Origin of the sequence: Janthinobacterium sp. TND4EL3, assembly GCF_900156175.1 — a bacterium.
GTDB lineage: Bacteria > Pseudomonadota > Gammaproteobacteria > Burkholderiales > Burkholderiaceae_D > Janthinobacterium.
In genome coordinates, this window is record NZ_FTMV01000003.1 from 284,816 (window position 1) to 399,002 (window position 114,187).

General features: G+C 63.5%; 101 protein-coding genes and 5 tRNA genes (2 of these 106 cut by a window edge). 76 read left to right on the forward strand and 30 right to left on the reverse strand.

What is annotated here, in order from left to right:
• From BXA07_RS07190 to BXA07_RS07200, 3 genes are all read left to right on the forward strand, one after another.
• Positions 1-165, forward strand: partial view of a TetR/AcrR family transcriptional regulator gene (locus BXA07_RS07190; protein ID WP_076566882.1) — the end only. The gene continues 450 nt to the left of window position 1, outside the view; only the last 165 of its 615 coding nucleotides appear in the window; the start codon falls outside the window, past its left edge; the stop codon is at positions 163-165.
• Positions 166-267: 102 nt separating this feature from the next.
• Positions 268-344 (forward strand) — tRNA-Pro (locus BXA07_RS07195).
• Positions 345-568: 224 nt separating this feature from the next.
• Positions 569-2,581, forward strand: coding sequence for a S9 family peptidase (locus BXA07_RS07200; protein WP_076567140.1), 2,013 nt, complete (start codon positions 569-571; stop codon positions 2,579-2,581).
• A 272-nt stretch (positions 2,582-2,853) separates the two neighbouring features.
• Here the strand turns inward: BXA07_RS07200 and BXA07_RS07205 are convergent, their stop codons facing one another.
• From BXA07_RS07205 to BXA07_RS07235, 7 genes are all read right to left on the reverse strand, one after another.
• Positions 2,854-3,891: an acyl-CoA dehydrogenase family protein gene (locus BXA07_RS07205; RefSeq protein ID WP_076566883.1), complete on the reverse strand. Its 1,038-nt coding sequence runs from the start codon at positions 3,889-3,891 to the stop codon at positions 2,854-2,856.
• A gap of 135 nt (positions 3,892-4,026) precedes the next feature.
• Entirely contained in the window at positions 4,027-6,102 is a 2,076-nt protein-coding gene (locus BXA07_RS07210; protein WP_076566885.1) for a methyl-accepting chemotaxis protein, read from the reverse strand.
• Between the two features lie 57 nt (positions 6,103-6,159).
• Positions 6,160-6,945 carry a TorF family putative porin gene (locus BXA07_RS07215; protein ID WP_076566886.1) on the reverse strand — a complete coding sequence of 262 codons (786 nt, stop codon included), beginning with the start codon at positions 6,943-6,945 and terminating at the stop codon, positions 6,160-6,162.
• 239 nt (positions 6,946-7,184) lie between these two features.
• Positions 7,185-7,598 carry a hypothetical protein gene (locus tag BXA07_RS07220; RefSeq protein WP_076566888.1) on the reverse strand — a complete coding sequence of 138 codons (414 nt, stop codon included), beginning with the start codon at positions 7,596-7,598 and terminating at the stop codon, positions 7,185-7,187.
• A gap of 63 nt (positions 7,599-7,661) precedes the next feature.
• Positions 7,662-8,681, reverse strand: a complete 1,020-nt coding sequence (locus BXA07_RS07225; protein ID WP_083708078.1) for a helix-turn-helix transcriptional regulator — start codon at positions 8,679-8,681, stop codon at positions 7,662-7,664.
• 81 nt (positions 8,682-8,762) lie between these two features.
• Complete coding sequence (locus BXA07_RS07230; protein ID WP_076566889.1) at positions 8,763-9,863, reverse strand: GGDEF domain-containing protein; 1,101 nt, start codon at positions 9,861-9,863, stop codon at positions 8,763-8,765.
• Between the two features lie 111 nt (positions 9,864-9,974).
• Positions 9,975-10,685: a FadR/GntR family transcriptional regulator gene (locus BXA07_RS07235; RefSeq protein WP_076566891.1), complete on the reverse strand. Its 711-nt coding sequence runs from the start codon at positions 10,683-10,685 to the stop codon at positions 9,975-9,977.
• A 142-nt stretch (positions 10,686-10,827) separates the two neighbouring features.
• Between BXA07_RS07235 and BXA07_RS07240 the strand changes: the two genes are divergently transcribed.
• The 4 genes from BXA07_RS07240 to BXA07_RS07255 all read left to right on the forward strand — a co-directional run bounded on the left by BXA07_RS07240 (position 10,828) and on the right by BXA07_RS07255 (position 15,574).
• Entirely contained in the window at positions 10,828-11,619 is a 792-nt protein-coding gene (locus BXA07_RS07240) for a (Fe-S)-binding protein (protein WP_076566893.1), read from the forward strand.
• The gene (locus BXA07_RS07245) at positions 11,616-12,332 is read left to right on the forward strand and encodes a LutC/YkgG family protein (protein WP_076566894.1); all 717 of its coding nucleotides are present in this window, start codon (positions 11,616-11,618) and stop codon (positions 12,330-12,332) included. The genes BXA07_RS07240 and BXA07_RS07245 overlap by 4 nt, the downstream gene beginning before the upstream one ends.
• Positions 12,329-13,774, forward strand: coding sequence for a LutB/LldF family L-lactate oxidation iron-sulfur protein (locus tag BXA07_RS07250; protein ID WP_076566896.1), 1,446 nt, complete (start codon positions 12,329-12,331; stop codon positions 13,772-13,774). The genes BXA07_RS07245 and BXA07_RS07250 overlap by 4 nt, the downstream gene beginning before the upstream one ends.
• A gap of 93 nt (positions 13,775-13,867) precedes the next feature.
• Entirely contained in the window at positions 13,868-15,574 is a 1,707-nt protein-coding gene (locus tag BXA07_RS07255; RefSeq protein ID WP_076566897.1) for a lactate permease LctP family transporter, read from the forward strand.
• Positions 15,575-15,632: 58 nt separating this feature from the next.
• Here the strand turns inward: BXA07_RS07255 and BXA07_RS07260 are convergent, their stop codons facing one another.
• On the reverse strand, positions 15,633-16,160 hold the full coding sequence (locus BXA07_RS07260) for an NADPH-dependent FMN reductase (protein WP_170909619.1): 528 nt from the start codon (positions 16,158-16,160) through the stop codon (positions 15,633-15,635).
• Between the two features lie 110 nt (positions 16,161-16,270).
• Positions 16,271-16,417, reverse strand: a complete 147-nt coding sequence (locus BXA07_RS31280; RefSeq protein WP_226935964.1) for a DUF3563 family protein — start codon at positions 16,415-16,417, stop codon at positions 16,271-16,273.
• A 390-nt stretch (positions 16,418-16,807) separates the two neighbouring features.
• On the opposite strand from BXA07_RS31280, the gene fucP reads away from it, so the two are divergent.
• On the forward strand, positions 16,808-18,109 hold the full coding sequence (gene fucP / locus BXA07_RS07270; protein ID WP_076566899.1) for an L-fucose:H+ symporter permease: 1,302 nt from the start codon (positions 16,808-16,810) through the stop codon (positions 18,107-18,109).
• Between the two features lie 54 nt (positions 18,110-18,163).
• On the opposite strand, the gene BXA07_RS07275 is transcribed toward fucP, so the two are convergent.
• Complete coding sequence (locus BXA07_RS07275; RefSeq protein ID WP_076566900.1) at positions 18,164-19,057, reverse strand: LysR substrate-binding domain-containing protein; 894 nt, start codon at positions 19,055-19,057, stop codon at positions 18,164-18,166.
• Positions 19,058-19,217: 160 nt separating this feature from the next.
• Between BXA07_RS07275 and BXA07_RS07280 the strand changes: the two genes are divergently transcribed.
• A complete protein-coding gene (locus tag BXA07_RS07280; protein ID WP_076567148.1) occupies positions 19,218-20,714 on the forward strand; it encodes a succinyl-CoA:acetate CoA-transferase ScpC in 1,497 nt (498 codons plus the stop codon).
• A gap of 61 nt (positions 20,715-20,775) precedes the next feature.
• On the opposite strand, the gene BXA07_RS07285 is transcribed toward BXA07_RS07280, so the two are convergent.
• Both BXA07_RS07285 and BXA07_RS07290 read right to left on the reverse strand, forming a co-directional pair.
• Positions 20,776-21,147, reverse strand: a complete 372-nt coding sequence (locus tag BXA07_RS07285) for a hypothetical protein (protein WP_139335465.1) — start codon at positions 21,145-21,147, stop codon at positions 20,776-20,778.
• A 96-nt stretch (positions 21,148-21,243) separates the two neighbouring features.
• Positions 21,244-21,906, reverse strand: coding sequence for a TetR/AcrR family transcriptional regulator (locus BXA07_RS07290; RefSeq protein WP_076566903.1), 663 nt, complete (start codon positions 21,904-21,906; stop codon positions 21,244-21,246).
• Between the two features lie 302 nt (positions 21,907-22,208).
• Between BXA07_RS07290 and BXA07_RS07300 the strand changes: the two genes are divergently transcribed.
• Together BXA07_RS07300 and BXA07_RS07305 are read left to right on the forward strand one after the other, a co-directional pair.
• Positions 22,209-23,330 carry a M14 family metallopeptidase gene (locus tag BXA07_RS07300; RefSeq protein ID WP_076566906.1) on the forward strand — a complete coding sequence of 374 codons (1,122 nt, stop codon included), beginning with the start codon at positions 22,209-22,211 and terminating at the stop codon, positions 23,328-23,330.
• A 12-nt stretch (positions 23,331-23,342) separates the two neighbouring features.
• Complete coding sequence (locus BXA07_RS07305; protein WP_076567150.1) at positions 23,343-23,807, forward strand: CYTH domain-containing protein; 465 nt, start codon at positions 23,343-23,345, stop codon at positions 23,805-23,807.
• 70 nt (positions 23,808-23,877) lie between these two features.
• Here BXA07_RS07305 and BXA07_RS07310 read toward each other — a convergent pair whose 3' ends face one another.
• The 5 genes from BXA07_RS07310 to BXA07_RS07330 form a co-directional block, all read right to left on the reverse strand.
• Entirely contained in the window at positions 23,878-25,131 is a 1,254-nt protein-coding gene (locus BXA07_RS07310; RefSeq protein WP_076566908.1) for a DUF2863 family protein, read from the reverse strand.
• A 214-nt stretch (positions 25,132-25,345) separates the two neighbouring features.
• Complete coding sequence (acnA, locus tag BXA07_RS07315) at positions 25,346-28,066, reverse strand: aconitate hydratase AcnA (RefSeq protein ID WP_076566909.1); 2,721 nt, start codon at positions 28,064-28,066, stop codon at positions 25,346-25,348.
• An 88-nt stretch (positions 28,067-28,154) separates the two neighbouring features.
• Positions 28,155-28,709 (reverse strand): hypothetical protein, encoded by a 555-nt coding sequence (locus BXA07_RS07320; RefSeq protein WP_076566911.1) that lies wholly within the window; start codon positions 28,707-28,709, stop codon positions 28,155-28,157.
• Positions 28,710-28,722: 13 nt separating this feature from the next.
• Positions 28,723-29,721 (reverse strand): HpcH/HpaI aldolase/citrate lyase family protein, encoded by a 999-nt coding sequence (locus BXA07_RS07325; protein ID WP_076566913.1) that lies wholly within the window; start codon positions 29,719-29,721, stop codon positions 28,723-28,725.
• Between the two features lie 111 nt (positions 29,722-29,832).
• Entirely contained in the window at positions 29,833-30,822 is a 990-nt protein-coding gene (locus BXA07_RS07330; RefSeq protein WP_076566915.1) for a malate dehydrogenase, read from the reverse strand.
• A gap of 305 nt (positions 30,823-31,127) precedes the next feature.
• Here BXA07_RS07330 and BXA07_RS07340 point away from each other — a divergent pair, with 305 nt between their 5' ends.
• From BXA07_RS07340 to BXA07_RS07470, 27 genes are all read left to right on the forward strand, one after another.
• Positions 31,128-32,012, forward strand: coding sequence for a GntR family transcriptional regulator (locus BXA07_RS07340; RefSeq protein WP_076566918.1), 885 nt, complete (start codon positions 31,128-31,130; stop codon positions 32,010-32,012).
• 306 nt (positions 32,013-32,318) lie between these two features.
• Entirely contained in the window at positions 32,319-32,741 is a 423-nt protein-coding gene (sdhC, locus tag BXA07_RS07345; RefSeq protein ID WP_076566920.1) for a succinate dehydrogenase, cytochrome b556 subunit, read from the forward strand.
• A gap of 2 nt (positions 32,742-32,743) precedes the next feature.
• Positions 32,744-33,109 (forward strand): succinate dehydrogenase, hydrophobic membrane anchor protein, encoded by a 366-nt coding sequence (sdhD, locus tag BXA07_RS07350; protein WP_034752078.1) that lies wholly within the window; start codon positions 32,744-32,746, stop codon positions 33,107-33,109.
• Between the two features lie 2 nt (positions 33,110-33,111).
• A complete protein-coding gene (gene sdhA / locus BXA07_RS07355; RefSeq protein WP_076566922.1) occupies positions 33,112-34,893 on the forward strand; it encodes a succinate dehydrogenase flavoprotein subunit in 1,782 nt (593 codons plus the stop codon).
• A gap of 9 nt (positions 34,894-34,902) precedes the next feature.
• Positions 34,903-35,613 carry a succinate dehydrogenase iron-sulfur subunit gene (locus BXA07_RS07360; protein ID WP_034752075.1) on the forward strand — a complete coding sequence of 237 codons (711 nt, stop codon included), beginning with the start codon at positions 34,903-34,905 and terminating at the stop codon, positions 35,611-35,613.
• Positions 35,614-35,730: 117 nt separating this feature from the next.
• The gene (locus tag BXA07_RS07365; RefSeq protein ID WP_034752073.1) at positions 35,731-36,012 is read left to right on the forward strand and encodes an FAD assembly factor SdhE; all 282 of its coding nucleotides are present in this window, start codon (positions 35,731-35,733) and stop codon (positions 36,010-36,012) included.
• Between the two features lie 121 nt (positions 36,013-36,133).
• The gene (gene gltA / locus BXA07_RS07370; protein ID WP_034752071.1) at positions 36,134-37,435 is read left to right on the forward strand and encodes a citrate synthase; all 1,302 of its coding nucleotides are present in this window, start codon (positions 36,134-36,136) and stop codon (positions 37,433-37,435) included.
• A 477-nt stretch (positions 37,436-37,912) separates the two neighbouring features.
• Positions 37,913-38,887 carry a LysR family transcriptional regulator gene (locus BXA07_RS07375; protein WP_076566924.1) on the forward strand — a complete coding sequence of 325 codons (975 nt, stop codon included), beginning with the start codon at positions 37,913-37,915 and terminating at the stop codon, positions 38,885-38,887.
• A gap of 257 nt (positions 38,888-39,144) precedes the next feature.
• Positions 39,145-41,997: a 2-oxoglutarate dehydrogenase E1 component gene (locus tag BXA07_RS07380; protein WP_076566926.1), complete on the forward strand. Its 2,853-nt coding sequence runs from the start codon at positions 39,145-39,147 to the stop codon at positions 41,995-41,997.
• A 112-nt stretch (positions 41,998-42,109) separates the two neighbouring features.
• Positions 42,110-43,351, forward strand: coding sequence for a 2-oxoglutarate dehydrogenase complex dihydrolipoyllysine-residue succinyltransferase (gene odhB, locus BXA07_RS07385; RefSeq protein WP_076566928.1), 1,242 nt, complete (start codon positions 42,110-42,112; stop codon positions 43,349-43,351).
• Positions 43,352-43,445: 94 nt separating this feature from the next.
• Positions 43,446-43,829: a PspC domain-containing protein gene (locus BXA07_RS07390; protein WP_076566930.1), complete on the forward strand. Its 384-nt coding sequence runs from the start codon at positions 43,446-43,448 to the stop codon at positions 43,827-43,829.
• The gene (lpdA, locus tag BXA07_RS07395) at positions 43,819-45,249 is read left to right on the forward strand and encodes a dihydrolipoyl dehydrogenase (RefSeq protein WP_035820749.1); all 1,431 of its coding nucleotides are present in this window, start codon (positions 43,819-43,821) and stop codon (positions 45,247-45,249) included. The genes BXA07_RS07390 and lpdA overlap by 11 nt, the downstream gene beginning before the upstream one ends.
• A gap of 70 nt (positions 45,250-45,319) precedes the next feature.
• Positions 45,320-46,417, forward strand: coding sequence for a cell division protein ZapE (gene zapE / locus BXA07_RS07400; protein WP_076566932.1), 1,098 nt, complete (start codon positions 45,320-45,322; stop codon positions 46,415-46,417).
• Positions 46,418-46,436: 19 nt separating this feature from the next.
• Complete coding sequence (locus tag BXA07_RS07405; protein ID WP_083708081.1) at positions 46,437-47,141, forward strand: hypothetical protein; 705 nt, start codon at positions 46,437-46,439, stop codon at positions 47,139-47,141.
• Positions 47,142-47,286: 145 nt separating this feature from the next.
• Positions 47,287-47,487 carry a YdcH family protein gene (locus BXA07_RS07410; protein WP_076566935.1) on the forward strand — a complete coding sequence of 67 codons (201 nt, stop codon included), beginning with the start codon at positions 47,287-47,289 and terminating at the stop codon, positions 47,485-47,487.
• Positions 47,488-47,553: 66 nt separating this feature from the next.
• A complete protein-coding gene (locus BXA07_RS07415) occupies positions 47,554-49,578 on the forward strand; it encodes a DNA repair helicase YoaA (RefSeq protein WP_244556210.1) in 2,025 nt (674 codons plus the stop codon).
• Between the two features lie 200 nt (positions 49,579-49,778).
• Entirely contained in the window at positions 49,779-50,384 is a 606-nt protein-coding gene (locus BXA07_RS07420) for a toll/interleukin-1 receptor domain-containing protein (RefSeq protein WP_076566937.1), read from the forward strand.
• A gap of 21 nt (positions 50,385-50,405) precedes the next feature.
• Positions 50,406-52,871 carry a tetratricopeptide repeat protein gene (locus BXA07_RS07425; RefSeq protein WP_170909620.1) on the forward strand — a complete coding sequence of 822 codons (2,466 nt, stop codon included), beginning with the start codon at positions 50,406-50,408 and terminating at the stop codon, positions 52,869-52,871.
• 94 nt (positions 52,872-52,965) lie between these two features.
• A complete protein-coding gene (gene surE / locus BXA07_RS07430; RefSeq protein ID WP_076566938.1) occupies positions 52,966-53,703 on the forward strand; it encodes a 5'/3'-nucleotidase SurE in 738 nt (245 codons plus the stop codon).
• 22 nt (positions 53,704-53,725) lie between these two features.
• Positions 53,726-54,616 carry a protein-L-isoaspartate(D-aspartate) O-methyltransferase gene (locus BXA07_RS07435; RefSeq protein WP_076566940.1) on the forward strand — a complete coding sequence of 297 codons (891 nt, stop codon included), beginning with the start codon at positions 53,726-53,728 and terminating at the stop codon, positions 54,614-54,616.
• A gap of 42 nt (positions 54,617-54,658) precedes the next feature.
• Complete coding sequence (locus tag BXA07_RS07440; RefSeq protein ID WP_076566941.1) at positions 54,659-55,576, forward strand: peptidoglycan DD-metalloendopeptidase family protein; 918 nt, start codon at positions 54,659-54,661, stop codon at positions 55,574-55,576.
• Between the two features lie 8 nt (positions 55,577-55,584).
• Complete coding sequence (rpoS, locus tag BXA07_RS07445) at positions 55,585-56,616, forward strand: RNA polymerase sigma factor RpoS (RefSeq protein ID WP_076566943.1); 1,032 nt, start codon at positions 55,585-55,587, stop codon at positions 56,614-56,616.
• A gap of 131 nt (positions 56,617-56,747) precedes the next feature.
• Complete coding sequence (rlmD, locus tag BXA07_RS07450; RefSeq protein WP_076566945.1) at positions 56,748-58,088, forward strand: 23S rRNA (uracil(1939)-C(5))-methyltransferase RlmD; 1,341 nt, start codon at positions 56,748-56,750, stop codon at positions 58,086-58,088.
• Between the two features lie 429 nt (positions 58,089-58,517).
• Positions 58,518-60,476 (forward strand): glycosyl hydrolase family 18 protein, encoded by a 1,959-nt coding sequence (locus tag BXA07_RS07455; protein ID WP_280175046.1) that lies wholly within the window; start codon positions 58,518-58,520, stop codon positions 60,474-60,476.
• Positions 60,477-60,554: 78 nt separating this feature from the next.
• Positions 60,555-61,589, forward strand: coding sequence for a cupin-like domain-containing protein (locus BXA07_RS07460; protein WP_139335466.1), 1,035 nt, complete (start codon positions 60,555-60,557; stop codon positions 61,587-61,589).
• 269 nt (positions 61,590-61,858) lie between these two features.
• The gene (gene cfa, locus BXA07_RS07465; protein ID WP_244556211.1) at positions 61,859-63,046 is read left to right on the forward strand and encodes a cyclopropane fatty acyl phospholipid synthase; all 1,188 of its coding nucleotides are present in this window, start codon (positions 61,859-61,861) and stop codon (positions 63,044-63,046) included.
• 28 nt (positions 63,047-63,074) lie between these two features.
• Positions 63,075-63,920, forward strand: a complete 846-nt coding sequence (locus BXA07_RS07470; RefSeq protein ID WP_076566948.1) for a LysR family transcriptional regulator — start codon at positions 63,075-63,077, stop codon at positions 63,918-63,920.
• Positions 63,921-64,085: 165 nt separating this feature from the next.
• Here the strand turns inward: BXA07_RS07470 and BXA07_RS07475 are convergent, their stop codons facing one another.
• The gene (locus BXA07_RS07475) at positions 64,086-64,772 is read right to left on the reverse strand and encodes a Bax inhibitor-1/YccA family protein (RefSeq protein ID WP_034752039.1); all 687 of its coding nucleotides are present in this window, start codon (positions 64,770-64,772) and stop codon (positions 64,086-64,088) included.
• A gap of 222 nt (positions 64,773-64,994) precedes the next feature.
• On the opposite strand from BXA07_RS07475, the gene ndk reads away from it, so the two are divergent.
• The 19 genes from ndk (at position 64,995) to BXA07_RS07570 (ending at position 83,715) form a co-directional block, all read left to right on the forward strand.
• Positions 64,995-65,411: a nucleoside-diphosphate kinase gene (ndk, locus tag BXA07_RS07480; RefSeq protein ID WP_070223377.1), complete on the forward strand. Its 417-nt coding sequence runs from the start codon at positions 64,995-64,997 to the stop codon at positions 65,409-65,411.
• A gap of 124 nt (positions 65,412-65,535) precedes the next feature.
• Positions 65,536-66,711: a dual-specificity RNA methyltransferase RlmN gene (gene rlmN, locus BXA07_RS07485; protein ID WP_071326298.1), complete on the forward strand. Its 1,176-nt coding sequence runs from the start codon at positions 65,536-65,538 to the stop codon at positions 66,709-66,711.
• A gap of 11 nt (positions 66,712-66,722) precedes the next feature.
• Positions 66,723-67,511, forward strand: a complete 789-nt coding sequence (pilW, locus tag BXA07_RS07490) for a type IV pilus biogenesis/stability protein PilW (protein WP_076567158.1) — start codon at positions 66,723-66,725, stop codon at positions 67,509-67,511.
• A gap of 13 nt (positions 67,512-67,524) precedes the next feature.
• Positions 67,525-68,511, forward strand: coding sequence for a helix-turn-helix domain-containing protein (locus BXA07_RS07495; RefSeq protein ID WP_076566950.1), 987 nt, complete (start codon positions 67,525-67,527; stop codon positions 68,509-68,511).
• Positions 68,512-68,596: 85 nt separating this feature from the next.
• Complete coding sequence (gene ispG, locus BXA07_RS07500; protein ID WP_076567160.1) at positions 68,597-69,865, forward strand: flavodoxin-dependent (E)-4-hydroxy-3-methylbut-2-enyl-diphosphate synthase; 1,269 nt, start codon at positions 68,597-68,599, stop codon at positions 69,863-69,865.
• Between the two features lie 33 nt (positions 69,866-69,898).
• Positions 69,899-71,260 carry a histidine--tRNA ligase gene (gene hisS / locus BXA07_RS07505; RefSeq protein WP_076566952.1) on the forward strand — a complete coding sequence of 454 codons (1,362 nt, stop codon included), beginning with the start codon at positions 69,899-69,901 and terminating at the stop codon, positions 71,258-71,260.
• A gap of 54 nt (positions 71,261-71,314) precedes the next feature.
• On the forward strand, positions 71,315-71,983 hold the full coding sequence (locus tag BXA07_RS07510) for a YfgM family protein (RefSeq protein ID WP_076566954.1): 669 nt from the start codon (positions 71,315-71,317) through the stop codon (positions 71,981-71,983).
• Positions 71,984-72,067: 84 nt separating this feature from the next.
• A complete protein-coding gene (bamB, locus tag BXA07_RS07515; protein WP_076566955.1) occupies positions 72,068-73,213 on the forward strand; it encodes an outer membrane protein assembly factor BamB in 1,146 nt (381 codons plus the stop codon).
• Positions 73,214-73,217: 4 nt separating this feature from the next.
• Positions 73,218-74,564: a ribosome biogenesis GTPase Der gene (gene der, locus BXA07_RS07520; protein WP_070221915.1), complete on the forward strand. Its 1,347-nt coding sequence runs from the start codon at positions 73,218-73,220 to the stop codon at positions 74,562-74,564.
• A 228-nt stretch (positions 74,565-74,792) separates the two neighbouring features.
• A complete protein-coding gene (gene hfq / locus BXA07_RS07525) occupies positions 74,793-75,029 on the forward strand; it encodes an RNA chaperone Hfq (protein WP_008450615.1) in 237 nt (78 codons plus the stop codon).
• A 114-nt stretch (positions 75,030-75,143) separates the two neighbouring features.
• A complete protein-coding gene (gene hflX, locus BXA07_RS07530; protein WP_076566957.1) occupies positions 75,144-76,370 on the forward strand; it encodes a GTPase HflX in 1,227 nt (408 codons plus the stop codon).
• A gap of 2 nt (positions 76,371-76,372) precedes the next feature.
• Positions 76,373-77,668 (forward strand): FtsH protease activity modulator HflK, encoded by a 1,296-nt coding sequence (hflK, locus tag BXA07_RS07535; protein WP_076566958.1) that lies wholly within the window; start codon positions 76,373-76,375, stop codon positions 77,666-77,668.
• Complete coding sequence (hflC, locus tag BXA07_RS07540) at positions 77,668-78,555, forward strand: protease modulator HflC (RefSeq protein WP_076566960.1); 888 nt, start codon at positions 77,668-77,670, stop codon at positions 78,553-78,555. The genes hflK and hflC overlap by 1 nt, the downstream gene beginning before the upstream one ends.
• A gap of 270 nt (positions 78,556-78,825) precedes the next feature.
• On the forward strand, positions 78,826-79,986 hold the full coding sequence (locus tag BXA07_RS07545; protein WP_076566962.1) for an ATP phosphoribosyltransferase regulatory subunit: 1,161 nt from the start codon (positions 78,826-78,828) through the stop codon (positions 79,984-79,986).
• 3 nt (positions 79,987-79,989) lie between these two features.
• Entirely contained in the window at positions 79,990-81,303 is a 1,314-nt protein-coding gene (locus tag BXA07_RS07550; RefSeq protein ID WP_034752021.1) for an adenylosuccinate synthase, read from the forward strand.
• Between the two features lie 66 nt (positions 81,304-81,369).
• Positions 81,370-81,915 (forward strand): phosphoribosyltransferase, encoded by a 546-nt coding sequence (locus BXA07_RS07555; RefSeq protein ID WP_034752020.1) that lies wholly within the window; start codon positions 81,370-81,372, stop codon positions 81,913-81,915.
• 65 nt (positions 81,916-81,980) lie between these two features.
• A complete protein-coding gene (locus BXA07_RS07560) occupies positions 81,981-82,490 on the forward strand; it encodes a GNAT family N-acetyltransferase (protein WP_076566964.1) in 510 nt (169 codons plus the stop codon).
• Positions 82,487-83,413 (forward strand): WD40 repeat domain-containing protein, encoded by a 927-nt coding sequence (locus BXA07_RS07565; RefSeq protein ID WP_076566965.1) that lies wholly within the window; start codon positions 82,487-82,489, stop codon positions 83,411-83,413. Before BXA07_RS07560 ends, BXA07_RS07565 begins: the two co-directional genes overlap by 4 nt.
• Complete coding sequence (locus BXA07_RS07570; protein WP_034752016.1) at positions 83,410-83,715, forward strand: NIPSNAP family protein; 306 nt, start codon at positions 83,410-83,412, stop codon at positions 83,713-83,715. The genes BXA07_RS07565 and BXA07_RS07570 overlap by 4 nt, the downstream gene beginning before the upstream one ends.
• 6 nt (positions 83,716-83,721) lie before the next feature.
• Here the strand turns inward: BXA07_RS07570 and BXA07_RS07575 are convergent, their stop codons facing one another.
• Both BXA07_RS07575 and BXA07_RS07580 read right to left on the reverse strand, forming a co-directional pair.
• On the reverse strand, positions 83,722-84,381 hold the full coding sequence (locus BXA07_RS07575; protein WP_076566967.1) for a glutathione S-transferase family protein: 660 nt from the start codon (positions 84,379-84,381) through the stop codon (positions 83,722-83,724).
• Positions 84,382-84,511: 130 nt separating this feature from the next.
• Positions 84,512-85,573: an AI-2E family transporter gene (locus tag BXA07_RS07580; protein ID WP_076566968.1), complete on the reverse strand. Its 1,062-nt coding sequence runs from the start codon at positions 85,571-85,573 to the stop codon at positions 84,512-84,514.
• Positions 85,574-85,776: 203 nt separating this feature from the next.
• On the opposite strand from BXA07_RS07580, the gene BXA07_RS07585 reads away from it, so the two are divergent.
• Positions 85,777-86,403: a flavin reductase family protein gene (locus BXA07_RS07585; RefSeq protein WP_076566970.1), complete on the forward strand. Its 627-nt coding sequence runs from the start codon at positions 85,777-85,779 to the stop codon at positions 86,401-86,403.
• Between the two features lie 25 nt (positions 86,404-86,428).
• On the opposite strand, the gene BXA07_RS07590 is transcribed toward BXA07_RS07585, so the two are convergent.
• The 3 genes from BXA07_RS07590 to BXA07_RS30760 are packed head-to-tail and all read right to left on the reverse strand — an operon-like array spanning position 86,429 to position 88,805.
• Positions 86,429-87,757, reverse strand: coding sequence for an MFS transporter (locus BXA07_RS07590; protein ID WP_076566971.1), 1,329 nt, complete (start codon positions 87,755-87,757; stop codon positions 86,429-86,431).
• Positions 87,758-87,792: 35 nt separating this feature from the next.
• Positions 87,793-88,614, reverse strand: coding sequence for a substrate-binding domain-containing protein (locus BXA07_RS07595; protein ID WP_076566973.1), 822 nt, complete (start codon positions 88,612-88,614; stop codon positions 87,793-87,795).
• A 44-nt stretch (positions 88,615-88,658) separates the two neighbouring features.
• Positions 88,659-88,805: a hypothetical protein gene (locus BXA07_RS30760; RefSeq protein WP_170909621.1), complete on the reverse strand. Its 147-nt coding sequence runs from the start codon at positions 88,803-88,805 to the stop codon at positions 88,659-88,661.
• Positions 88,806-88,911: 106 nt separating this feature from the next.
• On the opposite strand from BXA07_RS30760, the gene BXA07_RS07600 reads away from it, so the two are divergent.
• Positions 88,912-89,826 (forward strand): LysR family transcriptional regulator, encoded by a 915-nt coding sequence (locus BXA07_RS07600; protein WP_076566974.1) that lies wholly within the window; start codon positions 88,912-88,914, stop codon positions 89,824-89,826.
• Between the two features lie 308 nt (positions 89,827-90,134).
• Here BXA07_RS07600 and uvrB read toward each other — a convergent pair whose 3' ends face one another.
• Positions 90,135-92,222: an excinuclease ABC subunit UvrB gene (gene uvrB / locus BXA07_RS07605; RefSeq protein ID WP_076566976.1), complete on the reverse strand. Its 2,088-nt coding sequence runs from the start codon at positions 92,220-92,222 to the stop codon at positions 90,135-90,137.
• A 112-nt stretch (positions 92,223-92,334) separates the two neighbouring features.
• Here uvrB and BXA07_RS07610 point away from each other — a divergent pair, with 112 nt between their 5' ends.
• From BXA07_RS07610 to BXA07_RS07630, 5 genes are all read left to right on the forward strand, one after another.
• Positions 92,335-93,549: an amino acid aminotransferase gene (locus tag BXA07_RS07610; RefSeq protein ID WP_170909622.1), complete on the forward strand. Its 1,215-nt coding sequence runs from the start codon at positions 92,335-92,337 to the stop codon at positions 93,547-93,549.
• Positions 93,550-93,680: 131 nt separating this feature from the next.
• Positions 93,681-93,756: transfer RNA gene (locus BXA07_RS07615), tRNA-Asn, on the forward strand.
• Positions 93,757-93,891: 135 nt separating this feature from the next.
• Positions 93,892-93,967 (forward strand) — tRNA-Asn (locus tag BXA07_RS07620).
• A 123-nt stretch (positions 93,968-94,090) separates the two neighbouring features.
• On the forward strand, positions 94,091-94,417 hold the full coding sequence (locus BXA07_RS07625) for a Dabb family protein (protein ID WP_083708083.1): 327 nt from the start codon (positions 94,091-94,093) through the stop codon (positions 94,415-94,417).
• A gap of 93 nt (positions 94,418-94,510) precedes the next feature.
• Positions 94,511-94,586: transfer RNA gene (locus BXA07_RS07630), tRNA-Asn, on the forward strand.
• Positions 94,587-94,648: 62 nt separating this feature from the next.
• Here the strand turns inward: BXA07_RS07630 and BXA07_RS07635 are convergent.
• The gene (locus tag BXA07_RS07635) at positions 94,649-95,752 is read right to left on the reverse strand and encodes an alpha/beta fold hydrolase (protein WP_244556212.1); all 1,104 of its coding nucleotides are present in this window, start codon (positions 95,750-95,752) and stop codon (positions 94,649-94,651) included.
• Between the two features lie 331 nt (positions 95,753-96,083).
• Between BXA07_RS07635 and BXA07_RS07640 the strand changes: the two genes are divergently transcribed.
• The 5 genes from BXA07_RS07640 to BXA07_RS07660 all read left to right on the forward strand — a co-directional run bounded on the left by BXA07_RS07640 (position 96,084) and on the right by BXA07_RS07660 (position 101,782).
• Positions 96,084-96,743 (forward strand): sugar dehydrogenase complex small subunit, encoded by a 660-nt coding sequence (locus BXA07_RS07640; RefSeq protein WP_076566980.1) that lies wholly within the window; start codon positions 96,084-96,086, stop codon positions 96,741-96,743.
• Positions 96,740-98,398, forward strand: coding sequence for a GMC family oxidoreductase (locus tag BXA07_RS07645; RefSeq protein ID WP_076566982.1), 1,659 nt, complete (start codon positions 96,740-96,742; stop codon positions 98,396-98,398). Before BXA07_RS07640 ends, BXA07_RS07645 begins: the two co-directional genes overlap by 4 nt.
• Complete coding sequence (locus tag BXA07_RS07650; protein ID WP_244556213.1) at positions 98,395-99,873, forward strand: c-type cytochrome; 1,479 nt, start codon at positions 98,395-98,397, stop codon at positions 99,871-99,873. The genes BXA07_RS07645 and BXA07_RS07650 overlap by 4 nt, the downstream gene beginning before the upstream one ends.
• Before the next feature lie 133 nt (positions 99,874-100,006).
• Complete coding sequence (locus BXA07_RS07655; RefSeq protein ID WP_076566983.1) at positions 100,007-100,408, forward strand: GtrA family protein; 402 nt, start codon at positions 100,007-100,009, stop codon at positions 100,406-100,408.
• A gap of 75 nt (positions 100,409-100,483) precedes the next feature.
• Complete coding sequence (locus tag BXA07_RS07660; protein ID WP_076566985.1) at positions 100,484-101,782, forward strand: NCS2 family permease; 1,299 nt, start codon at positions 100,484-100,486, stop codon at positions 101,780-101,782.
• Positions 101,783-101,844: 62 nt separating this feature from the next.
• Here the strand turns inward: BXA07_RS07660 and BXA07_RS07665 are convergent, their stop codons facing one another.
• The gene (locus BXA07_RS07665; protein ID WP_076566986.1) at positions 101,845-102,813 is read right to left on the reverse strand and encodes an IS1595 family transposase; all 969 of its coding nucleotides are present in this window, start codon (positions 102,811-102,813) and stop codon (positions 101,845-101,847) included.
• Between the two features lie 108 nt (positions 102,814-102,921).
• The gene (locus tag BXA07_RS07670; protein ID WP_076566988.1) at positions 102,922-103,629 is read right to left on the reverse strand and encodes a GntR family transcriptional regulator; all 708 of its coding nucleotides are present in this window, start codon (positions 103,627-103,629) and stop codon (positions 102,922-102,924) included.
• 368 nt (positions 103,630-103,997) lie between these two features.
• Here BXA07_RS07670 and BXA07_RS07675 point away from each other — a divergent pair.
• A tRNA-Asn gene (locus BXA07_RS07675) sits at positions 103,998-104,073 on the forward strand.
• A gap of 160 nt (positions 104,074-104,233) precedes the next feature.
• On the opposite strand, the gene BXA07_RS07680 is transcribed toward BXA07_RS07675, so the two are convergent.
• A complete protein-coding gene (locus BXA07_RS07680; protein ID WP_244556214.1) occupies positions 104,234-104,620 on the reverse strand; it encodes a hypothetical protein in 387 nt (128 codons plus the stop codon).
• A 336-nt stretch (positions 104,621-104,956) separates the two neighbouring features.
• Between BXA07_RS07680 and BXA07_RS07685 the strand changes: the two genes are divergently transcribed.
• The gene (locus BXA07_RS07685; protein WP_076566989.1) at positions 104,957-105,748 is read left to right on the forward strand and encodes an alpha/beta fold hydrolase; all 792 of its coding nucleotides are present in this window, start codon (positions 104,957-104,959) and stop codon (positions 105,746-105,748) included.
• Entirely contained in the window at positions 105,745-106,122 is a 378-nt protein-coding gene (locus BXA07_RS07690) for a VOC family protein (RefSeq protein ID WP_076566991.1), read from the forward strand. Before BXA07_RS07685 ends, BXA07_RS07690 begins: the two co-directional genes overlap by 4 nt.
• Before the next feature lie 16 nt (positions 106,123-106,138).
• On the opposite strand, the gene BXA07_RS31055 is transcribed toward BXA07_RS07690, so the two are convergent.
• Positions 106,139-106,852 carry a hypothetical protein gene (locus tag BXA07_RS31055; RefSeq protein WP_212592279.1) on the reverse strand — a complete coding sequence of 238 codons (714 nt, stop codon included), beginning with the start codon at positions 106,850-106,852 and terminating at the stop codon, positions 106,139-106,141.
• A 130-nt stretch (positions 106,853-106,982) separates the two neighbouring features.
• Here BXA07_RS31055 and BXA07_RS07700 point away from each other — a divergent pair, with 130 nt between their 5' ends.
• The 4 genes from BXA07_RS07700 (at position 106,983) to BXA07_RS07715 (ending at position 113,620) form a co-directional block, all read left to right on the forward strand.
• A complete protein-coding gene (locus BXA07_RS07700) occupies positions 106,983-107,822 on the forward strand; it encodes a M15 family metallopeptidase (RefSeq protein ID WP_076566992.1) in 840 nt (279 codons plus the stop codon).
• A 216-nt stretch (positions 107,823-108,038) separates the two neighbouring features.
• Complete coding sequence (gene tssM, locus BXA07_RS07705) at positions 108,039-111,848, forward strand: type VI secretion system membrane subunit TssM (RefSeq protein WP_170909623.1); 3,810 nt, start codon at positions 108,039-108,041, stop codon at positions 111,846-111,848.
• Complete coding sequence (gene tagF / locus BXA07_RS07710; protein ID WP_076566994.1) at positions 111,845-112,825, forward strand: type VI secretion system-associated protein TagF; 981 nt, start codon at positions 111,845-111,847, stop codon at positions 112,823-112,825. The genes tssM and tagF overlap by 4 nt, the downstream gene beginning before the upstream one ends.
• Positions 112,826-112,834: 9 nt before the next feature.
• On the forward strand, positions 112,835-113,620 hold the full coding sequence (locus BXA07_RS07715; protein ID WP_076566995.1) for an OmpA family protein: 786 nt from the start codon (positions 112,835-112,837) through the stop codon (positions 113,618-113,620).
• Between the two features lie 14 nt (positions 113,621-113,634).
• Here the strand turns inward: BXA07_RS07715 and icmH are convergent, their stop codons facing one another.
• On the reverse strand, positions 113,635-114,187 hold the 3' portion of the coding sequence (gene icmH / locus BXA07_RS07720) for a type IVB secretion system protein IcmH/DotU (protein ID WP_076566997.1). 230 nt of this gene lie beyond the right edge of the window; the window shows 553 of its 783 coding nt (coding positions 231-783); its start codon lies beyond the right edge, outside the window; it ends in the stop codon at positions 113,635-113,637.

The following is a 114,187-nucleotide window of genomic DNA, read 5'->3' on the forward strand; positions in this document are numbered from 1 at the left end:
CGCGGCTTGCCGGCCGACGAGGAAATGCTGCAGGGGCGCCTCGATGCCCTGGTCGCCCTGTACCAGGGCCTGCCCGTGCGCTTCATTCACAATCCGGACGTGAAGGTCGAGCCGCTGATCGCCGGTTTTCGCATCATCCTGACGGCGCTCTTGCTGCAAGAATAGGGCGCTTGCCAGGGGCAGATAAAAATCTTTGCGCAGTTCGATATGAATCAAGCGCAAAGCATGGCAAAAACCTAAAAGCGTCTGCTATAATTCTTACCTCGTCGGGGCGTAGCGCAGCCTGGTAGCGTACATGCATGGGGTGCATGGGGTCGGAAGTTCGAATCTTCTCGCCCCGACCATTAGATTCAAGGAAAAAGGCCACTCTTCGGAGTGGCCTTTTTCTTTTCTCCGTCCGGCTGTCGCCTGGCCGGCACCGCGCTCCAATCCCTGTTTCTCTCCGTCCATCCCCCGATTTTCGTCCTTCATCGCCGTAATCAACCTGGCAACATGGCTTTCGCCTATCATGTGCTGGCACGTGCACAATTATTATGTTTTCCCTTCATTTAACAACCATGAGGTGTCCATGATTCGCTATGCCCTGCCTGTCCTGTTGTTTGCCAGCGTACTGCCGGCCCATGCCCAAGCCCCAGTCAACGAGACGCCGCTGATCGAGCGGGCGAAGATCTTTGGCAATCCCAGCAAGTCCGGCGGGCGCATCAGTCCGGACGGCAAGTGGCTGTCGTGGATCGCGCCGCGCGACGGCGTGCTCAATGTGTGGGTGGCGCCGTCCAGCGACCTGGCGCAGGCGCGTTCGCTGACGGAAGAAAAGGTACGGCCCATCCGCAGCAGCTTCTGGTCGCCCGATTCGACGACCTTGCTGTACATCCAGGACAAGGGCGGCGATGAAAATTTCCTGCTGTACGGCGTGAATGTGGCCACCGGCAAGCAGATCAATTACACGCCGTTCGAGAAGACCCGCGTGCGCGTGATCCAGATCAGCAGCAAGGTCAAGGACCGCATCTTGATCGGCATCAATAACCGTGATGCGCGCTGGCATGACGTCTACAGCCTGGACCTGGCCAGCGGCAAGCTGACCCTGGTGCAGCAGAACGACGGCTATGGCGGCTACCTGGCCGATGAGCTGCTCAATCTGCGCATCGCCAGCAAGGCGCGGACCGATGGCGGCATGCAGTATTTCCGCATCACGGACGGCAAGGTCGACAGCGCGCCGCTGGCCGAGGTGGGCCTGGAAGATTCGCAGACGACGGCGCCGCTGGCCTTTACGGCCGATGGCAAGACCCTGTACTGGACCGATTCGCGCGGCCGCAATACCTCGGCGCTGCTGGCGCAGGACGTGGCCAGCGGCAAGACCACTGTGGTGGCGCAAGACCCGCGCGCCGACATTGCCGATGCGCTGTACGACACGCGCACGGGCCGCGTGCAGGCCTATTCAGTCGATTACCTGCAGCAGGAATACCTGCCGCTGACGGACGAGCTGAAGGCCGACCTGGCCTTCCTGAAGCAGCATACCAAGGGCCAGTTCAACGTGACGTCGCGCACGGAAGCGGATGACAAGTGGCTCGTCGGCGTCGATGCCGTCACCGCGCCCGCATCGAGCTGGCTGTATGACCGCAAGAGCAAAAAGCTCACGCAGCTGTACGTCACGCGACCGGAACTGGTTGGCGCGCCACTGGTGCCCATGTATCCCCAGGAAATCAAGGCACGCGACGGCCTGACCCTGGTGTCCTACCTGACCTTGCCGCAGGCGTCGAAGGCGGATGCCGGCGGCAAGGCCACCCGCGCGGTGCCGATGGTGCTGCTGGTGCACGGCGGTCCCTGGGCGCGCGACACCTACGGCTACAACAGCTATCACCAGTGGCTGGCCAACCGCGGCTACGCCGTGCTGTCGGTGAACTACCGGGGCTCGACGGGCTTCGGCAAGCAGTTCATCTCGGCCGGCGACCTGCAGTGGGGCCGCAAGATGCATGACGACCTGCTCGACGCGGTGCAATGGGCCGTGCAAAGCGGCGTGACGACGGCCGACAAGGTGGCCATCATGGGCGGCTCGTACGGCGGCTACGCCACCCTGGCCGGCATGGCGTTCACGCCGACGACGTTTGCCTGCGGCGTCGACATCGTCGGCCCGTCGAACCTGTTCACCTTGCTGCAAACCATCCCGCCCTACTGGGAAGCGGGCAAGCAGCAGTTCTACAAGCGCATGGGCGACCCGACCACGGAAGAAGGCAGGGCGCTGCTCAAGGAGCGCTCGCCGCTGAACTTTGCGCAAAACATCCAGCGCCCGCTGCTGATCGGCCAGGGCGCGAACGACCCGCGCGTCAACGTGGCCGAATCGGACCAGATCGTGGCGGCCATGGCGGCGAAGAATATCCCCGTCACGTATGTGCTGTTTCCCGACGAAGGCCATGGTTTTGCCCGGCCCGTCAACAACATCGCTTTCAATGCGGTGACGGAAAACTTCCTGGGGCAATGCCTGGCCGGCCGCGCCGAACCGATCGGCGCCACGCTCAAGGCGTCCACCGCACAAGTCAAGCATGGCGCCGAGTTTGCGCCGGGGCTGCAGGAGGCGATGCGCTAGGTAAGCACGGCTGGCGGAGCCGCCTGCATGGGGCTCCCGGTTGTGAGAATATCAACTTGGCATTGCTTTATTTGCAGTAAATTAATGTGCTGTCCCTCGCGCGACGGCAAGGCGTTGTTCGCCCTTGCGGCGGCGCGTCGGCCGCCGGGGGCGGTGTCAGCATCGTGGGGAATACTGCGCGCGCCATTGGGATCGTTTTTTTGATGATTTCCCCCTGGCGGCCGCGAGGCGTTGCCGCGCACGGCCGTTTTGTCAGGCGTGCTTGCCTGTTGTCACAATGCCCAGGGATGCTCTTCCGCGCCGGCGACGATGCCGCCGAGCGTAGCTTGGTCGCGCTCCGCGTGGCTCTGGCGCAGGAAGACGGGCAGGTCGGCCGCCAGTCGCGCGAAGCGGGCGTCGCGGCACAGGGGGCCGGCGCCCAGCGCCCGCGTGGCCAGGTGCAGCACCAGGGTCGCCGCGTCTTCCGTTGCCAGGCGCAGGCGCAGCGCCAGTCCCATGGCGTCGCGTTGCGGGTGGCGGTCGATCTCGGCGGCCCCTTCGCGCAGCAGGGCGCCCACGGCGCGCAGCGCACAGTCGATCTGGCCAAGCTGCGCCAGGCGCACGGCGTCGGGTGCGGCATGCTGCGCCCGCGCATGCAGGTGGCTGGCGATGGCGCAGGCGGCGCCATACCAGGCGGCGGCGATGCCGGCGCTGCCGTGCCAGAAGCCGGGGCGGGCCAGGTAGGCGCCCGGCGCGCCCACGGGAAAGGCGCGCGCGGCGGAAAAGGTCACGTCGACGCTGGCGCTGGCGTGCATGCCGACGGCTTGCCAGCCTTCGTCCGTGACGTGCACGCCGGGCTGCGCCAGTGCCACCGAGGCGAGGCAAGCCTGGCCCTCTTCATTCCAGCAGCTGAGCAAGGCATGGCTGAGTCCGCTTGCTCCGGAACACCATGGCTTGCGCCCGTCGAGCAGATAGCGCCCGTCGGCCGCCTGCTGCAAGCGCACGCGCGTCCCGGGCAATTCCGTGCACCAGACGCCCCAGTTGCTGCCGGCCGGCGCACCGGGACCGTCGATCTCGGCCAGGATGGCCAGCGCGTCCGTATGGCCTTCATACAGCTTGAGCAGGGAAAGGTCGATGGCGGCCACGGCTGCCAGGGCTTGCCAGCGCTGCAAGGTGGCGCCGTGGCCGGGCAGCGGGAGCTGGTCCAGGCCAGCGTCGCGCAGGCGCCGCAGGCCGTCGATGGGGGCAATCTCGCCATTCTGCGGGTGCAGCAGGGCGTTCAAGGCGGCGTGGCCGAACTCCCGGGGGGAGGCGATGGTAGTGGGCGGCATGGCAAGCTCCTGTTTTTCAAGAGCTTATCTTTCTATTTTCGCAATGTCTGTTCGATTTTGCACATAGCCGTATGGGCGGGCACAGGGACATCGCCGTGTGGCACGATGCCGCCGCCCATGTCGGCACACGCCGTTTTAGAACTCTTCCCAGTCGTCGCCGGCCGGCGCCTTGGCTGGCGCGCGCTGTGCTGCTTGCGGCTTGGCAACTGCCAGGCGCTGGGCAGGCACGGGTGGTGTGGGCGCCACGGTGCGCGGTGCGGCCACGGCGGCCGGGGCCGCCTGGCGCACCTGCTCGCCCAGCTTGAACACGCTGACCACCTCGGCCAGGTGGCTGGCCTGGTCTTGCAGGCTTTCGGCGGCCGCCGCCGCTTCCTCGACAAGGGCCGCATTCTGCTGCGTCACGCCATCCATCTGCGCCAGCGCCTGGTTGACCTGGGCGATGCCGTCGCTTTGCTCGTTGGTGGCGACGCTGATGTCGGCCATGATGGCGGTCACCTTGCGCACGCTGTCGACCACCTGTTCCATGGTCGCGCCCGCTTCGTCGACGAGCTTGCTGCCGGCCGCCACCTTGCCGACGGAATCGTCGATCAGCAGCTTGATTTCCTTCGCTGCGGCAGCCGATCTTTGCGCCAGATTACGCACTTCCGTGGCGACGACGGCGAAGCCGCGCCCCTGTTCACCGGCGCGTGCCGCTTCCACGGCCGCATTCAGGGCCAGGATATTCGTCTGGAAGGCGATGCCGTCGATGACGCTGATGATGTCGACGATTTTATTGGACGAGTCATTGATCGAGGTCATGGTCTCTATCACCTTGCCGACCACTTCGCCGCTCTTCTGTGCCACGCTCGATGCGGAAGCGGCCAATTGATTGGCCTGGCGCGCGTGGTCGGCGTTTTCTTTCACCGTGCCCGTCAGCTCTTCCACCGAGGCGGCTGTTTCTTCCAGCGAACTGGCTTGCTGTTCCGTGCGGGCCGACAGGTCGTTATTGCCTTGCGCAATTTCCGCACTGGCACGGGCCACATTGTCGGCGCTGGCCTGCACCTGCAGCAGCACGGCGTGGATTTTTTCCACGAACTGGTTGAAACCCTTGCCGATGACGGCCAGCTCGTCGGTGCCCTTGACTTCCAGCTTGACGCGCAGGTCGGCGTCGCCGCTGGACAGATCCGTCATGGTGCGGCCCAGGGTGCGCAGCGGGCGCGTCAGCTGGTTGACGACGAGGATCAAGATGCCGGCCGTGGCCGCCGCGCATAGCAGGGCGACGATCAGCGTGTAGATCATCAGGTCGCGCGCCGAGGCGGTGGCCACGCTTTTCGGGAAGTTCAGTTCCACGCTCCACGGCGCGATGTCGGGGTGGATCTGCAGCGGCTGCAGCAAGTGGATGTAGCCCTTGTCGTCCTCATATTCATATGGCTGCCCCTGGCGCACCTTGTCCAGGCCGGCGGCCGGCACGTCGTCGGCCTTCTTGCCCAGCCGTTCAGGCACGGGGTGGCTGGCGTACAGGCCGCCGTTCGAGATCAGGGCCAGCTTGCCGCCCTCGATCACCTTCAGGCCGGCCAGGATCTTCGCCAGGCGCGTGAGCATGAAGTCGGCGCTGGCCGTGCCCTTGAAGCTGCCATCGATCATGATGGGCGCCACCAGCGAAGCCATCAGCACATCCTTGCCGTCGACGGGGTAGATGTACGGTTCCGTAAAGAAAGTCTTACCCGTGCGCTTGGGCACGTCGTACCAGTCGTTGGCGCCCGGTTTCGGGTCGAAGACGATGGGTTCGACTTGCAGCTTGCCGCCGGCGCCCCGGGTCCAGTAGGGCATGAAGCGGCCGCTGGCGTCGTAGTTCGGCTTCTGATTGGCAAATTCCGCATCCTTGCCGTCGAGTGCATTCGCTTCCCACGTCACGGCCGCGCCCAGCAAGTCGTCCGAGCTGGTCAGCGTCGCCTTGGTCAGTTCATTGATCTGCTCGCGCTGCAGGGGCAGATTCGCGCTTTTGGTGCCGCGCATGGCGCCGGCCAGGCCCGAGACGCTGGCCAGGTTGCTGGCGATGCGCGCCTGCAGGGCGCCGGCCACTTCGCGCGCCGACGTGCGCGCCAGTTCCAGGGCCGCCGCTTCGGCGCTGGCGCTGCTCTTGTAGCCGATGACGGCCGCCGTGACGCCCAGGCTGAGGACGGCCAGCGCAGTGGCGGCGACGCAGATTTTACTGTTCAGTGAGAGTTGCATGATGCTGTTCCTTGGTGGGGAGGGGTATCGGTGTCTTGAGCGTCGCGGATGGCGCGCCTAGAAAGTCTTGCTGATGGCCACGACCAGCGTGGCCGCGGCCGGGTTCGAGGTGTCGAACCTGCCGGCTGCATCCGGGATGCCCAGCGTGTAATGGTCATAGGCGTCGGTGGCGCCCCAGGCGCGCGTGAGGGCGGCGCTGGCGCTCCAGCCGCCGTCGAGGGTTTTGGTGACGCCGGCCTTGGCGTCGCGCCAGTTCCACATGCCATTCCCCGTGCCTGCCACACGGCCATTGCCTGCGTGCAAGTTCAAGGTCCAGGCATGGCCCAGGTCGATGTTCGCACCCACGTCCAGGTAGCCCGTGCCGCGCGCATTGGTGATGCCGAAGAAGTCGCGCGTGACCGTGCGGTTGTACTTGGCGTACAGCATCTTGTAGCTGAGGCCCAGCGACAGCTCGCCATAGTCGTACTTGACGCCTGTGGCGCGGTAGACGGCGCCCGGGTACTTGTAGTAATACGCGAGCACGCTGTAGCCCAGTTCGCTCACCGTGCCGCCGTAGCCGCCGTACAGGTCCCATTCGACCGTGGCGTCCTCGATGTAGCGGTCGCTGACGGTGGACGCCCAGGTGCCCAGCGACCAGCCGCTGGGGTGCGCATAGTCCACGCCCGCCTGCAGCGCCGGTTTGCCCCAGGTCTGGCGGAAACCGCGCGAGATGTATTGCGAGGTGAGGCTGGCATTGGCGCTGACGGTGGTGCTGTCCGCGGTCTGGGCCTGCACGGGCACGCTGGCCAGCAGGAAGACGCAGCTCAGCAAGGATGTTCGAGAAAAATGGCGGTTCGATGGCATGGCAGTCGGCTCCGTATTTGCTGGCAGCGGCCGTCCAGGCGCGTTGCCCTGATGGTTGCGATAAAAATGCGGAAGGGACTTTGTCGGGGCAAGGCGATGCCGTCGGCCGGTTCGCGCGAACCGGCAGATATTCTCACCAAACGTAACTGAAAGGATAGGGGCTGGGGCTAGTGGAAGTCAACAAAGTTGCGCTGTGGAAATCGTAAGTTGTTGTTTCTTGGCACTTTTTTATGGGCCTGTCATACGCCCGGCTGCCCCCGCTGCGCCGCCGTGCGCAGGGCGGCCAGCAAGCCGGGCAGGGCCGCATGCAAGGCCGGCAAGTCAGCCGCCGGCAGCTCGGCCTGCGTTTCCACCCGGCCCGATGGCTGGCCCCAGACGACCTTGGCGCTCAGCAGGGCGCTGGCGTCGAGTCCCGTAATGCTGACCAGCAGGGCCACTTCCTCGGGCTGGTCGTCGGGCATCTCCCCGAGCAGGCAGGAAATGCCGAAATGATAATCCTGGAAGGCGCTGGCCGTGCCGCTGGAAAAGGCGAACACGGACGCGAGCACCTGGGGCGCACTGGCAGCGAGCTGCGGCAGGGCGGCGCGGAACAGGGGCAGCAAGTCGTTTTCCAGCTGGCGCACCAGCGGATGGGTGTGGACGAGGACGGTCATGGCGGGATGAAATGAATGGCGGCGCGCGATGGTAGCAGTTTTTGCCGCCGCCGTGGTCCGCCGTCAGGCGGCGTAGCGGCTGGCCATGCTGGCGATGGTGGTCTTCATCTGTTCGCGCAAGGCGGCCGGCGCCAGTACTTCCACGCCATCGCCCAGGCCCAGCAGCCACCATTGCAGTTCGCGCGTGCTGGGCACGGTGGCGCTCAGGTGCAATGAGCCGTCGGCGCACTCCCGCAATTGCTGGTCGGCGCTCAGCGGCGTTTCATACAGGTGCTCGCCGCTGCGGCGCGCAAACACGGCTTCCAGCCGTAGCGGTTCGCCCTCGCGGATGCCCATGGCGCCAGAGGCAATATACGCGTCGACGTCGAAGCCTTCTTTTTTGCGTGCAGGCAAGTAGAGGATTTCCGCCTGCTGCACGCGGTGCAGCACCAGCGTGCGCACGTCGCTGTATTCGGCAAACAGGCACACCAGGTAGATCAGCTGGCCGCGCTGGACGATGGCCAGCGGGTGGACGGCGTCGTAGCTGACGGCGGCGTCGGCGTCGCGCTTCTTGTAGCTCAGTTTCAGCTGGCGGTTCTGCATCAGCGCCTCGTACACATTGCGCTGGCACGCTTCGTCGATGACGGGAGCCAGCAGTCGCTGCATGGGTGCGATGGCGCGTATCTTGTCCAGCCACGCGGGCGCGTGGGCGCGCTCATTGGTGGCGTTCAGGGTCTGGCGCGCGGCGCTGAAGTAGGGCTGCATGCTGTCGAGGGTCGATGGCGGCAGGGAATGGCGCAATTGCTGCTCCATCAGCGCCAGGGTCAGCGCGGCGGGCGTCGACAGCCCGGGCATGTCCATGCGCGCCGCGTTTTCCATCCAGCACCAGCCAAATGGTTTGCTGTCGACCGGGTTCGTGAGTGGAAATATCTCGGCCAGGTCGAGCAAGTCGCGCTGGATGGTGCGTTTGCCGATGGAAAAGTCGATCGCCTTGAGCTTGTCGTGCAATTCGGCAACCGTGATGGTACGCGGCGCTTGCGGTATCAGGCGCAGCATTTGCCATTGGCGCATGATGGTGGAGGGGCGTGGCGGGCGCTCGGACATGGTGTTTCCGTTCAATTCGTTGGAAGGATGTGTACTGGGTGGTACACAAGTTGTCTAATGGTAACATTAATCCGATGGCAATTACAGGGTGTCCAGCATGGCCGCCCTGACGCAATTGCGTCCCGCATGCTTGGCCTGGTACAGCAGTGTGTCGGCGGCGGCGACCAGGGCGGACGCATCCGGCGCCGGCGCGCCCGCCTGGCAATCGATGCTGGCGACGCCGAAGCTGGCCGTCGTCGCAGTCTGCCGCGCCAGGCTGGCGCGCAGGCGTTCGGCCAGACGCATCCCTCCCGCCAGGTCCGTTTCCGGCAGGATCAGCAGGAATTCCTCGCCGCCGTGGCGCACCACGCTGTCGATGCCCTGGCGGGTGGCCCCGCCGAGCAGGGCGGCAACCGTGCGCAGCACCGCGTCGCCAGCGGCATGGCCATGCACGTCGTTGATGCGCTTGAAGTGATCGATGTCGCACAGGATGGCGGTCAGGCTCAGGCCATGGCGCTGCGAACGGGCCAGTTCCGCGTCCAGCAGGCGCTCATCGAGGTAGCGCCGGTTGTAGCAGCCGGTCAGGTGGTCGCGCATGGCTTGTTCCAGCAGGACGCTGCGCTGGATGAAGTGGGCGCGGCGCTGGCGCTGCCAGCCATGGCTGGCGCAGACGCCGCCCAGGTTGAGCGCCAGCAAGGTGGCGGCGTCAGCGGCCTGGCTGCCGTCCTGCAGGCAGAGCCAGGCCAGGCTGGCCGCGCTGCCCTGGCCGGCAGCGCAGAGCAAGCCTTGCGTGATGCCTGCATACGGCAGCAGCAGCAGGGCGCAGAAGGCCATGCCGTGCCAGCTTGCGTCGGCGTCGCGCAGCGAAAAACCCAACAGGAAGCCGGCCATGCCCAGGACGAGCACGGTGTTGCAGGCAGCTTCGCGGCAAGGTCCGCTCGCCTGGGCGCGCAACGCTTGCCACAGGGCGCAAGCCACCGCCAGGCACCAGGCCAGCGTCAAGGGCCAGTAGTCGGACGGCAGGAGCGCTGCGCCAAAGGCCGCGCCGGCGCCGGCGTGCAGAGCCAGCAGCGGCCAGCCAAGTGTCTGGCCCGGGGCCGGTAGGCGCAGATAGGCCGCTTCCTGTTGCGGATCGCGCAAACGGGCCAGCCAGGGGTGCAGCCCCAGGCTGCGGGAGTCGTTGTTTGCATGGTGCTGCTGCATGGAAACCTGTCGGGTAGCGAATCGAAGCCTCATTCTTGTCCCGCCCTGCGACAAATTGCGACGCATCCCCTGCGTGCCACAGAAAATCCTTAATTGGCCCTACCAGCGGCCTTAATCGTCGTGGTTGACGCGCGCGCGCACGAAGTCGATGTGGCTTTGCATGGCCGTGCGCGCCTCTTCCGGCTGGCTGGCGCAGATGGCCTCGCACAGCGTGCGGTGCTGCGACAGCAGCTGCAGCGAGGTGGCGTCATCCTGCTGGCGCAAGCCCGTGCCATTGAGCGTGATGTGTTCGCGCAGCATGCCGATGATGCTGGTGTGCAAGTGCAAGAACATGGTGTTGTGCGACGCCTGCGCGATGACTTCATGCAGCCGCGCGTCGGCTTGCGCCTCGCCGTGCTTGTCGTCGACCGCGCGCGCCTGCTCCAGCTCGGCCAGCAGGGCCAGGATCTGCGTCCGTTCGTCCGCGCTGGCGCGCTGCGCCGCAAAATAGGCCGTGGCGCCTTCGAGCACGCGGCGAAATTCCAGGATGTCGTCGCGCAGGGCGGGGTGGTCGGCCACCAGCTGGCTCCACGGCGACGCCATGCCGGTGCGCAATTGATCTGTCACAAATACACCGGCGCCGCGCCGGCTGCGCACGAGGCCCCGCGCCGCCAGCCGCTGTACCGCTTCGCGCACGGTATTGCGCGAGACTCCATATTGCTGCGCCAGCAGGCGTTCGGCCGGCAGCTGCGCGCCCGCCGGCAGGCTGCCATCGAGCAGGGCCGTCTCCAACCTGCGCATCACCGTCTCGACCCTGCCCCGCGTCTGCATGCCTGTCGCCATCGCTGTTGTCTCTTCTGTTGTTTTCAAGTGGTCCGAGCAATTTGAAGTGGCGCGCGGAAGCTGGAATTATGCGTGAACCGGTCATTCTTAACAACACACAGCGGCGCCGCAGCAACATACAGAGCGCCGGGGAGACACACTCATGCAGCCAGACCCGCGCCAGCCACGTCACTATCCGCCACCACCACGCGAGGTGTACCTGTTCGCCACCTGCCTGGTCGACCTGTTCGTGCCGCAGGCGGGGCTTGACGCGGTACGCCTGCTGGAACGGGAAGGCTTGCTGGTGCACTATCCGCGCGGCCAGAGCTGCTGCGGCCAGCCCGCCTACAGCAGCGGCAACCCGGAGCAGGCGCGCGCCGTGGCCCGCGCCCAGCTTGACCTGTTTGCGCAGCCCTGGCCCGTCATCGTGCCGTCCGGCTCCTGCGCCGGCATGATGCGCCACCACTGGCCGCAGCTGTTCCAGGACGACCCCGTGGCCGGTCCCAGGGCGCTGGAGCTGGCCGGACGCGTGTATGAACTGAGCGAATTTCTCGTCTGCGTGCTCAAACTCGACCTGGCCAGCCTCGCTGGCGCCGGGCAGGCCGATGAAAACGTGGTGCTGCATACCTCGTGCGGCGCCCGCCGCGAGATGGGCACGCGCACCCACGGCGTGGCCCTGCTCGACGCCTTGCCCGGCGTGACCCGCATCGAACACCAGCGCGAATCGGAATGCTGCGGCTTCGGCGGCACGTTCTCACTAAAACATCCGGACATTTCCGGCGCCATGGTCAGCGACAAGATCGCCTCGGCCTGCGCCACGGGCTGCGACCGGCTCGTTTCGGCCGACTGCGGTTGCCTGCTCAATATCGGCCACGCCGCCCAGCACCAGGGCGCACCGCTGCCCGTCGAGCACATGGCCAGTTTCCTGTGGCGCCGCACGGGAGGTGCGCCATGAGTACGGCATTGACTGCCCGCGAACGCATGCTGGGACGCCTGCGCGCCGCCGCACCCTCCGCGCCCGAAGCGGTGGAGGTCGTCGATACGGCCATCGACGGGCATTACTCCGCGCGCCGCGCCGCCGCCCCGCTGGCGGCACGGGACAGGATAGCGGCCCTGCAGGCCGCCTTGCGCGCTTCGCACGCCCAGGTCGACTGCGTGAGCGGCGATGCCTGGCCGGCCCTGCTGGCGCAGCGGCTCGGTGAGCACGGCGTACGCCGCCTGCTGGTCGATGCCGCCAGCGCCGAAGGGCGGGCCTTGCGCGCCGCCTTGCCGCAGGGCGTGTCAGCGCTGTCTTTTGACCGTCCGCTGGCGCAGTGGAAGGGCGAATTGTTCGACACGGTCGACGCCGGTTTTACGGTCGCCCGCTCGGGTATTGCTGCCACCGGCACCCTGGTCATCGCGCCCGATGCGGCCACGCCGCGCACGGTGTCGCTGGCGCCGCCCCTGCATGTTTGCCTCGTATATGCGAGCAGCCTGCACGTGGACTTGCATGCGGCGGCGCGCGCCGAGCGCTGGGCGGACGGCATGCCATCGAACCTGGTGCTCGTCTCCGGCCCCTCGAAAACGTCGGACATCCAGCAAACGCTCGCGTATGGCGCGCACGGCCCCCGCTGGCTGTGGGTGCTGATCGTCGATGACCTGCCAGCCCATGAAGGAGGCCAGCCATGAACGCCAAGCCCTTGCAATTCGTCAAACCGGCCGATTTCCATGCGCGCGCCCGCGCCGCGCTGGACGACCCGAAGCTGCGCCAGAGCTTTCGCGGCGCCATGGATTTTTTACAGGACAAGCGCACGGCGCAATTCCCCGACGGCGACGAGCTCGAACGCCTGCGCGACCTCGGCGAGGCCGTGCGCCGGCACGCGCTGGCGCGTCTGCCCGATTTGCTGGTGCAGCTGGAAGAGCGGCTGACGGCGGCCGGCGTGCAGGTGCACTGGGCCGAGGATGGCGAGCAGGCCAACGCCATCATCCACGCCATCGCCGAAAAGGCCCGGGCGACGCGCTTCATCAAGGGCAAGTCGATGGCCAGCGAAGAAATCGAGCTCAATCACTACCTGGAAGCGCGCGGCATGACCTGCCTGGAGTCGGACATGGGCGAGTACATCGTCCAGCTGGCCGGCGAAAAGCCGTCGCACATCGTCATGCCGGCCATTCACAAGACGAAGGCCGACATCGCCGGCCTGTTCGCCGAGCACATTCCCGACGCGCCCTACACGGAAGACGTCGACAGCCTGATCCAGACGGGCCGGCGCGCCCTGCGCCAGGCCTTCGTCGAGGCGGACATCGGCCTGTCGGGCGTGAACTTCGCGGCGGCCGACACGGGCACGCTGTGGCTGGTGGAAAACGAGGGCAACGGCCGTTTGACGACGTCCGTGCCGGACGTCCACATCGCCATCATGGGCATGGAAAAGGTGGTCGCCAAGCTCGAACATATCGTGCCGCTGGCCAGCCTGCTGACGCGTTCGGCCACGGGGCAGGCCATCACCACGTATTTCAACCTGATTTCCGGCCCGCGCCGCGCCGGCGAAAAGGATGGGCCGCGCGAAGTGCACCTGGTCCTGCTCGACAACGGCCGCAGCCAGGCTTATGCCGACGAGCAGCTGCGCGCCACGCTGCAATGCATACGCTGCGGCGCCTGCATGAACCACTGTCCCGTCTACACGCGCATCGGCGGTCACGCCTACGGCACCACGTATCCGGGGCCGATCGGCAAGATCATCTCGCCCCATTTGCTGGGGCTGGACGCGACGGCCGACCTGGCCACCGCGTCGAGCCTGTGCGGCGCCTGCGGCGAAGTGTGCCCCGTGCGCATCCCGATTCCGCAACTGCTGGTGCGCCTGCGCACGGAGGCGAACCGCAATCCGAACGAGGAAGTCAGCCATCCGCTGCGCGGCCAGGGGGCCAAGTTCAGCCGCGGCGAAAGCCTGATCTGGCGCTTCTGGAGCGGCGCCTTCGCGCGCCCCGCCAGCTACCGTTTGTTCCGCTGGGCCGCCACGCGGCTGCGCAGGCTCACGCCGGGCAAGCAGCTGGGCTGGACGCAGCACCGCAAACCCTTGACACCGGCGCCGCGCAGCCTGGCCGACCTGCTCGCCGCACGGGGGCAGGAAGAATAGCGACGCCCCGCCATACCGCAAAAAACACGCTACACACAATTACATCAAAAGCCGTTTTTTCACTCAACCCGCATCCACCGGAGGAGACCCGACATGCAAACCTGGACCCAACTTTATACACCGCTCGGCAGCCTGTGGCTGTCGTCGCTGGCGGCAGCCGTTCCCATCATTTTCTTCTTCATCGCCCTGGCGGCGCTGCGCATCAAGGGCCATGTGGCCGCCGCCGTCACGCTGGCGCTGGCGCTGGCCGTGGCGATTTTCGCCTATGGCATGCCCGTGCCGCAGGCACTGGCGGCAGCCGGCTACGGCTTTGCGTACGGCTTGTGGCCCATCGCCTGGATCATCGTCACGGCCGTCTTCCTTTATAAAATCGTCGTCAAGACGGGACAGATCGACATCATCCGCGCCTCCGTGCTGTCGGTAACGGACGACCAGCGCCTGCAGGTGCTGTTGATCGGCTTCGCCTTCGGCGCCTTCCTGGAAGGGGCGGCCGGTTTCGGCGCGCCCGTGGCCATCACCTCGGCGCTGCTGGTGGGCCTGGGCTTCAACCCGCTGTACGCGGCAGGCCTGTGCCTGATCGCCAATACGGCGCCCGTGGCCTTTGGCGCCATGGGCATCCCCATCATCGTGGCGGGGCAGGTGACGGGCATCGACCCCTTCCTGATCGGCGCCATGGCGGGCCGCCAGCTGCCGCTGCTGTCGCTGCTGGTGCCGTTCTGGCTGGTGTTCATGATGGATGGCTTGCGCGGCGTGCGCGAAGTGTGGCCGGCCGCGCTGGTGACGGGCTTGAGCTTTGCCGTGACCCAGTACTTCACGTCGAACCATATCGGCCCTGAACTGCCGGACATCACCTCGGCCCTCGTCAGCCTGGTGTCGCTGACCCTGTTCCTGAAAGTGTGGCAGCCGAAGAATGCGAAAGTGGCGCACGCCGTCGGCGGCGGCACGGCGGCGCTGTCCGGTTTTGGCGGCGCGGGCGGTGCTGCGGACCTGCGCGGCGCCGGCAACCGCGCCGCTTCGCCCTACACGACGGCGCAGACCATGCGCGCCTGGGCGCCGTTCGGCCTGTTGACGGCCATCGTCACCGTGTGGAGCCTGCCCGGCTTCAAGGCCCTGTTTGCCGCCGGCGGTGCGTTGTCCAGCCTGGTGATCAAGATCCACGTGCCCTACCTCGACAAACTGGTGATGAAGACCATGCCCATCGTGGCCGAGCCGAAGGCGTATGAAGCCGTGTTCAAGCTCGATCTGCTGTCGGCCGTGGGCACGGCGATCTTGCTGACGGCCGTGCTGTCGATGCTGATGCTGCGCATGAAGCCGCGCGATGGCATCAAGGCTTTCGTGGAAACCGTGGTGGAATTGCGCCGTCCCGTGCTGTCGATCGGCCTGGTGCTGGCGTTTGCCTTCGTTGCCAATTATTCCGGCATGTCGTCCACCCTGGCCCTGCTGCTGGCCGGCAGCGGCGCCGCCTTCCCCTTCTTCTCGCCCTTCCTGGGCTGGCTGGGCGTCTTCCTGACGGGCTCCGACACGTCCTCGAACGCCCTGTTCTGCTCCTTGCAAAACACGACGGCGCACCAGATCGGCGTGTCCGACACCCTGATGGTGGCGGCCAACACGACGGGCGGCGTGACGGCGAAGATGATCTCGCCCCAGTCGATCGCCGTCGCCTGCGCGGCAACGGGCCTGGTGGGCAAGGAGTCGGACCTGTTCCGCTTCACCTTGAAGCACAGCCTGCTGTTTGCCGTCATCATCGGCATCATCACCATGCTGCAGGCCTACGTATTCACCGGCATGATTCCGCATTGAGTGGTGCGTAGAAGTACGTAGTAAAACTAGATAAATTTTCACTAAAACGTGCAGAAGGTCATGAAAATGACCTGATGCACTGCAGCATATCGAGGATGGCCCGGCGCAATGCCGGGTCAGCGGCGATGCCGTCCGCGTCGAGTCCCGACCCCAGCAGGGGCAGGCTGATGCAGGCCTCGTCGATCAGGCGCGCCGACATGGTGCATGCCGTTTCGCGCAGCGCCGCCTGCGCATGCGTGGCGCGCGGTGCAGCGTTCAGCAGCACCAGTGGCTTGTCGATGAACGATTCATTTCCCACCATCCAATCCAGCGCATTCTTCATGGGACCGCTCACGCCGTGCGCGTACTCGGGACTGGCCAGCATCAGCACGTCGGCCGCCACGATGGCGTCGCGCAGGCCCGTCACGGCGGGCAGGCTGTCGGCGTCGAGGTCAGGATTGAACAGCGGCAGGTCACCGAGTCCCGGGTAGATGCGGATATCGAATGGCGCTGGTGCAAGCCGGGCGATGGCGCGCAGCAGGGCGGCATTGAGGGAGGCGGCGCGCAGGCTGCCGGCGATGGCGAGGATGGTAATGGGCGTTTGCATCTCGCCTGTATAGCCCATCCTGTGCTCAAGCGCAAGGCGAGCAGGATGGCGCTATCGATGTTGCAACAGCCGACGATGGGCTGCTATGCGTGGCTGGTATTGCTGCGTTCTTAACGGCTCAGACCGCTCATCCAGCTTGGCTGCGGGTTGGCGCGGGCCAGTTCGCGCATGCGGTATTCCAGGTCGTAGCGGTCGGTCGATTCGGCCAGATAAGCTTCTTCATAGGCGCGTTCGCGGTGGTCGCTGCTCTGGGCCAGCCAGGCGCCGACGCGCTTGGCGGCGTGCAGCAAGGTGGCGATGACATTGTTGTTTTGCGTCGTGTGATAGGTAAATGCGGTAGACATGGCGAACTCCTTGTGTGGCGTGCCGCGTTGTGCTGCACTGCAACATAAGTATACCAATCTCAAGATATAAGGCTACTTTTGATTTCGAATGTCAGCTATTCAATTATCGAATAATTGATGCGAAACCTGCGCAATCCGGGGCCTTTCGGGCATAATGCGGCCGCGGCAAGGTAGTTTTACTACGCGCTCGGCCTTGCGAAGATGTTGCTTTCAAACACGAGCGCTGCCGCTGCCTGGCGGTGACCATGCAAGCGATGGGCCAGGGCAGGGCACGACAATCTTGGATAGAACAATGGAGAAAGTATGGAACACGTAAAGCAGGGGCTGGGTGCAATGCGCGCGCAGGCCGGCACGCAAAACAATACAGGCGCCCTGATCATTGTCACGGTGCTGTTTTTCATGTGGGGGCTGCTGACCTCGCTCAATGATGTGCTGATTCCCCATCTGCGCTCGATCTACACCTTGACGTATGTCCAGGCGATGCTGGTGCAGTTCTGCTTCTTTGGCGCCTACGCCATCGTCTCGCTGCCGGCCGGCATGCTGATCAAGAAAATCGGCTACCAGCGCGGCGTCGTCGCCGGCTTGCTGATCGCCGCCGCCGGCTGCGCCATGTTTTATCCCGCTTCCACCGGCAGCTACGCGCTGTTCCTGTTGTCCTTCTTCATCCTGGCGGCCGGCATCACCGTGCTGCAGGTGGCCGCCAATCCCTACGTGACGGAACTGGGCGACCCGCAGACGGCGTCGAGCCGCCTGACGTTGACGCAGGCGTTCAATGCGCTGGGCACCACGGTGGCGCCAGCCCTGGGCGGCATGCTGATTTTGTCGGGCACCGTGCTGACGGTGCAGCAGTTCGACCTGCTGCCGGCGGCCGAGCAGCTGGCCTACCGCGCCAAGGAAGCCGCTTCCGTGCAGGGCCCGTACCTGGCGCTGGCCGCCACCCTGGTGATCCTGGCCGTGCTGTTCGCGCTGGCCAAGCTGCCGAAGATTTCGCATGCCGACGATGCTGCCGTCCTGGCGCAGGACGGCCACAAGGTGTCGATCTGGTCGCACCGCCACCTGGTGCTGGGCGCGCTGGCCATCTTCCTGTATGTGGGCGGTGAAGTCAGCATCGGCAGCTTCCTGATCAACTTCCTGGGCGAGAGCCATATCGCGGGCCTCAGCCACGCCGACGCCGCCTATTTCGTCAGCTATTACTGGGGTGGCGCCATGCTGGGCCGCTTCGTCGGCTTTGCCGTGATGCGCTATGTCAGCCCAGGCAAGACCCTGGCCTTCAACGCCGCCGTCGTCATCGCGCTGATCCTCGTTGCCGTCTTCTCCAGCGGGCACACGGCCATGTGGGCATTGATCGCTGTCGGCCTGTTCAACTCCATCATGTTCCCGACCATCTTCAGCATGGCGCTGAACAAGCTGGGCGCGCAAACGGGGCAGGGTTCGGGCATCCTGTGCATGGCCATCGTGGGCGGCGCCATCGTGCCGTTCATCCAGGGCTTCCTGGCCGACCACATCAACCTGCAGCTGTCCTTCCTCGTGCCGGCCCTGTGCTACACGTTCATCCTGTACTTCGGCTGGAAATACGCCAGCATGTACAACGGCGACGCCAAGTAAGCCGCGCTGCCGTGATCAAGCAAAAGGGTGGCCTCGGCCACCCTTTTTTTTGCGTCAGTGCGCGAACGGCGTGCCCAGCACGTCCTGGCACACTTCGAGCCAGGCGCGCGCCGCATGCGACAGATAGCGCCCGCTCCAGATATGCGCCACCTGCCACGCCACCTCCGGCTCGACGATGCGCACCGTCTCCAGCGGTTCGCCAGCCAGGCGGTGGATGAACGGCTCGGGCAGCAGGGCCACGCCCAGGCCCGCCGACGCCATCGCCACCAGCCAGTCCCATTGTCCGCTCTGCGCCGCGATGGTCGGCGCGAAGCCGGCTTGCGCGAAATGCTGGCGCAGGCTGCGCGTGAGCGCGAAATCATCCTTGAGTAAGACGAGCGGCAGCTCGGCCAGCGCCCTGAAGGGCAGTGTCGTGCGGTTTTTCTGGAACGTGCCCGGCTCGGCCAGGGCCCAGATCGGGTAGCTGGCGACGGCCACGGTCACGAGATCGAGCTCCGGGTCGGCCGGCAGCACCGTCATGCCGATTTCCAGCTCGCCCCCCGCCACCTTGCGCTCGATCTGCTGGCCCGTGTCTTCCTGCAGGGTCAGGCTGATGTTGGGATGGCGCGCGCGGAAGGCCTTCAATACGGGCGTAAACAAGACATTGATCATGGGCGGGATGCCCACCGTCAGGCTGCCGCGCTGCAAGGCCTGCGTGTCGCGTACTTCCAGGGTCAGCTGGCGCATGTTCGCCAGCATTTCCTGGCCGTGCTGGTAGACGATGCGGCCCGTGTCGGTGAGCGTCAGCTTGCGCCCGTCGCGCACCAGCAGCTGCGCGCCCACCTCGTCTTCCAGCTGCCGCACCATCTTGCTGATGGTGGACTGCGTCAGGTGCAGCGATTCGGCTGCCTGCGTAAAGCTCGACAGACGCACGGTTTCCACGAAATAGCGCAGGGAACGGATATCCAAGATGATGCTCGCCTTGGCGCGGCATGAAAATATCGACTGGATGTGGCGAAATTAATTCATGCCATGCATGTGACCGGGATTTTATACTGAATCCCACTTATGGGGTTGGTGTATGACAGCCATCCAGTTTGAGAATATTAAGAATATCAGGAGCATCACGATGTACGAGGACCGTATCCGCCACCCAGGCTTGCTCAGCAAAATCATGAGCGCTGATGAGGCAGCCAAATTGTTCCACAACGGCATGCGCGTCGGCATGAGCGGGTTCACCCGTGCCGGCGACGCCAAGGCCCTGCCGCGCGCATTGGCCGAGCGCGCCCTGCAAGATCCGTTGAGCCTGACCCTGATCACGGGCGCTTCGCTGGGCAATGGCAGCGACGGCCTGATGGCCGAAGCGGGCGTGCTGGCGCGCCGCATGCCCTTCCAGGTCGACCCGGTTCTGCGCGGCAAGATCAACAAGGGCGAAGTCATGTTCATCGACCAGCATCTGTCGGAAACGGCCGAGCAGTTGCGTTCTGGCAACCTGGCCGCCGTCGATATCGCCGTCATCGAAGCGACGGCCATCACGGCGGCCGGCGCCATCATTCCCACCATGTCGGTCGGTAACTCCGCCGCCTTCGCCCAGCAGGCAACGCAGGTGATCATCGAAATCAACCTGTCCACGCCGCTGGCGCTGGAAGGCTTGCACGACATTTATATTCCGCACACCTTGCCGGGCCGCGAGCCGATCCCGCTGACGCGCGTGGACCAGCGTCTGGGCAGCACGGCCATCGCCATCGACCCGGCGCGCATCGCCGCCATCGTCATCACGGACAGCCCCGACAGCCCGTCGAACGCCTTGCCGCCCGACGAAGAGACGCAGGCCATCGCCGGCCACGTGATCGCCTTCCTGGAAGGCGAAGTGGCGGCCGGGCGCATGGGTCCCGAATTGCTGCCGCTGCAGGCGGGCATCGGCACCATCGCCAACGCCGTGCTGCACGGCCTGATCGGCTCGCCCTTCCGCAACATGACGATGTATTCGGAAGTGCTGCAGGACAGCGCCATCGAGCTGCTCGACTCGGGCCAGCTGGCGTTCGCGTCGGCCTCGTCGATCACCCTGTCGGCGCCCGTGCACCAGAAGCTGATGGACAATATCGACCATTACCGGTCAAAAATCGTGCTGCGCCCGCAAGAGATCAGCAACCATCCGGAAATCGTGCGCCGCCTGGGCATCATCGCCCTGAACACGGCGCTGGAATTCGATATCTACGGCAACGTCAACTCCACGCATGTGTGCGGCACGCACATGATGAACGGCATCGGTGGCTCGGGCGACTTTGCGCGCAATGGGCAAGTGTCGATGTTCGTGTCGAAATCGGCGGCCAAGGGCGGGCGCATTTCCAGCGTCGTGCCGATGGTGTCGCATGTGGACCATACGGAACATGACGTCGACGTGCTGGTGACGGAGTGGGGCTACGCGGACTTGCGGGGCCTGGCGCCGCGCGAACGGGCGCCCTTGATCATCGAGCGCTGCACCCATCCCGCTTACCGGGACCAATTGCGCGCGTATTACGACGCGGCATGCCAGCGCGGCGGCCACACGCCGCACATCCTGGAACAGGCGCTGTCGTGGCATACGCGCTACCAGGAAACGCAGAGCATGCTGGCAGCGCAGTAAGTTTGCGTCAGCGCAAACACAGGGCAGGGCGGTGCAGCACCGCACCTGCCTTTTTCACTATTCAATACATATGCAGCGCCTTGGCGCCCAGGCCCAGCAGGGCAAACGTGGTGGTGGCCTGGATGCCCATGAACCACAGGAAGTGGGTATGCATGTGCTTGCGGATGTCGCCCAGTTCCGTGCGCAAGGCGTGACAGTCGCCGCGCAGGTCGCCGCGAAATTGCGTCAGGTCGGCCCGCAGCAACTGCGATTCGTCGCGCAATGCCGTGCGCACCTTGTCGAGGCCCTCGCCAAGACGCTGTTCCAGGGTCTTGAACCATTGCCGGTCATGTTCCCGGTCCGTTTCCAGTTTTGTCAGGCGCGCGTCCATGCGTACAGCATTGTTCGCGCTTTGCTGTTTGTCAAGCCGGTCCGTGGCATAGGCTTCGTTCATTTCACGCTCCTTCGCGCCGGCCGTGCTGCACCAGCGCAGGCGGCCTGATTCCACTGTCCGCCTTTTTCGCAGGCGCGGCTTGTGCTGGATCAAACGTCAGGAAGTGGCAGCGAAACGCAGGCGGATGCCTGTCGTGACGACAGCGAGCAAGTCGTCGATATGCGCGTTCATTTCCAGGTGCGGTGTCCATGGGTCGCCCGCATCCATGACGATGCGCAGCGACACGAGGCCGTGCAGCGATTGCCAGAAGATTTGCGTCATCGTGTGCAGCGCTTGCTCGTCGTGGCGCACCTGGCCCGCCTGCGCCAGTTCGCCGAACAGGTGCAGTGCGTAGGCGTAGGGATCCTGTTCGATGTTGCCGTGCTCCACTTCGACGGCATCGACTTCCGCGTGCGGGCGCAGCTCCATGAAGATCAGTGAGTACTCGTCCGGATGCTGGAAGCCATACTCGATGTAGGCGCGGCCGACCAGGGCGATGCGCTGCCACGGATCATCGCTGCCGGCGCAGGCCGTGCGCATGGCGCGTACCAGTTCCAGCAAGTCCTTGTCCATGGCCTGGGCGATCAGGGTGGCCTTGTCGCGGAACAGCGCGTACACGACGGTGGTGGAAAAGCCGGCCGCCTCGGCCACCTTGCGGATGGAAACGGCGCGCGCGCCGCCCTTCTTGATGAGGTCCTTGACGACGTCGATGATGTGCTCGCGCCGCGCCTGAGCCTCGCGTAACTTTCTTTCCTGGATATTAGTTAACTTCTTGTCCACGACTCTTTCCTGGCGACTCTATGAAAGCAAGAATTATAGGGGGGCGACATGGTGCCAATGTGTCAGCCGCTGTTACAAATCAGTTTTTTGTCCGGTAGATGCAACAGCTGGCCGATTTTTCGCGCCTTTGCCCGGTACTTTTCCATCGATGCCCCGGATTGGTGCATAAATCGCCGGGCCAGGCTTTGCGAACGGGGCCAAAGGGCGGAAAATAGCGGGATAGCTTACACTGCGTTTTTTAGCGCGACGGCGGTGGCCCACGAGGCGACGCCGGAACACTTACATTCGGACGGGATCATTACATGACCATTAAAATCAGCCAGAACTTCGACTCGGGCGCCATCGACGTGGTGAGCGCCACCAGTGCCGGCGCCATCGACCTGAACTTGCGCAAGGACAGCCACGCCGACATCCACCAGTGGTTCCACTTCCGCCTGCAGGGCGCGCGTGGCCAGGCGTGCACGATGCGCTTCCTGAACGCGGGCCAGGCCACCTATCCGGCCGGCTATGAAGATTACCAGGCCGTGGCCAGCTACGACAGCGAAAACTGGTTCCGCGTGCCGACGTCCTTCGACGGCCAGGTGATGACGATTTCGCACACGCCGGAACTCGACAGCGTGTACTACGCCTACTTCGAGCCGTATTCGTGGGAACGCCATCTGCGCCTGCTGGGCGAAGTGGCCGAGCATCCGCTGGCGCGCGTGTCCGACCTGGGCAGCACGGTTGACGGTCGCGACATGAACATGGTTACCATTGGCAATCCGCAGGCGGAAAAGAAAATCTGGGTCATCGCGCGCCAGCATCCGGGCGAATCGATGGCCGAATGGTTCGTCGAAGGCTTGATCGACTCCCTGCTGGACGACGCCAACCCGATCGCGCGCAAGCTCTTGCAGCGCGCCGTGTTCCACATCGTGCCGAACATGAATCCGGACGGCTCCATTCGCGGCAACCTGCGCACGAATGCGGCAGGCGCCAACCTGAACCGCGAATGGATGACGCCATCGCTGGCGTCCAGCCCGGAAGTGCTGTGCGTGAAGAACAAGATCCACGAAACGGGCGTCGACATGTTCTTCGACATCCACGGCGATGAAGCGCTGCCGTACAACTTTGTGGCCGGCAACGAAATGCTGGAAAACTTTACGCCAGAGCAAGCGGCGCACCAGAAGGCCTTCATCGAGCGCTACAAGCAGGCCAGCCCCGACTTCCAGGACAAGTTCGGCTATGCGGCCAGCAAGTACAAGTCGGACATGCTGACCCTGGCGTCGAAATACATCGGCCACCACTTCGGTTGCCTGGCCTTGACCCTGGAAATGCCGTTCAAGGAAAACGCCGATCTGCCCGATCCGGCCGTCGGCTGGAACGGCGCGCGCAGCGCGGCCCTGGGCGCGGCCATGCTGCAGCCTATCCTGCTGTCGCTGGATTGATCGGCGTTGTTCATGGGAATCGAGATCGAGCGTAAGTTCCTGCTGGCCGGCGACGCCTGGCGTGGCCTGGGCCAGGCGGTACTGCTGCGCCAGGGCTATCTGTCGTCGGCGCGCGAGCGTGTGGTGCGCGTGCGCATCGAAGGCGAACAGGCGATGCTGACCATCAAGGGCGCCAACGTGGGTGCGTCGCGCGGCGAGTGGGAGTATCCGATCCCGCTGGCGGACGCCGTCGAGCTGCTCGACGGCCTGTGCGAACAGCCGCTGATCGAAAAGGTGCGCCACCGCATCGAACACGCGGGCATGGTGTGGGAAGTCGACGAGTTTCTTGGCGCCAACGCAGGCTTGATCGTGGCCGAGATCGAACTGGCGTCGGAAGACCAGCCATTCGAGAAGCCGGAATGGATAGGCGCAGAAGTATCGGGCGATGCGCGCTACTACAACGCCAATTTGATCCGCCACCCGTTCTCGCAGTGGTGATGGTGTTTTAAATGGCGTTGCAATGAAAAAGGCGGAACCAAAGGTTCCGCCTTTTTTACGTCTGCACGATTTAGTGGAAGTGCTCCGTGCCTTGCGGCGTATCTTCCGGCATTTCCGCATGCGCCAGCTCGCCGACGGGGTCGGCGAACAGGGGCGCGCCGCAATCGTCGCAGTATTCGCCGACAAAACGTTCCGCGTGGCGCTTGATCTGCGTCACGCCGGCGGCGTTCAGGTGTTCGATGATTTCATCGACGGGCGTCTTTTGCTTGTCCAGCGCGGCGATGCCGACCTGGATCAGGCCTTCGATCGGCGTGCCATCCTCGTCTTCCTGGCCGTACAGGGGCCAGACGATGCCGTAGATGACGTCCGGCGCCTGGCGCAGGGTGAAGGCGATGCGGTACTCGTCGACCTGACCGTCGGCCGCTTCCTCGCCGAAGCCGGCGATGACGGCGCGCAATTCCGACGGTTCGATGGCCAGCGTGTGCGTCAGGTAGTGCACGGCGGCACGCACGGAGACGGGACGTATCAGCTTGTCCGCTTCGCGGCACGCGACGTAGTACGCTTCCGGCAGCAGCAGTTCCAGGCCGCAGCCGGGCAGCAGGCGGGCGATGGTCGGCGTCGCCTGCGTGCGCCATTGTTCCAGGGCGGCGCTGCGCTCGGCGATGAAGTCGAGCTGGCTGGCCGGCGTCTGCCAGCGGAACAGCGGGGCGCCGGCAGGCGCCACCACGGCTACCAGCAGGTAGCGCGTGTCGGCCAGGAAAGGCGCCGTTTCCGCTTCCTTCGGCGAGGGTTTGACGGCCGTGCCCTTCAGCGCGGCTTGCGCCAGTTTCTGCGTCTTGGCATAGGTTTCGACATGGCTGCGCGGCAGCTGGTCGATCGAGTACAGGGTGGGCGCCATGGCCATCTTCGTGCCATCGGCCAGCAGGTGGGCGGCGAAATGCGCGGACAGCACGCCGTGCGCGTCGCCGGCCATGGGGCCGGAAGCGATGGAAAAGCGCGTCCACGCGAGGATGGGCACGGCCACGAGCAGGGCGTCGTAGCGCACGTCTTCATGCGTGATGACGGTCGATTCGCTGACGGCTTCAACGCAGTCCATCAGCACGTCGTAGGCGTTCAAGTCTTCCTTGAACAGGCTGCCCAGGGTGTTGTCGATGGTGTCCTGGTGGCCGGTTTTGAGTAATTTCTGGAGCTGCGTATCCAGGCTGTGTTCCCAGGACCGCTCTTCGAGACGGCTGGCTGCCTGTACGATCGCCTGGGCAAAGGTGACCAGGCGCTGGCTGTCGGCAGTCAGTTTATGGGATGAATCTTTGGAAGGACGACGCATAGCGGGATAAGAGTCTCGGAAAGTGAAAAAAATGGATCAGTCAAACAATGATAAACCCTTATAACCGTATTGTAGAGGATTCAGCCGCACGCAATACGTAAGCTGTCCTTAGATCATGCCGATAGTCGAAATTTCAAGGAAAAACGGGCGCTGCGGACGAAAAAAAAGCGCCGGTCGGAACCGGCGCTTTTATCTTACCTCACGGCTGGGCTGATTACTCGGCCAGCAGTTGACGCAGCACGAATGGCAGGATACCGCCATGCTTGTAGTAATCGACTTCGATCGGCGTATCGATGCGCAGCAGGACTTTGACTTCCTGGCTGCTGCCGTCGGCGCGGTGGATCACCAGGGTGGCCAGTTGCTGTGGCTTGATTTCGCCTTCGAGGCCTTTCAGGTCGAAGGTTTCATTGCCGGTGATGCCCAGCGTCTGCACGCTGTCGTCGCCGATGAATTGCAGCGGCAGCACGCCCATGCCCACCAGGTTCGAGCGGTGGATGCGCTCGAACGAACGGGTGATCACGGCTTTCACGCCCAGCAGTTGCGTACCTTTTGCCGCCCAGTCGCGCGACGAGCCCGTACCGTACTCTTCGCCGCCGAAGACCATGGTTGGCGTGCCTTCAGCAACATATTTCATCGCTGCGTCGTAGATCGACATCTGTTCGCCGGAAGGCTGGTGGATCGTGATGCCGCCTTCGACCGCCGAACCGTCTGCCTTGGCAGGGATCATGCGGTTCTTGATACGTACGTTGGCGAAGGTGCCGCGCATCATGATTTCATGGTTGCCGCGACGCGAGCCGTAGGAGTTGAAGTCCGCTTTCAGGACGCCGTTTTCCTTCAGCCACTTGCCTGCAGGACCGTTTTCCTGGATCGAGCCGGCTGGCGAGATGTGGTCGGTGGTGATGGAATCGCCGAACACGCCCAGTGCGCGCGCGCCTTCGATGCCGGTGGCCACTGCCGCTGGCGTCATCGAGAAGTTGTCGAAGAACGGTGGTTCCGCGATGTAGGTCGATTTCGGCCAGTTGTAGACTTGGCCCGAGACGGTGGTGACTTTCTCCCACAGCTTGCCCGGCGCGCCCTTGACGTCCGCGTAGTTATCCTTGAATACCTTGGCGTTCATGGCGAACTTCATCATGGCCGACACTTCAGCCGAGCTTGGCCAGATGTCGCCCAGGTAGACGTCCTTGCCGCCCTTGCCTTTGCCGACAGGTTCCGTCATCAGGTCGCGCGTCATGTTGCCGGCGATGGCGTAAGCGACGACCAGCGGTGGCGAAGCCAGGAAGTTCGAGCGGATGTTCGGGTGGATACGCGCTTCGAAGTTGCGGTTGCCCGACAGCACGGCCGACGCGACGATGTCGTGCGTGGCAATGGCTGCGTTCAGCTCAGGCGTCAGGTCGCCCGCATTGCCGATACAGGTGGTGCAGCCGTAGGCGGTCACGCCGAAGCCCAGTTTTTCCAGGTACGGCAGCAGGCCGGCAGCGGTCAGGTACTCGGTCACGACGCGCGAGCCGGGAGCCAGCGAGGTCTTGATGTGCGGAGCGACCTTCAGGCCGGCTTCCACGGCTTTCTTGGCCAGCAGGCCGGCAGCCAGCATCACGCTCGGGTTCGAGGTGTTGGTGCACGAGGTGATCGCGGCGATCAGCACGTCGCCGTTCGACACTTTCACGCCGTTCGTCGTTTCGTACACGGCAGCCAGGTCGGCCGGATTCTTGTTGAAGCCGTTTTCGGTCGTCGGCTTGGCGAACAGTTCGGCGAAGTTGGCCTTGACGTTGCCGATTTCGATACGGTCTTGCGGGCGTTTCGGGCCGGCCAGCGATGGTGCGACCGATGCCAGGTCCAGTTCCACCACGCGGGTGTAGTCGATGTCGCCCGCTTTTGGCACGCCGAACAGGTTTTGCGCCTTGAAGTAGCCTTCGAACGCGGCGATTTCAGCCTTGCTGCGGCCGGTGCCCTTGAAGTAATCGATGGTCGCTTCGTCGACCGGGAAGAAGCCCATGGTCGCGCCGTATTCCGGTGCCATGTTGGCGATCGTCGCGCGGTCCGTCAGGGTCAGGGACTCGGTGCCTTCGCCGAAGAATTCGACGAACTTGCCGACGACTTTTTCCTTGCGCAGCAATTCGGTGATGGTCAGGACCAGGTCGGTGGCGGTGCAGCCTTCGCGCAATGCGCCCGACAGGTTCACGCCGATGACGTCCGGCGTCAGGAAGTAGACCGGCTGGCCCAGCATGCCGGCTTCCGCCTCGATGCCGCCCACGCCCCAGCCGACCACGCCGATGCCGTTGATCATGGTGGTGTGCGAGTCGGTGCCGACCAGGGTGTCAGGGTAGTACACGTCGCCGGCTTTCTTGCCTGCGTGGTGCACGCCGCGTGCCAGGTATTCCAGGTTGACCTGGTGGACGATGCCGAAGCCCGGCGGCACGACGCCGAAGGTGTCGAATGCCTGCATGCCCCATTTCATGAACTGGTAACGCTCGTTGTTGCGCGAGAATTCCAGTTTCATGTTCAGGTCCAGCGCCTTCTTTTCGCGGTAGTGATCGATGGTCACCGAGTGGTCGACCACCAGGTCGACCGGCACCAGCGGTTCGATCTTCTTGGCGTTGATGCCCATCTTGGCGGCCACGTTGCGCATCGCTGCCAGGTCGGCCAGCAATGGTACGCCGGTGAAGTCCTGCAGCACGACGCGCGCCACTACGAACGGGATCTCGTCGGTGCGCTCGGCGGTCGGGCCCCAGCTCGCCAATTGCTTGACGTGTTCTTCGGTGACTTTCTTGCCGTCGCAGTTGCGCAATACCGATTCGAGCACGATGCGAATCGACACTGGCAGGCGGGAGACATTGATGCCCAGGCTTTTTTCCAGCGCAGGCAGGGAGTACAGCTTGCCCTTCTTGCTATCCGAAATATTAAAGTCCTTGAGCGTGTTCAGAGTGTTGCGGGACATGACCTCTCCTTGTTGGGTATCGTCTATTTATTGATTATTCAAATTACAAAACATGACTGAGCCCCCGAAGAGGCCCTTGCTGCTCACATCAGCCGCCGCTCGCCGGCAGCACGCCCAGCGATGGCGCGGCTTCCACCACTGCCGCCGGCTTGGCTTGCTCCGCATCCTTGCATTCGTTGGCCAACTGGCGGCCCTGCTTGGAGTCGAGCAGCATGCCCTTGGCCGGGATGCCGATCCACACGAGACCATACAGGCGGTTCTCGAAGCGGTTGGCGCCGGTGGTGGTACCCACGCGGCTCAGGCGGTGCAGGCGCTTCTTCCAGCGCAGGGCGATGTGTTTGTCATCCGTGGCATTCGTGTAGATCGTGATCTTGTTGCCAAGTTCGCAATTGAACTCGGTGGAAGCCGAGCCAGCCGTATCCGGCTCATCGGATTCTTCCTTGTCGGCGACCGACATGGCGAGTGGATGCGCTTCCTTGGCGGCCGGCTTGGCCTTGGCGGTCTTGGCCTTCGGCTTGGCCTTGACCGCCTTGGCGTTTGCCTCCGCCTTGGTGTCCGTGGCGGCGAAGCTGGCTGGCGCCAGCGTGAGGGTCAGGGCGCCCAGCGCGACGCTGCAGGCAATTGCTATTTTGGAGATGGACATCGTGTAATTCCTGTCAGTTTTCAGTATTGCTGGAAGAGGGCGGGTTCAATAATGCGGCGGCCGCCTCGGGCAGGCCGAGGCCCGCCAGTTTGGCGCGTTGCAAAACGGTCCAATAATATCGGTAGCTGGCGCGGTCGTGCAAGCGGCCATTTTGGGCAATCGGGCCCCAGTTGGCGCGCAGCGCTTCATTGAGGATGTTGCTGGCCTCGTTGACTTCGGACAGGCGCGGCGTGAAGGCCTTGATGATGGGCTTGATCTGGTCCGGGTGGATGCTCCACATGCGCGTGTAGCCGAACTCGGCCGTAGCGCGCTGGGCGTCGTTGGCCACCACGGCCGAATCGCGCACGTCCGTCGTCACGTTATGGGACGGCACCTTGCCGTGCGCATGGCAGGCGGCCGCCACTTCCAGCTTGGCGCGCACCACCAGCGGGTGCGTAAACTGGCCCGGCGTGCGCATGGCGGCGGCAGGAATGGCGCCGTAGTGGGCCGAGACGAAATCCATGATGCCGAAGGACAGGCATTCGACCTGGGGCAGGGCCGCGATCGCATGGGCGTCGCGCAGCGCGCCGTGCGTTTCGATCAGGATGTGCACGGGCAGGTTGTCGCGTCCGGCGCGGCGCGCGTGCAGGTTGATCAGGTCGATGGCCAGCATGGCGTCCTGCACGCCGCCGACTTTCGGCACGGCGATGTAGGCCAGGCGGGACGCGGCCGTGCAGATGATTTCCACATCGCGCGCGAAAAACGGGCTGTCGACGTCGTGCACGCGCACGCCGATGCGGTTGAACTGGTTCTCGTCGCTGGCCAGCAGGCCGGCGATCATGCGGGCGTGGGACTCTTCATTGCCGGCGCTGGCGCCGTCTTCGCAGTCGAACGTGATGTCGAACAGGGGGCCAAGCTCTTGTTGCAAAGCAATCGATTTACGCATCAGCTTTTCAGAGCCGGCGTAGTGGTCGCAAGCGGCGAGCAACAGCGGCTGGCGTTTGCCTTGGAATAAAACCTCGGAAGGGTGCATGCTTAAGGCATTTCTGCAGGTAAAAACTACTTGATAAAACAGCCGCGCCGCGACGTGCGCGGAGCGGCCTTCTTGGCGGGCGGCGCTCAGGCCGCGCCGCCAATACTGGATTTAGGCCAGCAGGTGTTTCACGCCTTCGCGCTCTTCGGTCAGTTCTTTCAGGGTCAGGTTGATGCGTTCTTGCGAGAATGCATCGATTTCCAGGCCTTGAACGATGGTGTACTCGCCATTCTCGGTGGTGACCGGGAAGCCGAACACGGTGCCTTCAGGAATGCCGTACGAGCCATCCGAAGGAACGCCCATGGTGGTCCACTTGCCAGCGGTGCCCAGCATCCAGTCATGGATGTGGTCGATGGCGGCGTTCGCTGCCGACGCTGCCGACGACAGGCCGCGCGCTTCGATGATGGCCGCGCCGCGCTTGCCGACGGTTGGCAGGAACACGTTGGCGTTCCATTCCTGGTCGTTGATCAGATCCTTGACAGCCTTGCCGTTCACGGTGGCGAAGCGGTAGTCGGCGTACATGGTTGGCGAGTGGTTGCCCCAGACGGTCAGCTTCTCGATATCCTTGACGGCGGTGCCGGTCTTGGCAGCGACTTGCGACAGTGCGCGGTTGTGGTCCAGGCGCAGCATGGCGGTGAAGTTCTTCGCTGGCAGCGACGGTGCCGATTTCATGGCGATGTAGGCGTTGGTGTTGGCAGGGTTGCCGACCACCAGCACTTTGACGTTGCGCGAAGCGACGGCGTCGAGCGCCTTGCCTTGCACCGTGAAGATCTGGGCATTCGCTTCCAGCAGGTCCTTGCGTTCCATGCCTGGGCCGCGTGGGCGCGCGCCAACCAGTACGGCCACGTCGACATCCTTGAATGCCGTCAGCGGGTCGGAGTGGGCGGTCATTTCCGTCAGCAGCGGGAATGCGCAATCGTCGATTTCCATCATCACGCCCTTGAGCGCCTTCTGGGCTTTTTCGTCCGGGATTTCAAGCAGTTGCAAGATGACAGGCTGGTCTTTGCCGAGCATGTCGCCATTGGCGATGCGGAACAACAGGGCGTAGCCGATCTGGCCGGCGGCGCCGGTCACTGCAACACGCATTGGGGTTTTAGCCATGATGAATCTCCAAAAATGGGAAAGAAAACGGGCTTGAAGCTGGGCTTACGCTTATCCGGAAAAACTATAATGATACCAAAACCGGCCGGCGCCACCGAATTGCTGGTGTACGCTGCCGTCACGCTTGTGCTGCACGAGGCCAGAGTGGCTGGCCGACAACATAAAACGCTGGTTCACATGTTTTATCGAGGGCAGTTTAGGCCTCTGATCTCCATCTGTCAATCATATCTTATGTCTTATATAAGACAGATAACCGCGTCTGTTTTACTGGACGCGGGCAGTGATTTGTGTTGAAATGTCGGACTATGAATTCCGCCTCGTCCAATCTGACCAACAATGCCACTGCTGCAAGCGGGGCGGTCAGTCCGACCGCGGGCACCCCAGCCACGCCCGTCGCCGCCGCGATCAGCACGCCAGTTGCCGTGACAGCCAGCAGCAATACCACTGCGCCCGCCGCGCCTGCAGTCACTGCGTCGCCCACCTTCAGCCCCCTGTACCAGCAGATCAAGGCGCTCATTACGCAGAGCCTGCAATCGGGTGAATGGAAGCCGGGCGAGCTCATTCCCAGCGAAGTCGAACTGGCGGGCCGCTTCAAGGTCAGCCAGGGTACGGTACGCAAGGCCATCGACGAGCTCGCTGCCGAGAACCTCGTCATGCGCCGCCAGGGCAAGGGCACCTTCGTGTCCACGCACCACGAGGCGCGCGCGCATTTCCGCTTCCTGCGCCTGGTGCCGGACGAAGGCGTGCCTCACTATCCTGAAAGCAAGTTCATCGAAGTCAAGCGCGTGCGTGCGCCGGCCGACGTGGCGCGCCTGATGGAGCTGAAATCCGGCGACGCCGTGATCTTCATCAAGCGCGTGCAGTATTTCGACGGCGTGCCGACCATCGTCGAGGAGCTGTGGCTGCCTGGCCTGATCTTCAAGGGGCTGACGGCCGAGCGCTTGGTGGAATACAAGGGGCCGATGTATGGCCTGTTCGAGACGGAATTTGGCACGCGCATGATACGCGCGTCCGAGCAGATCCGCGCCGTGTGCGCCGATGCGGGCGCCGCGCAGCTATTGAATATCGACCTCGGCACGCCTTTGCTCAGTTCCGAGCGCGTGTCGTTTACCTACGGCGACAAGCCAGTCGAACTGCGCCGGGGCCTGTACCTGACCAGTCGCCATCATTATCAGAATGAACTCAGCTGAAGCAGCGGGGCGCCCGCGGGCGTCCGCAGAAGCGGCAAGGCTGAAGTGCATCGCTTGTAAAGTGCCAGTCGCAAGACGGGCATTGGAGACAGCAGAACGCGCAGCTACAGCATGGCCGGCCCCGGCGGGCCGTGCTTTGCCGGCGATTCTGTAATTAAATTACGTGAACTACGGAAAGTAGCGCGGTATTTTGTAGTAAAAAACCATTTTGGTTATATGTAACAATAGATATTGGTATGGGTTGCGAAAATCGGCGAAAATCGCGGCTTCAATATTTAGTTGAAATTCAAAGGGGAGGTTTTTGTTATGTCTGAAGCCGTAAGAGAAGTACCAAAAAAAGAACGGCCGCAATTCCGTAACATTCATGTTACCGAATTGTCGAACTACCGCATGGCTGTCGGCGCCATCGTCTCGATCCTGCATCGTATCAGCGGTTTCATCATTTTCGCCCTGCTGCCGTGCATCTTGTACATGCTGGAACTGAGCCTGCGTTCCGAAATGTCCTATGCCTACTTCCAGGGCATCGCCTCGCACTGGTTCGTCAAGCTGATCACCCTGGCTCTGGTCTGGGCCTTCCTGCACCACTTCTGTGCCGGTATCCGCCACCTGTTCATGGATGTGCACGTTGCCATCGAAAAAGATTCGGCGCGCAAGACCGCGTCGTCCGTGCTGGTCGTGAGCCTGGTGTTGACGGCTTTGGTCGCTTTGAAACTGTTTGGAGTATTTTAAACATGGCAGACAATAACATCGGACCGAAACGCCTCGTCGTCGGTGCCCATTACGGCTTGCGCGACTGGCTGGCGCAACGCGTCACCGCCATCGTCATGGTGGCCTATGTGGCCATCCTGCTGATTTCTTTCCTGACCGGCAGCAACTTCAGCTATGAAGGCTGGGCTGGTCTGTTCGCACAGCAGTGGTTTAAATTGTTCAGCCTGGTGACCTTCGTCGCGCTGTTCTACCACGCATGGGTCGGCGTACGCGACATCTGGATGGACTACGTGAAAAGCGCTGGCCTCCGTCTGACCCTGCAAATTGCCACCATGCTGTGGTTGATCGCTTGTGCCGGCTGGACGGTACAGATACTCTGGAGTGTGTAATCGTGGCAGCATATAAATCTGCAATCCCTACCCGCCGCTTTGATGCGGTTATCGTTGGCGCCGGCGGTTCCGGCATGCGCGCGTCGTTGCAGCTGGCTGAAGCCGGCCTGAACGTCGCAGTTCTCTCGAAAGTCTTCCCGACCCGCTCGCACACCGTGGCGGCGCAGGGCGGTATCGGCGCGTCGCTCGGCAACATGGCCGAAGACAACTGGTTCTGGCACATGTTCGACACCGTCAAGGGCGGCGACTACCTGGGCGACCAGGATGCCATCGAATTCATGTGCCGCGAAGCACCGAAGGTCGTGTACGAACTGGAACACTTCGGCATGCCATTCGACCGCAACCCTGACGGCACCATCTACCAGCGTCCATTCGGCGGCCACACGGCCCACTTCGGCGAAAAGCCGGTGCAGCGCGCTTGCGCGGCAGCCGACCGTACCGGTCACGCCCTGTTGCACACCTTGTACCAGCGCAACGTCCGTGCCCGTACGCATTTCTTCGTCGAATGGATGGCACTCGACCTGATCCGTGACGCCGAAGGCGACGTGATTGGTGTTGTCGCGCTGGAAATGGAAACCGGCGAATGCATGATCCTGGAAGCAAAGACGACGGTCATGGCAACGGGCGGCGCAGGCCGCATCTTCGCCGCGTCGACCAACGCCTTCATCAACACGGGCGACGGCATGGGCATGGCGGCACGCGCCGGCCTGCCGCTGCAGGACATGGAATTCTGGCAGTTCCACCCGACCGGCGTGGCCGGCGCGGGCGTACTGATCACCGAAGGCGTGCGCGGCGAAGGCGGCATCCTGATCAATAGCGAAGGCGAACGCTTCATGGAACGCTATGCGCCGACCCTGAAGGATCTGGCGCCGCGCGACTTCGTCTCGCGTTCGATGGACCAGGAAATCAAGGAAGGCCGCGGCTGCGGTCCGAACAAGGACCACGTGATGCTGGACCTGCGCCATATCGGCGCCGACACCATCGCCAAGCGCCTGCCGTCGATCCTGGAAATCGGCCACAAGTTCGCCAACGTCGACGCCACCAAGGAACCGATTCCTGTCGTGCCGACGATTCACTACCAGATGGGCGGCATCCCGACGAACATCCACGGCCAGGTCGTCACCCCGACCGGTCCGGACAATTCGGCGAAAGTCGTCAACGGCCTGTACGCGATCGGCGAGTGCGCCTGCGTTTCCGTGCACGGCGCCAACCGCCTGGGCACGAACTCGCTGCTCGACCTGGTGGTCTTCGGCCGCGCGGCCGGTAACCACATCGTCAACAGCGGCCTGAAAGGCAAAGAGAACAAGCCTTTGCCAGCCGATGCGGCCGATTTCGCCATGGGCCGTCTGCAGCGCCTGGAAAACTCGACCGGCACGGAAACCGTGCAGGGCGTGGCCAACGACATCCGTGCAACGATGCAGAAGTACTGCGGCGTGTTCCGTACCGACGAGATGCTGAACAAGGGCGTCGAGGAAATCATGAAGCTCGACGAGCGCCGCAAGCACGTCTCCTTCAAGGATAAATCGATGGTCTTCAACACGGCCCGCGTGGAAGCGCTGGAGCTGGACAACCTGATCGAAACGGCGAAAGCGACCATCGTTTCGGCAGCGGCCCGCAAGGAATCGCGCGGCGCGCACGCCCAGGACGACCATCCGCAACGCGACGACGAGAACTGGATGAAGCACACTCTGTGGTATTCGGAAGGCAACAGACTGGAATACAAGCCAGTCGTGACCAAGCCGCTGACGGTTGATACCTTCAAACCGAAACCACGTACTTTCTAAGGCTATACCATGGCACGCACTCTTAAATTCAAAATCTACCGCTACGATCCTGACCAGGATGCCAAGCCGTACATGCAAGACCTGACGGTCGAACTGAAAGACACCGACAAGATGCTGCTCGACGCACTGCAGCGCATCAAGGCGGACGTCGATGATTCGCTGGCCCTGCGCCGCTCGTGCCGCGAAGGCGTGTGCGGTTCGGACGCGATGAACATCAACGGCAAGAACGGCCTGGCATGCACCACCAACCTGAACGAACTGTCGGAGCCTATCGTGCTGCGTCCGTTGCCAGGCTTGCCGGTCATCCGCGACCTGATCGTCGACATGACGCAATTTTTCAAGCAGTACGATTCGATCAAGCCTTTCCTGATCAACGATTCGATTCCGCCTGAAAAAGAGCGCCTGCAGTCGCCGGAACAGCGCGAAGAACTCGATGGCCTGTACGAGTGCATCCTGTGCGCATGCTGCTCCACGTCGTGCCCGTCGTTCTGGTGGAATCCGGACAAGTTCGTCGGCCCGGCCGGCCTGCTGCAAGCCTACCGCTTCATCGCCGATTCGCGCGACGAAGCCACGGGCGCGCGTCTGGACAACCTGGAAGACCCGTACCGCCTGTTCCGCTGCCATTCGATCATGAACTGCGTCGACGTCTGCCCGAAAGGGTTGAACCCGAACAAGGCGATTGGCAAGATCAAGGAATTGATGGTCCGCCGCGCGATCTGATTCGTCTGACCGCGTCCGCCGGGCGCCGTTTGCGGGAAGAGGGTATCCTCTCTTGCCTGCAGGCGGCGCCTGCAAAGCAGCACCGTGCCGCAAGGCACACGTAAAGTGGTAAACCAAATGACAGAATCAATTTTGTCCTCGCATCAGGCCGACCCGGCCAACCGCGCCCGCCTGCGCTGGCGTTCACGCCGTGGCCTGCTGGAAAACGACATTATCCTGACCCGTTTTCTCGATGCGTATGAAACCGAATTGACCGATGAAGAAGTTGACGCGCTGACGCGTTTGCTGGATTTATCGGACAATGCGTTAATGGATCTGGTACTGGCCCGTAAAGAGCCGGAAGGCGAAGTCGATCTGCCGCATGTGCGCGCACTGCTGCAACGACTGCGCATTGCCTAGACGCCTGGGCGATATATTGCAAACGGTGCGAGTGGCGCGCTGTAGCACTGCCGAATGCGGTGCGAATTGCAGCCAGAATTTTTGATTTTAATTTCGACTCACTCCCGAGAAGGAAGAGCCCATGAATATCTCTGACACAAAAGCTACCCTGTCGTTCTCCGATGGCAGCCCATCGCTTGAATTTCCAATCTACAAAGGCACGGTTGGCCCGGACGTCATCGACATCCGCAAACTGTACGCCGGTAGCGGCAAGTTCACCTACGACCCAGGCTTTATGTCGACGGCCGCCTGCAACTCGTCGATCACCTACATCGACGGCGACAAGGGCGAGCTGCTGTACCGTGGTTACCCGATCGAACAGTTGGCCGTCAACGCCGACTTCATGGAATCGTGCTACCTGCTGCTGAACGGCGAATTGCCGAACGCGGCGCAGAAAGCCAAGTTCGTCGACACCGTCACCAAGCACACGATGGTGCACGAACAGATGCAATTCTTCTTCCGTGGCTTCCGCCGCGACGCGCATCCGATGTCGGTCCTGGTGGGCACCGTCGGCGCGCTGGCGTCGTTCTACCATGATTCGCTGGACATCAATGACCCGCGTCACCGCGAAGTGTCGGCCATCCGCCTGATCGCCAAGATGCCAACCCTGGTCGCCATGACCTACAAGTACTCGGTCGGCCAGCCGTTCGTGTACCCACGCAACGACCTGTCGTACAGCGCCAACTTCATGCACATGATGTTCGCCAACCCGTGCGAAGAGTACAAGGTCAACGACGTGCTGGTGCGCGCCCTGGACCGCATCCTGATCCTGCACGCGGACCACGAGCAAAACGCCTCGACTTCGACCGTCCGCCTGGCCGGTTCGTCGGGCGCCAACCCGTTCGCCTGTATCGCTGCCGGTATCGCCTGCCTGTGGGGCCCTGCCCACGGCGGCGCCAACGAAGCGGCACTGAACATGCTGAAAGAAATCGGCACCGTCGAGAACATCCCTGCCTTCATCGCGCAAGTCAAGGACAAGAACTCGGGCGTCAAGCTGATGGGCTTTGGCCACCGCGTGTACAAGAACTTCGACCCACGCGCCAAGCTGATGCGTGAAACCTGCTACGAAGTGCTGCAAGAACTGGGTCTGCAAGACGATCCGCTGTTCAAGCTGGCGATGGAACTGGAAAAGATTGCACTGAACGACGAATACTTCGTGTCGCGCAAACTGTACCCGAACGTCGACTTCTACTCGGGTATCGTGCAATCGGCGCTGGGCATCCCTGTGTCGCTGTTCACCGGTATCTTCGCCATGGCCCGTACGATCGGCTGGATCGCCCAGTGGAACGAAATGATCGCCGACCCAGAGCAAAAAATCGGCCGTCCGCGCCAGCTGTTCGTCGGTTCGACCACGCGCGAAGTACTGCCACTGGACAAGCGTTAATCCAGAGCGGTATCGAGCAAAAAAAACGGGCTTCGGCCCGTTTTTTTATGCGTAGAAAAAACTGCTTGAATCAGTCGAGCGCCGCCAGCAGCGGCTGCAGGCGGACGTTTTCGCCGTCGAGCGGCAGGCTGGCGACATCGTGGACGCGGGGCAGGACGATGCGGCGTGGTGCGTTGTGCTTGAGGATGCCGCCCCAGTGGACGACGCGGGCGCCAGCCTGGCGGCGCCTCGCCTCGGCCGTGGCGCCCGCTGGCTAACTGCGCCGCATCGTCGCGCAGGAACCGGGCATTCGTCCGCCGCGCTGCTCAGCAGTGAAGTGGATGGTGCGCGGCCCCGCACGTCCAGGCGAAGGGTTTCCAGAGGCAGGCAAGGCTGGACGGCGCGTGCAAGCATATTATCCTTTCGACCAGGCGCGAGAAGTAGGGTAGATTGCAATACTTGGTTGCATGGATCGGATGAATCAATGGAGAGTTGCAGATGGACCGCATAACCGCCGCGCAAGTGTTTGTCGCCATTGCCGAACGTGGCAGCATGGTCGCCGCCAGCGAGGCGCTCGACATGTCGCGTGCCATGGTGACGCGTTACCTCGCCGAAATGGAGGCGTGGGCGGGGGCGCGTCTGCTGCATCGCACCACGCGCCGTCTGAGCCTGACGGATGCGGGCGACGCGACCCTCGCGCGCTGCCGGCAGATGCTGGAGGTGGCCGGCGCCATGGCCGTCGCATCGCCCGAGGGCATGGACACGCCGCACGGCTTGCTGCGCATTACCTGTTCACAATCGCTGGCACAGGCCGCGCTGGCCGGCGCAGTGACCGCTTACCTGCGGCGCTACCCGCGCGCCGCCGTCGATCTGCAGATGGAGAACCGCGCCGTCAATCTGGTGGAGCAGCGCATCGACCTGGCGATCCGCATCACGAATGCGCTCGAGCCCAATCTGATCGCGCGCCAGCTGGCCAGTTGCGCCTCGGTGGTGTGCGCCGCACCATCGTATCTGGCGGCGCATGGTACGCCGCGCCGGGCGCAAGACCTGGCCCTGCACAACTGCCTGACGTACACGTATTTTGGCAAGAGCCTGTGGCAGTTCACTCATGATGGGGAAGCGCTCACTGTGCCCGTCAGCGGCCGTTTGTCGGCGAATGAATCGCTGGTCCTGCTGGTGGCCACGGTGGCGGGGGCGGGCATCGCCATGCAGCCCCGCTATTCGGCCGCGCCGCTGATCGCCAGCGGGCAGCTGGTGGAGCTGTTGCCCGGTTATCTGCCGCAGGACATGGGCATCTACGGCGTCTACACCTCGCGCCAGCATATGTCGCCGCTGCTGCGCACCATGCTCGACTTCCTGGTGGAGTGGTTTGCCGGCGATGCCGATTGGCTGGCAGCCATCGCCGCACCGGGGTTGCCGGGCAGACCAGTCGGGCGCAAGCGGCACGCCGGCAGGGCCGCCGATGTGTTGTAAGCATAACAGTGACAGGCTTGCAAGCCCGGGAAAATCAGCAACACAGCTTACATTTGCTTGCCAAATAAAATTCAACTAGCGGTTGTTGCGTTACAATACCGCGTGCTATTCTAAATGACGGTATGCAGAATGCTGGTGCAATAAAAAAGCCCTTCCCCACAACTTGATGTGCAATCCGCTAACCGGTCAGGCCGTGTCGCGGAAGGTTAGATTAACCCGCTAATTCCTCGCGAAACGCGAAGAAAGGTGAGCAATATATGCAGCAATTAACGACCAACTCCTACCTGTTCGGTGGGAATGCTCCGTACGTGGAAGACCTGTACGAGGCGTATCTGAACAACCCAGGCTCGGTACCCGATAACTGGCGCTCCTACTTCGACGCGATGCAGCACGTGCCTGCCGTCGATGGCACCAACAAGCCTGACGTGGCGCATGCCTCCGTCGTCGCCTCGTTCGCCGAGCGCGCAAAAGCAGGTCCGATCCGCACCGTGACCGCTTCCTTTGATGCAGAAATGGGCCGCAAGCGCGTCGCCGCGACGCAGCTGATCGCCGCTTACCGCTACCTGGGCACGCACTGGGCCAACCTGGATCCGCTGCAGCGCCAGGAACGTCCGATGATCCCGGAACTGGAACCGAGCTTCTACGGCTTCACCGACGCGGACATGGACACCGTGTTCAACATCAGCAACACCTATTTTGGCCCCGAGACCGCTACCCTGCGCGACCTGCTGAACTTCCTGCGCGATACCTACACGCGTTCGATCGGCGCCGAATTCATGTACATCTCCGACCCGGCCGAAAAGCGCTGGCTGCAAGAGAAACTGGAATCGATCCGTTCCACCCCGAATTTCACCCCAGAGAAAAAAATCCACATCCTCGACCGCCTGACCGCGGCTGAAGGCCTGGAACGCTATCTGCACACCCGCTACGTGGGTCAGAAGCGCTTCTCCCTGGAAGGCGGCGAAACGTTCATCGCCTCGATGGATGAGACCATCCAGCGCGCCGGCGAAAAAGGCGTGCAGGAGATCGTCATCGGCATGGCCCACCGCGGCCGTCTGAACGTGCTGGTGAACACCCTGGGCAAGGCGCCGCAGGAACTGTTCGAAGAATTCGAAGGCAAGCATGGCGACGACCTGCCTGCCGGCGACGTGAAATACCATCAAGGCTTCTCGTCGGACATCTCCACCGCGGGCGGCCCGGTCCACCTGTCGCTGGCGTTCAACCCGTCGCACCTGGAAATCGTCAACCCCGTGGTTGAAGGTTCCGTCAAGGCCCGCATGGATCGCCGCGGCGACGTGCACGGCGCGCAAGTACTGCCTATCCTGGTGCACGGCGATGCCGCTTTCGCCGGCCAGGGCGTGGTCATGGAAACGCTGAATCTGGCGCAGACCCGCGGCTACGGCACGGGCGGCACGGTGCATATCGTGATCAACAACCAGATCGGTTTCACCACCTCGGATCCGCGCGACTCGCGCTCGACCCTGTACTGCTCGGACGTCGTCAAGATGATCGAAGCACCGGTCCTGCACATCAATGCCGATGATCCGGAAGCCGTGGTGCTGGCGACGCAGATCGCGCTCGACTACCGCATGGAATTCAAGAAGGACATCGTCCTCGACATCATCTGCTACCGCAAGCTGGGCCACAACGAGCAGGATACGCCGGCACTGACGCAGCCGCTGATGTACAAGCGCATCGGCCAGCATCCAGGCACCCGCAAGCTGTATGCGGACAAGCTGGTTGCGCAAGGCGTGATCCCTGCCGATGGCGGCGACAAGATGGTAGCCGCCTTCCGCGACGCCATGGACGCCGGCAAGCACACCGTTGATCCGGTCATCTCGAACTTCAAGAACAAGTACGCCGTCGACTGGCTGCCATTCCTGAACAAGAAATGGACCGACTCGGCCGATACGGCCGTGCCGATGACGGAACTGAAACGCCTGGCCGCGCGCATTACCACCGTGCCGGAACAGTTCAAGGTCCACTCGCTGGTCGAGAAGGTCCTGGGCGACCGCGCCACCATGGGCCGCGGCGAAATGAACCTGGACTGGGGCATGGGCGAACACCTGGCCTACGCTTCGCTGGTATCGTCTGGCTACGCCATCCGCCTGACGGGCCAGGATGCGGGCCGCGGCACCTTCGTGCACCGCCACGCCGTGCTGCATGACCAGAACCGCGAGCGTTGGGATGCCGGTACCTACATTCCGCTGCAAAACGTGTCGGAAAACCAGGCGCCGTTCACCGTCATCGACTCGGTGCTGTCCGAAGAAGCCGTACTGGCATTCGAATACGGCTACTCGACCGCTGAACCGAACACGCTGACGATCTGGGAAGCCCAGTTCGGCGACTTCGCCAACGGCGCGCAAGTGGTGATCGACCAGTTCATCAGCTCCGGTGAAGTGAAGTGGGGCCGCGCTTCGGGCCTGGTCATGATGCTGCCGCACGGTTACGAAGGCCAGGGTCCTGAGCACTCGTCCGCGCGTCCAGAGCGTTTCCTGCAGCTGTGCGCAGACAACAACATGCAAGTGGTGCAGCCGACGACGGCTTCGCAGATCTTCCATTTGCTGCGCCGCCAGATGGTGCGCCAGTTCCGCAAGCCGCTGGTCATCCTGACGCCGAAGTCGCTGCTGCGCAACAAGGACGCCGGTTCGCCGCTGACCGACCTGGCCAAGGGCGGTTTCCAGACCGTTATCGGCGAAGTCGACGACAAAATCGACGCCAAGAAAGTCAAGCGCGTGGTCGCCTGCTCGGGCAAGGTCTACTACGACCTGGTCAACGCACGCAAGACCCGCGGCCAGACCGACACGGCCATCGTGCGCCTGGAACAGCTGTATCCGTTCCCGCACAAGTCGTTTGCTGCTGAACTGAAGAAGTTCCCGAACCTGGTCGAAGTCGTCTGGGCACAGGACGAGCCGCAAAACCAGGGCGCCTGGTTCCAGATCCAGCACAACATCTTCGAAGGCCTGGAATCGGGTCAGCGTCTGGCCTACGCCGGCCGTCCTGCTTCGGCGTCGCCTGCTGTCGGTTACTATGACAAGCACTACGCTCAGCAAAAAGACTTGCTGGAAACGGCATTCTCGAAGCTGAAAGGTTTTATCCTGACCAAGTAAGGATACCGGGCGCGATGCGATGCGCATTGCGCCTGATCAACTAGATGATGACGGAGCGCCGTCCTTGCTACGCAGGGGCGGCGCCGCAATAACAAAATAAACGGAGTTTTACATGGCACAAATCGAAGTCAAAGTTCCCCAGTTGTCGGAATCGGTTGCGGAAGCGACCCTGCTGGCATGGCACAAGAAAGTCGGCGAAGCAGTCGCGCGCGACGAAAACATGATCGACATCGAAACCGATAAAGTAGTGCTGGAACTGCCGGCGCCGGCCGCTGGCGTGATCGTGCAGATCATCAAGGATAACGGCGCCACTGTCGTTGCCGGCGAAGTCATCGCCATCATCGACACCGACGGCTCGGCCAAGGTCAGCCCGATGGAAGTGTCCGCCGTGCCTGCGCCAGCCCTGGCTGCCGCCGCACAAGAATCGGCACCAGCAGTCAACAAGAGCGATGTCGCCATGCCTGCCGCCGCCAAGATCCTGTCCGAAAAAGGCCTGTCCGCTGGCGACGTCGCCGGTTCGGGCAAAGATGGCCGCGTGACCAAGGGCGACGCCCTGGCCGCTTCCGCCAAGCCAGCCGTTGCGCCACTGGCGCCAGCCGCTGCCAAGCCAGCGCTGCAGCAAGTTGCCACGCCGTCGGCCGCCAGCCTGGGCGACCGCCCTGAAGAGCGGGTGCCGATGAGCCGCCTGCGTGCACGTATCGCCGAGCGCCTGCTGCAATCGCAATCGACGAACGCCATCCTGACCACGTTCAACGAAGTGAACATGCAGCCGGTCATCGACCTGCGCAACAAGTACAAGGACAAGTTCGAGAAAGAGCACGGCGTCAAGCTGGGCTTCATGTCCTTCTTCGTCAAGGCTGCCGTCGCCGCCCTGAAAAAGTACCCGATCATCAATGCCTCCGTTGACGGCAATGACATCGTCTACCACGGCTACTTCGACATCGGTATCGCTGTCGGTTCGCCGCGCGGCCTGGTCGTGCCTATCATCCGCAACGCGGACCAGCTGTCGATCGCCGACATCGAGAAAAAAATCGGTGAATTCGGCGCGAAAGCCAAGGAAGGCAAGCTGACCCTGGACGACCTGACGGGTGGCACGTTCTCGATCTCGAATGGCGGCACCTTCGGCTCCATGCTGTCGACCCCGATCATCAACCCGCCGCAATCGGCCATCCTGGGCGTGCATGCGACCAAGGACCGCGCCGTTGTCGAAAACGGCCAGATCGTGGTGCGTCCGATGAACTACCTGGCCATGTCCTACGACCACCGCATCATCGACGGCCGCGAAGCCGTCCTGGGCCTGGTGGCGATGAAAGAAGCGCTGGAAGATCCTGCACGCCTGCTGCTGGACCTGTAAGCACTGTAGTCCCCCGGCTTGGCCGCCGGGGCAATGTAGCTGATACCCCTTGCCAGAAGACGCAGCTGGCTGATCTCAATGAAAGAGGATTCCCATGAACGTCTCTGAAGAAATCAAGCGTCTGCACGAGTTGCACCTGGCGGGCGCCCTGAGCGACGCGGAATTCGCGCAAGCGAAAGCCAAGCTCTTGAGCAATATCAACCTGGACAAGCCGGACAGCACGTCCGGCGCCGCTGCCGGCTCCGGCCCGGCAAACGACCTGGTGCAGGAATTCAACCGCCTGCGCCGCTCGCGCACCGACCGCTGGCTCGGCGGCGTCTGCGGCGGCCTGGGACGCGCTTCCGGCATGGAAGCGTGGATCTGGCGCCTTGTCTTCGTCCTGTTTACATTGACCTTCGGCTTTGGCGTGGTGATTTACCTTCTATTGTGGATTTTCGTACCAGACGAAGAGATTGGAACAACAAAACATGAGTACTAAACAATTTGACGTAGTTGTCATCGGCGCGGGCCCTGGCGGCTACATCGCCGCCATCCGCGCAGCGCAGCTGGGCTTTTCCGTCGCCTGCGTCGACGAGTGGTCGAACGCCAAGGGCGGCGCCGCGCCTGGCGGTACCTGCACCAACGTCGGCTGCATCCCGTCGAAAGCGCTGCTGCAATCGTCCGAGCATTTCGAACACGCGGGCCACAGCTTCGCCGAGCACGGCATCGACGTCGCCGGCCTGAAGCTGAACCTGGGTCAGATGCTCAAGCGCAAGGACACCGTCGTCAAGCAAAACAACGACGGCATCCTGTACCTGTTCAAGAAGAACAAGATCGCCTTCTTCCACGGCCGCGCCGCTTTCGCTGCCGCCGCCGCTGGCGCGTATGAAATCAGCGTGACGGGCGAAGCCAACGAAACCTTGTCGGCCAAGCACGTGGTCATCGCCACGGGTTCGAATGCGCGCGAACTGCCGGGCGCACCATTCGACGAGAAACTGATCCTGTCGAACACGGGCGCACTGGCCATCGACGCCGTACCCGCCAAGCTGGGCGTCATCGGCGCCGGCGTGATCGGCCTGGAAATGGGCAGCGTCTGGCGCCGCCTGGGTTCCGACGTCACCGTGCTCGAAGGCCTGCCGGTCTTCCTGGGCGCCGTTGACGAGCAGATCGCCAAGGAAGCGTCAAAGTTGTTCACCAAGCAAGGCTTGAAGATCAACCTCGGTTGCAAGATCGGTGCGATCACGCCAGGCAAGAAAGACGTCACCGTGGAATTCGTGGACGCCAAGGGCGAAGCGCAAAAAGCCGTGTTCGACAAGCTGATCATCTCGATCGGCCGCACGCCGAACACGAACGGCCTGGGCGCTGACAAAGTCGGCCTGCAGCTGGACGAGCGCGGCTTCATCGCCGTCGACGGCGACTGCAAGACCAACCTGCCGAACGTCTGGGCAGTGGGCGACGTCGTGCGCGGCCCGATGCTGGCGCACAAGGCCGAAGAAGAAGGCGTTGCCGTGGCCGAGCGTATCGCCGGCCAGCATGGCCACACCAACTTCAACACGATTCCTTGGGTGATCTACACCTCGCCGGAAATCGCGTGGGTCGGCAAGACCGAGCAAACCCTGAAGGCGGAAGGCATCGCCTACAAGGCCGGCACCTTCCCGTTCATGGCCAACGGCCGTGCGCGCGCGCTGGGCGACACCTCGGGCATGGTGAAATTCCTGGCCGATGCGACGACCGATGAAATCCTCGGCGTGCACATCGTCGGCCCGATGGCGTCCGAACTGATTTCCGAAGCCGTCGTGGCGATGGAATTCAAGGCTTCGGCCGAAGACATCGCGCGCATCTGTCACGCCCATCCATCCCTGTCGGAAGCGACCAAGGAAGCGGCACTGGCTGTTGACAAGCGTACGTTGAACTTTTAATTGTAGTTAGTCCAGCAGGGGCGCTCGCGGATTTTTTCCGCCGGCGCCCTTGTGCGTTAAAGCGAATCCCATGAACGTAGAAGAGTTTTACCAGCACGCGTTGCAGAAGCGTGATTTCAAGGCCGATGCCGCCCAGCGGCGCGCGGTCGACCGCCTGCAGCTGTGCTATGACGAGTGGGTGGCCTACAAGGGCCAGCGTTCGAGCACCTTCAAGCGCCTGATCAACCGTCCTGCCGTGCCCAAGGGCGTGTACATGTGGGGCGGGGTAGGGCGCGGCAAATCGTTCCTGATGGACAGCTTTTATTCGGTCGTGCCCCTGGTGCGCAAGACGCGCCTGCACTTCCACGAATTCATGCGCGGCGTGCACCAGCAGCTCGATGAATTGAAGGGCGTGGCCGACCCGCTCGATGAAGTCGCCAAGCGCATCGCCAAGAAATACCGCTTGATCTGTTTCGATGAATTCCACGTCTCGGACATCGCCGATGCGATGATCCTGTATAACCTGCTGTCGGCCCTGTTCGACAACGGCGTGTCCTTCATCATGACCTCGAATTACGACCCCGACCTGCTGTATCCGGACGGCCTGCACCGCGACCGCATGTTGCCGACCATCGCGCTGCTCAAGGCCAAGCTCGACGTGATGAACGTCGACGCCGGCGTCGATTACCGCGGCCGCGCGCTGGAACAGGTGGAAAGCTACTATACGCCGCTTGGCGCCGCCACCGACAAGGCCTTGCGCGACGCCTACACGCGCATTGCCGAGACGGCCGACGAAGATGCGCGCATCCGCATCGAGAGCCGCGAAATCCACTGCCTGCGCCGCGCCGGCGGCATCATCTGGTTCGATTTCGCCACCCTGTGCGGTGGCCCGCGCTCGCAAAATGATTACCTGGAAATCGCCAGCCGCTTCCATACGGTGATATTGTCCGGCATACCGGCCATGTCGGCGGCACAGTCGTCCGAGGCGCGCCGTTTTACGTGGCTGATCGACGTGTTTTATGATCAAAAGGTCAAGCTGATCATGTCGGCCGAAGTGGCGCCCGAGCAGCTGTACACGAACGGCACGCTGGCCAACGAGTTTCACCGTACCGTTTCGCGTATCATCGAGATGCAATCGCGCGAATACATGGAAAAAGAACAGCGCGGCGCGGCCGACGCGATCGTTTGAGGCGGGAAGAATGAAAATAATGGCAAAAAAACTATACCAGCTGGCAACGGGTGTTGCCCTGGCCCTGGCCTTGTCCGCCTGCGCCCATCAGGGCAGCGCGGCGTTGGATGAGGTCGGCGTGCCGCAAGTGCCCGCCACCTTGTCGGTGGAAGAAGCGGACGCCAAGCTCAAGCAGGTTGCCAGCGAGCGCGAGGCAGCGGAAAACGAGTTCGCCGCGCGCGAACTGGAGTGCTACGGCAAGTTCTTCGTGAACAGCTGCCTGGACAAGGCCAAGGAAAAGCGCCGCCAGATCCTCGTGCGCCTGCGCGCCGTCGAGGCCGAAGCGAATCACTTCAAGCGCGCCGAGTCCGTGCGCCTGCGCGATATCGACCTGGCCCGGACGCAGGAAGATGCGCGCCTGGATGCCGAGCAGCGGGCGGCGGCCCTGCCCAAGCCCGTGAAAGTGGTCACGCCCGAGCCGGCGCCGCCCAAGCCGGAAGGCAAGAGCGTGGCCGAGCGCGAGGCCGAACATGCGGCCAAAGTAAAAAAACTGGCTGCCGAAGAAGCGGCCGAGGCGCCGCGCCGGGCGGCCCGCGAGGCGGCGTTTGCCCGCAAGCAGGCCGATGCCGTGGCGCGCCAGAAACGCGTGGCCCGGCGGCTGGCCGAACGCCAGGCCGAGGCTGACGCCAAGGCGGCCAAGGCGGCGGCCAGTGCCGCGGCTGTCGCCGTCCCGCCTGCCAAATAAGTCGCGCCGCCGCCGGGCGCGCCGGAAATGGCGTGCCCTATCCCGCGCGGCAGGTTAAACTATGCACTCGCCGGTGATCCGGCGCAGATGGCTGCGCGCGCATCTTGCGCGCGCCTGTTGATCAACACTGCCTGGAACGCAACACATGAGCGATGTACAGCATATAGAACGGCGCCTGATTGAACTTGACGTGGAACACCGTGACCTCGATGCCGTGATCGAGTTGCTGACGCTTGATGGTCACTATGACGAGCTGCAACTGCGCCGCTTGAAAAAGCGCAAGCTGCAGCTGAAGGACCACATCACGCTGCTTAAAATGCAACTTGTGCCCGATGTTCCAGCCTGAGGGCGCCAGTAGCGCTCAGCCCGGCCCAGCCATAACCTTAAGTATATTTTGACCGATCACAATTTATTGCCTGCAAGCCAAGAAGGCCAGCTGCCAGCGGCGCCCGACGAACCCCAGGCGCCCCCAGGCAAGCACGATGCCGACATCGAGCGCCTGTTTGGCGCCGGTGGTCCGCTGGGACCGGCCGTGGGCAGCTACAAGCCACGCCGTTCGCAAACGGAAATGGCCAAGGCCATCGCCAGTGCCATCGACAGCCAGACGACCCTGATCGCCGAGGCGGGCACGGGCACCGGCAAGACCTTTGCCTACCTGGTGCCGGCCCTGATGTGGGGCGGCAAGACCATTGTTTCGACGGGCACCAAGAACTTGCAGGATCAGTTGTTCCTGCGCGATATCCCCACCGTGCGCGCCGCGCTGCAGGCGCCCGTCTCCGTCGCCTTGCTGAAAGGCCGCTCGAACTACGTCTGCCACTATCATCTGGAACGCACCCTGCAGAACGGCCGCATGACGTCGCGCGACGACGTGGGCCATCTGCGCGAAATTTCGCGCTTCATCAAGATGACCAGCTCCGGCGACAAGGCCGAATTGACCAAGGTGCCGGAAAATGCCATGATCTGGAACCTGGTCACGTCCACGCGCGACACCTGCATGGGCGCCGAGTGCCAGTACTACCAGGATTGTTTTGTGATGAAGGCCCGCAAGGAAGCCCAGCAGGCCGACGTGGTGGTGGTCAACCACCACCTGTTCTTTGCCGACGTGGCCCTGAAGGACACGGGCGTGGCGGAATTGTTGCCTTCGGCCAATACCATCATCTTCGATGAGGCGCACCAGCTGCCCGATACGGCCACTTTGTTCTTTGGCAATACGGTGTCGACCTCGCAAATCCTGGAACTGTGCCGCGACGTGCTGGCCGAGGGGCTCGCGCACGCGCGCGGCATCGACTGGGCCAAGACGGTCACGGTGGTGGAAAAGGCGGCGCGCGACCTGCGTTTGACCTTCCCGCAGGACATCGTGCGCCTGTCCTTGCCGCAGATCGCGCCATCCAGCGACTTTTTCCCCGCCCTCGATACCCTCAAGGATGAGCTTGACGGCATGGTGGCCGTGCTGGAAACCCAGGCGGAGCGGGCGGAGACGCTGGAGCAGTGCCGCGTGCGCGGCGTCGAGCTGGCGCAGCAGCTGAGCGGCTGGAAATTCGACCCGAAAGCCAAAGTGGCGGCCGGCGAAGAGGCCGTGTTCTGGGTGGAAGCTTTTTCCAGCTCCCTGCAGCTGCATAAAACGCCGCTGTCGATTGCGCCTATCTTCAACAATCAGCGCGAAGGTACGCCGCGCAGCTGGATTTTCACGTCCGCCACGCTGGCCGTGAAAAACGATTTCAAGCATTTTTCCGAACAGATGGGCTTGACGGGCGAACCGTCGCACACGTGGCCGAGTCCGTTCGACTATGGCCAGCAGGGCTTGCTGTTCGTGCCGCAAAACCTGCCGCAACCCAATTCCCTCGGCTACACGGACGCCGTCATCGATTGCGCGCTGCCCATCATCGAGGCGGCCGGCGGGCGCACCTTCTTCCTGTGCACCACCTTGCGCGCCGTCAAACGCGCGGCCGAGCGCCTGGCCGATGAATTCAAGCAGCGCGGCCTGGACTTCCCCCTGTTCGTGCAGGGAGAAAAGGGCCGCACGGAATTGCTGGACCAGTTCCGCGCCGCCGGGAATGGCGTGCTGATCGGCAGCCAGAGCTTCTGGGAAGGCGTCGACGTGCGCGGCGATGCGCTCTCTCTGGTGATCATCGACAAGCTGCCGTTCGCGCCGCCCGACGACCCGGTGCTGGCCGCCCGCATCGAAGTGATGGAAAAGCAGGGCAAGAACGGCTTCATGCACCATTCGTTGCCGGAAGCCATTATCAACCTGAAGCAGGGCGCGGGCCGCCTGATCCGCGACGAGGGCGACCGCGGCGTGCTGATGATCTGCGATCCCCGTCTCATTTCCAAGCCCTACGGCAAGCGCATCTGGCAAAGCCTGCCGCCGTTCAAGCGCACGCGCGAGACGAACGAAGTGGTGGAATTCTTCCGCAACCTGCCGCCCCGGGCCGGCTAGTTTTCCCTGCCTGCGTACCCCGCATGCCGGGAACGGGCGTGATCGCGCCACTTTCCGGCGTTGCCGCCGATGTTCAGGACGCCAGACACATCTTTGCGCCAGCGCAAACAGCTCGTTGCCCAGCCGTTTACAGTGACTTCATGCCCTGAGGGATCAGGGCGCGGCGACGGCAAAGCCGCACGGGGAAGCAGGGGGATGCCATGGAGATCCGCTACGGCTGTTTCTTGAGTTATGCGCACGGCCAATATGCATTCATGAACAAGTTCAAGAATGACCTCATCGAGGCCCTGGCCTGCTATCTGGAACCGCATCTGGACCGCGAGGAAGTCCTGTTCATCGACAGCGAGCAACTGGGCGGCGGCGACGACATCGACCTGCGCGTGGCGCGCGCCATGTGCCAGAGCGTGTGCATGATCGTGCTGTACACGCCGAAATACGAAGCGCACGGCTACACCCGGCGTGAGTTTGCTGCCATGCAATTGATCGAGCAGGAGCGCCGCGGCTGGTATGACTTGCCCAGCCACTTGATCATTCCCATCATCATGACGCGCCACCCCGATGGCTTGCCGCCGCAAATCACGGAATCGGGCCTGTACGTCGATTTCTCCGGCTATACCCTGGCCAGCGGCGACCTGAAGTCGAATCCGCAATACCTGCCCGACATCGAACGCATCGTGCAGCGTATCGCCACGCACTACCACTTGCTCAAGCGTTCGACACCGCCTGGCCACGATTGCAGCCGCTTCGTGTTGCCCGATATTCCGCCGGAATGGCGCGCCGTTCCGCCGCCACACTTTCCACGTTAATCCACGTCAAAAGGTCCTGTCATGGAATGCCAACGCCTGTCACTACCGCCTCTGAGCGCCCCTGGCGAAGTCGTCACCTTCTATTCCTACAAGGGCGGCACGGGCCGCACCATGGCGCTGTCGAATATCGCCGTGCTGCTGGCGCGCCGCGAAAACGCCAGCGTACCGGTGCTGATGCTGGACTGGGACATGGAGGCGCCGGGCCTGCACCATTACTTCGAGCAGCACGAGGAGCGTCCCGGCGTCCTGGAATTCTTCGAGGCCTGCCGTCAGCAGCTCGAACGTTTCAGCCTGGAAGGCGGGGGCGGGCAGGGCGCGGGCCGCGACGATGCGCTGCTGGCGCAGCGCGTGCTCGACGCCATCGACTGGCAGCAATACGTGGTGCGCGTCGACCAGGGCAGCCCGCTGTACCTGATGCGCGCCGGGCGTTTCGACGCCAGCTACAGCGAGCGCCTGGCGCAGATGCGCTGGGATCAATTGTTCGATACCTGCCCGGCCCTGTTCCGCTGCTTCGCCGATACCCTGGCCCAGCATTTCCGCTACGTGCTCGTCGATTCGCGCACGGGGCGCACGGACAGCGCCGGCATCTGCACCACCTTGCTGCCGAAAAAGCTGGTGGTGGTCTTCACGCCAAACCGCCAAAGCCTGGAAGGCGTCGATGCGCTCGTCACGCGCGCCATCGAGTACCGGCGCAGCCATGAAGACGAGCAGCGCCCGCTGCTCGTGTATCCCTTGCCCTCGCGCATAGAAATGGGCGATGGCGCGCAACGCGCCGAATGGCGCCGCGGCGACGCGCACAAGGGCATCGCCGGCTTCCAGCCCATGTTCGAACGGCTGCTGCGCACCTCCTACGGCTTGCCGCAGATCGCCCTCGACAGCTATTTCGACGAAGTCCAGCTGCAGCAGACGAAAACCTTTGCCTATGGCGAACAATTGGCCGTGCGCATAGACCAGGGCGGCGACCGCTTTTCCCTGACGCGCACCTTCGAAGCCTTTTTGCACTGGATGACGGGCGGCTATTTCCCCTGGCAATCGAGCCGTGAAATCGCCTTGCTCGACGCCATCAGCGAAGCGCGCCAGGCCTTGCTGCTCGAACCGGCGCGTGCCGTGGCCTTGCCGCTGGCGCGCGACCTGGCCCGCCTTGGCGAGTTGTACCGCAAGGATGGGCGTGCCGCGCAGGCGCTCGACGCCTTCCGGCAAAGCGTCGAGATCCGCGTGCGCCTGCTGGGCGAGGAGCACCCCGACAGCCTGGCCGGCAAGAGCGGCATGGCGCGCCTGCTGCGCCAGCAGGGCAAGCTCGACGAAGCGCGTTTCCTCGAGGAAGACGTGGCCGACGTGCGCGAACGCCTGCAGGGCGCCGAGCATCCCGACACCCTGGCCGCCAGGGCCTGCTTGGCGCAGACCCTGGCCCAGCAGGGAGAGCTGGCGGCAGCGCTGCTGCTGCAGGATGCGGTGCTGGCCAGCTATGCGCGCCTGCTGGGCGGCGAGCATCCGGTAACCCTGGGGGCGATGGATGGCCGCGCCGCCACCTTGCTGCGCATGGGGCGTCTGGGACAGGCGCAGCAAGTGCTGGCCAAGGTGGTGGCGGCGCGCGAACGCCTGTTCGGCGCCGAACATGGCGACACCTTGCGCAGCAAGCTGGCCCTCGCGCAAGCGCTGGGGCGCGACGGCGACCTGCAAGGCGCGCGGCGCCTGCTCGACGCCGTACTGCAGGCGCAGGAGCGGCGCCTGGGCGGCGACCATGCGGCCACCCTGGCCACGCGCGATTTGCTGGCCGATATCGCGGCCGGGCAGGGTGACTGGGCCGGTGCTCGCCAGCTGCATGAAGACCAGGTGGCGGCGCGCGAGCGCACGCAGGGGCTGGACCATCCGGAAACCCTGATGAGCCAGCGCAAGCTGGCCGAGGCCCTGTTGCGCCGTGGCGAGCTCGACGCCGCCCGCAGCGTGCAGGAGCAAGTGCTGGAAGTCCATGCGCGCCTGCTGGGCGAAGACCACCTCGATACCTTGCACAGCAAGACGCAGCTGGCCGGCACCTTGCAGCAGCAGGGTGACAGCGCGGCGGCGCGCCTGCTGGAAGATGACGTGCTCAGCGGCAGTGAGCGTCTGCTGAACGCGCCGGCGGGCGACAAGGCGCACGCGCATGCGGACAGCGTGCTCGATAGCGCGCGCCACCTGCAGGCCACCATCCTCGCGGGCCGCGCCAGCGGTCATGAGGTGGCGGAACCGGAAACCCTGGCCAGCATGATCGGCATGTTGCAAGGCATGATCGAGCGCGAACAGTATGCACAGGCGGGCGAACTGGCCGAGCATCTGAAGGCATGCCTGCTGCGGCCCGGCGTGCCGGGCAAGCTGCGCAAGCGCGGCATGGCGCAGTTGAAGAGAATGTATAAATTGCAAGGTGATCTCGATGCCTTGCTGGCCTTGCAGGAGGACGAGGTGCAGGCGCTGGAAGGGGCCTTGTCGGAAGCGCGCATCGAGCAGCGCTGAGGCGGCGCGCCATGCCGGTGCGCCGCCATAAAAAATGCTGCCGATCGGCGCGCCGCACGCGCAGTGTTGGCACTGCTTCAGGTAAAATCCCGTTATGAGAATTCTTATCAGTAACGACGATGGCTACCTGGCGCCGGGTCTTGCGGCACTGGCCGACGCGCTCGCGCCGATTGCCGAGATCGTGGTGGTGGCGCCCGACAGCAACCGCTCGGGCGCATCCAATTCGCTGTCGCTGGACCGGCCCCTGTCCGTGCACAAGGCAGCCAACGGCTTTTATTTTGTCAACGGCACGCCCACAGATTGCGTGCACGTGGCGCTGACGGGCATGCTCATCGAACGTCCCGACCTGGTGGTCTCCGGTATCAACAACGGTCCCAACATGGGCGACGATACCCTGTACTCCGGCACCGTGGCTGCGGCCACGGAAGGCTATTTGTTCGGCATCCCGGCCATCGCCTTTTCGCAGTCCGAGTTTGGCTGGGCCAACCTGGACGCGGCGGCCCGCGTGGCCCGCGAGATCGTCGAACGTCGCTTTGACGCCTTGCAAAAGCCGTATTTGTTGAATGTCAATATACCGGTGATTCCCTATGAGCAACTGCAAGGCGTGGTTGCCACGCGCCTGGGCAAGCGCCATTCGGCCGAGCCGGTGATCCGCGCGCTCGACCCGCGTGGCCGGGAAATCTTCTGGATCGGCCCCGCCGGCGCCGCCAGGGAAGGCGGTCCCGGCACGGATTTTTACGCGGTGCAACAAGGACAAGTGTCCATCACCCCGCTGCAGATCGACCTGACGCATACTACTCAACTCGATGCTCTGGCCCAGGGCCTGGCATGACCGCTGACCATGACCGCTGACTATGACTGATAAGCCGCGCACCTTCCCCCTTTCCCTCGATTCGCTGGCCGGCAAGCCCGCCAGGCAGGGCGGGGGGCAGTCGCTGGCGCAGTCGCGCATCGCCACGCCGCAGACGGCCACGCAGAATGCGGCGCAGAATGCGGCCCGCGGCGGCGCCCCGCTGCACGGCGCCACGGCGCCCATCGCGCCGTCGCGCGCGCAGGCCATCGCCAATCAGCGGGCGCAGCCTGCCGTGGCGGCGGCGCCGCGGCAAAATCCGCTCGTGTCGGACGCCGTGCGCCGGGCCATGGTGGCGCGCATCGCGAAGCAGGGCGTGAAGGACCAGGTGGTGCTTGACGCCATGCAGGCCGTGCCGCGCCATATGTTCATGGACGAGGCGCTGGCGTCGCAGGCGTATATCGACGCTTCGCTGCCCATCGGCCATCACCAGACCATCTCGCAGCCGTATATCGTCGCGCGCATGATCGAAGTGATGCGCAATGGCGGCAGCTTGCAGCGCGTGCTGGAGATCGGCACGGGTTGCGGCTACCAGGCGGCGGTGCTGTCGCTGGTGGCGAAAGAGGTGTATTCGATCGAGCGCATCCGGCCCCTGCACGAGCTGGCGAAGGCCAATCTGCGTCCGCTGCGCGTGTCGAATCTGCGCTTGCAGTACGGAGATGGTATGCTTGGCCTGCCGCAGGCGGCGCCCTTCGACGGGATCATCCTTGCCGCTGCCGGCCTGGAAGTCCCGCAAGCCCTGCTGGAACAGCTGGCGCCCGGCGGGCGTCTGGTTGCGCCGGTGGGGGCTAAATTGCAACACTTACAACTCATTACCCGGGTGGGGAAAATGGAATGGACTAGCCAAACCCTGGAAGATTGCCATTTCGTGCCTTTGCGCCCGGGCACCATATGATCCCCGGATCAGCTAGCAAGCAGGACATACAATTACATGCGAATGATTAAGAAAAGTAACATACTTCTATGTGGCATCACCTTGGCCGCGCTCTTGAGCGGTTGCGGCACGACGGGCGTCCAGGCGCCCGTCGTCGAGCGCCACCCATCGAGCAGCAGCGCCGCCGCCAGCGATCCGCGCGACCGCGACCCGGCCTATTACACGGTCAAGCGCGGCGACACCCTGTTGCGCATCGCCCTGGAACACGGCCAGAACTACCGCGACCTGGTGGCATGGAATGACTTGAGCAATCCGAACGACATCAAGGTCGACCAGGTGCTGCGCGTGCTGCCGCCGAACGGCGACACGGGCGGCGCGCAAACGTCGGCCATCGTCATGCCGCCGGCGACGGAAGTCAAGCCGGCCGCGCCGGCCGTGCCGAAGAAATCCGGTCCGCGCGGCGAGAAACGCGCGTATTCCGACGCCACCCTGGCCGAGTTGCGCGCCGATGGCGGCGGCACCGACGCCAAGCCAGCGCCAGCGCCGGCAGCAGCTGTCGCCGCCGCACCGGCCGCCGCAGCGGCAGCCCCTGCGGCATCGGCGCCAGGCGACGAGAAAATCAGCTGGATGTGGCCTTCCGAAGGCAAGGTCATCGGTACTTTCGACGAGGGCAAGAACAAGGGCGTCGATATCGCCGGCAAGGCGGGCCAGCAAGTGGTGGCAGCCGGCGCAGGAAAAGTCATGTATGCCGGGAGCGGAATCCGTGGTTATGGTAATCTTGTTATCGTGAAGCACAGTAATAGCTTGTTGTCGGCGTATGCGCATAACCGCAGCATACTGGTGAAGGAAGGGCAGAACGTCAACAAAGGCCAGGCCATCGCCGAAATGGGCGATTCCGATGCCGACCGCGTGAAGCTGCACTTTGAAATCCGCCAGCAGGGCAAGCCTGTCGATCCTTCGAAATTCCTGCCTAACCGTTAGGTAAAGCAATGACACACGCGCCGCACGACCAGCTGGACGATGACCCGGAACTGCCGGAAGACGGGGCAGACGAAGTCGTGACGGACGATACCGGCGAACTCGACGGCATTGACGCCGTCGACGCTGGCGAGGGCGGCGAAGTGGCCAGCGTCAGCGTGCTGGTCGAAAGTGTCGATGAACTGAAAAAAGTGCTGGCGGCCGAGCTGTCGACCGATACCACGCAGCACTATCTGAACCAGATCGGCACGCGCCCCCTGCTGACGGCGGCGCAAGAGGTGCATTACGCCACCCTGGCCAAGCAGGGCAATTTCGAAGCCCGGCAAACCATGATCGAGCACAACCTGCGCCTGGTCGTGTCGATCGCCAAGCATTACATCAACCGCGGCGTGGTCCTGCTCGACATGATCGAGGAGGGCAATATCGGCCTGATGCGGGCCATCGACAAGTTCGAGCCCGAACGCGGTTTCCGTTTCTCTACCTACGCCACCTGGTGGATACGCCAGAGCATCGAACGCGCCATCATGAACCAGGCGCGCACGGTGCGCCTGCCCGTGCACATGGTGCGCGAACTGAATCAAATTCTGCGCGGCAAGTACCACCTGGAAGCCCAGCACCACGACGGCAAGGATGCCACCGCGGAAGACATCGCCCACCTGGTGGGCCGTCCCGTGGAAGAGGTGCAGGATATCCTGGCCCTGTCCGAGCATGCCACCTCGCTCGACGCGCCGCTCGACAACGACCCGCAGTCGTCGCTGATGGACATGCTGCCCGGCGCCAGCGAAGACAGCCCCGACGCGCGCGCGGAACACCATGAAATGACGGTGCTCGTGCGCGACTGGCTGACCAAGCTGCCCGACAAGCAGCGGGTCGTCATCATGCGCCGTTTTGGCCTCGACAACGACGATCCGGCCACCCTGGAAACCCTGGCCGAGGAAATGGGCGTGACGCGCGAGCGCGTGCGCCAGATCCAGCAGGAAGCGCTGATTAAACTGAAGCGCGCCATGGCCGCGCGCGGCGTCGTGCGCGACTCTCTGCTCTAGGACGCCCGGTCCCGGTATTTCCGGGGCCGCATCTGCTATCATACGCCCCGCTCGCGGCGCCTGACTTTCCCCCATTCCTTCAAGTTCCAGCGCGGCCCTGCGTCCTGGCCCACTCTTACCTATTGATCGCTATGCAAGAAAATATCATCGAAATCAAATCGCTCGACATGGACGCCCGTGGCGTTGGCCATATTGAGAACGAAGACGGCTCGCCGGGCAAGGTCGTGTTTGTCGAAGGCGCATTGCCGGGCGAGCGCGTCAGCTTCGTGACGTTCAAGAAAAAGAAGAACTGGGAAATGGCCCGCATGACGGCGCTGCACCGGGAATCGGCCATGCGCGTGACGCCCAAGTGCAAGCATTTCGACAACTGCGGCGGCTGCTCCATGCAGCACCTGGAGCCGTCGGCCCAGGTGGCCATCAAGCAGCGCGTGCTGGAAGACAACTTGTGGCATATCGGCAAGGTGCGTCCGCAAAGCATCATGCGCCCCATGTATGGCCCGACCTGGGGCTACCGCTACCGCGCGCGCCTGTCCGTGCGCCACGTCAAGAAGAAGGACGCCGTGCTGGTGGGCTTCCATGAAAAGAAATCGGCGTTTGTCGCCGACATGGATAGCTGCGAAATCTTGCCGCCGCACATCTCCGCCATGCTGCTGCCGCTGCGTGGATTGATTGCGTCGCTGTCCATCTTCGACCAGATGCCGCAGATCGAACTGGCCGTGGGCGAAGACGTCACCGCCATGGTCTTGCGCATCATGGCGCCTTTGACGGCGGACGATGAAACGAAATTGAAGGCCTTTGCCGACGAATACGGCGTGCAATGGTGGCTGCAGGTGAAAGGCCCGGAAACGGCCGTGCCGTTCTATCCGCTGGACAAGCAATTGCACTATTTGCTGCCGGAATTCGGCGTCAAGATGCCGTTCAAGCCTGTTGATTTTACGCAAGTGAATCACCACATCAACCGCGTGCTGGTATCGAAAGCGCTGCGCTTGCTGGAAGTGCAGCCGACCGACCGCGTGGCCGACCTGTTCTGCGGCCTCGGCAATTTCACCTTGCCGCTGGCCACGCAGGGCAGCGCAGTGGTCGGTATCGAAGGCAGCACCACCCTGACGGAGCGGGCGCTGGAAAATGCGCTGGCCAACGGCCTGGCGGAAAAAACCTCGTTTTCGACGCGCAACCTGTTCGAAGTGACGACGGAAGACCTGATCGCCTTGGGCCGTTTTGACCGCATCCTCGTCGACCCGCCGCGCGATGGCGCCATGGCCCTGTGCCAGGCGCTGGTCGGCTTGTCGCAAGTGCGTCCTGACCTGATGCCGAAACGTATTGTCTATGTCTCGTGCAGCCCGTCGACCCTGGCGCGCGACGCCGGCATCCTGGCGCTGGAAGCGGGCTATGTGCTGAGCAAGGCGGGCGTGGTGAACATGTTCCCGCATACCTCGCACGTGGAATCGATGGCAGTATTTGATCTGGTCTGAGGGCGCACCTGAGAAAACGTCCATAGCTGCGTTGCCTTGCCTAGCCGTACTATTCGTACTGTCTTCGGCAAAGCGCCTTGCTCTGAACGTTTTTCAGGCGCGCTGAAGCTCCCCCATGCGCTGGCCCTGATTCCGCGCTAATACCACTTACAGCGTATTAAAAAACTGGTCTGTCTTTTTCAGATCCAGCGTCTTTTTTCATCCTCCCTCTGCCGTTTTTTCATTGTCCAGTAGGACAACACGCCACTCGTATAAGCCGCTGCGCTTTCTGCTCAAAGTGGTATTGGCCACTTTGATGCCACTTCAAAACCACTTGACCGCCTATTTTTTCAGCAGCATGCTGTTCTTGCAACTGCAAAAAAACAAAATCACAGGGTAGCTTTTCATCGAAGCAGAGTGGTATTTCCGCAAACCTGAACAGGAGACAGCGTGGAAAATTCAATACTCAAGAAAACGATCAGGAACATGATGGTATGCCTGGCCAGCGGTGGCGTGCTGGCGGCTTGCGGCGGCGGTGGCGACGCCAGCGCGCCGGCAGGCTCGCAATTGCTGGCGGCCAGCACGGTGGTCGCCTGCGTGCCGTGGCAGGAGGGCGGCACGTATAACGCCGGCACGGTGGTCACTTACCTGGGCGCCAACTACACGGCCCTGGTGACGCAGACCGATCACGTGGGCTCGGGCTGGAATCCCGTTGCCACGCCTAGCCTGTGGAGCGCCGGCGGTACCTGCGACGGCGGCACCACGCCGACCCCGACTCCCACGCCGACCCCGACGCCCACCCCGACGCCGACTCCGGCGCCAACGCCGAACCCGACGCCTACCCCGACACCGACGCCAACCGGCGGCACGTGCGCACTGGCGTGGGCGGCCGGCACGGCCTACAGCGCGGGCGCCACCGTCAGCTATGCGGGCACGAATTACCGCGCCAACTACTGGACGCAGGGCGACAACCCGTCGACCAGCAGCGGCGCGGCCGGCACGGGCAAGCCGTGGACCAGCCTGGAAATCTGCAGCACCACGCCGACGCCGACACCTACTCCAACGCCGACTCCAACGCCGACACCGACACCAACGCCCACTCCAACGCCCACTCCAACGCCGACACCTACTCCAACCCCAACGGGCCGCGAAGTCGGTTCCTATTTCGCGCAATGGGGCGTATATGGCCGCGACTATGAAGTGGCGAACGTGCATACGAGCGGCGTGGCCGACAAGTTGACTTTTATCAACTACGCTTTCGGCAATATCTATCCGAAGAACGGCGGCTATGAATGCGGCATGATCACCAAGGCCGAACCGGGCGCGACGAATCCGAATTCGCCGGACGCGGGCACGGGCGGCGATGCCGAGGCTGACTACATCCGCACGCCGAAGCGCACCGTCGATGGCCAGGCCATCCCCTGGGATGCGCCGTTGTCGGGCAACTTCCTGCAGCTGAAGAAGCTCAAGGCGGCGCACCCGAACCTGAAATTGTTCATCTCGCTGGGCGGCTGGAGCTGGTCGAAGAACTTCTCCGTCGGTTCGGCCACCGATGCGCTGCGCAAGCAGATGGTGCGCTCGTGCATCGATATCTATATCAAGGGCAACCTGCCGGTGCAGGGCGGTCGCGGCGGCGCGGGTGCGGCGGCCAACATCTTTGACGGCATCGACATCGACTGGGAATACCCTGTGGGCGGCGGCCAGCCGTACAACACGGTCAGCCCCAACGACAAGCGCAACTTCACCTTGCTGATGGCGGAATTCCGCAGCCAGCTCGATGCGCTGGGCGCGGCCAACGGCAAGCGCTACCTGCTGACGGCGGCCGTTGGCGCCGGCAAGGACAAGATCGACAACACGGAACCGGCCCTGTATTCGCAGTACATGGACTGGATCAATCTGATGACGTACGACTTCCACGGCGGCTGGGAAACGAGCACCAACTTCAACGCCCAGCTGTTTGCCGACCCTGCCGATCCGTCGACGGGCATGGCGCGCGAGTACGTGGGCGACAAGGCGGTGCAGTACATGATTGCCGCCGGCGTGCCGCGCGACAAGCTGCTGCTGGGCATACCGTTCTATGGCCGCGGCTGGACGGGCGTGGCGCCGGGACCGAACGGCGATGGCCTGTACCAGGCGGCCACGGGCACGGCGCCGGGCACCTACGAGTCGGGCATCGAGGACTATAAAATCCTCGTCGCCAAGAGCGGCACGCGCTACTACCATCCCGTGACCAAGCAGCTGTACCTGTACACGGGGGCGGGCGGCCAGTGGTGGAGCTATGACGATCCGACCGTCATCGGCACCAAGGTCAAGTACGTGAAGGACCAGGGCTTGCGCGGCGCGTTCTCGTGGGAACTCGATGGCGACGCGAACGGCGTGCTGGCGACCGAAGTGTGGAAAGTGCGGTAATGTTGATGTAGCGTAAGAAGCGGCCGGATAGCCATGCTGTCCGGCCGTCGAGTCATGAAAACACACGGGAGACGGGTGATGGCGGCAGTATCGACATTGGGAGTAAAACATCCGGAACAGGAACTGAGCCGCGAGTGGCGCAGCTGGATCGCGGAAAACCTCATGCTGGGCAGCCACCCGTCCGCGCTGATGCCGGTGCTGCAAAAGGCCGGCATCACGGAAGCGCTGGCGCGCCGCGAAGTGGAGCTGGCGCTGCAGAGTCCCTACCTGGCCGGCGCCGTGCGCCTGTCGAACCGACTGGCCAAGCGCGACTGGGTGATCGACATCCAGCGCAAGCTGAACCAGCTGCGCCCGCCCGAGATTCCCCGCCGCGAGAGGCTCTGCGCGCAGGAGTTCCTGGATGAATACTATTGCACCAACCAGCCCGTGGTCATCACGGGCATGCTGGACGACTGGCCCGCCATGGCCAAGTGGAGCCCGGCCTATTTCCGCGAACATTTCGGGCAGCGCGAAGTGGAAGTGCAGTTCGGCCGCGAAGCCGATGCCCAGTATGAAATGAACAGCGTGGCGCACAAGCGCAAGATGGCCTTCGGCGAGTACGCGAGCCTGGTCGAGGGCAGCGGCGCGACCAACGATTTCTATATGACGGCGAACAACGATTCGCAAAACCGGCAGGCCTTGCGCGAACTGTGGGACGACATCGGCCAGCTGCCCGAATACCTGGAGCAAAGTGGCGGCCCCACAGGCTTTCTGTGGTTCGGCCCGGCCGGCACGGTGACGCCCTTCCACCACGACCTGACGAACAACTTCATGGCGCAAGTCCAAGGGCGCAAGCGCCTGCGCATCATGGCCGCCTGCGAAGTGGCGCGCGTGTACAACCAGCGCCACTGTTTTACGCCCGTCGACGGACGCGCCATCGACCTGCAGCGCTACCCGCTGATGGCCGGCGTGCAGGTGCGCGAATGCGTGCTGGCGCCCGGTGAAATCCTCTTCCTGCCCGTCGGCTGCTGGCATTTCGTCGAGGCGCTCGACGTATCGATGACGGTGGCGTTCACCAACTTCAAGTGGGATAACGATTTTTACAGCAAGTATCCATCGAATCACGACTTTTGATCGTCGTGCGGATTGCCGCGAACGCGCAGGGAACAGCCGCCGAACGGGCGGCTTTTTTCATGCTACGGTGCGCTTCTTGTATAAGATATTTCCACAAAATAATTGATTGAAATCATTTTGGAGCAAATATTTTGATATGAATCACCATGATGTTTCATTATCCAGATGGTCATGGCGGGCGGATAATTTTATTGCTGGCGCGGCGCCGGGCCTCTGAGCGGGCTTGCCGGCGCGTGCCGGCACCGACAATCATCTGGAGGCGGCAGGGCATGAACACGCAGCAAACGACACAAGCAGGCATGCAGTTGCAACACACACCGGCAGGCAGCGCCGGACTTCAGCACGACACGCGTCTCACCCGCGAAGCGGCCCAGCTGCTGGCCAGGGCCGACATCCACCTGAATGGCCGCGCCGCCTGGGACATGCAGCTGCGCAAACCGGGCGTGCCGGAACGGGCTTTCGCCAGCGGCAACCTGGGCCTCGGTGAGGCCTACATGGATGGCGACTGGGATGCGAACCAGCTCGACGAATTCTTTTGCCATTTGCTGCGCGCCCGCGTGGCCGACGATGTGCGGCCCATGCGCCTGGCGTTCCACGCCTTGTATGCGCGCCTGTTCAACCTGCAGACGGAGCGCCGCGCCTGGATGGTGGGCAAGGAGCACTACGACCTGGGCAATGCCTTCTATGCGGCCATGCTCGATCCGCGCATGACGTATACCTGCGGCTACTGGAAGGATGCGGCCAGCCTGGCCGAGGCGCAGGACGCCAAGCTCGATTTGATCTGCCGCAAGCTGCGCCTGGAGCCGGGCATGCGCGTGCTCGACATCGGCTGCGGCTGGGGCAGTTTCATGCGCTATGCGGCGGAAAAATACGGGGTGCAGTGCGTGGGCGTGACCATTTCCAAGGAGCAGGTCGAGTATGCGCGCGCCATGCCGGGCGGCGAGCGGCTGGACTTCCGTCTGCAGGATTACCGCGACACCAATGAAACATTCGACCGCATCGTCAGCATCGGCATGTTCGAGCACGTGGGGCACAAGAACCACCGCACCTTCATGGAAGTGGCGCACCGCTGCCTGGAAGACGACGGCCTGTTCCTGCTGCACACGATAGGCAAAAATAAACGCCATTCCACGTGCGACCCGTGGATCGACAAATACATCTTCCCGAATGGCGACTTGCCCTCCATCGGCCAGATCGGCGACGCCATCGATGATCTGTTTGTCGCCGAAGACCTGCACAACTTCGGCGCCGACTACGACAAGACCCTGATGGCCTGGCACGCGAACGTCGAGCAGGCCTGGCCGCAGTTTGCGGCCCAGCTGGGCGAGCGCTTCCACCGCATGTGGTCGTATTACCTGCTGTCCTGCGCGGGCGCCTTCCGCGCGCGCGACCTGCAGCTGTGGCAGTGGGTCTTGTCGAAGCAGGGCGTGCTCGGTGGCTACGAGCGTGTCAGTTGAGATGCGCGTCAGCTGATATCATCGCTTGATGGATATCAATCAAGCGCGTACCTTTCTCGAAGTGGCTTCCTGCGGCAGCTTCATCATGGCGGCCGAGCGCATGCACGTGACGCAGACGGCCGTCAGCGCGCGCATCCGCACGCTGGAGCAGCAACTGGGGCGCCAGCTGTTCGTGCGCAACAAGGCGGGCGCGCGCCTGACGCCGGCCGGCGAACGCTTCATGCGCCATGCGGCCACCATGGTGCAGGTGTGGGAGCGGGCGCGCCACCAGGTAGCCTTGCCGCCGGGGCGCGATGACGCTGTCAGCATTGGCTGCGAACTGAGCCTGTGGCAGCCCTTGCTGGGCGACTGGCTCATAAGCATGAGCCGCGATTGTCCCGAGATCGCCTTGCGCGCGGAAGTCGACAGTCCCGCGCGCCTGCTCGACGCCGTGCACGACGGCTCGCTGGACCTGGCCGTGCTGTACAACCCGCCGCAGCGTCCCGGCCTCGTCAGCGAGCTGCTGGCCGAGGAAAAACTGGTGATGGTGACCACGCGCGCGGACGGGCAGATGCTTGTCGATAAGTACGTTTACGTGGACTGGGGGCCGGCGTTTGCGGCGAATCACCAGGCGGCGTATCCGGAACTGAGCAGCCCGCCCGTGTCGATTTCGCTGGGTCCGCTGGCCCTCGTCTACCTGCTGGAAGTGGGCGGCGCCAGTTACTTCCGCATCGGCTCTGCCCAGCCCTATCTCGACGCAGCACTCTTGTACCGCGTGCGCGACGCGCCCGAGTTCTCGCATTCCGCCTACGCCGTGTATGCGGCCCAGCGCGACAACCCGACCCTGGACCGCGCCCGCGCCTGCCTGCGGGAGGTGGCGGAGAGAATCAGCTAGCTTCGACAGGCGTAAAAAAGCCGACCCGCGGGTCGGCTTTTATTTTCATGCTCTGGCGCATAAGCGCAGCGCATAAAACGTTCAGGGCAAGGCGCGGTGCCGAAGACAGTACGACTACTACGGCGAGGCACTGCAACGCCGCCCTGGGCGTTTTTGCGTTAGCGCTTAGTCGCGGCTGCCGCCAGCGAAGCCCAGCAGGGACAACAGGCTGGTGAAGATGTTGTACACGTCCAGGTAGATGCGCAGGGTGGCCGAGATGTAGTTCGTCTCGCCGCCGTTGATGATTTGCTGCACGTCATACAGGATGTAGGCCGAGAAGATGGCGATGGCGACCATGGAGATCACGATCGACAGTGCCGACAGGCCCAGGAAGATGTTCGCCACCGATGCCAGGATCAGCACGATCACGCCGGCGAACAGCCATTTGCCCATGGCCGAGAAGTCGCGCTTCGATACCGTGGCGATCGTCGCCATCACGGCCAGGATGGTGGCCGTGCCGCCGAATGCCGTCATGATCAGCATGCCGCCGTTCGAGTAGCCGAGCGTGCGCGTCAGGATAGGCGTGAGCATCAGGCCCATGAAGAAGGTAAAGCCCAGCAGGACGGCGACGCCCAGGCCCGAGTTCTTGGTTTTTTCGATCGCGTACATGAAGCCGAATGCGACGGCCATGAAGATGATGAAACCCATGCCGCCGGTCAGCATCGGCAAGTGCATCTGCACGCCGATGAAGGCGCCCAGCACGGTCGGTATCATGGACAGTGCCAGCAGCCAGTAAGTATTGCGCAAGACCTGGTGGCGGACTTGCTGCATGCCCCCCGACAGGTCAAAGGTGCGTTGCATGTTCTGATTCATAGTGCCTCCGTGTTGTCAATTCAAATTACTGCTTTGCCCAAGGATAGCATGGACCCCGGTTTTTACAAAAAAACCAGCTTAAGATTTCATTAAACTCAGGCAAGGCCAGAAGATGGCCACCTGCCTGTCTGGGTGATATGGGGTGGAGTATGGTAAAATCAAAGGTTGATTGAGTTATCAATTTACCGTTTTAAACCTTTCTTTTTATTGGAGTTTTCACACATGGCAATCGAACGCACCCTGTCGATCATCAAACCAGACGCAGTTGCAAAAAACGTAATCGGTCAAATCTACACCCGTTTTGAAAACGCTGGCCTGAAAATCGTTGCAGCACGCATGACCCAACTGTCGCGCGAACAAGCTGAAGGCTTCTACGCAGCGCACAAAGAGCGCGGCTTCTTCAAGGATCTGGTCGACTTCATGGTTTCCGGTCCAGTCATGATCCAGGCCCTGGAAGGCGAAAACGCCGTTCTGGCCCACCGTGACCTGATGGGCGCGACCGATCCGAAGAAAGCAGAAAAAGGCACGATCCGCGCCGATTTCGCCGATTCGATCGACGCCAACGCCGTACACGGTTCCGACGCTGTCGAAGCTGCTAAAGTGGAAATCGCTTACTTCTTCCCAGAACTGAAGGCTTAATTGCCTTAGATAACGTTATTTCCTGGCGTTATCTGTGAAATAACTTATCACCCCCTGTTCCCGCTGCGCTGTGGTGCTTTGCCCCTGATGCGCGCGGGGACGGATTTTTAGAATAGACAAGATCATGAATACGACGACCCTCACCAACTTGCTGGACCTTGATCCCGCGCAACTCATCGCCTACTGCGCCGAGTTGGGAGAGAAACCGTTTCGTGCGAAACAATTGCAACGCTGGATACACCAGTTCGGCGCTTCCGATTTTGACGCCATGACGGACCTGGCCAAGTCGCTGCGCGACAAGCTGGCCACGCGCGCCGAAGTGCGCGCCCCGGCCATCATCAGCGACCATACGTCGACGGATGGCACGCGCAAGTGGCTCGTTGACGTAGGCAATGGCAATGCCGTGGAGACCGTGTTCATCCCGGAAGACAACCGCGGCACCCTGTGCATCTCGACCCAGGCCGGCTGCGCCGTGAACTGCCGTTTCTGCTCGACGGGCAAGCAAGGCTTCAACCGCAATCTGTCCGTGGGCGAAATCATCGGCCAGCTGTGGATGGCGGAATTTGAATTGCGCCGCACCAAGGGCATCGAACCGGGCCCGAAAGGCGAGCGCCAGATCACCAACGTGGTGATGATGGGCATGGGCGAGCCGCTGCTGAACTTCGAGCCGACCGTCACGGCCCTGAAATTGATGCTTGACGACAACGCCTACGGCCTGTCGCGCCGCCGCGTGACCCTGTCGACCTCGGGCGTGGTGCCGATGATGGACAAGCTGTCGCAGGAAGTGCCGGTGGCCCTGGCCGTCTCGCTGCACGCCTCGAACGACACCTTGCGCGATGGGCTGATTCCACTGAACAAGAAATACCCGCTGAAGGAATTGATGGCGGCGTGCAAGCGCTACCTGGAATTCGCCCCGCGCGATTTCATCACCTTCGAATACTGCATGCTCGATGGCGTCAACGACAGCGACGAGCACGCGCGCGAACTGCTGGCGCTGGTGCAAGACCGCGAGTTCGGCGTGAACTGCAAGTTCAACCTGATTCCATTCAACCCGTTTCCCGAGTCGGGCCTGTTCCGCTCGAAAAACCCGCGCATCAAGGCGTTTGCCCAGGTGCTCATGGATGGCGGCATCATCACCACCGTGCGCAAGACGCGCGGCGACGATATCGATGCGGCCTGCGGCCAGCTGGCCGGCGAAGTCAAGGATCGCACGCGGGTGCAGGAACGCATGGAAAAGATGACTGAATATCAACAAAAGTTTGGCGCCAATTTCGGCAAGATCGTGGAAATCCGCTCCTGATGAGGGAAGGCATGGCTCACCAACGCTCGCTCGCCGTGGCTGCTGTTAGCCTGGCTGTGCTGCTGGTCGGCTGCGCCTCATCCACGCCGGACGCTGTTTCCAGCGACGTCCGGGCGGGTGCGTCGGAGCGTGCCGCGCTGCGCCTGCAGCTGGCCAGCGCGTATTATGCGCAAGGCCAGCTGGACGTGGCCCTGGCGGAAGCGGAGCAAGCCGTGCTGTTGTCGCCGAACGATGCGCAAGCCTATGGCGTGCGCGCCCTGATTCTGGCGGCCCAGCGGCAAACTGCGTCTGCCGAGAAAGATTTCCTTTACGCTTTGCGCCTTGCGCCCCACAATCCTGAGTTGAGCAATAATTACGGCCTGTTTTTGTGCCAGACGGGACGCGCCGCGCAATCGCTGGCGTATTTCGATGCGGCATTGGCAGACTCTGCGTATGTATCGCCGGAAAAAGCGCTCAATAACGGGGGCGCTTGCAGCCTGGCCCTGAACGATTACCCGCGTGCGGGCGCGTACTTGCTGCGCGCCGTACGCATCGCACCGGACGTGGCAGTGACGAACGCCGGCCTGGTGCGCGTGTATTACCAACAGCAGGACTACCGGCAGGCAGCTTATTATTGGCAGCGGCTCGGTAAGATAACAACAATGGAGAGCCAGACGGCCGATGTGCTGTGGCTCGGGATCAAGGTGCAGCATAAGCTCGGGGATGCGGGCGCGGAAGCTGGCCTGGGAGCGCATTTGCGCAACCACCATTCCGGCTCCCCCGAATATGCTGCTTATCAAAATGGGGCGTTTGATGAGTGAAACAGGGATACCAATGAATTCAGAGTGGGCAGAAACGCCTCAGCAGCAGCCCCAGGGCAATCTGGCGTTGGCAGGTGCACAGTTGAAGGCGCAGCGCGAAACGCTGGGCTGGCCGGTGGAACAGGTGGCGGACCAGCTCAAGCTGGCGCCGCGCCAGGTGATCGCGCTGGAAGCGGGCGATATGGCGGCCTTGCCGAACCTGGCCGTGGTGCGCGGCTTCGTGCGCGCCTATGCCAAGGTGGTGCGGCTCGACGCGGCGCCGCTGGTGGCCATGATCGAAGTCCATCCGGCGCCGGCGCAAGACCCGGCCGCGCCCGTGCGGCGCGAGATTTCCGCCACGTTTTCGGAATCGCGCTTCCCGTCGATGACGCAGCGTTCGTCGAACCAGACTCCCCTCTGGATCGCCGGCGCCGTGGCCGTCGTCGTGGCAGCCGCCTTTGGCGCGTATAAACTCGGCTATGTGCCGGCCAGCCTGCTGTCCTCGCACGCCGAGAAGGAAACGGCGCATGCGGAAGTGGGCCCCGTGGAAACGACCCTGATCAAGCCGGGCCAGGACTTGACGCCCGTGCAGACGCCGTCCGTGCCCCTGATTTCCGTGCCGCCGCCGCCAGGCAACGATACGCAGACGGGAGCGCCGGCTTCTGCCGCCGCTTCGGCGCCGGCCGCCGCGGCGCCTGCGCCAGCCGCTGCGCCGGCCACGACGCCAGCGACGCCAGCGGCCACGGCTGCCGTCACGCCGCCCGCTGCCGCCCCTGCCGTGGGCGCGAATGCGCTGGTGCTGAAGGTGGAGCAGGACTCCTGGGTCGAGATCCGCCGTCCCGGCACCACGCCGCTGATTTCGCGCATGGTCAAGGCGGGCAGCACGGAAACATTCGATATCACGGGCCCGGCCACCTTGGTGGTGGGCAAGCCTGGTGTTGTGCAGGCAACCTTGCGCGGTGCCAAGCTGGATCTGCCCACCGTAGCCGGTGGCACGATTTCGCGCGTGAGCATTAAGTAATTATCAAACAAGCATCAATAAAATATTGAAATCAGTCGTTTAAGCAAGTAGTTTAAATAAATAAGCAAACTCACAAGATAATATGATGGCTACCTCGAAAACAGCGATCGGCTCCGGCCCTTCCGGCCGCCGCGACAGCCGCAAGGTGTTGATCGCACATGGCCAGCGCCAGATCTGGGTGGGCGGCGACGCCCCCGTGGTGGTGCAGTCGATGACGAACACGGATACGGCCGACGCCATCGGCACGGCGATCCAGATCAAGGAACTGGCGCGTGCCGGTTCGGAACTGGTGCGCCTGACGGTGGACCGCCCGGAAGCGGCTGCGGCGGTGCCCTACATCCGCGAACAGCTCGACAAGATGGACATCGACGTGCCGCTGGTGGGCGATTTCCACTATAACGGCCATACCCTGCTCAACGATTATCCCGATTGCGCGCGCGCGCTGTCGAAGTACCGCATCAATCCGGGCAACGTGGGCAAGGGCGCCAAGCGCGATACGCAGTTCGCGCAGATGATCGAAGCGGCGTGCCGCTACGACAAGCCGGTGCGCATCGGCGTGAACTGGGGCAGCCTGGACCAGGCATTGCTGGCGCGCATTATGGACGAAAACGCGGGCCGTGCCGAACCGTGGCCGGCGCAAGCCGTCATGTACGAGGCGCTGGTGACGTCGGCCATTGAAAATGCCGTGCGCGCCGAAGAGCTGGGCCTGGGCCGCGACAAGATCATTCTGTCGTGCAAAGTGTCTGGTGTGCAAGATTTGATCGCCGTGTACCGCGAATTGGCGCAGCGCTGCGACTATCCGCTGCACCTGGGCCTGACGGAAGCGGGCATGGGCAGCAAGGGCATCGTGGCGTCCACGGCGGCCCTGGCCGTGCTGCTGCAGGAAGGCATTGGCGACACCATCCGCATCTCGCTCACGCCCGAGCCGGGCGGCGACCGCACGCGCGAAGTCATCGTCGGCCAGGAAATCCTGCAAACCATGGGCTTGCGCAAGTTCGCGCCCATGGTGATCGCCTGTCCCGGCTGCGGCCGCACGACGTCGACCACCTTCCAGGAGCTGGCCGACAACATCCAGACATATCTGCGCGAGCAGATGCCGGAGTGGAAGAAATCGTATCCTGGCGTGGAAGCGATGAACGTGGCCGTCATGGGTTGCATCGTCAACGGTCCCGGCGAATCGAAGCATGCGAACATCGGCATCAGCCTGCCCGGCACGGGCGAGTCGCCGGCCGCGCCTGTTTTTGTGGACGGCGAGAAAGTCGTCACCTTGCGCGGCGAGCGCATCGTCGAGGAATTCCAGGACATCGTCTTGAATTATGTAAAGAGTCACTACGGAAACACGGTTGCCGTCTGAGCCCGATCCGATAAAAAAGTAAAGAAGAACACTATGTCCGAAAATAAAAAGCTCGACAAAATCACTGCAGTCAAAGGCATGAACGATATCCTGCCCGCCGACGCCCCGCTGTGGGAATTGTTTGAAAATACGGCGCAATCCGTGCTGCAAAGCTACGGCTTCCAGCAAATCCGCACGCCGATCGTGGAAGAGACGAAACTGTTCGCGCGCGCCATCGGCGCCGTGACCGATATCGTGGAAAAGGAAATGTATTCGTTCACCGATTCCATGAACGGCGACAACCTGACCCTGCGCCCCGAGGGCACGGCCGGCGTGGTGCGCGCCGTGGTCGAGCACAATCTCGTCTACGAAGGCCCGAAACGCCTGTGGTACAAGGGCCAGATGTTCCGCCACGAGCGTCCGCAGAAAGGCCGCTACCGCCAGTTCCATCAGTTCGGCGTGGAAGCCATCGGCTTCACGGGCCCGGACATCGACGCCGAGATCATCATGCTGTCGCGCCGACTGTGGGATGACCTGGGCCTGGAAGGCATCCGCCTGGAACTGAACTCGATCGGCGACGCGGCCGAGCGCCTGCGCCACCGCGCCGACCTGATCGCCTACCTGGAAAGCCACAGCGAACTGCTCGACGAAGAGGCCAAGCGCCGCCTGCACAGCAATCCGCTGCGCATCCTCGACACCAAGAATCCTGCCATGCAGGACCTGGTCAATGGCGCGCCGAAGCTGCTCGACTACCTGGGCGAGGAATCGCTGGCGCACTTCCACGGCGTGCAGAAGATCTTGAACCACAACAATATCCCGTTCACCATCAATCCGCGCCTGGTGCGCGGCCTCGATTACTACAACCGCACGGTGTTCGAATGGGTCAGCGACAAGCTGGGCGCGCAAGGCACGGTCTGCGCCGGCGGCCGCTATGACGGCATGGTGGAAATGTTCGGCGGCAAATCGACGCCCGCCGTCGGTTTCGGCATGGGCGTCGAGCGCCTGGTGCTGCTGATGAAGGATGCAGCCGAGCCGGAAGCCCCGGCCCAGTGCGACGTCTACCTGGTGCACCAGGGCGAGCAGGCTGGCTTGCAAGCGTTCGTGCTGGCCGAGCGGATTCGCGATGCGGGCCTGGACGTTGTGCTACATTGCGCAGCGAGCAACGGTGGCGGCAGCTTCAAGACGCAGATGAAAAAAGCCGATGCCAGCGGCGCGGCGTTTGCCGTGATCCTGGGCGACGATGAAATCGCCAACAATGTCGCGACGGTGAAAGCCATGCGCGAAGCCGATGCGGGCGCGCAGCAGAACACGGTGCCGTTCGACGATGTCGTCGATTACGTGGTGGACCAGATCATCGGCGACCACGATTGCGGCCACGACCACGGCCCTGGCGGCCATGTGCATCACCACCATTGATTTGCAGCAAGACCGTACTACCCTCGATCAACTACTCATTCAAACTGACGACCCATGGCATACGATCACGAAGAACAAGAACAACTGGCAACCCTCAAGGCCTGGTGGCAGCGCAATGGCAATCTGACCTCCTGGGTCCTGATCGTGGCGCTGGCCGGTTACAGCGGCTGGGCTGGCTGGCAGTACTACCAGCGCACGCAGGCGGCGCAAGCGGGCCAGCTGTACGACGAACTGCAGAACGCCATCGCCGCCAAGGACACGGCCAAGGTGATGCGCGCGGCCGGCGACATGCAGTCGCGTTTCGGCGGCACGGCGTATGCGCAGATGAGCGCGCTGGCCGCGGCCAAGGTGGCGTTCGACGCGAATGACCTGAAAACGGCGAAGACCCAGCTGCAATGGGTGGCCGAGCACGGCACGGAAGAGTACAAGGCCATCGCCAGGCTGCGCCTGGCCGGCGTCTTGCTGGACGAGAAAGCCTACGATGAAGCACTGAAGGCGCTGGCATCTGTTGCCGTGCCGCAATTTGCCGGCGCCGTGGCCGACCGCAAGGGCGACGTGCTGGTCGCGCAGAACAGGCTGGCCGACGCGCGCACGGCTTACCTGGCCGCGCTGGCCGCGACGGACAAGAACAACCCAGGCTATCAATTGATCCAGGTCAAACTGGAAGCGATCGGTGGCACGGTGCCGGAAGACAAGGCCAAGGCTGACAAGGCTGCCGCCTGACAGGCACACTGATGGTACGGCGGCGCGGCGTCCCCGCCGCCTGCCTCGCCCTTACAAGTACAAGAAAAAGGTTGGATAACACTTATGCGTGTCACTGAAAAGCTGGTAGCTGCAAGCCTGTTGGTCCTGATGGCCGGTTGCTCGTCCTGGAATCCGTTTGCCTCGAAAGATCCGAAAGTCGAGCCGGCCAAGCTGGTCGAGTTAAAATCGAGCATCGCCGTGCGCGATGTGTGGAAGTATTCGATCGGCAAGGCCGGCGTGTACGCCTTCACGCCGGCGCTGGCTGGCAACAGCCTGTACGTGGTCAGCGCCGATGGCGCGCTGGCGCGCCTCGATGCGGCCACGGGCCGTGAAACGTGGCGCATCAAGGCCGGCAGCGACATCACGTCGAGCGCTGGCAGCGATGGCACGCTGGTGGCCGTGGGCGCCGCCAAAGGCGCCGTGCTGGCGTTTGACGCCGATGGCAAGCAGCTGTGGAAGGCGCAGGCATCGAGCGAAGTGCTGACGCCGCCCGTCGTGGGGCAGGGCGTCGTAGTGGTGCGCAGCGTGGACAACCGCATTGTCGGCCTCGATGCCAAGACGGGCGAGCGCAAGTGGACGGTGCAGCGCGCCACGCCTGCATTGACCTTGCGCAATGCGCCAGGCATGGTGCTGGGCGGCGCAAACGTCTACGTGGCCCAGCCTGGCGGCAAGCTGCTGGCGCTGACGGCAGCGACCGGTGTGGTACGCTGGGAGATCGTCGTCAGCGAACCGCGCGGCGCCACCGAACTGGAACGTGTCTCCGATATCGCCGGCACACCGGTGGTATTCGAAGGCGAAGTGTGCACCGTCACCTACCAGGGCAAGGCTGGCTGCTTCGATGCGGCCACGGGCGTGCCGCGCTGGACCAAGCCGATCTCGTCCGATGTGGGCGTGGCCGTCGACCAGCGTTTCGTGTTTACCGCCGACGACCAGGGCGCCGTGGTGGCGTTCAGCCGCGAAGGCGGTCAGAGCGCCTGGAAGAATGACGCGCTGGCACGCCGCCGCCTGTCGACGCCGGCCTCGTTTGGCCGCAGCGTCGCCGTCGGCGACTATCAGGGTTATATCCACTTCCTGTCACGGGAAGATGGCGCATTAATAGGTCGGATCAGTACCGACGGCAGCCCGATTGTTTCGGCTCCCGTCGTCGCCGGTTCGAATTTGATTTTTCAAACCCAATCAGGGACAGTGACCGCTCTCGCGGTCGAGTAATGTAATGAAGCCGGTAATTGCACTTGTTGGTCGACCCAATGTTGGGAAATCGACCTTATTCAATCGTCTGACCCGCTCGCGCGATGCGCTGGTGGCGGATTTGCCTGGGTTGACGCGCGATCGTCACTATGGCGAAGGCCGTGTCGGCGAACGTCCCTTCCTGGTCATCGATACGGGTGGTTTCGAACCCGTCGCCAAGGAAGGCATCATGCACCAGATGGCACTGCAGACCAAGCAGGCCGTGGCCGAGGCCGACGTGGTGGTGTTCATCGTGGACGGCCGTCAAGGCCTGACCCCGCATGACAAGACCATCGTCGACTTCCTGCGCAAGAGCGGCCGTCCGGTCTTGCTGGTGGTCAACAAAAGCGAAGGCATGCGCTACACGGCCGTCGTGTCCGAATTCTATGAATTGGGCATGGGCGATCCGTACGCGATCTCGTCGGCGCACGGCGACGGCGTCAACGACCTCGTCGAAGTGATGCTGGACCTGGCGTTCGCGCAGCGTCCGGATGAACCCGAAGAGCTGGAAAAGACCGACCGCGGCATCAAGATCGCCCTCGTCGGCCGTCCGAACGTGGGCAAGTCGACCTTGATCAACACCTTGCTGGGCGAAGAGCGCGTAATCGCCTTCGACATGCCGGGCACGACGCGCGATTCGATCGAAATCCCGTTCGAGCGCGATGGCCAGCAATACACCTTGATCGACACGGCCGGTATCCGCCGCCGCGGCAAGGTGTTCGAGGCAATCGAGAAATTCTCGGTGGTGAAAACCCTGCAGTCGATTTCCGAAGCCAACGTGGTCGTGCTGATGCTCGACGCGCAGCAGGATATTTCCGAGCAGGACGCGCATATCGCCGGCTTCATCCTGGAATCGGGCCGTGCACTGGTGGTGGCCGTGAATAAATGGGATGGCTTGCAATCGCACCAGCGTGACGAGATCAAGATCGATATCGACCGCAAGCTCGATTTCCTGTCGTTCGCGCAGATGCATTTCATTTCGGCGCTGAAGGGCACCAACATCGGTCCACTGATGAAGTCGCTCAACGCCGCCTACGCGGCCGCCATGTGCGACCTGTCGACGCCGAAGCTGACGCGCGCCCTGATCGAGGCTGTGGAGAAGCAGGAGCCACGCCGCAAGGGCTCGATCCGTCCGAAGCTGCGCTACGCCCACCAGGGTGGCATGAACCCGCCTGTGATCGTGATTCACGGCAATGCGCTCGACGCCGTTGGCGACCCCTACAAGCGTTATCTGGAAAAACATTTCCGCGATACGTTTGCCCTGGTCGGCACGCCGCTGCGCATCGAACTGCGTACGGGTAAAAACCCGTTTGCACGCACGCCAAGCAAGTAAAATTAAGTGCATATTAAGGCGCCGCAGAGATAATGCGGCGCCGACAGCCAATTCAATGGCTTTTGCATGAGAATAATAAAGTGTTAATGCGCCATGCGCGACAGCGATCGCGAAAACAGGTTACAGTAGCTGCGAAGCATCTTTCTCTCTTTGAAAGGTGTGAGAGCACTTGAAATCAAGCGAGTCGCCTCCAATTCTTACACAACAACATAAACAAACGGAGCTGTTATGAGCAACAAAGGGCAACTGTTACAAGACCCATTCCTCAATGCATTACGCAAAGAGCATGTTCCTGTCTCGATCTACTTGGTCAATGGCATTAAATTGCAGGGCCATATCGAATCGTTCGATCAATATGTCGTATTGCTGCGCAATACGGTCACGCAGATGGTGTACAAGCATGCCATCTCGACAGTGGTGCCGGCCCGTGCCGTCAATCTCAATATTGAATCTGAAGCGGAGTAAAGCGTTGAGCTTGACGGCCCAGCGCCTTTCACCCTCCATCGCTTCCGTCCGCGCCAGCGGCGCTGATGCGTTTGCATCGGCGTCGGCGTTCGCCGCAACTCATCAGATGCCATCATGCGCGCGGCACTAGTCGGGGTTGACTTCGGTCACAGCGACTTCGCCGCCAGCATGGAGGAATTGATGCTGTTGTCGCGTTCCGCCGGTGCGGACCCGATTTCCACCATCACGGCCAAGCGTTCCAGTCCCGATTCCGCGTACTTCGTCGGCAGCGGCAAGGCCGATGAAATCGGCGACGCCGTCGTCAACGATGGCCTGGAAATCGTCATCTTCAACCACGCCCTTTCACCTGCCCAGCAGCGCAATCTGGAAAAGCGCCTGAACGTGCGGGTGCTCGACCGTACCAGCCTGATTCTCGACATCTTTGCGCAGCGCGCCAAGAGCCACGAGGGCAAGCTGCAGGTCGAGCTGGCCCAGTTGCAGCATCTGGCCACGCGCCTGATCCGCGGCTGGACCCACCTGGAACGGCAAAAGGGCGGTATCGGCTTGCGCGGTCCCGGCGAGACGCAGCTCGAGACCGACCGCCGGCTGATCGGCGAGCGCGTCAAGTCCTTGCGCGCGCGCCTGGAAAAACTGCACAAGCAGCGCGAAACGCAGCGCCGCGCGCGCGGCCGCAATCACACATTCTCGGTGTCCCTCGTCGGCTATACCAATGCCGGCAAGTCGACCCTGTTCAATGCCGTGACCAAGGCCGGCGTGTATGTCGCCGATCAGTTGTTCGCCACCCTGGACACCACCTCGCGCCGGGTTTACCTGGGTCAGGACGTGGGCAATGTGGTGATCTCCGACACGGTCGGCTTCGTGCGCGAATTGCCGCATCAGCTGGTGGCCGCTTTCCGCGCCACGCTCGAAGAAACCATCCATGCCGATTTGCTGCTGCACGTCGTCGACGCCGCGTCGCCGGTGCGCATGGAGCAGATCGAGCAGGTCAATCTGGTCTTGAAAGAGATTGGCGCCGATCATATTCCGCAAATCCTCGTGTGGAACAAGATCGATGCCGCCGGGCTGGAGCCTTCGGTGGAGCGCGATGAATATGCTACGATCAGTCGCGTGTTCGTCAGTGCGCAGAAGGGCAGCGGTCTGGACCTGCTGCGCGATGCCATTGTCGAGATGGCGAAGAAGGCGCCTGGTTCGGCCCACCTGTATCAGGACGACGAAGCTGCGCTGCAGGACGATCAGTTTGACGGTCAGTACGACCAGCACGATGGCGCCGCCCCGGACCAGGCCGAAGAGCCTGGCGAGGACGATAGGATTTCCACCCACTCCCAAGTCGGAACACGATAGTTATGCTTGTCTCCCTACTCAAAAAAACAGGCTTGAAGTTGTCCCTGAACGATCCCCGCTGGGGCAATCGCAAGGACGACGGCAAGAAAGCCCAAGAAGGCAAAAAGCCCGGCGAAGGTCCGCCGGACCTCGATCAGCTGTGGCGCGATTTCAATCAGCGCCTGAACGCCTTTTTCGGACAGAAGAACCGTCCCGACAACGGCGGCAATAACAATGGCGGCGGCGGTGGCCCGCGTCCCGACATGAAGGGCGCCGGCATCACTGCTGGCGTCGTCGGCGTCATCGCGGTGCTGATCTGGCTCGCCAGCGGCGCCTTCATCGTGCAAGAGGGCCAGAGCGGCGTCGTGCTGACGTTTGGCAAAGTCACGCGCACCGCGCCGGCAGGTTTCAACTGGCGCTGGCCGTATCCGTTCCAGACCGATGAAACCGTCAACGTGTCGCAGGTGCGCACGGTGGAAGTGGGCTATCGCACGTCGCTGCGCAACAAGCAGGCCAGCGAGTCGCTGATGTTGACGGACGATGAAAACATCATCGACATCCAGTTCGCGGTGCAGTACACCTTGAAGGATCCCGTCGAATGGCTGTTCAACGTGCGCGAGCAGGAAGACACCTTGCGCCAGGTCGCCGAAACGGCGATCCGCGAAGTGGTCGGCCGCAGCAAGATGGACTTCGTGCTGTATGAAGGCCGCGAAAAAGTGGCCTTTGACACGCAGAAATTGATGCAGCAGATTCTGGATGATTACAAGGTTGGCGTGTTGATTAACAACGTGACGATGCAGGCCGTGCAGCCGCCGGAGCAGGTGCAAGCCGCCTTCGACGATGCCGTCAAGGCCGGCCAGGATCGCGAGCGCCAGAAGAATGAAGGCCAGGCCTACGCCAATGACGTCATTCCGAAAGCACGCGGCGCGGCATTCCGCCTGGTGCAGGAAGCCGAGGCCTACCGGGCCATGGTGACCGAGAACTCCGAAGGCAATGCGTCGCGCTTCAAGCAGGTGCTGGTCGAGTACCAGAAGGCGCCGGCCGTCACGCGCGACCGCATGTACCTGGAAACGATGCAGCAAGTGTTCAGCAGCGCCAGCAAGGTCATGGTTGACGCCAAGACGGGCAGCAATCTGCTGTATCTGCCGCTCGACAAGTTGATCGCCCAGCAGGCGGCGTCGGACGCCTCGGCCGCGGCAGCGCGCGCCGCAGCGGCCGCACCCGCAGCCAATACCGTAATGCCACAGGAAGCCATGCAGACAGTAGAAGTCAATTCGCGTCGCGACAGCCGCTCTTCGCGTGAACGGGAGAGCCGCTAATGAACCGTATCGTTGCCGCCCTGATCGCGGGCTTTATCGCGATCATGCTCTTGTCCTCGACCGTGTTCGTCGTCGATCAGCGTAAATACGCCATCGTCTTCGCCCTCGGTGAAGTCAAGGACGAGATCAGCAAGCCGGGCTTGTACTTCAAGCTGCCGCCGCCGTTCCAGAACGTCATCTACCTGGACAAGCGGGTCCTGACGCTCGACACGCCGGAGCCGGAGCGCTTCATCACGGCCGAGAAGAAGAATATCCTCGTCGACGCGTACGTGAAGTGGCGCATCGTCAATCCGAAGACCTATTTCCGCAGCTTCGGTGGCGATGAAGGCCGCGCGCGCAACCGCATGTCGCAAATCGTCAAGGCCGCCCTGAACGATGAAATCACCAAGCGCACCGTGCGCGAAGTGATTTCGGGCGAGCGTGGCAAGGTGATGCAGGCTATCAAGGCCAAGGTGGCTGCCGAGGCCGAGGCCATCGGCGTGGGTATCGTCGACGTGCGCCTGAAACGCGTCGATTACGTCGAGCAGATCAACAACTCCGTGTATGAGCGCATGAAGTCCGAGCGCGTGCGCGTGGCCAATGAGCTGCGTTCGACCGGTTCGGCCGACTCCGAGAAGATCCGCGCCGACGCCGACAAGCAGCGCACGGTGATCCTGGCCGAAGCGTACCGCGAAGCCGAGAAGATCCGCGGCGAGGGCGATGCCAAGGCGTCGCAGGTCTATGCGGAAGCGTTTGGCAAGAATCCGGAGTTCTACAAGTTCTACCGCAGCCTGGAAGCCTACCGTGCCACGTTCAAGGACAAGGGCGACGTGATGGTGGTCGACCCGAGTTCGGAATTCTTCAAGTACTTCAAGGGTAACGGCACGGCCGCTCCGTCCAAGAAGTAAGACAGCATCGGTACTGCGCCCGGCCGCAAGGACGGGTGGCAGCAGCAGCGGGGCCGGCATCGATGCCGGCCCCGTTTTTTTGTGCCCGCCGCACCGTTGCGGGAAGGCGTAAAATGCGGTGTTTTTAGGGCTATGCGGCAGCGTTTGGGACAACTTATCCCTAAAGCCCTGCGTTTTCGCGTAAAATATCAGGTTCGGCCTCTTGCCTGGCGCGCCCGCCGCTGCCTCGCATGATGCATTTTTCAACTTTCTTCCGTATCTCGCTCCCTCATGCCGAATTGGCTTTTGCCCGAAAATATTGCCGATGTTCTGCCGTCGGAAGCGCGCAAGATCGAAGAGCTGCGCCGCCTCATGCTGGATAATTTCCGTCTGTACGGATATGAACTGGTCATGCCGCCGCTGCTCGAGTATCTTGAATCGCTGATGACCGGCGCTGGCAAGGATACCGACCTGCGTACCTTCAAACTGGTCGACCAGTTGTCGGGCCGCATGCTCGGCCTGCGTGCCGACATGACGACGCAAGTGGCGCGCATCGACGCCCATCTGCTCAACCGTGCCACCGTCACCCGCCTGTGCTACGCCGGCAGCGTGCTGCATACCCGTCCGTCGGGCCTGCACGCCACCCGCGAACCGCTGCAGATCGGCGCCGAAATCTATGGCCACGCCGGCCTGGAAGCGGACGCCGAGATCCAGGAACTGGCGCTCGCCTCGCTGGCGCTGGCCGGTTTCGACAGCGTGCGCCTGGATTTGTCGCACGTTGGCCTGTTGCGCGCTATCATTGCGCAAGACGCGAACGCCGTGCGCGACGAGGCCGCACTGTACAGCCTGCTGCGCGCGAAAGATGCGCCTGGCCTGCGCGCCCTGACCGCATCCTACGATGCCGTCACGCGCGATGCGCTCCTGGCCCTGCCGAACCTGTACGGCGACATCGACGTGCTGGCGCGTGCGCGCGAAGTGCTGCCGCCGCTGCCGGGCGTGCTCAAGGCGCTGGCCGAACTGGCCGCGCTGGCAGGATCCGCGCTGGGCCGCGCCGAAGTGGCGATCGACCTGGCCGACCTGCGCGGCTACCAATATGAAAGCGGCGCGATGTTCGCGCTGTATGTACCTGGCTTGCCGAACGCGGTTGCGCGCGGCGGCCGTTATGACCACGTCGGCGAAGCGTTCGGCCGGGCTCGTCCCGCGACCGGCTTCTCGCTCGATTTGCGCGAACTGGCGCGCCTGTTGCCGACCGCGGAACGGAAGCATTCGATCCGCGCGCCGTGGGGCAGCGCGCCAGAATTGAAGGAAAAAATCGCCGAGTTGCGCAAGGCGGGCGAGGTCGTGATCCAGAGTATGCCGGGTCACAGTAATGAACAAGACGAGTTCGAGTGCGATCGCGTGCTGGTACTTGCCGATAATGGTAGTAGCTGGATTCTTAAAAACTTAGGTTGAGTGATGTCAAAGAAAATTATGGCAAAGAACGTCGTTGTCATCGGCACCCAATGGGGCGATGAAGGTAAAGGCAAGATCGTCGATTGGTTGACCGATCACGCCCAAGGTGTGGTGCGCTTCCAGGGCGGCCACAATGCAGGCCACACGCTGGTCATCGGCGGCGTCAAAACCGCGCTGCAGCTGATCCCGTCGGGCATCATGCGTCCAGGCGTCGCCTGCTACATCGGTAACGGCGTGGTCGTTTCCGTGCCGGACGTGCTGCGCGAAATCGACAAGCTCGAAGCTGTCGGCGTCGAAGTCGCCTCGCGCCTGAAAGTGTCGGACGCGGCGCCCGTGATCCTGCCTTACCACACCGCGATCGACCTGGCGCGTGAAGCCAAGCGTGGCGATGCGAAGATCGGCACCACCGGCAAGGGCATCGGCCCGGCCTACGAAGACAAAGTGGCGCGCCGCGCGATCCGTATCGCCGACCTGCTCAACGAGAAGCGCTTTGCCGAAAAGCTGGCCGAAAACCTCGATTACCACAACTTCGTGCTGGAAAACTACCTGAAGGCGCCGAAAGTCGACTATCAGAAGACCCTCGACGACGCGCTGGCCTACGTGCCGCGCCTGCGTCCGATGGTTACCGACGTGTCGAGCGCACTGTACAAGGCGCACAAGGCCGGCGCGAACCTGCTGTTCGAAGGCGCGCAGGGCTCCCTGCTCGACGTCGACCACGGTACCTATCCGTTCGTCACCTCGTCGAACTGCGTGGCCGGCAATGCCGCCGCCGGTTCGGGCGTGGGCCCGGGTATGTTGCACTACATTATGGGCATCACCAAGGCCTACACGACGCGCGTCGGTTCCGGTCCGTTCCCGTCGGAACTGCCAACGGATGCGGGCGTCGGCCACCACCTGGCGCAAGTCGGCCATGAATTCGGCACCGTGACGGGCCGTGCCCGCCGCTGCGGCTGGTTCGACGCCGCCTTGCTGCGCCGCTCCGTGCAGATCAACGGCGTGACGGGCATGTGCCTGACCAAGCTGGACGTGCTGGACGGTATCGAAACGCTGAAGCTGTGCACCGGCTACACCATCGATGGCGTGGCCACCGACATCTTCCCATCGGGTGCTGAAGAAGCCGCCCGTTGCGTACCCGTGTACGAAGAAATGCCGGGCTGGACGGAAAGCACCGTCGGCGCGAAATCGCTGGCGGCCCTGCCGGCAACGGCGCGCGCTTATATCAAGCGCATCGAAGAACTGGTCGGCGTACCGGTGGACATGGTTTCGACCGGTCCGGATCGTGAAGAAACGATCGTGCTGCGCCACCCATTCGAGTAAGCTGCTGGACACAATCCGCCGCAAGGCGGATTTTTTTAATCACGCTAATAATAAGATTCCACTATCATGACTACCCCACAATCGAACGATCAACATCTCTGGGTCAACTGGGAAGAGTACCACCGCCTGATCGAGCGCCTGGCGCTCAAGGTCTACGAATCGGGCTGGAAATTCGACCAGGTATTGTGCCTGGCGCGCGGCGGCGTGCGTCCCGGCGACGTATTCTCGCGCATCTTTGATTTGCCGCTGGCCATCCTGTCGACCAGCTCCTACCGCGAAGACGCGGGCACCGTGCGTGGCGACCTCGATATCGCCAAGTACATGACCATGACCAAGGGCCCGCTGGCCGGCCGCATCCTGCTGGTCGACGACCTGGCCGATTCGGGCGTCACCCTGGACAAGGTCACGCGTCACCTGAAGGAAAACTTCCCCGACGTGACCGAAGTCAAATCGGCCGTGATCTGGCTCAAAGGCTGCTCCGTCGTGCGTCCCGACTACTTCCTCGACGAACTGCCGCACAATCCGTGGATCCATCAGCCGTTCGAAGACTACGACGGCCTGCGTCCGCACCAGCTGGCGGCGTGGATCAAGAAGGGCGAAGCAGGCAAGTAATTGCATGCGCGCTTGCAAAAAAAAGACGATCGTGTATCGTCTTTTTTTTCGTCCAAGGAAATGCGATGACCATACTGACGACGGCGCGCCTGCGCCTGGAACCGATCAACGAGAGCCACTACGAGCGCATGCGCACGCTCAACACCGATCCCGAGGTGATGACCTACCTGAACGCGGGCCAGCCCGAGACGGAAGAAAACACACGCGCGGCTGTCACGCGCATCACGGGCCGCTGGGCCGAGTGGGGCTATTCCTGGTGGGCGCTGATCCGCCTCGACGATGGCGAGATGGTGGGCATGGCCTGCCTGCAACATCTCGATGGCGACAAAAACAAGCCGCATGAAATCGGCTGGCGCCTGGCCCGCACGGGCTGGGGCCAGGGCTACGCCAGCGAAGCGGCGGCCGCCATCGTCGCGCATGCGTTAGACGTCGTCGGCGCACCGGAAGTGGTGGCCGTGGCGCACCCGGACAACGCCGCCTCGATCAAGGTCATGACGCGCCTGGGCATGCAGTACGCGGGCATGGAACGCCATTACGATATCGATAGCGTGGTCTACCGCCTGGCGCGCCCATGACGGTAAGGCGCAAGCCCCTGAAGCTGGGCTGCAGCTACGGCGTGCGGTTTTCGCCCGATGGCACGCGCCTGGCCGTGCTGGGGCGCGACCTGGTGCTGTGGGACGTGGCGGCACGCCAGAAACTGTGGCGCGGCAAATTCATCGCGCACATGTCGGGCATGGCGTTTTCGCCCGACGGCAACCGGCTGGCCATCAAGAGCACGACGGGCCAGCTGGCCGTGGTGGATGCCGAGGCGGGCCAGTTGCTGGTGAACTTACAGAACAAAAAAGATGGCGAAGGCTGCGGCCCCGCGTGGTCGCCGTGCGGGCAGTATCTTGCCGACGGCGGCTGGGATGGCCGCCTGCGGGTGCGCGATGCGCAGACGGGCGAGGTGCGCTTCATGCAGGAGCACCCGGGCGAGATGCTGCGCGGTGTCTACGCCATCGATGGCGGGCGGCGCTTGCTGGTCCTGCACGGCGTCAAGTCGGTGGACGAGGGGCAGGAGCAGCCGCCTGACTACTGCAGCGTATGGGACTGGCCCCTGCAAGCGGGCGGCGGGCGCAAGGTGCTGTCGCTGCCAGGACTGAAGTCGTGCGCGCCATCGCTGGACGGAGCGTCCCTGGCCGCGCTGCATCACGCGGGCGGCGAGGAGTATCTGTCCGTGCAGGCGATGGACGATGGCCGCGTGCTGGCCACGGTGCCTGTGGAGGCGGGCGGCGGCACGGGCGACGCCCTGCGCTGGCTGCCCGACGGCAGCGCGCTGGGACGCAGCGGCAAGGGCAAGCTGCTGTTTTACGGCTGGCCCGGGCTAAACGTGCTGGCGCAGGAAGATTTTATTTATCCCTGCGCGCTGGACTTCTTGCCTGGCTCGGCCTTGGCCGCCATCGGCTCCTGGGAGTCTGGCATGCTGATGGAGTTGAATGTTCATAAGGAAATCGCATGATCACCTGTTATTTGCGCTACATCATCGACCCGTATAAATTGCGGGAATTCGAAGCCTACGGCAAGCTGTGGATACCGCTGGTCGAGCGCTTCGGCGGCCAGCACCACGGCTATTTTTTGCCATCGGAAGGCGCCAGCAACGTGGCCCTGGCCATGTTCTCGTTTCCCAGCCTGGCCTTGTACGAGCAGTACCGCAGCGATTCGATGCAGGACGCCGAATGCCAGGCCGCCTTTCGCTACGCCGAGGAGACGCGCTGCATCGTCAGCTATGAACGCAGTTTTTTCCGCCCCGTGTTTGCCTGATCCGCCTCAATCGCGCTGTGGCGCACCCAGAGGGAAGAGGTGGCGGTACGGACGTGCCTCTTCCACCGCGCGGGCGAACGAGGGACGGGCCAGCAAGCGGGCGCGGTAGGCGCGCAGCAGGGGCAGCGTGGCGGGAATCGGCTGCGTCCAGTCCGCGTAAAACAGCGAGGGAGCGGCGGCGCAGTCGGCCAGGGTAAAGTCTTCGCCCGTCGCCCACGTCTTGCCGGCCAGGCGGGTTTCCAGCCAGGCGTAGGCGAGGTCCAGCTTTTCGCCGGCAAACGCGCGGCCTTCCCGGGTCTTTGCCGGGTCGCCGGTCAGGGCGGCGCCGACGGCATGCTGCACGGGCGTCATGACGTGCAGGTCGAAGTAGCGGTCGAGAAAACGCACGTCCAGCGCCTGCATGGCGTCGTCCGGCAGCAGGCGCAGCGGGCCAGGATGGGCCAGTTGCAGGTATTCGATGATGATGCTGGTCTCGGCGACGTTGCGCTCCCCATCTACCAGCAGGGGAAACTTGCGCAGCGGCCAGCGCGCCAGCCACTGCTGCAGGTGCTCGGGCATGTCCGGCGCCAGGCAGAGGAAGTCGAACGGGATGGCGTTTTCGTACAGGGCGATCAGCACCTTTTGCGTGTACGAGGAAAAGGGATGGCCGTAGAGTTTGAGCGACACCGTAGTATCTCCTTTGCAAGGTTGGCAACACGCGCGTGCAGTAACGATAGTGCAATGGCCGGAGCAATGCAAGCGGTCCGGGCCATGCTCATGTCGGGCGCGGCACTGCCCGCTCCCCCGGTGCCAGGCCTCAATCGTCGGCCTGGAACTCTTTGGCCGAGACGAACAGGTCCCACGAGGCGATGAACAGGGCCGCCACCACGGGACCGATGACAAAGCCGTTCAGGCCGAACAGGGCCATGCCGCCCACGGTCGACAGCAGCACGACGTAGTCGGGCATCTTGGTATCCTTGCCCACGAGGATGGGGCGCAGCACGTTGTCGACCAGGCCGATGACGAAGACGCCGAAGGCGGCCAGGCCCGCGCCTTGCCAGATGGCGCCCGTGGCCAGGAAGTAGGCGGCCACGGGCGCCCAGACGAGGGCGGCGCCGACGGCCGGCAGCAGCGACAGGAAGGCCATCAGCACTGCCCACAGCAGCGGTGCAGGCACGTCGAGGAACCAGAACGCCAGGCCGCCGAGGGCGCCCTGGGCGATCGCCACGAGGATATTGCCTTTCACGGTGGCGCGGATCACCGTGGTGAAATTGGTGAACAGGCGCTGCTTGTACTTGCGGCTCAGCGGCACGGCGTTCCTGATGCGGGCCGACAGGGCGGAGCCATCGCGCATGAGGAAAAACAGCAGATACAGCATGATGCACAGGCTGGTGATGAATTCGAAGGTGTACAGGCCCACATTGATGGCTTTGACGGCCACCACCTGGCTCACCTGCGTGGCGCCCTCGGCCAGCTTGTCCTGCAGACTGGCCAGGCTGGTCAGGTTGAAGCGGTCAAGTAAATTGATCAGCCATTGCGGCAGGACTGCCATGATTTTATTGAAGAACATGGCGACCGTGATTTCGCCCGAGCGCACCATTTCCACGACGCTGGCCGCCTGGTTCACGAGCGACACGGAAATGAGCGACAGCGGCAGGATCACGATGACGATGATCAGCAGCAAGGTCAGCAGCGACGCCAGGGCGGCGCGGCCCCTGGTTTTGGCCAGCAGCCAGCGGTACACGGGCGCGAACAGGATCGCCAGGATGACGCCCCAGAAGATGGCGCCCGCATACGGCGCCAGTATCGTGCCGAAGCCGATGGTGACGATGCTCAGGAGGAGCAGGAACACTTTCTGGTGCAGCGTGAGGGTAGGCATGGGCGGTAGCGCAATGAGCAAGGTTGAGTTGGCCCATCATAAGCGAGGCGTGCTGCGGCGCGCCATACAATTGTCGCGCTGCGTGCGCGAGCGCACCCGGCGCGCCGGCGGGCTGGCAACGCGGTGGCGGCAATTCCAGTAAGCTGTCGTTCCAGGCGTTCCATTCCGGGCGCTCTTGACTTCCTTTGACTTCAGGAATCCGCGTGCTTGACCCCATACACTTTTATGAACCTGCACAGGGCCACGGCTTGCCGCACGATCCCTTCAACGCGATTGTCGGGCCGCGTCCGATAGGCTGGATCGCCTCGCGCAGCGGCGAAGGCGTGCTCAATCTGGCGCCTTACAGTTTTTTTAACGCTTTCAATTACACGCCACCGCTGATCGGCTTTTCCAGCATCGGCCGCAAGGATACCTTGTGCAATATCGAACACACTGGCGAATTCGTGTGGAACCTGGCGACCCGTCCGCTGGCCGAGGCCATGAACGCCAGTTGCGCCCCCGCGCCGCCCGAGGTCGACGAATTCGCGCTGGCCGGCCTCACGCCGGCCGCTTCGCGCATCGTCAAGGTGCCGCGCGTGGCCGAAAGCCCCGTGTCCTTCGAATGCCGGCGCACGCAGATCATCGAGCTGCAGGGCGTCAATGGCGACAGTGTCGGCAGCTGGCTGGTGCTGGGGGAAGTGGTGGGCGTGCACATCGCGCGCCATTTGCTGGTCGATGGCGTGTATGACACGGCCAGCGCGCTGCCCATCCTGCGCGGCGGCGGGCCGGCCGATTATTTCGAGATCGGCCCGGAGAGCCTGTTCCAGATGCGCCGGCCGGCCTGGCCCTGAGACAGGCCCGGGTCAGGCCGCCGGGTCAGGCCGGCTTGCGCTCCTTGACGATGCCGCGATAGATCAGCCATGTCGCCAGCAGGCTGATGGCGCCGGCGCCTGCCATCCAGTAGCCGGGTGCCGCCTTGTCGCCCGTACTCTCGATCAGCAAGGTCGATACCAGCGGCGTCATGCCGCCAAACAGCGCGGTGGCCAGGCTGTAGGCCAGCGAAAAGCCCGTGGTCCTGACGCTGGCCGGAATGATTTCCGTCAGCGCGACGATGGTGGCGCCGTTGTAGCTGCCATACAGAAAGGACAGCCACAATTCCACCATCAGCATGTGGTCGAAGCTTGGACGGGCGACCAGCCAGGACAGGGCCGGATAGGCCGTCAGCAGCGTCAGCGCCGCGCATGCCGCCATGATGGGCCAGCGTCCGATGCGGTCGGACAGTGCGCCCATCAGCGGCAGCCAGAGGAAATTCGACAGGCCGACGCACAAGGTGACGAGCAGGCTTTCCTCGGTGCTGAGCTTGAGCACGCTCTTGCCGAAGGTCGGCGTGTAGACGGTGATCAGGTAGAACGCCACCGTCGTCAGGACGATCAGCATCGCGCCGGCGACGACCAGCGGCCAGTTCAGGCCGATCGTCGCCAGCATCTGGCGGAAGGTCGGATGCGACTTGCGTGTCAGGTAAGCCTCGGTCTCCTGCAGCGAGCGGCGGATGTAGAACACCACGGGAATAATCGAACAGCCGATGAAGAAGGGGATGCGCCAGCCCCAGTCCGCGATGAATTCCTTGCTCAGGGTCTCGTTGAGGAAATAGCCGAGCGCGGCGGAAAAGATGACGGCCAGCTGCTGGCTGGCCGATTGCCAGCTGACGTAATAGCCCTTGTTGCCCGGCGTTGCCATTTCGGACAGGTAGACCGACACGCCGCCCAGTTCCACGCCGGCGGAAAAGCCTTGCAGCAAACGCCCGGCCAGCACCAGGAATGGCGCCAGCAGGCCGATGGTGGCGTAGCCGGGCACGAAGGCGATCAGCGCCGTGCCGGAGGCCATGATGGCCAGGGTCAGCACCAGGCCCTTGCGGCGGCCGATGCGGTCGATATAGCTGCCGAGGATGATGGCGCCGAGCGGGCGCATGAAAAAACCGGCGCCGAAGGTGGCGAACGTCATCATCAGGGCCGCATATTCGCTGGTGGCGGGGAAGAACGCCCTGGATATGTACGTCGCATAAAAGCCGAACAGGAAAAAATCGTACATTTCGATGAAGTTCCCGCTCGTCACGCGGATGACGGTGGCGATGCGCGAGGGCGCGCGCGCCGGTGCCGATGGCGCCAGCGCTTCGGCGACGGGGGTGGCGGTGGATGGAATGGCCATGGTTTACCTCTGGAGAAAAGATGGAGTGACGTCGTTTAGTGCGCGCTTGGCATCGGCTTTGGCGCCGGCGGCAGCGCCGATGCCGGTTGCAGGCCGGTGGCCTCGATCACGCCGGCGCTGGCGGGAGCGGCGAGGAAGCGCAGCAAGGCGCGTCCGGCGTCCGGCTGCCGGGCATTGCGCACCAGCGCCGCTGAAAACTCCGTCAGCTGCTGCACCTGCGCCGGCAGCAGGCCGACGAGGTCGATGCCTTCGACCGGCATCAGCTCGCTGCGCTGCTGGCAGCCGAAATCGGCCTGGCCGCGGGCGATGATTTCACCGACCGGGGTGGCGGGAATTTTCGCGGCCTTGCCCTGCATCTGCTGCGCGATGTGGAGCTTGTTCATCAGCTGCCGCTCGATGTATTCGCCGCTGGCGCTGTCGGAATAAGCCACTGTTTGCGCTTGCAGGAAAGCGCTGCGCAAGCCATCGATGGTGCTGATGTCCGGCTTCGCCGCGCCGTGCCGCACGGCGCAGGCGATCGGCGACTGCGCCAGCACCACCTTGCTGCCGGGGACCAGGCGGCCTTCCTGCATCAGCTTGTCAAGCGCGTCGCCGACCATGATGACGACGTCGATCTGCTCGCCGCGCGCCAGGCGCGCCGGGATCGCATTGCTGGTGGTGCCCATCGACGGTCCCCATGCGGACAGCAGCCTGTCGCCGCTGGCGCGCTCGTAGGCGGGCGCCAGATTCTTGTAGGCCTGGGCGAAGCCGCCCGAGCTGACCACGTGGATGTCGGCGGCGTGCGCCGTGCCGGCGGCAAGCAGGAGCAGCGCCGCAAGAAGGGGGTGGGACTTTCGCGGCAGAGCAGGGTGAAGCATGATGGTGACTCCTATCGTTCATTTTTTGGGCGTGCGGTCCGGCGTCAAGCCGGCGCCATGACGGTCGCTGGCGCGTAGTGAGCGCGGTTTTTCGGGGGAAGGTGGCGGCTGGCGCGGTCGATGCCGCGGCGCATGGCGGGCGTGATGCCGCTTGGCGCCCGTAACAGCGCGCACGTACAACGAAGTCGCATGGTGTCTCCTGTGGGGTGATGCCTTCTTGGCGAGGCTCAGCATGAAGATCCCATCATCGTTGAAATGGCATAATTTGATAATTGCAATTTTTCCGAGGATTAATGCATGTCGCGCATCAATTACGACTTACATGATTTGCAGGCCTTTGTGGCCGTGGCGGAGCGCAACAGCTTTCGCCAGGCGGCGGCCGATCTGTTCCTGTCGCAGCCTGCGCTGAGCCGCCGCATCGACAAGCTGGAGGATGCCCTGGGCGTCAGGCTGTTCGCGCGCACCACGCGGCGCGTGCAGCTGACCAATGTGGGGCAGGCCTTCCTGGTGAACGTGCGCGATGCGCTCAACGGGCTGGAAGATGCCGTGCTGGGCGTGGCCGACCTGGCCGCGCACCGCACCGGGACGGTGACGTTCGCCTGCGTCCCCTCGGCCGTCTGGCACTTCCTGCCCGATGTGCTCAAGCGCTTCAGCGCGCAGTTCCCGAAGATCCGCGTGCGCGTGCATGACGAAAGCGCGCAGGACGTGCTTAACCTCGTGCTGGCCGGCGAGGCGGATTTCGGCATCAGCTTTACGGGGGCGGAAAATCCCGAGATCCATTTCCAGCCCATCTATGTCGAAAGCTACGTGCTGGCGATGCGGCACGATCATCCGCTGGCCAGGCGCAAGAAGCTGAGCTGGAAGGAGACCGTCGACGAACGCTATATTTCGGTGGCCAAGTCGAGCGGCAACCGCAGCGTGCTCGACGCCGCGCTGTCCGGCGTGGAGAAGCATCCGTGGATCTCGTGCGAGATCAACCACGTGTCAGGCGTGCTGGCGCTGGTGGCGTCGGGGCTGGGCGTGGCGGCGGTGCCCGGGCTGTCCATCCTGCCGGCGCAGCAAAATACGGTGGTCGGCGTGCCGCTCGTCAATCCCGCCGTCAAGCGGACGCTGGGCCTGATCAGCAAGCACCGGCACGCGATGCCGCCGGCGTCGCGCACCCTGTTCGACATGCTGATCGCGAGCTTGGAAAAGCAGCGGCGGGCGACGTGAGGGCATAGGCGCGGCAGGCGCACGGCCGCCTTGCCTGCGGCGCCCAGCTGCTGCCGGCGCAGGGCTGGGCCTGGCCTGTCCGCCAGCGTGGGCGAGATGATTGTCGCACTGGAGCAAGTCCCTGGCGCGGCGCCTGGCGGCCGATGCGGATTTCGCCGCAATCGTCGGCGCGTATGTCGACGAGGCGACAGCATGAAGGCGCGCAGCTTGGATTCGCTGCGGCACGGCGCCTAATCCGACAACGCTGTTGGCTCCGCTACTGTTGTCGGATCACGCAGGCCCGGCGGCCAGCTGATCCGGCCAGCCGTTTATTTGCCCAGGATCGACGCCACATTGTCCGTGCCGGGTGCGCCGAACAGCTGCTGCTTGAGGACGTGCAGCTGGTCGCGCACTTGCGCCGCCTTTTCGAATTCCAGGTTCTTGGCGTGGTCGACCATCAGCTTTTCCAGGCGCTTGATTTCCTTGCTGACCTGCTTTTCGCTCATGGCTTCGAACTTGGCCGCTTCCTGCGCCACCTGCAGGGTTTCGCGCGCTTCCTGCGGGCTGTAGACGCCGTCGATCATCTCGCGGATCGATTTTTTGACGCCGATCGGGATGATGTTGTTGGCCGTATTGAAGGCGATCTGCTTGGCGCGGCGGCGCTCCGTCTCGTCGATGGCGCGGCGCATGGAATCGGTGATGCGGTCGCCGTACAGGATCGCCGTGCCGTTCAGGTTGCGCGCGGCGCGGCCGATGGTCTGGATCAAGCTGCGCTCGGAGCGCAAGAAGCCTTCCTTGTCCGCGTCGAGGATGGCGACCAGCGACACTTCCGGCAAGTCCAGGCCCTCGCGCAGCAGGTTGATCCCCACCAGCACGTCGAAGGTGCCCAGGCGCAGGTCGCGCAGGATTTCCACGCGCTCCACCGTCTCGATATCGCTGTGCAGGTAGCGCACCTTGATGCCATGGTCGCCCAGGTATTCCGTCAATTGCTCCGACATGCGCTTGGTGAGGGTCGTCACGAGCACGCGCTCGTCCTTCTTGATGCGCTCGACGATTTCCGACATCAGGTCGTCCACCTGCGTGCTGGCGGGGCGCACGATGATCTGCGGGTCGACCAGGCCCGTGGGGCGCACGACCTGCTCGACCACCTGGTCGGAATGGGTCTTTTCGTATTCGGCCGGCGTGGCCGAGACGAACACGGTCTGGCGCATCTTCTGCTCGAATTCCTCGAATTTCAAGGGCCGGTTGTCGAGCGCCGACGGCAGGCGGAAGCCATAGTCGACCAGGTTCGTCTTGCGCGAGCGGTCGCCGTTGTACATGGCGCTCAGCTGGCCCGTCAGCACGTGCGACTCGTCGAGGAACATCAGGGCGTCGGGCGGCAGATAGTCGACCAGGGTCGGCGGCGGTTCGCCCGGCAGCGCGCCGCTCAGATGGCGCGAGTAGTTCTCGATGCCCTTGGTGAAACCGATTTCCGCCATCATTTCCAGGTCGAAGCGCGTGCGCTGCTCCAGCCGCTGCTCTTCGATCAGTTTATTTTCCTTGCGGAAGAACTCGAGGCGCTCGCGCAGCTCGTCCTTGATGGTTTCCACGGCGCGCAGCACGGTGGAGCGGGGCGTCACGTAGTGCGAGCCCGGATACACAGTGAAGCGGGGGATCTTTTGCCGCACGCGGCCCGTCAGCGGGTCGAACAGCTGGATCGATTCGATCTCGTCGTCGAACATTTCCAGGCGCACGGCCAGTTCCGCATGCTCGGCGGGGAAGATGTCGATGGTATCGCCGCGCACGCGGAAGGTGCCGCGGCCGAAATCGACCTCGTTGCGCGTGTACTGCATCTGGATCAGGCGCGCGATGACGTCGCGCTGGGCGACCCTGTCCTTGACGCGCAGGGTCAATATCATCTGGTGGTATTCGTTCGGATTGCCGATACCGTAGATGGCCGAGACGGTGGCGACGATGATGACGTCGCGCCGCTCCATCAGCGACTTGGTGCACGACAGGCGCATCTGTTCGATATGCTCGTTGATCGACGAGTCCTTTTCGATGAACAGGTCGCGCTGCGGCACGTAGGCTTCCGGCTGATAGTAATCGTAGTAGCTGACGAAGTATTCGACGGCGTTCTGCGGGAAAAAGTCGCGGAACTCGCTGTACAGCTGCGCCGCCAAGGTCTTGTTCGGCGCGAAGACGATGGCGGGCCGGCCCATGCGCGCGATGACGTTGGCCATGGTGTAGGTCTTGCCCGAACCGGTCACGCCCAGCAGGGTCTGGAAGGCCAAACCGTCGGCAATCCCCTCGGACAGCTGGGCGATTGCCGTGGGCTGATCGCCGGCCGGAGGGAAGGGCTGGTGCAGCTTGAAGGGGGAGTCCGGGAAAGAGATAATTGCGCTTTCCGCCTCGCTGGCGGTAGATAATTCGGGCATGTGAATCAGACCTTTGTTAGAATAGTGCTCTGCTGGCGGCCCTGGCGTTGTATTTTGGGGCGCTGTCTACAACTCCGCTGTGAACCTGCTTCCAATCGAATCCAATCTTATCATGACGAACCCAACTGTTTCTGCCAGTCTGTTTAGCGCCATCGAGATGGCCCCACGCGACCCGATCCTGGGCATCACCGAAGCATTTAACGCGGACCAGAATCCCGCCAAAATCAATCTGGGCGTTGGCGTCTATTATGACGACAACGGTAAAGTGCCTCTGTTAGCTTGCGTACGCAAGGCGGAAGCCATCCTGATCGAACAGGCCGCCCCACGCACCTATCTGCCGATCGAAGGCCTGGCTGCCTACGACAAGGCGGTGCAGGAACTCGTATTTGGCGCCGACAGCGCCGTAATTCAAGAGCGCCGCGCCGTCACCGTGCAAGCCATCGGCGGCACGGGCGCACTGAAGATCGGTGCCGACTTCCTGCAGCGCTTCGCGCCAGGCGCGCAAGTCTACATCAGCGACCCGAGCTGGGAAAACCACCGCGCGCTGTTCGAGAACGCCGGTTTCGTTGTAAATAACTACACCTATTACGACGCCGCCACCCATGGCGTGAACTTCGACGGCATGCTGGCCAGCCTGAACGCCATGCCGGCCGGCTCCATCGTCGTGCTGCACGCCTGCTGCCATAACCCGACCGGCGCCGACCTGAGCGTGGCCCAGTGGGACCAGATCATCAGCGTGGTCACCGCGCGCGGCCTGGTGCCGTTCCTGGACATGGCCTATCAGGGCTTCGCCAATGGCATCGCCGAAGACGGCGCCGTGGTGCGCCGCTTTGCCGACGCGGGCGGCCCGCTGCTGGTGTCGAACTCGTTCTCGAAGTCATTCTCGCTGTACGGCGAGCGCGTGGGCGCACTGAGCGTCGTCGCCGCCAGCGCCGATGAAGCGGCCCGCCTGCTGTCGCAGCTCAAGCGCGTCGTGCGCACCAACTACTCGAACCCGCCAGTCCATGGCGGCAAGGTGGTCGCCACTGTCCTGGCCACGCCGGAACTGCGCCAGCTGTGGGAAGAGGAACTGGCCGGCATGCGCGTGCGCATCCGCGAAATGCGCAATGCCTTCGTGGAAAAGCTGAAAGCCAAGGCGCCAGGCCACGACTTCGAATTCGTGCGCCAGCAAATCGGCATGTTCTCGTACTCCGGCCTCACCAAGGAGCAGGTGGCATCGTTGCGCGAGCAATCGATCTACGCCGTCGACACGGGCCGTATCTGCGTGGCTGCATTGAATTCGCGCAACATCGACATCGTTATTGACGCGATCGCCAAAGTACTTTAATATCTTGCTTCTTCGGCGTTGCACGCAAGTGCGGCGCGGATGGCAGTAGAAAGTCGGTAATGGCCGTGTTTGTGAAGATGCAGTATCCGTCTTGCAAATATGGAACATACGACATATAATATTGCCTCTTTTCCCTGATAGCTCAGTTGGTAGAGCGACGGACTGTTAATCCGCAGGTCCCTGGTTCGAGTCCAGGTCGGGGAGCCAGAATTCGGAAGGCCACGTTGAAAGACGTGGCCTTTTTTGTTTTTCCGGTGCCGGCTCGTCGTTTGGGACGGGGTAAGATTTTCCCTATGGAAATCTGGACAGCGCCAGGTTTGGCCTATATAATACGGCCTCTTTTCCCTGATAGCTCAGTTGGTAGAGCGACGGACTGTTAATCCGCAGGTCCCTGGTTCGAGTCCAGGTCGGGGAGCCAGAATTCGGAAGGCCATGTTGAAAAACATGGCCTTTTTTGTTTTTCGCCCCAGCCAGCAGGGCCGGCCGGTGCGTGATCGCGTTTTGCGCTATCCTGAAGGCATCACTTCAGGAGCGCCTTCCCATGACTTGTACCTCCGCCTTGCGCCATATCGTCCTGTGCGACTTTCTCGATGGCATTACCGCTGCCAAGCATGCCGAACTGGTCTATGAATTTTCCCAGCTGAAACACCGTATTCCCGGCATCCTGCAATTCGAGTGGGGGCCGAATGTCAGCCCGGAAGGCCTCGACGATGGTTTTACCGATTGCTTTACCCTCACCTTTGCCGGCGCCCCCGCGCGCGACGTCTACCTGAGCCATCCGGCCCACCTGGCCTTTGTCGAGCTGCTCAAGCCGTGGCTGGGGCGGGTGCTGGTTGTTGACTATAGTCCGCAGGAAAATCCCGGCTGAACGGCAACGCGCGGCGGGCGCAGGGGGAAAATGCATTTTTCCCCTGCGAAGTCTGGACATCTGAAAGTTTGCCCTATAAAATGCGGCCTCTTTTCCCTGATAGCTCAGTTGGTAGAGCGACGGACTGTTAATCCGCAGGTCCCTGGTTCGAGTCCAGGTCGGGGAGCCAGAACACCAGCAGTATCGGAAAGCCCAGCCTTGAACGGCTGGGCTTTTTGCGTTTTGGCGCTCTTACCTGTTCGCTTGAATCGTCTCCCGCGTCTTGATGATGGCTTCTTGAAATTGCACCGGTTCATCCTGGTGTATCTGATGCCCGGATTGCTCAAATAGAAACAAGCCTTTCCTTGGCGCCTGCAGTGCCTCGAAATACGCTTGCGTGATCCTGGTCGAAGTCTGGATGTCGTTCTTGCCGACGAAGAAGTACACGGGGCAGTCGACGCTTTGCAAGGTCTTCGGCAGATCGATGTGCATGACCTCGTTCCACACGGGGGACCAGGTCTTCGACCATTGCAGAAAGCCCGTCTTGAAGCCCTCGCTCGTTGCAAATTGCTTGCCATCCTTGTAAAAGAGCCATTTCCTCAAATAAAACATGCTTTCGTCACTGGTAAACGGGAAATTGACGCTGTTCAGTTCCTCGCTGGCGACGGCATTGTCCTTGAAATGCTCTTTCAGGGTCTGCAGTAATTCCTTCTCGCTTTCCAGCTGGCTGACGACAGGATTGGACGCGAAATAGGCATGCAGCAGTTCCGGATGATGCTTGACGATATAAAAACCGAGCACGTTGCCCCAGGAACTGCCGAGCAGGTATATCTTGTCCTGTTTCAACTCTTTTCGCAGAAATTGGATGACTTCATATGTATCCTGCTCCATCTGTGCGACGGACGGCTGGGTGGGGGAGGGATTCAGTTTCAGGGTTTTTCCCGCGTCCCGCTGGTCCCATTGCACCAGCGTAAACTCGCTCTTCAGGGCATTGGTAAAGGCGTCCGCGCCCTTGATCATGGAGCTTCCCGGGCCGCCTGATAAGAACAGCAGGACGGGCTTGCTGGCGTCGTCGGTTTTGATTTCGATGAGCTGTTTTATGCCGCCGATGTCAGGCGTCAGCGTGGTGCTGATGTGAGCGGATACCTTCCTGGGTGTTGCTTCCTGCGTGGCTTGTGCCTGGCATGCATAAAATGGAAGCAGGGTGGTCAGGAGAACTAAAAACGTCATTTTTCTTGTCATGGTCTTGTCATCAGTTTCAGGTTGATTGCATCGGCGCATCACGCGTCGCGTTGGAATAGCTGCTTCTTGGGCGGCAGGCCCGTCCGCCTGGCATGGTCTGCCGCGGTGCGTCATTGTCTCCTCGTCAGAAATGTACTTGCATGGAAGGACGGGCGTCGATGCTCCGGTTCATGAGGGGCGGGCTGCCTATTTGCCATGCTGCCAATTTTTAAGCAAGCTTGCAATCATTTCAAGAGGGGGAGTGGCATTCCTCTTCATCTGCGCCGGCAAGCCTGCCGCGCGGCTCAGCGACCGTGCCTGCTCTGGCCCGCTAACGCCTCGTAGTAATACTCCATTGGCAAACAATTTATTTATGTAGGATAATGTTGGAACCGGTTCCATATGCGCATATGCAATGTAACGCTATCATCGAAGTCAACAAAACCATCAGTCTTGCGGGAGTCTCATGCACCATCCAGACAGCGAACCATCTGCAACATCCGTTTCATCCCTTTCCCGCATCAGCCGCCGCCATGCCCTGATGGGCCTGGCCGCGCTGCTGGCGCAGGCCGGTTTCTGGAGCAATCCCCTGTCGGCTGCCATGCCGTCGCCAGCCGGCGCGCCCGCTGCCGGCCCGGCGCCCGCCACCATGCTGTTCTACACCTTGTCGCAAACGATCACGGGCCACCGCGATCTGTCCGCCGCGACGGCGGCGCGCATCGAGCAAGCCATGCGCACGAACGTGCCCGGCTTTGCCGAGCGCTTGCCGCAACTGGGCGCGCTGCTCGTCACGGGCCAGGAAGCCAAGGCGCTGCTGGCGGCCGCCAGCGCCGCCGATGCGACCTTGCGCGAGCTGGCGCTGGCCATCGTTGCCGCCTGGTACACGGGCACCGTCGCCGGCAACGCGGCCCACGGTACCAAGTCCATCGTCGTCGCGTATGCGGAAGCGTTGATGTACCGCACGGTGGCCGATGGCCAGGTCGTGCCGACCTATTGCAATTACGGCCCCCTGTGGTGGCTGAAGGCGCCGCCGGCCGTGCGGGTTGCCGCGCCCGTGGCGCCCAAACCCGTCCCGGCCCCGGCCACTACCGGCACTCCCGAATCGAAAGGCAAGCAAGCAAAATGAAATCTCCCCAATTCAAGAGCAATGGCGACGTCGTCGCCGATGTCGTCATCGTCGGCACGGGCGTCGTCGGCGCCATGATGGCCGACCAGCTGGCCGCGCAAGGCCATTCCGTGATCATGCTGGAAGCGGGCCTGCGCATCGAGCGGGGGCAAGCCGTGGAAAACTGGCGCAACATGCCGTTCGAAAACCGCGTCGGCTCCGACTTCCAGGGCCTGTATCCGCAGGCGGACAATGCGCCCGCGCCCCTGTATTTTCCAAAGAACAACTACGTGGAATTGTCTGGCCCCAACGGCAGCAGTTTCCAGCAGGGCTATCTGCGCACGGTGGGCGGCACGACCTGGCACTGGGCCGCGTCGTGCTGGCGCCATTTGCCGTCCGACATGCGCATGAAAAGCGACTACGGCGTCGGGCGCGACTGGGCTATTTCCTATGAGGAACTGGAACCGTACTATTGCCGCGCCGAGCAGGAAATGGGCGTGGCCGGACCCAACGATCCCGCCTTGCAGTCGCCCAGCGAGCGCAGCGCGCCGTACCCGATGGACATGGTGCCCTGGGGCTATGGCGACAAGCGCTTCGCCGAAGTGGTCAACCCGCATGGCTACCGTTCCGTGCCGATCCCGCAAGGGCGCTCGACGCGCCCATGGCAGGGCCGCCCGACTTGTTGTGGCAATAACAATTGCCAGCCGATCTGCCCCATCGGCGCCATGTACAACGGCATCCACCACGTGGAGCGTGCCGAGCTCAAAGGCGCTGGCGTGCTGGCCGAGGCCGTCGTCTACCGCATCGACACGGACCAGAACAACCGCGTGACGGCCGTGCACTGGTATGACGCCAAGAAACAGTCACACATGGCGACCGGCAAGGCCTTCGTGATTGCCTGCAACGGCATCGAAACGCCGCGCTTGCTGTTGCTGGCGGCCAACCAGAACAATCCGAACGGCATCGCCAACAGTTCGGACCAGGTGGGCCGCAACATGATGGACCACTCCGGTTTCCACTGTACCTTCCTCGCCAATGAGCCGATCTGGACGGGCCGTGGCCCCGCGCAGAGCAGCTGCCTGGTCGGGCCGCGCGACGGTGCCTTCCGCGCGCAGTATTCGGCCAACAAGATGATCCTGAACAATATCACGCGCGTCGGACCTGCTACGCAGCAATCGCTGAAGCTGGGCCTGGTGGGCAAGGACCTCGACGACGAGATCCGCCGCCGCGCCGCCTTCGGCGTGGACTTGTCGATCAGCCTGGAACCGCTGCCTGAAGCGCACAACCGCTTGACCTTGAGCAAGACGCGCAAGGACCCGCTGGGCCTGGCCTGTCCCGACATCTACTATGACGTGGGCGATTACGTGCGCGACGGCGCGAAGGCCGCGCATGCGCAGCTCGAGCACATCGGCAAGCTGTTCGGCGCCGTGGAATTCCATATCACCGACAGCCTGAACGCGAACAACCACATCATGGGCGGCGTCATCATGGGCAGTAACCGCCTTGACTCCGTGGTCGATGGCAATTGCCGCGCCCACGACCACGCCAACCTGTGGCTGCCGGGCGGCGGCGCCATGCCGTCGGCCAGCGTCGTCAACACCACCCTGAGCATGGCCGCGCTGGGCTTGCGCGCGGCCGACGACATCGCCCGCACCCTGGCAAGGGAGGCAGCATGATGCGCCGTTTCTTGCTGGGTCTGACCCTGGCGGCCGGCTTGCCGCTGGCCGCGCGTGCTTTACCACCAGTGCCGCCGGCGCCGCCCGTCACCCTGACGCCGGACCGTCCTGCCGCGCCTGCCGCAAGCACAGCCGCCAAGCCCGATGCACGGCTGGAGCGGGGCCGCTACCTGGCCATCGCGGCCGACTGCATGGCCTGCCATACGGCGGCCGGCGGCAAGCCGTATGCGGGCGGCTACGCCATCGATTCGCCGTTGGGCACGATCTACGCGACGAATATCACGCCATCGAAACAAGGCGGCATCGGCCATTACACGGAGGCTGACTTTGCGCGCGCCCTGCGCGAAGGCGTGCGCGCCGACGGCAGCCACCTGTATCCGGCCATGCCCTACACCAGCTATGCGCAGCTGACGGACGCGGACGTGGGCGACCTGTATTACTATTTCATGCAGGCGGTCCAGCCTGTCGATGAACCGGCGCGCCAGACGGCCCTGCCATTCCCGTTCAATGTGCGCCTGTCCATGCTGGGCTGGAATACCTTGTTCCTCGACAATAAACGCTTTGTGCCAGATCCAGGCAAGAGCGCGCAGATCAACCGCGGCGCCTACCTGGCCGAAGGCCTGGCGCACTGCAGCGCCTGCCACACGCCGCGCAACGCGCTGATGGCGGAAATCGGCAGTCAGACCCTGGCTGGCGCCGCGCTCGGCTCCTGGCATGCGCCCAACATCACGTCCGACAAGATCAGCGGCATCGGCGCCTGGACGGATGCGGAGCTCACCGCCTACCTCAAAACAGGTCACGTGCAGGGCAAGGGGCAGGCGGCGGGCGGCATGGCCGAAGCCATCCAGAACAGCCTGCAGTTCCTGCGCGACGACGACGTGGCGGCCATCGTCGCGTGGCTGCGCACGGTGCCGCCCGTGCGCGCGCCAGGGCAGAGCAAGCCCGCCTTCAGCCACGGCAGCGCCGCCAGCGAAGAAGTTGCGCTGCGCGGCATGGCCGGTGCCACCGAGCGCCATTCCTTGCATAGCGGCGCCGTGCTGTTTTCCGGCTATTGCGCCAGCTGCCATTCGGCCAGCGGCGCCGGCAGCACGGGGCAAAGCTATCCGGCCCTGTTCAACAACACGGCGACGGGTGGCAGCACGCCGGCCAACCTGGTCTCGGCCATCCTGTTTGGCGTCGAACGCAAGATCGAAGGGGAGGAGCACGAAGCCTTCATGCCCCGTTTCGACCAGCGCTCCTACGTGCAACCGTTGACGGACGAGCAGATCGCCTCGATTGCCAACTATGTATTGAAACAGTATGGCAACCCGGACGTCTCGGTGACGCCAGCCTACGTGGCGCAGGCGCGCAGCGGCGGCGAAAAACCGCTGCTGGCACGCGTGCAGCCCTTCATGCTGCCCGGCGGCATCGTGGGCATCGTGCTGCTGATCGCGCTGTTCGTGTGGCTGCGCCAGCGCCGCCAAGGCAAGGAATAAGTGTTGAGACGGCGGCGAATATGAACGTTGGGTGCAACTTGCAGTAAAATGCTGGCTGAAAAATGGTTACGAGCAATCGTAGCCATTTTTTATTCTGCCCCGATCCCGCTGTTGCCTCATTTGAAAATTGACAATGTCCCATTCACTGCATCACCAATTCTTGCGTTTCGCCGCCGTCGGCGCTTCCGGCACGGCCGTGCAATACAGCGTGCTGTGGGGCGGCGTGGAATGGGCCGGCATCAGTGCCGCCGCCGCTTCCGGCATCGGCTACATCATGGGTTCCGTCGTCAACTACCTCCTCAATTACTTTTTCACGTTTAAAAGCGACAAGGGGCATGGCGAGGCGGCGTCCAAGTATTTCACCCTGCTGGGCATCGGCTGGTGCATCAATACGGGGCTGATGTGGCTGCTGGTACACCAGCTGGGCTGGTATTACTGGCTGGCGCAGGTGCTGGCGACGGGTATCGGCCTGATCTGGAATTTTGCGGGCAGCCGCTGGTGGGCCTTCAAGCCGGCCGGCGCGCCGGGCAAGTAAAGAGTTGTTGCAAGAAAAAAAGATGCGCATAGTCCAAGACCAGGCGCGCGGTTTTACCAAAACAAGGGGTTAATCATGCAGTTCCTGGAACGCTATTTCAAACTGAAGGACAACGGCACCAATGTGCGCACGGAGCTGCTGGCCGGCCTGACCACGTTCCTGACGATGGCCTACATCATCTTCGTCAACCCGTCCATCCTCGGCGACGCGGGCATGCCGAAAGACTCCGTCTTCGTCGCCACCTGCCTGGCGGCCGCCATCGGCACCCTGATCATGGGCCTGTACGCGAACTATCCGATCGCGCTGGCGCCGGGCATGGGCCTGAACGCGTATTTTTCGTATGCGGTCGTGAAGGGCATGGGCATGAGCTGGGAAGTGGCGCTGGGCGCCGTCTTCATTTCCGGCTGCCTGTTCATCCTGGTCAGCCTGTTCAAGATACGCGAGATGATCATCAACAGCATTCCGCCCGCGCTGCGCACGGCCATTACGGTCGGCATCGGCCTGTTCCTGGCCATTATTTCGCTGAAAAGCGCCGGTATCGTGGTGTCGAATCCCGCCACCATCATCGCGCTGGGCGACTTGCACAAGGCGGCGCCCATCCTGGCCATCCTCGGTTTCTTCATCATCGTCGCGCTGGACCGCCTGAAAGTGCCGGGCGCCATCCTCATCGGCATCCTCACGATCACCATCGCCAGCTTCTTCTTTGGCGGCAACGAGTTCAACGGCATCGTCTCGGCACCGCCCGCCATCGAGCCGACCCTGTTCAAGCTCGACATCATGGGCGCGCTGTCGATCGGCATCGTCAACGTGGTGCTGGTGTTTTTCCTGGTGGAATTGTTTGATGCGACTGGCACCCTGATGGGCGTGGCCAACCGCGCCGGTTTATTGAAAGACGGCAAGATGGAACGCATGAACAAGGCCTTGCTGGCCGACAGCACGGCGATTGCCGCCGGCGCCTGCCTGGGCACGTCGAGCACCACGGCCTTCGTGGAAAGCGCGGCGGGGGTACAGGCGGGCGGCCGCACGGGCTTGACGGCCGTCGCCGTCGCGCTGCTGTTCCTGGGCAGCCTGTTCTTCGCCCCGCTGGCGCACACGGTGCCGCCGTACGCGACGGCGCCAGCGCTGCTGTACGTGGCGTGCCTGATGCTGCGCGAACTGACGTATATCGACTGGGATGACAGCACGGAAAGCATCCCGGCCGCCATCACGGCGCTGATGATGCCGTTTACGTATTCCGTGGCCAGCGGCGTGGCGTTCGGCTTCATTACCTATGCGGTATTGAAATTGTTGACGGGCAAGGGCAAGCAGGTATCGGTGGTGGCCTACATCATCGCCGCCATCTTCCTGTTCAAGTTCATCTATCTGGGCGAATAGCAAGTTTGCCAACAAGCAGTGACAAGGCCGCCCGGCACTAGCAGGGCGGCCTTGTCTTTTGGCTATGTCACCGTCAGGTGTGGGAATGCTCCCACCGTTGCTTTCAATAACGCTTCTGGCGAGCGGATGCGCCCGGCGTCGAGGATCCAGCGCCACCCCAGGTAATTCGGCAGATAACGGCTGGCTACGCCATGGAAGATGCGCAGCCAGCCGCGCAAGCGGCTGTGATACGCGTTGACGTTCTGCACGTGGGCGGCGCCCTGCACGCGGATGCCGGCACGCAGGTTGACGGCCCGGTGGCTGATGCCCGCTTCCGCAGCGAAAGCCCGGTAGGCGGCATGGCCATCGGTGACCAGCAAGACGTCCTTGTCGATCACGGGTGGCAGGCAGGCATGCAGCTGCGCCTTGGTCAGCGCCCCTTTTCCCGTGACGAAATCGAGGGTTTGTCCTGTGCGGTCGCGCGCCACCACGATGCAGACCTGTTCACTGGAAATGCCGCGCTGGCGGGCGTGGCCGCCCCGGCGGCGTGCCGGACGCGTCAGATGCCTGGATCCCTTTTCCGATTCCAGCAGATACAGCTCGTCGGCCTCGGCGATGCCGTGCAGGCACAGCGGCCGGTCCGTCCTGGCGAGCGTCAAAAATCGGTGGCGCCAGCGGAAGGTGGTGTTGCGGTGCACGTTCAGTTGTCGCGCTGCCTGGCGCACGGAAGCCGATGCCAGCAGGCAATCGGCGTAGGCTAGCCACAGCGATTTATGGCGCAGGCGCGCCAGCGGCGTGCCGGTGAGCGCATTGAAGGTGCGCCCGCACGGCACGCAGCGGTAGCGCTGCAGTCCGTGCGCATGGCCGTGCCGGTGCGCATGGCTGCTGTTGCAGGCGGGACAGTGTAGCCGCTGCCGGGCCACGCTTTCGACCAGTGCCACGGCGGCGTTCTGCGATCCTGCCCCGCGCAGCAGAGCAGCGCTGGCCAGACGCTGGCGACGGCTCAGTGCGGCGAACTGGGCGATGAAGGTTTTCCATTCGGCTGGCGGCATGAAAGGCTCCCGTTTGTCCGATATGTACAGTCAGACAGCCGGGGCTGAGGAAGATTCCTTGGGTTCCCCTATTTGTCGGGGACAGAGCCTTTCTTTTGCTGCGGCTTATTACACCAGCAGCGCCGCCACCAGGTCTTTCTTGTCGTCGCCGGCGCTGCCGTCGAAGCGCAAAGCAGCTTCCACGTGCGCCAGGTGCTCGTCCATCAGGCGCGCCGCCAGTTCCGCGTCGCCGCTGCGCGCCGCGTCGAGAAAGCGGGCGTGTTCGTCGCACGAGCAGGCGGCGGCGTGACTGGACTGGTACAGCATGGTGATGAGCGAGCTGCGGCCCACCAGTTCGCGCACGATGTCGCGCAGCACGGCATTGCCGGCTATATCGGCCAGCAACACGTGGAAGTCGCCCAGCAGTTGCGAGCGCAGCGGCGTCGCTTGCGCCAGCGCCAGGCGCTCCGCCTTCAGGTGCCGTTCCAGCATCCGGTAGTCGGCAGCTTTGGCCCGGGCAACGAATTCGCGCGCCAGGGCCGTCTCGATGATGCGCCGCGCGGCAAAGATGTCGCGCGCTTCGGCCTCGGTGGGCTGGCTGACGTAGGCGCCCTTGTCGGGCACCATGCGTATCAATTTATCGCTGGACAGTATCAGCAGGGCGGCGCGGATTTTCGTGCGGCTGACGCCATACAGGCGGCACAGCGCCTCTTCGCGCAGCCGGGTGCCTGGCGGCAACTGGCGCGCCACGATGGCGGCCGCGATATGTGCGGCGATGTCGGGCGAGCTGTCGCCGCTATGGGACTTTGCCGCCGCTGGTGCGCTTGATTCAGTCATGTCGGGAAAGGGCAGTAGGCCAGGAGCAAGGACAAGCCTTGCGGGCACATGCCGATGACGCTGGCCGGACAAGGCCACCGCTGCCGGCATGCCGTTCAGCGCCCCCCCGTGTGGCGAAGGCCAGCTTATTCTACTAGCTTGCGTCGCGGCGCGCAGACGAACGCAGCCGCACCCGGCAGGCTGGTGCCGCTTGCCTCGCGCGGCCCTTCCGGCGCACGCGCGCCAAGCCACTGCGGGCCACCGCGCCATCGCCATGCCCTTGCCTCGTGCCGAGGCGGGCTGCACGTCCGATGCACGCCCTGTTTCGGGTCACCGTGCAGATTGCAACTGGACAGGTAAAATTTTGACGTATATAATTCGGCCTCCTTTCCCTGATAGCTCAGTTGGTAGAGCGACGGACTGTTAATCCGCAGGTCCCTGGTTCGAGTCCAGGTCGGGGAGCCAGAACAAGTAGTAGCAAAGGGCCACGTGGCAACACGTGGCCCTTTTGTTTTGCGCGCGCAAAATCTCCGTGCTACACCTTGCCAAGCCACATACCGCCGGCACGGCGCCTTCCCTTACGCCTGAGGGTATCAGGCGGCAAGCGGCGTGCCGTTTCCCGGGATCAGGGATCGACGAATACGTCGAAGCGGATATTGAGCGGGCTGCCCCAGGAGATTTCTACCCAGGCCAGGAAGCCGCCGTTGTACGGGGCGATGTTGTACACGGCCATGCGGGCAGCGCCGATGAAACGGTGCTGCGCATCCGTGCTGAATTCGCTGATGTTCAGGAACACGCGCGAATTGGCATTCACGTTGCCGTTGACGAAATTCACCGCGTGGAACACGCCATTGGCGCGCCACGTGTAATACGTGGTGAAGGCGTTGCCGCTCAGGTTCAGATCCTTGGCGGCCGTGCCTTTCGCCGTTTTGCTTTCCTGCTGGACGGGCAAGTCGGTGAGTTCTTGTTCGGCCAGATTGCTGCCGGTCCGGTCTTCAACTTTCATTTCCATGATGTACTCCTGATCGATAGTTTGGACACCGCGCCTGACGTCGTGCGGCAAGACGCCCTATCTGTTGCCGTGACGGCCAGTGTCACGTCCTGGCTGATAAGGTAGCCGTCTGCTCCGAGGGGGGACGTACCAATTCTAGGCCCGTGCCGTGGCGAAAAGGGCCGCCAGGGCGGGGGAAAACGGCGGGCATTTGCGCTGACGCAAACAGCGTGCGGACAGAGTCCCTGGTATTTTCCAGGCGGCTATTTTTTCGGGTGCGGCGAGCATGTTCTGGCGGACGATGGCACAATAGGCCGGCCCGTCCCGCCGATGCGGACCCCGTTGCGAGCCTAGCCTATGCCGATACTGAACCTGAGCGCCGAAGACGATATTTATTACGAACTGATCGAAGGCGACCCCGCCAGGCCCTGGCTGGTATTCCTGCACGAGGGGCTCGGCTGCTGTGCCATGTGGAAGGATTTTCCCGAGCAACTGTGCCAGGCCACGGGCTGTCGCGGCCTCGTGTATGACCGTCTCGGCTACGGGCAGTCATCGCCGCTGCAGGCGCGCCGGCACATCCATTACCTGCACGACTATGCGCTGCGCGAGTTGCAGCAAGTACTTACTTCGCTGATTCCCGGGCAGGATTATTTTCTCATCGGTCACTCCGATGGCGGCAGCATCGCCCTGATCCATGCGGCGCAGCAGCCGCCCCGCTTGCGCGGCATTATCACCGAGGCGGCGCACGTGTTCGTCGAAGGCGTGACCCTCGACGGCATCCGCACGGCCGATGCGGCGTTTGGCGCAGGCAAGCTGCGCGCGCTGACGAAATACCACGGAGAAAAAACAGAGTCCCTCTTCAAGGCCTGGTCCGACACCTGGCTCAGCTACGGCTTCCAGTTCTGGAACATCGAATACCTGCTGCCGTCCGTCGAATGCCCGGCGCTGGTGGTGCAGGGCACGGAAGACCAGTATGGCAGCGCGGCCCAGGTCGACACCATCGTGGCGCAGGCGCTCAACGCCATGCCGGCCATGGTCGAGCAGTGCGGCCACACGCCGCACCAGGAACAGCCGCAGGCGCTGCTGGCACTGATGGAAGGTTTCCTGCACGGGCGCATGGATACGCCGCAGCACGCGAGGACGCCATGATTTCCCGCCTGGACCACCTGGTGCTGACCACGCGCGACAAGGCGGCCTGCATCGATTTCTATACGCGCGTGCTGGGCATGCAGCTGGAAACCTTTGGCGCCGGACGCCAGGCCTTCAAGTTCGGCGCGCAGAAAATCAATCTGCACGAATACGGCAAGGAATTCCTGCCCAAGGCCGCGCTGCCAACGCCCGGTTCGCTCGACCTGTGCTTCATTGCCGCCGTGCCGCTCGACGCCTTCATCACCCACCTGGCCAGTGCCGGCGTGGCCATCGAGGAGGGCCCGGTGGCCCGCACGGGCGCCAACTGGCCCATCCGCTCTGTGTACGTGCGCGACCCGGACGGCAACCTGATCGAAGTGTCCGAACGCGCCTGAGTTTCATCCACGCCCCTCAATGGCAGGCGGGGTCGCTGTCCCAGCGGCCCGAGCAGATGCGCGCGCGGCACAGCATGCCTTCGATCATGCCCAGCTGCCTGCAGCGCTGCAGCAAGTCGGCCGTCTCCTCCTCGTCCTTGCGCATGACCACATCGCGCGCGGGCTTTGCTGCGCCTTCCTGGCGGTGCGCATGCGCCACCATCGCCGTCAGCAAGGCAACGTCGCTGTCGCCCGGCACTGCCGCCGCCGGCCGGGATGCGGGTGCGCGCGCGGCTGCCTGGCGCACGGGCGGTGACGCGGCCTTGCGCGCCGCGCCGGGGTTCGCCACCGCCGGCGCCGGCGGCGCGGCGGGCGCAGCTTCATTGACGATGGTGGCGGCCTGCGCACCGTGCGGGAGGGGGGGCGCGGGTGGCGCGGACGGCGGGACGGCAGGCGGGGCCACGGCCACGCTTGCCGGAACCGGTGTCGTTGCCGCCGGCGGCGGTGCGGGCAGGCTGGCCGTTTCATGGACGAGCATGGCAATGAAGGGCGCCGCCAGCAGGGCGGCGCCGGCCGTCCAGTGCCGCCGGCCGGGGCGCCAGCGCATGGCCGGCGTCGTGGCGGGCGGAGCGCCGCCATGTTCGAGCCGGGACAGGATGCGGTTGCCGCCGCCCTGCGTGGCGGCCGTATCGGCCCCGGCCAGCAGGGTGGGACTGCGGGGATGGCCGTCGCCGTTTTCCAGTACAGACAAAATATCACCTCCGAACTTGGATGGAACTTGATGTAAACCGCGCTCATGCGGGCCGCGGGCGCATACGATCTGGCGATACCGCCGGGAAATTGCTGCCCGGTCCACGCCTGTCCCTGTCACGGAGCGCCCCATGTTCGTCGCCCTGGTCCTGATGTATTTCCTGCTCGCCTGTTTCGCCGGCTGGCTGCTGCTGTTTCCCGGCGGCCGCGCCATGCTGCTGCACACGCTTGTCAACCTGGGCTGGCGCGCGCGGCGCCGCGCGCGGCACCTGAAGGGGGGCGGCGGCGCGCAATGGCGGCGCTGGCAACGCCACACGGGCTTTGGCCTCGCGCGCGGCTGGCGCCTGCTGCTGCGCCACCGCTGGCTGTCGCTGGCGGGTGGCGTGCTGATAGGCGTGCCGCCCCTGCTGGCCTGGCTGTCCAGCGACCGCATCGCCCTGCGCGGCTATGCCGACCGGCAATATGTCATCAATGACCAGGTCAGCGACCTGCTCAAGGGCGAGCAACTGGTGCCGCCGCCCACCCTGCCGCCGTTGCTGTTTTCCACGGCCGAGGTGACGCAGCTGCGTCCGCTGCTGGGCGGCGCCAGCCGCAACTGGCAATTGCTCGACCACGATTTCGCGCAGCGCCTGCTGCTGGTCTTCAAGATCATGAAGGACGTGCACGGCTATGACATGGTCTTGCTGGAAGGCTACCGCAGCCCGGCGCGCCAGGACCAGCTGGCGGCGGCCGGCCCCAACGTGACGAACGCCAGGGCGTTTCAAAGCTATCACCAGTACGGCCTGGCCGCCGATTGCGCGTTCATGCATGAAGGAAAGCTCATCATTTCTGAAAAAAATGCCTGGGCCATGCGCGGCTACCGTTTATATGGCGTGACGGCGGAATCGGTGGGCCTGCGCTGGGGCGGGCGCTGGGCCATGATGGATTTCGGCCACGCGGAAATGCCCCAGCCCCGCGTCCTGGGAAAATAGGCCGCGCCGCCATTCTAGCGCCGTGCGCGCGCGAATTTTCCACAGGTGCAAGCATGCTTGCGTAGCGTCAATGATGAACGGCCAGGCGCCGGCGGCGGCCATGCAACACTTGTCATATCTCAACAAAGCCTGGCGCGATTGCTGTCAGGATGGGCTGCGTCCGCCTTGCCGTGCGGCGGCGCCCTTCCTGCCGTGCGACCTCACTCTGGGCTCATCATGCTGCGACGAATCTGGCATTTCCTGACCGACAGCCGCAATCTGACCATCCTCGGCTTCGCGGCGCTGGCCGTTTTCCTCTACCTGGGCGCCGAGGCGCTCGAAGTGGCCCTCGTGTGGGCGCTGGCCTTGCTGCTGCTGGCTTTTGTCACCTGGCTGGGCCTGTGGCTGTGGCGCCGCCGCCGCGCGCGGCGCGATGCGCAGGCGCTGGGGCAAGCCATCCTCAACGAGGCGGAAATCGCCGCCGCACAGGCGGCCTCGGCCTCGCCGGCCAACAACGCGCAGCAGGGTGAACTCGACGCCGTGCGCACGGGCCTGCTGGCCGCCATCGAAACCATCAAGACGTCCAAGCTGGGCCTCAAATCGGGCGCCGCCGCCCTGTACGAATTGCCGTGGTACATGATCATCGGCAACCCGGCCGCCGGCAAGAGCAGCGCCATCCTGCATTCGGGCCTGCAATTTCCTTTCGCCGACGGCAAGATCGTGCAAGGCGTGGGCGGCACGCGCAACTGCGACTGGTTTTTCACCACGGACGGCATCGTGCTCGACACGGCAGGGCGCTACTCCGTCGTCGACGAGCACCGCGGCGAGTGGTTCGGCTTTCTCGACCTGCTGAAGAAATACCGGCGCAAGGCGCCCGTCAACGGCATCCTCATCGCCGTCAGCATCGCCGAATTGAAAGGCGACCCCGACGTGGGCATGCAGCTGGCGCGCAGCCTGCGCAAGCGCGTGCAGGACGTCATCGAGCGCCTGGAAGTGTTCGCGCCCCTGTACATCGTGTTTACCAAGGCTGACCTGATCTCCGGCTTCGCGGAGTTTTTTGCCGACGCCGAGCGCAGCGAGCGCGAGCGCGTCTGGGGCGCCACCATGCCGTACCGGCGCAAACTGCCCACGGCCGACCTGCTCAATTTCTTCGACGAGAGCTTCGATGAATTGCACGATGGCTTGACGGAACTGAGCCTGGCCAACATGGCGCACCGGCAGCGCAAGACGCTGGCGCCGGGCGTCTTTACCTTCCCGCTGGAATTTGCCGCCATCAAGCCGGCCCTGCGCGCCTTCATCGCCACCCTGTTCGAGGAAAATCCGTTCCAGTTCCAGCCCGTGTTTCGCGGCTTTTATTTCACCAGCGCGCTGCAGGAGGGCGAGCCCGTCAGCGCTTCCTCGCAGCAGGTGGCGCGCCGCTTCGACCTGGCCTTTACGCCCGTCCCGGCCGTGGCGCCGCCGGGGGCGCGCCAGCATGGCTATTTCCTGCTGGAGCTGTTCCGCAAGGTGATCTTTGCCGACCAGCACCTGGTCGCCAACTACGCGAGCCGCGCCAAGGTGCGCTTCAAGTATGCCGTCTTCTTCACGGCCACCATGGCCCTGGGCGCCTGCCTGGGCGGCTGGAGCTGGTCTTACCTGGGCAACCGGCAGCTGGTGGCCAATGTCGAGGCCGATCTAAATAAAGTGGTGCGGCTGCAGGAGCAGCGGCTGGACTTGCAGTCGCGCCTGGAAGCGCTGGACATCCTGCAGGACCGCATCGAGCAGCTGGAAGCGTACCGTACGCAACGACCGTGGTCCTTGCGCATGGGCCTGTATCAGGGCGAGTTGCTGGAGCGCAAGCTGCGCGAGGAATACTTCGCCGGCGCGCGCCACGTGATGCTTGAACCGGTGACGGGCGCGCTGGAAGCCTTGCTGTTCGAGATGAACGCCAGCGCCGAGCAGCTGCAGCCGGCGGCGCGCACGCCGCAGACGCCCGTCGCCGCGCGCGGCCTGCAGTACCAGGCGGCCAGCGCGACGAATGTGGAAGACGCCTACAACGCGCTGAAGACCTATCTGATGCTGGCCGACAAGACGCATGCGGAAAGCAGCCACCTGAACGACCAGCTGACCCGATTCTGGCGCGGCTGGCTGGAAGCCAACCGCGGCGCCATGCCGCGCGAGCAGATGATACGCAGCGCCGAACGGCTGCTGACGTTCTACCTGGCCCAGGTGAATGACCCGTCGTGGCCGCGCATCGAACAGAAGCTGGCGCTGGTCGACCAGGCGCGCGAAAACCTGCGCCGCGTGGTGCGCGGCATGCCGGCGCGCGAGCGCGTGTATGCCGACATCAAGGCGCGCGCCTCGACGCGCTTTGCCGGCATGACGGTGGCGCGCATCGTGGGCGAACAGGACCAGGCGCTGCTGGCGGGCAGCTACGCCGTCTCCGGCGCCTTTACCCGCCAGGCCTGGGAAAAATTCGTCGAAGGCGCGTTCCGCGACGCCGCCAACCGCGAGCTGCAAAGCGCCGACTGGGTGCTGAAAAGCGCTTCCACCGACGACCTGACCCTGGAAGGCAGCCCGGAGCAGATCGAGAAAAACCTGGTGGCCATGTACAAGGCCGACTACGCGCGCGAGTGGCAGAAATTCGTGCAGGGCGTGGCCGTCGCCGACCTGAAGGGATTTGACGGCGCCGTGCAGGCGATGAACCGCCTGGGCGACCCGCAGTCTTCGCCGATCGCCAAACTGCTGACGACGATTTACGAGGAAACCTCGTGGGACAACCCGGCGCTGCAGAACGCGCAATTGCGCAAGGCCGAGCGGGGCATCATCGCCTGGTTCAAGGAAACGGTGCTGCGCCGCGCGCCGTCGCAGCTGACGGCCAGTCCCGGCCTCAATGCGCAGCTCGACCCGGCCCGCCTGGACAAGCCCATGGGACCCGTGGGACGCGAATTTGCCGGCGTGGGCAAGCTGGTGGCGGCCAGGGACAACAATGCCTCGCTGATGCGCGCCTACCTGGAAGCGCTGTCGAAACTGCGCAGCCGTTTGAACCTGCTGAAGAACCAGGGCGACGCGGGACCGGGCGCGCGCCAGTTCATGCAGCAGACGCTGGAGGGCAGCGGCTCCGAGCTGGCCGACGCCCTGAAACTGGTCGACGAGCAGATGCTCACGGGGATGAGCGACGCGCAGAAGCAGGCGATACGTCCCATCCTCGTGCGGCCCCTGATGCAGACCTTCGCCGTCATCGTCGCGCCGGCCGAGCTGGACCTGAACAAGACGTGGACGGCGCAGGTGTATGAACCGTTCCAGAAGTCGCTGGCCAACAAATATCCGTTTGCGCCAAGCGCGCGCATCGAGGCCAGCAACCTGGAGATCGGCCAGTTCTTCGGCCCGGAAGGGCTGGTGGCGAAATTCGTCACCACCTCGATGGGACCGCTGGTGGTGCGGCGCGGCGACGTGCTGGCGCCGCGCACCTGGGCCGACATGGGCATCAGCCTGTCGCCGCAGGTGGTGGCGCGCTTTCCCGGCTGGATCGCGCCGCTGGGCGCGGGCGGCGTGGCGGCCGCCTCCGGCGCGGCGCAAACCGTGTTCCAGATCCAGCCGTCGCCCGCGCCGGGCACGCTGGAATACACGGTGGAGATCGACGGCCAGCAGCTGCGCTACCGCAACACGCCGGCGCAGTGGACGAACATGGTCCATCCGGGGCCGCAGGGCGCGTCGGGCATGCAGGGGGCGCGCATCACGGCCGTCACCTTCGACGGGCGCACGGTGGAACTGTTCAACGAGCCGGGCCAGTTCGGCCTGAAGCGCATGATCGACGCGGCGGCCAAGAAGCGCAAGGACGGCGGCGTGTTCGAGCTGCGCTGGACGCGCGGCGACGTGGCCGTGGCGCTGGACCTGAAGATCACCAGCAGCCCCGAGACGACAGGGGCGGGCGCGGGAGGAACAGCGGCGGTGCAGGAGCAGGGCTTTCGCGGCATGCAGCTGCCCGAGACCATCGTCGGCACGCCGGGCGCGTCTGCCCCGGCCGCGCCGTCCCTCGCCGCTGCCGTGTCCGGGGTGGCGCCATGAAGCGCGCGGCGCAGCAGGTGCGCCTCGGCTACTTCGGCAAGATTCCCGCGCGCGGCGACTTCATCAAGGCCTGCGACAGCCACGCGCTGGTGCAGCTGCTCGACGCCTGGCTGGCGCAGGTCATGAACGCGCTGACGGCGGAACCGCGCTGGAAGCTCAATTACGACGCCTTGCCGCCCCTGCGTTTTGCCTTCGTCGGCACGCGCAGCCGGCGCGCCATCGCCGGGCGCCTCGAAGCGAGCAGCGACCAGTCGCACAGGCGCTTCCCCTTCCTGGCCATGGGCGCGCTGGAAGTCGAGGATGCCGGCGCCTTCGTCGCCTGCAGCCCGCTGGTGCTGGCACCCCTGTGGCAGCGCGTGGAGCAGCTGTCGCAGGGCATCGTGGCCAGCGCGGAACCGGGGCCGGCGCTGCTGGCGCTGGCCGGCAACGTGCTGGAAATCGACACGGCCGCCGCTTGCCATGCGGCGCAACTTGCCGCCTTCCTGCAGGCGCAGACGGTGCGCAGCCTGCAAGCCATGCTGGCCTCGCCCGCGTTTCCCGTGACGCTGCGCGAACTGCTGCTGGGGCTTGGCCTGCTGCTGCGGCCCGTGCGCCAGAGCGGGCGGCAGCGCCTGGAAAAGAGCCTGGTGCTGCCGCTGCCGCAGGATGCGCAGGCGCGCCCGCTGGCGGCCAGCTTCTGGCTGCACCTGGTCACGCCGTTCCTGCACCACGCCGATGTCGAGCTGGCGCTGTTCTTTGCCCATCTGGACGAGGCGCCGGTGCTGGTGATCGGCTTTTGCGGCGCCGACCCGCATGGCTTGCGCGCCCTGATCGACCCGCAGGCGGCCGGCGAAAGGCTGGTCGTCCTCGACCAGCTGGACTGGGTCGACGGGCAGCTGGGCCAGGACCCGGCCTTGCGCCGCCTGTCCGCCTGCCTGCAGCAGGAGCAGCTGTCGCTGCGCTCGGCCTGCGCCATGTTCACGGATACCTTTGCCTGAAGGATTGCGATGAAACCAACGGTTCTCTTCCTGCTGCTGCTCGCCGCCACGCCCGGCCATGCCCAGGTGCAGGCGCAGGCGCCCGCCACGCCCATGCCGGGCCAGATCCTCGTCACGGGCACCCTGGCCGACGAAGCGGCAAAGGCGGCCGTGCTGGCCCGCTTGCGCGAGCTGTATGGCGCCGAGCGCGTGGTCGACCAGATCGCCATCGGCAAGGTAGCCGTGCCGGCCAACTGGAACGCCTACGTGCAAAAACTCATCGCGCCGAACCTGAAGCTCATTTCGCGGGGGCAGATCAGCATCGCCGGCAACAACGTCAGCGTGCGCGGCGAGGTGGCCAACGAGGCGCAGCGCCAGCAGATCGCCAGCGACATCGCCACCAGCCTCAATCCCACCTACGTCGTCAACAACGGCTTGCGCGTCAAGGCGGCCGAGGCCGAGCAGGGACTGCTCGACGCCGCGCTGGACAAACGCATCATCGAATTCGACAGCGGCAAGGCGAGCATCACGGCGGCGGGCCTGGCCATTCTCGACGAGATGGCCGCTGCCATGCAAAAGCTCAAGGGACGCAAGGTGGAAGTGATAGGCCACACGGACAACACGGGCCTGCGCGCCAGCAACGTGGCCCTGAGCGAGGCGCGCGCCGACGCCGTGCGCGCCTACCTGGCCACGCAGGGCATCAAGCCGGACATGGTGCTGGCCTCGGGCCAGGGCCCGGACCGCCCCGTGGCCAGCAACGCCACGGCCGACGGGCGGGCGAGGAACCGGCGCATCGAGTTCAGAATCGCGCAATGATCAACGTGCGTTGATCAGGGCAGGGTGATGGTCAGGCTCGCCGGACTCGGCGCCAGCCTGACCAGGTCCGCATACGCGGCCAGGGTCGTTTGCGTGCCATGCGCGAGCTGCGTCTTCAGGGCCAGGTAGGCGCAGACGGCCAGTAGGGCGAAGACGCTGGTCAGCGCCCACAGCGGCACGTCGCTGCGGCGCTTGTTGACCACCTGGTCGGGGCGCCCGGCGCGCGGCGCGAAGCCCCGGCTCCTGCCCTTGATGTGGGCGATCTCGTCGCCCAGGCGCGCCGTCAGGTAGCTGAGTTTTTCGCCGCCGTCGATCGCATACTTGCCCTGGAAGCCCAGCAGCAGGCACATATGGAAGACCTGCAGCGCCTGCACGCGCATGGCGCCCTTGCCGCGCAAGGCGTCGAGGCGGTCGAAAAAGTGTTCGCCGGCCAGCTGGTCGCCGAAGATCAGCAGCTGCAGCGGGCGCCGTTCCCACTGCTTGCGCAGGGCGAACGGCGAAGCGAGGATGATTTCATCGACGGCCGCGCAGAACGCATACTTGGCCGCCTCGATGTCGTCGCCGTCG

What these genes read in the sequence shown, in the direction of transcription:
- BXA07_RS07200 (WP_076567140.1), top strand. Translation starts at nt 569, where the DNA reads ATGATTCGCTATGCCCTGCCTGTCCTGTTGTTTGCCAGCGTACTGCCG.
- BXA07_RS07205 (WP_076566883.1), bottom strand. Translation starts at nt 3,891, where the DNA reads ATGCCGCCCACTACCATCGCCTCCCCCCGGGAGTTCGGCCACGCCGCC.
- BXA07_RS07210 (WP_076566885.1), bottom strand. Translation starts at nt 6,102, where the DNA reads ATGCAACTCTCACTGAACAGTAAAATCTGCGTCGCCGCCACTGCGCTG.
- BXA07_RS07215 (WP_076566886.1), bottom strand. Translation starts at nt 6,945, where the DNA reads ATGCCATCGAACCGCCATTTTTCTCGAACATCCTTGCTGAGCTGCGTC.
- BXA07_RS07220 (WP_076566888.1), bottom strand. Translation starts at nt 7,598, where the DNA reads ATGACCGTCCTCGTCCACACCCATCCGCTGGTGCGCCAGCTGGAAAAC.
- BXA07_RS07225 (WP_083708078.1), bottom strand. Translation starts at nt 8,681, where the DNA reads ATGTCCGAGCGCCCGCCACGCCCCTCCACCATCATGCGCCAATGGCAA.
- BXA07_RS07230 (WP_076566889.1), bottom strand. Translation starts at nt 9,863, where the DNA reads ATGCAGCAGCACCATGCAAACAACGACTCCCGCAGCCTGGGGCTGCAC.
- BXA07_RS07235 (WP_076566891.1), bottom strand. Translation starts at nt 10,685, where the DNA reads ATGGCGACAGGCATGCAGACGCGGGGCAGGGTCGAGACGGTGATGCGC.
- BXA07_RS07240 (WP_076566893.1), top strand. Translation starts at nt 10,828, where the DNA reads ATGCAGCCAGACCCGCGCCAGCCACGTCACTATCCGCCACCACCACGC.
- BXA07_RS07245 (WP_076566894.1), top strand. Translation starts at nt 11,616, where the DNA reads ATGAGTACGGCATTGACTGCCCGCGAACGCATGCTGGGACGCCTGCGC.
- BXA07_RS07250 (WP_076566896.1), top strand. Translation starts at nt 12,329, where the DNA reads ATGAACGCCAAGCCCTTGCAATTCGTCAAACCGGCCGATTTCCATGCG.
- BXA07_RS07255 (WP_076566897.1), top strand. Translation starts at nt 13,868, where the DNA reads ATGCAAACCTGGACCCAACTTTATACACCGCTCGGCAGCCTGTGGCTG.
- BXA07_RS07260 (WP_170909619.1), bottom strand. Translation starts at nt 16,160, where the DNA reads ATGCAAACGCCCATTACCATCCTCGCCATCGCCGGCAGCCTGCGCGCC.
- fucP (WP_076566899.1), top strand. Translation starts at nt 16,808, where the DNA reads ATGGAACACGTAAAGCAGGGGCTGGGTGCAATGCGCGCGCAGGCCGGC.
- BXA07_RS07280 (WP_076567148.1), top strand. Translation starts at nt 19,218, where the DNA reads ATGTACGAGGACCGTATCCGCCACCCAGGCTTGCTCAGCAAAATCATG.
- BXA07_RS07285 (WP_139335465.1), bottom strand. Translation starts at nt 21,147, where the DNA reads ATGAACGAAGCCTATGCCACGGACCGGCTTGACAAACAGCAAAGCGCG.
- BXA07_RS07300 (WP_076566906.1), top strand. Translation starts at nt 22,209, where the DNA reads ATGACCATTAAAATCAGCCAGAACTTCGACTCGGGCGCCATCGACGTG.
- BXA07_RS07305 (WP_076567150.1), top strand. Translation starts at nt 23,343, where the DNA reads ATGGGAATCGAGATCGAGCGTAAGTTCCTGCTGGCCGGCGACGCCTGG.
- BXA07_RS07310 (WP_076566908.1), bottom strand. Translation starts at nt 25,131, where the DNA reads ATGCGTCGTCCTTCCAAAGATTCATCCCATAAACTGACTGCCGACAGC.
- acnA (WP_076566909.1), bottom strand. Translation starts at nt 28,066, where the DNA reads ATGTCCCGCAACACTCTGAACACGCTCAAGGACTTTAATATTTCGGAT.
- BXA07_RS07320 (WP_076566911.1), bottom strand. Translation starts at nt 28,709, where the DNA reads ATGTCCATCTCCAAAATAGCAATTGCCTGCAGCGTCGCGCTGGGCGCC.
- BXA07_RS07325 (WP_076566913.1), bottom strand. Translation starts at nt 29,721, where the DNA reads ATGCACCCTTCCGAGGTTTTATTCCAAGGCAAACGCCAGCCGCTGTTG.
- BXA07_RS07330 (WP_076566915.1), bottom strand. Translation starts at nt 30,822, where the DNA reads ATGGCTAAAACCCCAATGCGTGTTGCAGTGACCGGCGCCGCCGGCCAG.
- BXA07_RS07340 (WP_076566918.1), top strand. Translation starts at nt 31,128, where the DNA reads ATGAATTCCGCCTCGTCCAATCTGACCAACAATGCCACTGCTGCAAGC.
- sdhC (WP_076566920.1), top strand. Translation starts at nt 32,319, where the DNA reads ATGTCTGAAGCCGTAAGAGAAGTACCAAAAAAAGAACGGCCGCAATTC.
- sdhD (WP_034752078.1), top strand. Translation starts at nt 32,744, where the DNA reads ATGGCAGACAATAACATCGGACCGAAACGCCTCGTCGTCGGTGCCCAT.
- BXA07_RS07360 (WP_034752075.1), top strand. Translation starts at nt 34,903, where the DNA reads ATGGCACGCACTCTTAAATTCAAAATCTACCGCTACGATCCTGACCAG.
- BXA07_RS07365 (WP_034752073.1), top strand. Translation starts at nt 35,731, where the DNA reads ATGACAGAATCAATTTTGTCCTCGCATCAGGCCGACCCGGCCAACCGC.
- gltA (WP_034752071.1), top strand. Translation starts at nt 36,134, where the DNA reads ATGAATATCTCTGACACAAAAGCTACCCTGTCGTTCTCCGATGGCAGC.
- BXA07_RS07375 (WP_076566924.1), top strand. Translation starts at nt 37,913, where the DNA reads ATGGACCGCATAACCGCCGCGCAAGTGTTTGTCGCCATTGCCGAACGT.
- BXA07_RS07380 (WP_076566926.1), top strand. Translation starts at nt 39,145, where the DNA reads ATGCAGCAATTAACGACCAACTCCTACCTGTTCGGTGGGAATGCTCCG.
- odhB (WP_076566928.1), top strand. Translation starts at nt 42,110, where the DNA reads ATGGCACAAATCGAAGTCAAAGTTCCCCAGTTGTCGGAATCGGTTGCG.
- BXA07_RS07390 (WP_076566930.1), top strand. Translation starts at nt 43,446, where the DNA reads ATGAACGTCTCTGAAGAAATCAAGCGTCTGCACGAGTTGCACCTGGCG.
- lpdA (WP_035820749.1), top strand. Translation starts at nt 43,819, where the DNA reads ATGAGTACTAAACAATTTGACGTAGTTGTCATCGGCGCGGGCCCTGGC.
- zapE (WP_076566932.1), top strand. Translation starts at nt 45,320, where the DNA reads ATGAACGTAGAAGAGTTTTACCAGCACGCGTTGCAGAAGCGTGATTTC.
- BXA07_RS07405 (WP_083708081.1), top strand. Translation starts at nt 46,437, where the DNA reads ATGGCAAAAAAACTATACCAGCTGGCAACGGGTGTTGCCCTGGCCCTG.
- BXA07_RS07410 (WP_076566935.1), top strand. Translation starts at nt 47,287, where the DNA reads ATGAGCGATGTACAGCATATAGAACGGCGCCTGATTGAACTTGACGTG.
- BXA07_RS07420 (WP_076566937.1), top strand. Translation starts at nt 49,779, where the DNA reads ATGGAGATCCGCTACGGCTGTTTCTTGAGTTATGCGCACGGCCAATAT.
- BXA07_RS07425 (WP_170909620.1), top strand. Translation starts at nt 50,406, where the DNA reads ATGGAATGCCAACGCCTGTCACTACCGCCTCTGAGCGCCCCTGGCGAA.
- surE (WP_076566938.1), top strand. Translation starts at nt 52,966, where the DNA reads ATGAGAATTCTTATCAGTAACGACGATGGCTACCTGGCGCCGGGTCTT.
- BXA07_RS07435 (WP_076566940.1), top strand. Translation starts at nt 53,726, where the DNA reads ATGACTGATAAGCCGCGCACCTTCCCCCTTTCCCTCGATTCGCTGGCC.
- BXA07_RS07440 (WP_076566941.1), top strand. Translation starts at nt 54,659, where the DNA reads ATGATTAAGAAAAGTAACATACTTCTATGTGGCATCACCTTGGCCGCG.
- rpoS (WP_076566943.1), top strand. Translation starts at nt 55,585, where the DNA reads ATGACACACGCGCCGCACGACCAGCTGGACGATGACCCGGAACTGCCG.
- rlmD (WP_076566945.1), top strand. Translation starts at nt 56,748, where the DNA reads ATGCAAGAAAATATCATCGAAATCAAATCGCTCGACATGGACGCCCGT.
- BXA07_RS07460 (WP_139335466.1), top strand. Translation starts at nt 60,555, where the DNA reads ATGGCGGCAGTATCGACATTGGGAGTAAAACATCCGGAACAGGAACTG.
- cfa (WP_244556211.1), top strand. Translation starts at nt 61,859, where the DNA reads ATGAACACGCAGCAAACGACACAAGCAGGCATGCAGTTGCAACACACA.
- BXA07_RS07470 (WP_076566948.1), top strand. Translation starts at nt 63,075, where the DNA reads ATGGATATCAATCAAGCGCGTACCTTTCTCGAAGTGGCTTCCTGCGGC.
- BXA07_RS07475 (WP_034752039.1), bottom strand. Translation starts at nt 64,772, where the DNA reads ATGAATCAGAACATGCAACGCACCTTTGACCTGTCGGGGGGCATGCAG.
- ndk (WP_070223377.1), top strand. Translation starts at nt 64,995, where the DNA reads ATGGCAATCGAACGCACCCTGTCGATCATCAAACCAGACGCAGTTGCA.
- rlmN (WP_071326298.1), top strand. Translation starts at nt 65,536, where the DNA reads ATGAATACGACGACCCTCACCAACTTGCTGGACCTTGATCCCGCGCAA.
- pilW (WP_076567158.1), top strand. Translation starts at nt 66,723, where the DNA reads ATGGCTCACCAACGCTCGCTCGCCGTGGCTGCTGTTAGCCTGGCTGTG.
- BXA07_RS07495 (WP_076566950.1), top strand. Translation starts at nt 67,525, where the DNA reads ATGAATTCAGAGTGGGCAGAAACGCCTCAGCAGCAGCCCCAGGGCAAT.
- ispG (WP_076567160.1), top strand. Translation starts at nt 68,597, where the DNA reads ATGGCTACCTCGAAAACAGCGATCGGCTCCGGCCCTTCCGGCCGCCGC.
- hisS (WP_076566952.1), top strand. Translation starts at nt 69,899, where the DNA reads ATGTCCGAAAATAAAAAGCTCGACAAAATCACTGCAGTCAAAGGCATG.
- BXA07_RS07510 (WP_076566954.1), top strand. Translation starts at nt 71,315, where the DNA reads ATGGCATACGATCACGAAGAACAAGAACAACTGGCAACCCTCAAGGCC.
- bamB (WP_076566955.1), top strand. Translation starts at nt 72,068, where the DNA reads ATGCGTGTCACTGAAAAGCTGGTAGCTGCAAGCCTGTTGGTCCTGATG.
- der (WP_070221915.1), top strand. Translation starts at nt 73,218, where the DNA reads ATGAAGCCGGTAATTGCACTTGTTGGTCGACCCAATGTTGGGAAATCG.
- hfq (WP_008450615.1), top strand. Translation starts at nt 74,793, where the DNA reads ATGAGCAACAAAGGGCAACTGTTACAAGACCCATTCCTCAATGCATTA.
- hflX (WP_076566957.1), top strand. Translation starts at nt 75,144, where the DNA reads ATGCGCGCGGCACTAGTCGGGGTTGACTTCGGTCACAGCGACTTCGCC.
- hflK (WP_076566958.1), top strand. Translation starts at nt 76,373, where the DNA reads ATGCTTGTCTCCCTACTCAAAAAAACAGGCTTGAAGTTGTCCCTGAAC.
- hflC (WP_076566960.1), top strand. Translation starts at nt 77,668, where the DNA reads ATGAACCGTATCGTTGCCGCCCTGATCGCGGGCTTTATCGCGATCATG.
- BXA07_RS07545 (WP_076566962.1), top strand. Translation starts at nt 78,826, where the DNA reads ATGCCGAATTGGCTTTTGCCCGAAAATATTGCCGATGTTCTGCCGTCG.
- BXA07_RS07550 (WP_034752021.1), top strand. Translation starts at nt 79,990, where the DNA reads ATGTCAAAGAAAATTATGGCAAAGAACGTCGTTGTCATCGGCACCCAA.
- BXA07_RS07555 (WP_034752020.1), top strand. Translation starts at nt 81,370, where the DNA reads ATGACTACCCCACAATCGAACGATCAACATCTCTGGGTCAACTGGGAA.
- BXA07_RS07560 (WP_076566964.1), top strand. Translation starts at nt 81,981, where the DNA reads ATGACCATACTGACGACGGCGCGCCTGCGCCTGGAACCGATCAACGAG.
- BXA07_RS07565 (WP_076566965.1), top strand. Translation starts at nt 82,487, where the DNA reads ATGACGGTAAGGCGCAAGCCCCTGAAGCTGGGCTGCAGCTACGGCGTG.
- BXA07_RS07570 (WP_034752016.1), top strand. Translation starts at nt 83,410, where the DNA reads ATGATCACCTGTTATTTGCGCTACATCATCGACCCGTATAAATTGCGG.
- BXA07_RS07580 (WP_076566968.1), bottom strand. Translation starts at nt 85,573, where the DNA reads ATGCCTACCCTCACGCTGCACCAGAAAGTGTTCCTGCTCCTCCTGAGC.
- BXA07_RS07590 (WP_076566971.1), bottom strand. Translation starts at nt 87,757, where the DNA reads ATGGCCATTCCATCCACCGCCACCCCCGTCGCCGAAGCGCTGGCGCCA.
- BXA07_RS07595 (WP_076566973.1), bottom strand. Translation starts at nt 88,614, where the DNA reads ATGCTTCACCCTGCTCTGCCGCGAAAGTCCCACCCCCTTCTTGCGGCG.
- BXA07_RS30760 (WP_170909621.1), bottom strand. Translation starts at nt 88,805, where the DNA reads ATGCGACTTCGTTGTACGTGCGCGCTGTTACGGGCGCCAAGCGGCATC.
- BXA07_RS07600 (WP_076566974.1), top strand. Translation starts at nt 88,912, where the DNA reads ATGTCGCGCATCAATTACGACTTACATGATTTGCAGGCCTTTGTGGCC.
- uvrB (WP_076566976.1), bottom strand. Translation starts at nt 92,222, where the DNA reads ATGCCCGAATTATCTACCGCCAGCGAGGCGGAAAGCGCAATTATCTCT.
- BXA07_RS07610 (WP_170909622.1), top strand. Translation starts at nt 92,335, where the DNA reads ATGACGAACCCAACTGTTTCTGCCAGTCTGTTTAGCGCCATCGAGATG.
- BXA07_RS07625 (WP_083708083.1), top strand. Translation starts at nt 94,091, where the DNA reads ATGACTTGTACCTCCGCCTTGCGCCATATCGTCCTGTGCGACTTTCTC.
- BXA07_RS07635 (WP_244556212.1), bottom strand. Translation starts at nt 95,752, where the DNA reads ATGACGCACCGCGGCAGACCATGCCAGGCGGACGGGCCTGCCGCCCAA.
- BXA07_RS07640 (WP_076566980.1), top strand. Translation starts at nt 96,084, where the DNA reads ATGCACCATCCAGACAGCGAACCATCTGCAACATCCGTTTCATCCCTT.
- BXA07_RS07645 (WP_076566982.1), top strand. Translation starts at nt 96,740, where the DNA reads ATGAAATCTCCCCAATTCAAGAGCAATGGCGACGTCGTCGCCGATGTC.
- BXA07_RS07650 (WP_244556213.1), top strand. Translation starts at nt 98,395, where the DNA reads ATGATGCGCCGTTTCTTGCTGGGTCTGACCCTGGCGGCCGGCTTGCCG.
- BXA07_RS07655 (WP_076566983.1), top strand. Translation starts at nt 100,007, where the DNA reads ATGTCCCATTCACTGCATCACCAATTCTTGCGTTTCGCCGCCGTCGGC.
- BXA07_RS07660 (WP_076566985.1), top strand. Translation starts at nt 100,484, where the DNA reads ATGCAGTTCCTGGAACGCTATTTCAAACTGAAGGACAACGGCACCAAT.
- BXA07_RS07665 (WP_076566986.1), bottom strand. Translation starts at nt 102,813, where the DNA reads ATGCCGCCAGCCGAATGGAAAACCTTCATCGCCCAGTTCGCCGCACTG.
- BXA07_RS07670 (WP_076566988.1), bottom strand. Translation starts at nt 103,629, where the DNA reads ATGACTGAATCAAGCGCACCAGCGGCGGCAAAGTCCCATAGCGGCGAC.
- BXA07_RS07680 (WP_244556214.1), bottom strand. Translation starts at nt 104,620, where the DNA reads ATGGAAATGAAAGTTGAAGACCGGACCGGCAGCAATCTGGCCGAACAA.
- BXA07_RS07685 (WP_076566989.1), top strand. Translation starts at nt 104,957, where the DNA reads ATGCCGATACTGAACCTGAGCGCCGAAGACGATATTTATTACGAACTG.
- BXA07_RS07690 (WP_076566991.1), top strand. Translation starts at nt 105,745, where the DNA reads ATGATTTCCCGCCTGGACCACCTGGTGCTGACCACGCGCGACAAGGCG.
- BXA07_RS07700 (WP_076566992.1), top strand. Translation starts at nt 106,983, where the DNA reads ATGTTCGTCGCCCTGGTCCTGATGTATTTCCTGCTCGCCTGTTTCGCC.
- tssM (WP_170909623.1), top strand. Translation starts at nt 108,039, where the DNA reads ATGCTGCGACGAATCTGGCATTTCCTGACCGACAGCCGCAATCTGACC.
- tagF (WP_076566994.1), top strand. Translation starts at nt 111,845, where the DNA reads ATGAAGCGCGCGGCGCAGCAGGTGCGCCTCGGCTACTTCGGCAAGATT.
- BXA07_RS07715 (WP_076566995.1), top strand. Translation starts at nt 112,835, where the DNA reads ATGAAACCAACGGTTCTCTTCCTGCTGCTGCTCGCCGCCACGCCCGGC.